Origin of the sequence: Rathayibacter sp. AY1B7, assembly GCF_002932735.1 — a bacterium.
Taxonomy (GTDB): Bacteria; Actinomycetota; Actinomycetes; order Actinomycetales; family Microbacteriaceae; genus Rathayibacter.
Window position 1 is genome coordinate 1 of sequence record NZ_PSWK01000012.1, and the last position, 95,860, is coordinate 95,860.

Consider the following 95,860-nt stretch of genomic DNA (forward strand, 5'->3'; position numbering starts at 1 on the left):
GACGGTGCGCTCATGGAGGAGAACGCGAAGAACATGGCAGACAGCACGCTCGCCGTCGTGATCCTGGCGGCAGGCCAGGGCACCCGCATGAAGTCCCGCGCCCCCGGCCCCGCCTCGGGCGCGGGCGGCCGTCGCTCGGGCGGACGACGGCGGCCCGGGACGTCCCCGCCTCCCGGCCCGTCCGCCTCCCGGCGTCCCCCGAGCCGCCCAGCCGCCACAATGGACGGGTGAGTGCGAATGACGAGGTCGACGGGATCGTCGACGCCTGGGTCCGGGAGCGGCCCGATCTCGACTTCACGCCGCTCCAGGTCTTCTCGCGGATGCGCCGGCTGGCCAAGCAGCTCGAGCGCGCGCGCGGCAGCGCCTTCGGCCGGTCGGAGCTCGCGACGTGGGAGTTCGACGTGCTCTCGGCCCTGCGGCGCGCGGGTGCGCCCTACCGGATGAGCCCCAAGCAGCTCCTCCAGGCGACCATGGTCACCAGCGGCACCATGACCAACCGCATCGACCGGCTGGTCGAGCGCGACCTGGTCGAGCGCCTCGACGACCCGAACGACGGGCGCGGCGTGCTGGTGCAGATGACGCCGTCGGGGCTCGCCCGGGTCGACGCGGCGATCACCCGCCTGGTCGACGCGGAGCAGGAGTTGCTCGGCGCGCTTACCCACGCCCAGCAGGAGCGGCTGGCGCAGCTCCTCCGGAAGCTCTCCCTCGACTTCGGCTGAGCCGGTCGGCCCGGGCCCGGGGCCGCGTCCCGCCCACGCGGTACGGGACAGCTGCGGGAGCGGCGGAGGAGACCGGCGTCAGCCCTCGAGCTGCTCCGAGAGCTCCAGCCAGCGCAGCTCGAGCTCTGCCGCCTCGTCCTCGTAGGCGCGGAGCGAGGCGTTCAGCGCCAGGATCCCGTCGTAGTCGTCCTGGTCGTGCGTCGCCATCTTCTCGTGCACGGTCTTCGTCAGCTGCGTGAGCTTGTGCAGGCGCCGGTCGATCGCCGACACCTCCTTCTCGGCGGTGCGGCGCTCGGCCCCCGCGAGCCCGCTCGACGCCGGCGCGGCGGAGGAGGAGCCCGACGAGGCCCCCGCGGGCGCGCCCTTCTCGAGCGCGCGGCGCAGGTCGAGGTACTGCTCGACTCCGCCGGGCAGGTGGCGGAACGCGCCGTCCATCACGGCGTACTGCTGGTCGGTGACGCGCTCGAGCAGGTACCGGTCGTGCGAGACGACGAGCAGGGTGCCCGGCCAGGAGTCGAGCAGGTCCTCGATCGCGGCGAGCATGTCGGTGTCGAGGTCGTTGGTCGGCTCGTCGAGGATCAGCACGTTGGGCTCGCTGAGCAGGATGAGCAGGAGCTGGAGCCTCCGGCGCTGACCGCCCGAGAGGTCCTTCACCGGCGTCGAGAGCTGCGCGCTCGAGAAGCCGAGGCGCTCGAGCAGCTGGCCCGGAGTCATCTCCTTGCCGCCGATGGAGTAGCTGGTGCGCTGCTCCGCGATGATCTCGCGGACGGGCCGGTGCTGGACACCGGTCAGCTCGCGCAGCTGCTGGTCGAGGATCGCGACGCGCACGGTGGTGCCGCGCTTCACCCGGCCGCTCGTCGGCTCCACGCTGCCCGCGACCAGGCCGAGGAGGGTCGACTTGCCGGCGCCGTTCACGCCGAGGATGCCGGTGCGCTCGCCGGGCGCGATCCGCCACTCGATGCGGTTGAGGACGGTCCGCTCGCCGTAGCGGACCGTGACGTCCAGCAGGTCGACGACGTCCTTGCCCAGGCGGGAGACGGCGAGCTGCGAGAGCGAGACCGAGTCGCGCACCGGGGGCTCGTCCTCGATCAGCTGGTTCGCGGCGTCGATCCGGAATTTGGGCTTGGCCGTGCGGGCGGGGGCGCCGCGGCGGAGCCAGGCGAGCTCCTTCTTCATCAGGTTCTGGCGCTTGGCCTCCATGGTCGAGGCCATCCGGTCGCGCTCGACGCGCTGCAGGATGTACGCCGCGTACCCGCCCTCGAACGGCTCGACGAGGCGGTCGTGCACCTCCCAGGTGGCGGTGCAGATCTCGTCGAGGAACCACCGGTCGTGGGTGACGACCGCGAGCCCGCCCGATGACGCCGCCCAGCGCCGCTTGAGGTGCTCGGCCAGCCAGGCGATGCCCTCGACGTCGAGGTGGTTGGTGGGCTCGTCGAGGAAGACGACGTCCCAGTCGCCGACGAGCAGCTTCGCGAGGGCGACCCGGCGCCGCTGGCCGCCCGAGAGGGAGCCGACCACTCCGTCCCAGGGGACCTCGCGCAGCAGGCCCGCGATCACGTCTCGGGTGCGCGCGTCGCCCGCCCACTCGTGCTCCTGGAGCCCGCCGACGACGGCCTGGGCGACGGTGAGGTCCTCATCGACCGTGTCGGCCTGGTCGAGCATCCCGAGCGTGACGCCGCGGCGGTGCGTGACGCGGCCGCTGTCCGGCTCGATGCGCTGCGCGAGCAGGCGCAGGAGGGTCGACTTGCCGTCGCCGTTGCGTCCGACGATCCCGATGCGGTCGCCCTCCTCGATCCCCAGGGAGACGTCGTCGAAGATCACGCGTGTGGGGTACTCGAGTCGCAGCGCCTCGGCGCCCAGCAGATGTGCCATAGGGATCCAGCCTAGGCGGTGCCGCCTGAGCGGTCCGCCGCGGGTCGATCACAGTGCGGCCGGGTCGCGGCCCCCGGACCTCAGCCCGCGGGTGCCGGCTCCGAGACGGACACCGAGCGGCGGTGCAGTCCCGTGGCACCGTCGGGAGCGGGCGGGCGCTCGACCGTGGTCTGCACCGTGCCGTCCGCGTCGGTGGCGCGCACGGTCACGACGTGGTCGCCGACCGTCGCGTCCCACTCGAGGACCCACTGGATCCACGTGTCCGCGGTGACCTGCTCGGCGAGGCGCGCCTCCTGCCAGGCGCCGCCGTCGATCTGCACCTCCACCTTCGCGATGCCGGTGTGCGGCGCCCAGGCGACTCCCGCCACGGCGACCGTCCCCGCCTCGACGGGCTGGCCCTGGCGCGGCACGTCGATCCGCGACTCGATCTTGATCGGACCGCGCTCGGTCCAGCCGCGCGTCGACCAGTACGCCAGGTCCTCCGCGAAGGTCGTGACCTTCAGCTCGACGACCCACTTCGTCGCCGAGACGTAGCCGTACAGGCCGGGGACGACCATCCGGACGGGGAAGCCGTGCTCGACCGGGAGCGGCTCGCCGTTCATCCCGACGGCGAGCAGGCTCGCGCGGTCCTCGTCCTGCAGCACGTCGAGCGGGCTGGAGGCGGTGAAGCCGTCGATGCTCCGCGAGAGCACCATGTCGGCGCCGGCGGTCGGCCGGGCCCGGGCCAGCAGCTCGCGGATCGGGTAGCCCAGCCAGAGGGCGGTGCCGATCAGGTCGCCGCCGACCTCGTTGGACACGCAGGACAGGGTGACCAGGTGCTCCTCGAGCGGCAGCGCGAGCAGCTCGTCCCAGGTGATCTCGATCTCCTCCTCCACCATGCCGGTGATCTTCAGCGACCAGTCGGCGGGCTCGACCGACGGCACCGAGAGCGCGGTGTCGATCCGGTAGAACGAGGCGTTGGGAGTGACGTAGGAGCTGATGCCGTCGATGTCGTCGAGCACGGCGCCGGCCGGGACGGGCGCGGCGGCCGAGGCGGGAGCCGGCAGGGACACGGCCTCGCGCACGGCGGTGACGGCTGCGGAGGCGGACGTGAGGAAGCGGGCGCCGATGCCGGCGGCGACCGCGGCGACTCCGGCGATCCCGACCAGGCGGAGGAACGACCTGCGGTCCGGGGAGTCGCTCTCGCGCTCCTCCTGCCAGCCGCGGAGGCGGACGGAGGCCGAGCGGAGCACCGCGGCACCGGCCACCATGCCCACGACGCTCGGCGCCGCGTCGATCCCGGACGCGCCCTCGCGGCTGACGGCGGCGAGCGCACCGGCGCCCGCGACGACGGCCAGCAGCAGCACGCCGAACGGCGGGCGGCGGTACTCGAGGACTCCCGCGCCGACGGCCAGCAGCGCGATCGCGAGGCCGATCGAGACCAGCAGCACGAGCTTGTCGCCGGTGCCGAAGAGCGCGATGACCGTGTCCTTCACGCCCGGGGGCACGATGTCGATGACGAAGCCGCCGACCGCGACCAGCGGACTGCCGCCCGCTCCGGTGAAGACCGCGACGACCTCGGCGGCCGCGAGGGCGACGACGGCGGCCACGATCCCGGAGAGGATCGCGAAGAGGGTGGCTCGGCGGGACATGAGCGGCACTCTAAGCCACGAGGTCGGAACTTCTCTGCGGACCGTCTGTGGAGGGCACCGGGCGCGGGGCTCGCGGGCCCCGCTCCGGAGGCACCGCCTCCGCGACTAGGTCGAGAGCAGGCGAGCCCCGTGGACCGGGCCGGACACCCGCACGGCGCTCAGCCGCGCGGAGCTCAGCTCGCGCTGCAGGTCCGCCGCCGCATCGGCGTCCGGAGCGAGGAACGCGACGGTCGGGCCGGACCCCGAGACGAGGCCGCCGAGCGCCCCGCGGCCCTCGCCGAGCTCGAGGATGCGGGCGAGCCCGGGCTGCAGGTGCAGCGCCGGCGCCTGGAGGTCGTTGTGCATCGCGTCGGCGAGCATGGCGGCGTCGCCGGCGCGGAGGGCCTGCAGCACGTTGGGATCGATGGCGGGGGTCGCCGAGATCGGGCGGAAGTCGTGCAGGTGGCGCTCGCGGTGCCGGTCGAGCTCGCTGTAGACCTCGGGGGTCGACAGGCCCTCCTCCGAGAGGACCAGCACCCACTCGAAGCGGCCCTTGGCGAGCGCCGGGCTCAGCTCGTCGCCTCGGCCGACCCCGATCGCGGTGCCGCCGGTGAAGGAGAAGGGGACGTCGGCGCCGAGGCTCGCGGCGATGCCGAGCAGCTGCTCCCTCGTGCAGGCCGTGCCCCAGAGCGCGTCGCAGGCGAGCAGGGTCGCGGCCGCGTCGGCCGAGCCGCCGCCCATGCCGCCGGCGATGGGGACGTTCTTCTCGATCTCGAGGTGCACGCCGCCGCGGTAGCCGGTCGCCCGGGCGAGCGCCCGAGCCGCCTTGATCGCGAGGTTGGAGCCGTCGACGGCCAGGCGGGAGGTGTCGATCGAGCCCGAGAAGGAGACCGAGAAGTCGGCCGCCTCCTCCGCGAACACGTCCTCGTAGAGGGAGAGCGACTGGAACGCGGTGGCCAGCTCGTGGTACCCGTCGTCGCGCACGGCGCCGACCTTGAGGAACACGTTGATCTTGCCGGGCGCCCGCGCGTGGACCCGGTTCGACGTCGCGCGGTGGGCCATGCATCCACGCTACAGGGTGGCGGAGGCGCCCTCGTCCGCACCCGGGGCGGGCTCCCCGTCGCCGTCCGCGTCGTCCCCGTCGGTCTCCGCCAGCGACCCGTCGGGCACCGCCGCGCCGCGCACGGGGACCCGCGCCGGATCGAGCTCGCGGCCCAGGCGGACGAAGGCGGCGACGTCCAGCTCCTCGCCGCGCGCGGTCTGCGGGACGCCGGCCCGCTCGAGCGCGACGATCGCCGCGGCGCTGTCGCCGAAGAGGGTCGCGAGCGACTGGCGGAGCATCTTCCTCCGCTGCGCGAACGCCGCGTCGACGACCGCGAAGACGGCGCGGCGCAGGGTCTCGTCGCCCGGCTCCTCGCCGCGGTCGAACGCGACGAGCACGCTGTCGACGTTCGGCACCGGCCAGAAGATCTGACGCGAGACCGCGCCGCCCGTCGTCCAGGAGCCGAACCACGCCGCCTTGACGCTCGGGCCGCCGTAGACCTTGGAGCCGGGACCGGCGGCGAGCCGGTGCCCGACCTCGGACTGCACCATCACCACTCCGGACCGGATGCTGGCGAAGTGCTCGAGGAAGTGCAGGAGCACCGGCACCGAGATGTTGTACGGGAGGTTGGCGACGAGCCGGACCGGATCCCCCGGCAGGTCGAGCACCTTCATCGCGTCGGCGTGCACGACCGCGAGATCGGCGCCCGGCGCCATCAGCTCGACGGTGCGCGGCAGCTGCTCGGCGAGGCGCCCGTCGATCTCGACGGCCACGACCTGCGCGCCCGCCTCGAGCAGGCCGAGGGTCAGCGATCCGAGGCCGGGGCCGATCTCGACGACGGTCTCCCCCGGGCGCACCCGAGCGAGCTTGACGATGCGGCGGACCGTGTTGGCGTCGTGCACGAAGTTCTGGCCGAGCTTCTTGGTCGGCGTGACGTCGAGGAGGCCGGCGAGGTCGCGGATCTCGGCCGGGCCCAGCAGGCGCGGGATCGCGGCGGCCGTCGGCTCGGCGGCGTGGCGGCCGCTCATGCGAGGGGTCCGACCGGCTCCGTCGGCTCGGAGCCGACCTCGCCGCCCCACTCGCCGTACACGGCCTCCGTGTTCGAGGCGATCGTCGCGGCCAGGTGGCCGACGTCGGTCTCGAGGGTCGCGGCCATCGAGCGCAGGGTGTGCGGGAGGAGGTAGGGCGCGTTCGGGCGGCCGCGGAAGGGCGACGGAGTGAGGTACGGCGCGTCGGTCTCGACCAGGATGAGGTGCCGAGGAGTCGCGACGAGCGCCTCCCGCAGCGGCTCGGCGTTCTTGAACGTCACGGTGCCGGCGAAGGAGAGGTACCAGCCCTCGCCCGTGCACATCCGCGCCATCTCCGCGTCCCCGGAGAAGCAGTGGAAGACGGTGCGCTCGGGGGCGCCGACGCGGCGCAGGGTCTCGATGACCTCGCGGTGCGCGTCGCGGTCGTGGATCTGCAGCGCGAGGTCGTGCTCCTTCGCGATGCGGATGTGCTCCTCGAAGGAGCGGAACTGCGCGGCGCGGCCGCTCTCGCCGGTGCGGAAGAAGTCGAGCCCGGTCTCGCCGATGGCGCGCACCCGCGGCTGCTCCGCCAGCTCGGCGATCACGGCGAGGGCGGCGTCGAGCTCGCCGCGCTGCTCCAGCTCGGGCGCCTCGTTGGGGTGGATCGCGACGGCGGCCAGCATGCGCGGCTCGCTCGCCGCCTGCTCGGCCGACCAGCGGCTCGTCTCGACGTCCGTGCCGACCTGGACGACGCCGCGGACCCCGACGGTGGAGGCCCGGTCGAGCTGCTCGCGGTGGTCGAGCGGCTCGAGGCCGTCGGCGATCTCGAGGTGCGTGTGGTTGTCGTAGACGGGGACGACGAGCGCCTCGGGCAGCGGCGGGTACGTCAGGTCGCGGCCGGACGAGGCCTCGCGGGAGCGGACGTGCTGGCTGTCGGTCATGCGCTCCAGGCTACCGGGAGGGCTCGCGGGGGCCGGAGTCCCGGGTGGACGAGGGCCGAGAGGCGGCCGCTGAGGCGCCCTGAGCGGATCGGGTCAGCACCCGATCGGATCGGGACAGCCCGCCTCCCGCGCCGCCGGGAGGCTGGAGCCATGACAGACACCGAGCTCCTCGCCCACTCCGCACCCGGCTCCCTCGCCGGGCGCCACGCCCTCGTCACCGGATCCTCGAGCGGGATCGGCGCGGCCATCGCCCGCCGCCTCGCCGGGGCCGGCGCTCACGTCCTCGTGCACGGACGCGACCCCGAGCGGGTCGGGTCCGTCGTCCGCGGCATCCGCGCCGACGGGGGCACCGCCTCCGCGCTCGTCGCCGACCTCGCGGGCACGCCGGAGGAGACCCGCGCCGTCGCCGAGCGGGCGCTGACCCTCCTCGACGGGCGGATCGACGTCCTCGTCAACAACGCCGGAGTGTTCCCGGTGGGGCCGACCGCCGACCTCAGCGACGCCGATGTCGAGTCCCTCCTCACCACGAACATCCGCGTGCCGCACCAGCTCGTCGCGGCGATCGCCCCGGCCATGGCCGAGCGCGGGAGCGGAGTGGTCGTCAACATCACCTCGTGGATGGGACGGGTGGGAACGCCCGGGACCGCGCTCTACCCCGCGACCAAGGCGGCGCTGGAGCACCTCACGCGGGCGTGGGCGGCCGAGTACGGCCCGAGCGGCGTGCGCGTGGTCGCCGTCGCGCCCGGCGCGACTCTCACGCCCGGCAACGAGCACGCCGCGGCGATCCTGGAGCAGATGACCGCGTCCGCCCCCGCCGGCCGGCCCGGACGTCCGGACGAGATCGCCCTGGCCGTGCGCTGGCTCGTCTCGGACGAGGCCTCGTACGTCCACGGCACGACGCTCGACGTCGACGGAGGCATCGTCGGCGCCCGCGTCTGACGCCGCGGTACGCGCCGCTCGGAGTCCCCGCGACAGCGCCCGCCGCTCAGTGGATCTGGACGAGCGGCCCGGGGTGGAGCGCAGCGTCGGCCGCGGGGGTCGTCTCGTAGGCGCGGCGGTAGTCGCGCCCGAAGTGCGACGCGCTCGCGTAGCCGACCGCGGCCGCGGCCTGCGCGGCGGTGTCGCCCCGGACCAGGAGCAGTCTCCTGGCCTCCCCCAGGCGGAGCCGCCGCAGGTAGCTCAACGGCGACATCCCGGTCAGCTCGCGGAAGCGGCGGGTGAGCGTGGGCACGCTGGTGCCCGCCTCCGCGGCGAGCGCGCCGAGGGTCCAGCCGCGCGAGAGCGACGCGCTCATCGCCTCGACCGCACGGGAGACGGCCTCCGAGCGGACGGTGCTGGACGCGGCCAGCAGCCGGAGCGCCTGGTCCGTCTGCAGCAGCCGCAGCACGAGCTCGCGCGTGATCGCGGGGGCCAGCACCGGGATGTCGGCGGGGGCGTCGAGCAGACGGAAGAGTCGGCGCAGCGAGTCCGCCATCTCCTCCGTGACCGTGCCGATCCGCGGGGCGGGAGCCCGCGGGGCCGTCCGGGGGGCGAGCGCCGCGATCTCGGCCACCACGAGCGGGTCGAGACGCCAGTTGGCCGACAGGAAGTCGCCGCGGTCGCCGGTCTCCACGACGGCCGCCACCACCGGCAGATCGACGGGGGTGATCAGGAAGCGGCCGGCGCCCCACCGCTCGTCGGAGTCGCCGACCACCGAGCGCTTCCGGCCGGCCAGCACCAGGCTGAGGGTCGGCGGGAACCGGGTGTAGACGAGCTCGGTCGGAGCGGTCACCCGGTGCAGGCGCAGGGCGAGCGCGGCGGCGCGCTCCGGGTGCCCGACGTGGCGCCGGGTGAGCTCGGCCGCCTGCTCGAGAGCGTCGAGGACCTCGCGCGTCATCAGCGCCCCGCCGTCCCCGGAGCGGAGGACCGCTCGCACCCGGCCCCTCGCGTGCGGATCACGGTCATCGGGCACTCTCCTGCGGATCCTCCGTCGGCGGCTCCAGGCCGCGCGGCTGCTCCGTCCACGGGTCGAGGCGCGGCCGTCAGGACGCGGGAGCCTCGATGCGCGGGAAGAGCGCGGCGAGCGTCCCGACGGTCGTGCCGACGGGGAGGACCCCCCACCGGCCCGCCTCGCGGATCGGCTGCGCGGTGAGGGCGCCGAGCGACTCCGTCACGCCGAGCGCCTCCCAGAGGGACGCCGTCGCGCGCGGCACGACCGGCGAGAGCAGCACGGCCAGGGCGCGGAGCCCCTCCGTCGCGGTGTAGAGCACCGTGCCGAGGCGCTCGCGCTCCTCGCGCTTGGCGAGTGCCCACGGCTCCTGCTCGGTGATGTAGCCGTTGAGCTCCTCGACGATGCTCCACACGGCGGTGATCGCATCGTGGATCGCGAGCGCGTCGATCGACCGGTCGGCCGACGCGGCGGCCTCGGCGACGATGCGCTGCACGCGCTCCTCCGCCTCGGTCGGCTCGCCCGGCGCAGGCACGACGCCGTCGTAGTAGCGGTGCAGCATCGCGACGACCCGCGAGGCGAGGTTGCCGAAGCCGTTCGCGAGCTCGGACTGGTAGCGCGCCGACAGGTCCTCCCACGAGAACGAGCCGTCCTGGCCGAAGGTGATGGCCCGGAGGAAGTAGTAGCGGAAGGCGTCGGAGCCGAAGGTGTCGGTGATCTGCTCGGGCGCGATGCCGGTGAGCTTCGACTTCGACATCTTCTCGCCGCCGACCAGCAGCCAGCCGTGGCCGAACACCTGCCGGGGGACCTCGAGGCCCGCGGCCATGAGCATGGCGGGCCAGATCACCGCGTGGAACCGCAGGATGTCCTTGCCGACGATGTGGGTCGCCGGCCAGCGGCGCTCGAACTCCGCCTCGTCCTGGCCGTAGCCGACCGCGGTGATGTAGTTGAGCAGCGCGTCGAACCAGACGTAGACCACGTGGGAGTCGTCCCACGGGACCTTCACGCCCCAGTCGAAGCTGGAGCGGGAGATCGACAGGTCGGCCAGGCCCTGGCGGACGAAGCTCACGACCTCGTTGCGCGCCGACTCGGGCTGGACGAAGTCGGGACGCTCCTCGTAGAGCGCGAGCAGCCGCTCGGTGTACTCGCTCATCTTGAAGAAGTAGTTCTTCTCCTTCAGCAGCTCGACCGGCTTCGAGTGGATCTTGCAGACGTACTGGCCGGCGTAGTCGCCGGTGCCCTCCTCGAGGTCGGACAGCTGCTTGTACTCCTCGCAGCCCACGCAGTAGTAGCCCTCGTACTCGCCGGTGTAGATCGCGTCCTCGTCGTACAGCTTCTGCAGGAACTTCTGGACGTTGACCTCGTGCCGCGCGTCCGTGGTGCGGATGAAGTCGTCGTTGGCGATGTCGATGGTCTCGAGCAGCGGCTGCCAGGCGGTCCTCACGAGGCGGTCGGCCCACTCCTGGGGGGTCGTGCCGTTGGCGGTGGCGGTGCGGAGGATCTTCTGGCCGTGCTCGTCGGTGCCGGTCAGCAGCCAGGTGTCGTCGCCCGCCTGGCGGTGCCAGCGGGTGAGCACGTCGGCGGCGACCTCGGTGTACGCGTGCCCGATGTGCGGGACGTCGTTCACGTAGAAGATCGGGGTCGTGAGGTAGAAGGAGGCGCCGTCGGACATGGCGACCATCCTATTCACCGCGCGGCACCGCTCCCGGCGTGTGACGGAGGCCGTGGACGACCGGCCGCGGGCGCCGTCTGGGAGGGAGCTCTCAGCCGCGGCGGGAGGCGAGCGCCGCCTCGTAGAGAGCGCGGCGCGAGAGCCCCGTGATCTCGGCGACCTCGGCCGACGCCTCCTTGAGCCGCGATCCGGCCTCGACGCGGGCCAGCACGTCGGCCAGCGCGTCCTCGAGCGACGCCTCCCTCGCGGGGGCTCCCTCGACGACCAGGCAGATCTCGCCGCGCAGGCCGTCGGCCGCCCACTCGGCCAGCTCGGCCGCCGTGCCGCGCCGGACCTCCTCGAACATCTTGGTGAGCTCGCGGCAGACGACGACGCGCCGCTCCGGGCCCATCGCCTCGACCAGGTCGGCGAGCGCGTCGCCGATCCGGTGCGGGGACTCGAAGAAGACCATGGTGCGGCGCTCGTCGACGAGCGCCCGGAAGGTCGAGACCCGCTCGCCGTGCCGGCGGGGCAGGAACCCCTCGAAGCTGAAGCGATTCGTCGGGAGCCCGGACACGGCGAGCGCCATGAGCACCGCCGAGGGACCGGGCAGCGCGGTGACCGCGACTCCCGCCGCCACCGCCGCCTCGACCAGGTGGTAGCCCGGGTCCGAGACCGTGGGCATGCCCGCGTCGCTCAGCACGAGCAGGTCCTCCTCGCGGGCCAGCTCCACCAGCTCGGCGGCGCGCTCGCGCTCGTTGTGGTCGTGCAGGGCGTAGAGGGCGGGCCGGTTCTCGACACCCAGGGCGCGCATCAGCTGGATGGTCACGCGCGTGTCCTCGGCGGCGACGTGGCGGGCGGAGCCCAGCGCCTCCACGAGCCGGCGGGAGGCGTCGCCGAGGTTTCCGATGGGAGTGCCGGCGAGGATGATCATGCCGCCAGTCTCCCAGGCCGGGTCCGGGGCCTCCCGCCGCGGATCGCCGCCGTCCCGGGAGGAGGCGCCCCGTTAGCATGGCCGGGTGACGGACCGACCGCAGCGCGACTTCGACGACCTGCTCCTGGACGCGGCGGGATCGGCGCGCTCGGTCCCGGTGGAGCCCGCCGAGGCGTCCGCACCGCGGGAGCGCACCCCGCTCCCGGACGTGCCGCGCGGCTCCTGGTTCGACGACCTGCACGCCCGGCTCGCCGCCTCCCCCGCGCGCCGCCGGCTGTACGAGCTCGGACTGCCGCTGCTGGTGGTCGCCCTGGCCGCGGTGCTGCGGCTGTGGAACCTCGGCCACCCGCGCTCGCTCGTGTTCGACGAGACCTTCTACGTGAAGGACGCCTGGACCCTCTGGAACCTCGGGTTCGAGGGCGCCTGGCCCGAGAACCCGGACCCCGGCTTCGCGGCCGGCGACGTGGACACCTTCACGGGGGCGCCGTCCTTCGTGGTGCATCCGCCGCTGGGCAAGTGGATCATCGGGCTCGGGATGGGCGTGTTCGGCGCGGACGACAGCGTCGGCTGGCGCGTCGCGACCGCCGTCGTGGGGATCCTCGCCGTCGCGCTGGTGATCGTGATCGGCCGCCTCCTGTTCCGCTCCACCCTCCTCTCCTCCTTCGCGGGGCTGATGCTCGCGCTCGACGGCCACGCGATCGTGATGTCGCGGGTGTCGCTCCTGGACGGGATCCTGATGTTCGTCGCGCTCTGCGGGGTCGCGGGGGTGCTGCTGGACCGGCGCTGGGCCGAGCTGCAGCTGGCGCGGAAGGTGGCGGCGGGAGCGCTGCCGAGCTGGGGGCCGGTCCTGTGGTGGCGGCCCTGGCTGCTCGCGGCCGGCGTGCTCTTCGGCCTGGCCGCGGGCGTGAAGTGGACGGGCGTCTACTTCCTCGCGGCATTCGGCGTGTACGCGGTGGTCGTCGACGCGCTGATGCGGCGCCGCGCGGGCGTGCCGTTCTGGGGCAGCGGCGCGATCCTCAAGCAGGGTCCGGTCACCTTCCTCCTGGTCGTGCCGATCGCCCTGATCGCCTACCTCGTCACCTGGACGGGCTGGCTGCGCACCTCCGGCGGATGGGCCCGGCAGTGGGCGTCGGAGGCCCCCGGCAACGCCTGGACCGGGGCTCTGGCGTGGGTGCCGGACTGGGCGCAGAGCCTCTGGCACTACCACGTGCAGATGTACGACTACTCGATCAACCTGCGGGCCTCGCACCCCTACGAGGCGAACCCGCTCACCTGGCTGCTCATGCTCCGACCGACCAGCATGTACTTCGTCGACCAGGCGACGGGCGTCGACGGCTGCACCGCCGCACGCTGCGACGAGGCGATCACCTCGGTCGCCAATCCGCTCATCTGGTACGCCGGAGTCCTGGCGCTGGTGTACCTCCTCTACCGGCTCGCGCGGTACCGGGAGTGGCGCGCCGGCTTCGTGCTGATGGGGATCGTGGCGGGCTACCTGCCGTGGCTGCTCTACCTCGACCGAACGGTGTTCCAGTTCTACTGCGTCGTCTTCGAGCCCTACATGATGCTGGCGCTGGCGCTGACGGCCGGGATCGTGATCGGGAGTCCGGGCGACGAGCGGAGGCGGCGCACCCGGGGCGTCCTCGTGGTGCTCGTCTTCGCGGTGGCGGCGGCGGCGCTGACGGCCTACTTCCTGCCGCTCTGGATCGGCGCGCAGACGTCCTTCGCCTTCTGGCAGGCCCACATGTGGCTGCCCTCGTGGGTCTGATCCGGCGGCTGGGCCCGGGAGTCGCGGCCTGCGCGGTCGCGGCGGTGATCGCGGCCCTGCTGCACGCGACGGTGCCGGCAGTGCCGATGCTGACCGCGGCGGTCGCGCTCGGGATCCTCGTGGCGCAGCTGCCCGCGGCGCGCCCCCTGCTGAGCGGGGCGCTGGCGCCGGGCCTGAAGTTCTCGTCCCGCTCGCTGATGCGCGCCGGCATCGTCCTGCTCGGGCTGAAGCTCTCGCTGATCGACATCGCTGCGCTGGGCTGGGGCGCGATCCTGGTCGTGGTCGGGATCGTCCTGGCCACCTTCGGCCTGACCTGGGCGCTGGGCTGGGCGCTCCGGCTGCCCGGGCAGGAGCCGCTGCTGCTCGCGGCGGGCTTCTCGATCTGCGGGGCCTCGGCGATCGGCGCGATGGCCGGAGCGACCCGGGCGAAGGAGCAGGAGCAGGCGACGCCGGTCGCGCTGGTGACGCTCTGCGGCACGCTCGCGATCGCGGTGCTCCCCGCCCTGCAGCAGCCGCTCGGGCTCTCCGACGTGCAGTTCGGGCACTGGGTCGGCGCCTCGGTCCACGACGTGGGCCAGGTGGTGGCGACGGCCCAGGTGGCCGGTGCGTCGGCGCTGGCCGTGGCGGTCGTGGTGAAGCTCACCCGAGTGGTCATGCTGGCGCCGATGGTCGCGGTGGCGGCGGCGGTCACGAGGCGCCGAGGCGGGACCGGCGGGACGCGCCCGGCGATCGTGCCGCTGTTCGTGGTCGGGTTCCTCGCCGCGGTGCTGCTGCGCACGCTCCTCCCCCTGCCGGAGGGACTGCTCGCCGCCGCCGACACCGCGCAGACCTGGCTCCTCGCCGCGGCCCTCTTCGCGCTCGGCAGCGCCGTCCGGGTGCGCGCGCTCGTGACGACGGGGTGGCGTGCTCTCCTCGTCGCCCTGGTGTCGTGGGCGGCGATCGCGGCGATGGGACTGGCCGCGGTGCAGCTGGCGCTCTGATCGGCGCTCCGATCCGCTCGACCGCTCTGTCGCGCACGGTCGCTCTGCACTGCGGGGCCGCTCTGTTACGCGATGCGTCGCTCCAGCGCGGCGGTGTCGGCGGCTCCCGCTAGCGTCGATCGCATGGCAGATCGTGAGTACGGCTTCAAGACGCGTGCGATCCACGCGGGCAACATCCCCGACGCGGTGACGGGCGCCCGCGCTCTGCCGATCTACCAGACCAGCGCCTTCGTCTTCGACGACACCTCCGACGCCGCGGCCCGCTTCGCGCTGCAGAAGTACGGCAACGTCTACTCGCGCCTGTCGAACCCCACGGTCGCCTCCTTCGAGGAGCGCGTCGCGAGCCTCGAGGGCGGCCTCGGCGCCGTCGCCACGGCCTCCGGGCTCTCGGCGCAGTTCATCACCTTCGCGGCGCTCGTCGGCGCGGGCGACCACGTGGTGTCCTCCGCCAACCTCTACGGCGGATCGATCACCCAGCTCGACGTCACGCTCCGCCGCTTCGGAGTGGACACCACCTTCGTCCGCTCGAGCGATCCGGCCGACTACGCGGCGGCGATCACCGAGAAGACCAAGGTGCTCTACGCCGAGACGATCGCGAACCCCTCCGGCGAGATCGCCGACATCGAGGGCCTCGCCGCGGTCGCGCACGCCGCCGGCATCCCGCTGATCATCGACTCCACGGTCGCCACGCCCTACCTCGTCCGCCCGATCGAGTGGGGCGCCGACATCGTCATCCACTCGGCCACCAAGTTCCTCGGAGGGCACGGCACCACGCTCGGCGGCGTCGTCGTCGAGTCGGGGCGCTTCCACTACTCCCCCGAGAAGTTCCCGCTGCTGCACGACCCGGTCGCCTCCTACGGAGACCTGTCGTGGGACGGCAACTTCGGGGAGTACGGCTTCCTCACGCGCCTGCGCGCGGAGCAGCTGCGCGACATCGGGCCGGTCCTCGCTCCGCACTCCGCGTTCCTGCTCGCCCAGGGCGTCGAGACGCTGCCGTACCGGATCCAGGCGCACGTCGACAACGCACGCCGCGTCGCCGAGTGGCTCGACGCCGACCCCCGCATCGAGGCGGTCTACTGGGCCGGGCTGCCCGCGCACCCGCACCACGACCGCGCGCAGAAGTACCTGCCGAAGGGACCGGGCTCGGTCTTCAGCTTCGTGGTCAAGGGCGGCCGCGCCGTCGGCCAGATCTTCATCGAATCGGTCGACCTCGCCAGCCACCTCGCCAACATCGGCGACGCCAAGACGCTGGTGATCCACCCCGCCTCGACCACCCACGCCCAGCTCACCGAGGACCAGCTCCTCCACGCGGGCGTCCTCCCCGGACTCGTCCGCCTCTCCGTCGGCATCGAGGACGCGGACGACATCATCTACGATCTCGACCAGGCGCTCGCCCGCGCGGTCGAGGAGCACGGCACCCCCGACGCTCCGACCGAGCTCCCCGAGGACACGACCACCACCCTGCACACCCCGGCCGTGGAGGTCTGAGCATGAGCACCACCGACACCGCCGACACGGTCGTCCAGCTGTCCAACGGGCTGAGCTGCTCGGTCCCGGCGAACTCGCCGCTGGCGAAGATGCTGCGCTCGCAGCGCACCTGGGTGGGCCCCGACGCCCGCAGGCGACTCGACATCCTCCGCCGCGCGAGGACCGTGGCGATCGTCGGCGCCTCGCCGAACCCGGCCCGCTCCTCCTACTTCGTCGCCACCTACCTGCAGCAGTCGAGCGACTACGAGCTCTACTTCGTGAACCCGAACGCCACCGAGATCCTGGGGCAGCCGGTCTACCGCAGTCTCGCCGAGCTCCCGGTCGTGCCCGACATCGTCGACGTGTTCCGCAAGGCGAGCGACATCCCCGCCGTGATCGACGACGTCCTCGCCGTCGGCGCGCCCACGGTCTGGGTGCAGCTGGGGATCTGGAACCAGGAGGCGGCCGAGTACGGCGAGTCGAAGGGCCTGACCGTCGTGATGGACCGCTGCATCAAGGTCGAGCACGCCCGCTTCCACGGCGGCCTGCACCTGCTCGGCTTCGACACCGGCCAGATCTCGGCGCGCAAGACGCTGCGCTGACCCGCCGCAGACCCTCGTCGACGCCGGATCTCCGTGGCTCCTCGACGCGGGCGCGGCTCGGGCGGCGCACTCCGCCGGCCCCGGCGTAGTCTCGGTGGATGAGCGCCTACGTCTCCGTCCTCGACCTGTTCAGCGTGGGGATCGGCCCGTCCAGCTCGCACACCGTCGGGCCGATGCGCGCCGCCCTCGCCCTCGCCGAGCGGATCCGCGACGCCGGGCTCCTCGGCCGTGTGAGCCGGGTGGGCTGCACCCTCTACGGCTCGCTCGGCTCCACCGGGATCGGCCACGGCACCCCCGACGCGGTGGTCGCCGGTCTCGCCGGCCTCGACCCCGAGACGTGCGACCCGGCGCTGGTGCGCGGGGCCTGGCAGCGCCTCGACGCGGAGGGGACGATCCTCCTGGCCGGCGAGCAGCGCCTCGCGATGACGCGCGACGACGTCGTCTTCGAGCCGCGCACGAGGCTGCCGGAGCACCCGAACGCCCTCACCTTCAGCGTCTGGGTCGGAGACGACCCGCTGCCGGTGTGGGAGGAGACCTACTACTCGATCGGCGGCGGCTTCATCCGGCGCGCGGGCGAGCGCGCCGAGCTGGCTGCGCTGGCCCCGCACCCCTACCCCTTCGTCTCCGGGCTCGACCTGCTGGCGACCTGCGATCGGACCCGCTCCGGCATCGCCGAGATCGCCGCCGCGAACGAGCGCGCTCTGCACCCCGGGGTCGACATCGACGCCCGCCTCGACGCGATCTGGGACGCCATGGCCGCCTGCGTCGAGCACGGCCTGGCGACCGACGGCGTGCTGCCGGGCGGCCTGGGCGTCCGCCGCCGGGCCTCGGTGCTCCGCGAGCGGCTCGAGGCCTTCGAGGAGGATCCGCTCGACCGCGCCCGCGCGACCTCGGTGGAGTGGCTCCACGCCTTCGCCCTCGCGGTGAACGAGGAGAACGCCGCAGGCGGGCGCGTCGTGACGGCTCCGACGAACGGAGCGGCGGGCATCATCCCCGCCGTCGGGCACTACTACCTCCGCTTCGTCCCGGGCGCCGACCGCGCGGGGCTGCGCCGCTTCCTCCTCACCGCCACCGCGATCGGCTCGCTCTGCAAGACGAAAGCCTCGATCTCCGGTGCGGAGGCGGGCTGCCAGGGCGAGGTCGGCTCGGCCTGCGCGATGGCCGCCGGAGCGCTCTGCGCGGTGCTCGGCGGCAGTCCGCGCCAGGTCGAGAACGCGGCCGAGATCGCGATGGAGCACCACCTCGGACTGACCTGCGACCCGGTCGGCGGGCTCGTGCAGATCCCCTGCATCGAGCGGAACGCGATCGCCTCCTCCACCGCCGTGAGCGCGGCCCGCCTCGCGCTGCACGGCGACGGCGACCACCGCGTCTCGCTCGACGCGGTCATCGAGACGATGCGCCAGACCGGCATCGACATGTCGTCGAAGTACAAGGAGACGAGCGAGGGCGGCCTCGCGGTCAACGTCATCGAGTGCTGAGCGCCCGGCGGCGTCCGTGACCGTGCGTGACGCACGGGGGCGCGCCTGTCGGCGGTCGCGCCTACCGTGGGGCGGGTGAGCACCTCCTCCGCCCCGTACCTCGCCCGGCCGATCGTCTCGACCCAGTGGCTCGCCGACCAGCTCGGCCGCGAGCACCTCGTCGTCGTCGACGCCAGCGTGCTGCTCGTGCCCGGCTTCGACGGGCGGCCCGGCTACCTCAGCGGCGACGAGCAGTACCTCCTCGAGGGGCATGTCCCCGGCGCCGTGTTCGGCGACCTGCTCGAGCAGCTGTCGGATCCGGCGGCTCCCCTGCCCTTCACCCGGCTCGACCCGGAGCGCTTCGCCGCCGCGACCGCCGCGCTCGGCATCGACGACGACTCGGTGGTCGTCGTGTACGACTCCGCGGTCGGCCAGTGGGCCTCGCGCCTGTGGTGGCTGCTGCGCTCGGCCGGGCACGACGCCGTCGCGGTGCTCGACGGCGGGCTCCCGGCCTGGCGGCGGGAGGAGCGCCCGATCGAGACGGGGCATGTCGAGCCCGCCGTGAGCGGTGGCATCAGCGTGCGCGAGGAGCGGCCGCTCTGGATCGACAAGGCCGGCGTCGAGAGCGTCGTGCGCGGCGAGGCTCCCGGGGCGCTGGTCTGCGCGGTCCCGCCGAAGGAGTTCACCGGGGAGGAGGGGCGCCGACCCCGCCTCGGACACCTGCCGGGCTCGCGGAGCGTCCCCGCCGGGAGGCTCGTCGACCGCGCCGACAACACGCTCCTGCCGCCGGAGCGGCTGCGGTCGCTGTTCGGAGACGCTCTCCAGGCCGAGCGGATCGTCCTCTACTGCGGGGGCGGGATCGCCGCGACGGCCGATGCACTCGCACTGGCGGTGCTCGGAGTCCACACGGCGGTCGTCTACGACGGCTCGCTCAACGAGTGGGCCGCCGACCCCGCGGCGCCACTGGTGGTCACGGCCGCGTGAGCAGCTCCTCCGGGAGGCGGGTCGTCGGAAGGGCGCAGACGAAGGCCTCGCAGGAGTAGGCGGTCGGCAGCCCCTCCCGCGAGATCCGCCCCTCGAACAGCTCGAAGCCCGCGTCCGCCCAGTCCCGGGCGCCCTCGTCGGACACGCCGACCAGCACGCCGATCCCGGCGGACCGCGCGCCCTGCACCGCCTCCGCCGCGCCGGGGCCCACGACGACCAGCTGCCGCACCGGGCGAGCCAGCCGCGAAGCGAGCCCGAGCACGGCGCCGAAGCCCATCGGCCGGCGGACCGCGCCCGGAGCGATCGAGGCGACGACCGCCTCGGCCGCCTCCCGGTAGCGCTGCGATCCGGTGAGCAGGTACAGCTCGTGCGCCGCGTCCGCCGTCGCCGACAGGCCGGAGGGGTAGGCGCCCTCGGAGGCATCGGCCGCGAGCAGGAGTCCCCGCGCGGTCAGCGCCGGGTCCCCTCCCCCGGGCAGCGCGAACGGCAGCGGGCCATCGGCCGCGTCGAGCGCGCCGTCGATCAGGGTGCGCGCCGCGACCGCGTAGCGCGGGCGGCCCTCCGCCAGGGCGAGCTCGAGGAGCCCGCCGGCCAGCATCCCGAGGTCCTCCAGCGCCGGGCGGGCCGCGGAGACGGCACCGTCGAGGGAGGCGCGCACCGCGACGCGGCCGTCGACGAGGTGCCGCTGCAGCACCGCGTCCGCCGCGCGCCGGGCGGCGTCGATCCACTCCTCCCGTCCGAGCACGCGTCCGGCGCGGGCGAGCGCGCGGATCGCCAGGCCGTTCCAGCCGGTGACGACCTTCTCGTCGAGAGCGGGTGGCGCGAGGCGGGACCGGTCCTCGGCGAGGTAGTAGCCGCCCTCCGAGCGCTGACCGTCGACGATGCTCTCCGAGTCCTGCGCCGACGCGAAGCCGCCGCCCGGCCGCTCGAGAGTGATCAGGAGGAACGCGGCGACGCCCTCCGCGATCCCGGTCAGCTCCTCCACCCGGGCGCCGTCGTGCCCGAGCAGGACGGCCGCGACGTCCAGCAGCTGCGCGTTGTCGTACAGCATCCGCTCGTAGTGCGGATCGCTCCAGTCGGCCTGCGTCGCGTAGCGGAAGAAGCCCCCGTCGCGGTCGCGGAGAGGGGACGCGGCCAGCGCGAGCAGCGTGCGCTCGGCGAGCGCCGCTCCCGAGGGCCGCGAGGCCAGGAACCCGAGCACGGGGGCCACCGGGAACTTCGGGGCGCCGCCGAAGCCGCCGTGCACCCGGTCCTCCTCGTCCGCGAGTGCGCGGACGGCGCCGTCGAGCTCGGCGTCGCCGGGCAGTGCGGCATCGGCGGGCAGCGCCGCGGTCGCCTCGCGCAGGGCCGCGGCGAGGCCGCCCGCCGTCGCCTGCACCTCGTCGCGCCGCAGCCGCCACGCCTCCGAGACCGCGTCGAGGACGTCGGAGAAGGCGGGCACGCCGCCGACGGCGCGCGGCGGGAAGTAGGTGCCGGCGAAGAAGGTCTCGCCGGCGGGGGTGGCGAAGGCCGTCAGCGGCCAGCCGAGCTGCCGGGTGAACGCGCTCGCGGCCGTCAGGTAGGCCGTGTCGACGTCCGGGTGCTCCTCGCGGTCGACCTTCACCGCGACGAAGTCCGCGTTCAGCCGCGCGGCGAGCACCGGATCCGAGAACGACTCCCGCGCCATCACGTGGCACCAGTGGCAGGTGGAGTAGCCGATGGACACCATCACCGGGACGTCGCGGCGCACCGCCTCGGCGAACGCCTCCTCGCCCCAGGGGAACCAGTCGACCGGATTGTCCGCGTGCGAGCGGAGGTAGGGGCTGACACTGGAGCGCAGACGATCGGCCATGCGCTCCACGCTAGACGCGGGCGGAGCCTGCGGTGAGGGGGTTGCCGCGGGACGGAGGGTCAGGAGGTCCGCGGGGCGCCGACGTCCGCGGATCTCCCCCGCCGCCCGGCCGCCCGGCCGCTCAGCGCTCGAAGAACCAGCCCGACGGCCGCTCCGTGCCGCGCACGACCGTGCCGCTTCCGCCGCTCCCGCCGCGACGGCCCACCGCCAGGTAGGCGAGGCTGCCGATGAACGGCGCGATCACGATGAACGCCACCCAGGAGACCTTCGCGACCTTCGAGAGCCTCGGGTTCGACAGCACGCCCCGGATCGCGAAGAGCAGCAGCACGATGTTCAGCACGACCAGCAGGGACTGCGGATTCATCGGGGTGCTCCACGGGATCGTGCGCCGCAGTCGACCGGCGCCGGAGCGCCCGACCGGGCAGGGTGGCCCGCGATGTTTCACGAGACAGGGCATTGTCGCACGCGGCGTAGGATGGAGGGCTCATGTCAGACGTGCTCAGCATCCGCTACCCGCCCGAACTCCCCGTGTCGGCGCGGCGCGACGACATCGCCGCCGCGATCCGCGACCACCAGGTGGTCATCGTCGCCGGCGCGACCGGATCGGGCAAGACGACCCAGCTGCCGAAGATCTGCCTGGAGCTCGGCCGCGAGAGCATCGCGCACACGCAGCCCCGGCGCATCGCCGCGCGCACCATCGCCGAGCGCATCGCGGAGGAGCTCGACGACGAGGTCGGCGGGCTGGTCGGCTACCAGGTCCGGTTCACCGACAAGGCGTCCGCCTCGACGCGGATCAAGCTGATGACCGACGGCATCCTGCTCAACGAGATGAACCACGACCGGATGCTCAGCCGGTACGACACGATCATCATCGACGAGGCGCACGAGCGCAGCCTCAACATCGACTTCCTCCTGGGCTACCTGCACCGCCTGCTGCCGCAGCGCCCCGACCTGAAGGTGATCATCACCTCGGCGACGATCGACCCGCAGAGCTTCGCGGCCCACTTCGCCGACGCCGCCGGCGAGCCCGCGCCGATCATCGAGGTCTCCGGCCGCACCTACCCGGTCGAGATCCGCTACCGCCCGCTGGTCGCCGAGGAGCCGGAGGAGGACGACGACACCGACGTCCCCGACGCGACGAGCGGCAGCCGCGACCTGATGACCGGCATCGCCGACGCCCTGGCCGAGCTGGCGCGCGAGGATCCGGGCGACGTCCTGGTGTTCCTCTCGGGCGAGAACGAGATCCGCGACGCCGAGGACGCCATCCGGGGCCGGAATCTGCCGGGCACCGAGGTGCTCCCCCTCTACGGGCGCCTGTCGGCGGCCGATCAGCACCGCGTCTTCGAGAAGGGGCGCACCCCCGGCGTCCGCCGTCGTGTCGTGCTCGCGACCAACGTGGCGGAGACGAGTCTCACCGTCCCCGGGATCCGCTACGTGATCGACGGCGGCACGGCCCGCATCTCGCGCTACAGCGCGCGCTCGAAGGTGCAGCGGCTGCCGATCGAGGCGGTGTCGCAGGCCTCCGCGAACCAGCGCTCCGGCCGCTCGGGCCGCACCAGCGCGGGCATCGCGATCCGCCTCTACTCCGAGGAGGACTACCTCCGCCGCCCCGAGTACACCGATCCCGAGATCCTGCGCACGGGCCTGGCCGCGGTCATCCTGCAGATGATCTCGCTCGGACTGGGCGACATCGCCTCGTTCCCGTTCCTCACTCCGCCCGACTCCCGCGGCATCAAGGACGGCCTCGACCTGCTCACGGAGCTCGGCGCCCTCCGCGTCCCCGGCTCCCCCTCCGCTGCTCCACGAGACGCCGCTCCGGTACGCGGCACGCCGCCGAGCGCGCACTCGAGCGGCGTCCCGCGCAAGGGGGCGGAGGCCGCGCCGCAGCTCACGCGCATCGGGCGCGACCTCGCGCGGCTCCCCATCGATCCGCGCTTCGGCCGGATGGTGATCGAGTCGCGCCGCCACGGCGTCAGCCGCGAGGTGATGGCGATCGTCGCGGGCCTCACGATCCAGGACGTCCGCGAGCGCCCTCTCGAGCGCCGCGCGCAGGCCGACCAGCAGCACGCGCGCTTCGTCGATCCCACCAGCGACTTCCTCACCCTGCTGAACCTCTGGAACTACGTGGAGGAGAAGCAGGAGGAGCTCTCCTCGAGCGCCTTCCGGCGCCTGTGCAAGGCCGAGTACCTCAACTACCTGCGCGTGCGCGAGTGGCAGGACGTGTTCCGCCAGCTGCGCCAGCTCGCGCGCCCCCTCAAGCTCGAGCTTGGCGAGCCGAAGGTCGACCCCGACGGGATCCACCGGAGCCTCCTGGCCGGCCTGCTCTCGCACCTGGGCATCAAGGACACCACCTCGCAGCAGGCGCAGCGCGCGGCGAAGAGCCGCGAGCGCCAGAACGTGCAGTACATCGGCGCCCGCAACGCGAAGTTCTCGATCTTCCCCGGCAGCGCCCTGGCCAAGAAGCTCCCCGACGCGGTGATGAGCGCCGAGCTGGTCGAGACCAGCCGCCTCTTCGCCCGCTCGAACGCCGCGATCGATCCGGCCTGGGCCGAGGCGATCGCGGGCGACCTCGTGAAGCGGCAGTTCAGCGAGCCGCACTGGGAGAAGTCGCAGGGCGCGGCCGTCGCCTACGAGAAGGTCACGCTCTACGGCGTGCCGATCATCGCCCGCCGCCGCGTCCAGTTCTCGCGGATCGACGCCTCGTACGCCCGCGAGCTGTTCATCCGGCACGCCCTCGTCGAGGGCGAGTGGGAGTCGCGCCACGCCTTCGACCGCAAGAACCGGGCCCTGCGGGCCGAGCTCGAGCGGCTGGAGGAGCGCACGCGCCGCCGCGACCTGCTCGTCGATGACGAGGCCGTGTTCGACTTCTACGACCGCCGGCTCCCCCGCGACATCACCTCGGTGCGCTCGTTCGACTCCTGGTGGCGGACGACCCAGCATGACGAGCCCGATCTGCTGACGATGACGCAGGAGACGCTCCTCCCCGAGGACGCGGAGCAGATCGACGAGACCGCGTTCCCCACGCAGTGGCGCCAGGCCGACCAGCGCTTCCGCCTCTCGTACCGGTTCGAGCCGGGGACGGAGGAGGACGGAGTGACGGTGCACGTGCCGCTCGCGCTCCTGCCCCGCGTGACGCCCCTCGGCTTCGACTGGCTGGTGCCGGGACTCCGGGCCGAGCTGGTCACCGCGATGATCAAGGCGCTGCCCAAGCACCTGCGCCGGAACGTGGTGCCCGCGAACGACTGGGCGCGCAAGCTCACCGCGTTCCTGCCGCACGACGTGCCGAACCCGCCGACGGAGTCGTTCGCGGCGACCCTGGCCGGAGCGATCCGCCGCGAGGCCGGCGTGGTGGTGCAGCCCGAGGACTTCGACCTCGAGCGCATCCCCTCGCACCTGCGGGTCACCTTCGCCGTCGCCGACGAGCGGGGGCGCACGGTCGCCGCCGGCAAGGAGCTCGCCCCGCTGGCCGAGCGCCTGCGCGGCCGGGTCCGCGACGAGGTCGCCCGCGTGGTCGAGGCCCGGGTCCCCGACGCGCTCGAGCGCCGGGGCCTGAGGACCTGGGACATGCCGGAGCTGCCCCGCGTCACCGACACCCGGCAGGGCGGGAACACCATCCGCGCCTACCCCGCCCTGATCGACGACGGCGACTCGGTCTCGATCCGCCTGCTCGCCACGGCCGAGGACCAGGCGCGCGAGCACCCGAGAGGCGTGCGCCGCCTCCTCCTGCTCGCGACGCCGAGCCCCGTCGCCTACGTGCAGCAGCACCTCACCTCGAACGAGAAGCTCGTGCTCGCGCAGAGCCCGTACCAGAACACGACCGCGCTCTTCACCGACTGCCTGCTCGCCTGCGTCGACGCGGTCCTCTGGCGGATGAAGCCCGACGGGATGCTCTTCCTCCGCGCCGAGTTCGACGCCGTGCGCGACCGGGTCTCGGCGAGCGTCATGGACGCGATGTTCGAGACCGTGAAGACGGTCACGACGATCCTCACCACCGCCCGGGGCGTCGAGAAGGCGCTCAAGGCCTCGACGAGCATGGCGCTCCTGCCCGCCCTCACGGATGCGCGGGAGCAGCTCTCCGGCCTGGTCTACCCGGGCTTCGTCTCGGCGACCGGAGTGGAGCGGCTGCGGCACCTCCCGCGCTACCTCGGCGGGATCACCGAGCGCTTCGGCAAGATCGCCGAGAACGTCGGGCGCGACCGCGTCTGGCTGAACGAGGTGCAGGCGGCCCAGGAGCTCTACCGCTCGGCAGGCGGCGTCGTGCCGCTGCCCGCGCACGCCCCGGAGCGGATCGCGCGCGCCCGCTGGATGATCGAGGAGCTGCGGGTGAGCTTCTTCGCGCAGTCGCTCGGCACCGCCGAGAGCGTGTCGCTGCAGCGGATCCGCAAGGTGCTGGCCGGCTGACGCGCCCCTCCGCCGAGGGAACCGCGACCCGTCGAGGGACCCTCGGGCAGCGGTCTCCCTCGACGAACCGCAGTCCCCTCCGGAGCGCTAGTGTCGTCCGGTGGGCAGCTACACCGATCTCCTGAAGACCCCCGGGGTGGGGCGCATCATCCTCGCGCAGCTGACCGCGCGCTTCCCGTTCGGGATGCTCTCGCTGGCGTTCCTCCTGCACGTGGAGCGGGTGCACCACTCCTACGCCGCCGCCGGCCTGGTGCTCGGCTCGATGTCGATCGGGCAGGCCATCGCCGGGCCGCTGACCAGCCGCCTGATGGGGCGGCTCGGGATGCGCCGCGTGCTGACGATCACCCTCGTGGTCTGCGCGGGCGCGATCATCGCGATGGCCGTGCTCCCGCTCGAGGTGTGGCAGTTCGTCGTGATCGGGTTCGTCGCCGGCCTGAGCATGCCGCCGGTGCAGCCGGCCGTGCGGACCATCTACCCCAAGATGGTCACCAGCTCGCAGCTGACCCCGCTCTTCTCGCTCGACGCCTCCGCGCAGGAGATCATCTGGGTGCTCGGCCCGGTGCTGGCGACGCTCGTGTCGATCCAGGTGTCGACGGTCGCGGGCATCCTGACCGCCGCCGCGTTCCTGATCGGCGGCGGGATCTGGTTCATCGCCTCGCCCGAGGTGGGCCGCGTCCGCATCCCGCGCTCGAAGCGCCGCCTCGGCGTGGTGCTCACGAAGCCCCCGGTGCTGCTGGCCACGGTCGTCGGCTTCCTCCTGATCGGCGCCTGCTCGGCGGTCGAGGCGGGCGTCGTCGCGGTGTTCGGCGAGGGCGGAGTCGAGTCGGGCGTCGTGCTCGCCGTGTTCGCGGCGGGCTCCCTGGTCGGCGGCCTCGCCCTCGGCCACATCCCGATCAGCCGGTGGGCGACCGCGCGGCGGATGCTGATCGTCACGGTCGGCATGGGTCTGGCGGCGGTCTCGACCGACTTCTGGTGGCTGTGCGTCACGCTGTTCCTCGCCGGCATCGGCATCGCCCCCGCTCTCGCGGCTCTGTTCGCGATCACCGCCTCGAGCGTGCGCTTCTCGGACACGGCGGAGGCCTACGGCTGGGTCGGCACCGGTCAGCTGATCGGCGCGGCGCTGGGCTCCGCGATCGCCGGCGTGCAGATCGACCAGGCCGGGCCGACCGCCGCCATCGTCGTCGCCGCTGCCTTCGCCCTGGTCGGCTTCCTGGTGCCCCTGCTCGGCCGCCGGTACCACCCGGATCTCCGCGGGCGCGACGCCAGCCCGCTGCCCGACACCGAGCCGGTCACGCTGCCCTCCTAGGCCGCCACCCCGGTTGTCCGGCGCCTGTCGGACACCCTAGGGTGAAGGCCCACGACGACGAGGGGACGGCATGGGACTGCGGGAGGACGCGGAGGAGCTGGTGCGCGAGCACCGGCGCGCCGCCGCCCGGACCGACCTCCTCGACCCCTGGTCCGATCCGGAGACCCCGGAGTGGTGCACGGAGCTCGCCGCCGCGCTCTGGCAGGGGTCCTTCCGCCCGAGTCCCGTCTACTTCCGCCGCGAGGAGTCCTCGCACGCCTGGCGCGGCCCGCACTCGACCCGCCTGCACCACCTCGGCTACGGGTGGCAGCTCACCGCGCACCGCGAGCAGCACGGGGTCGTCGCCTCCGAGACGGCGGTGGTCCTCGAGACGGGCTCCCTCTGGCGCGGACTCGGCATCGGCCGGCGCCCCGTGCGCGCGCTCCGCGGCCGGCTCGGCGTCGAGGGCCTGCAGGCGGGCCACGACGTGTACTTCGCCGCGCGCGGCATCGACGAGCGCAGCGACGCGGAGCGCGCCGAGCGGCGCCTCCTCTTCGGGGTGGCCGGTCTCGCGGCGCTGATCGAGGACGACGTGCACGTGGGACCGCACGGCGAGCTCGACTGGAGCGTCTGAGGCGCGTGCCAGCATGGGAGGCATGAGCGTCCCCCTGATCCCCCTCAACGACGGCCGCGCGATCCCCCAGCTCGGGCTCGGCGTCTACAAGATCGGCGACGAGGAGGCGGCCCGCGCGGTCGCCGTCGCCCTGGAGGCCGGCTACCGGCACGTCGACACCGCCACCCTCTACGGCAACGAGCGCGGAGTCGGCGAGGGGATCCGCGCGAGCGGCCTCCCCCGCGAGCAGGTCTTCGTGACGACCAAGGTCTGGAACGACGACCACGGCTTCGACGAGACGCTCGCCGCCTTCGACCGGAGCCTCGAGCTGCTCGGCACCGACTACGTCGACCTCTACCTCGTGCACTGGCCGATCCCCTCGCGCGACCGCTACGTCGACACCTACCGCGCCCTCGAGCGCCTGCAGAGCGAGGGGCGGGCCCGCTCGATCGGCGTCTCGAACTTCGCCGAGGAGCACGTGCAGCGCCTGCTCGACGAGACGGGAGTGGTGCCGGCGATCAACCAGGTCGAGCTGCACCCGCGGCTGCCCCAGGAGGAGCTGCGCACCTTCGACGCCGCCCACGGGATCGTCACCGAGGCGTGGTCGCCGCTGGCCCGCGGGCGCCTCCTCGACGAGCCGGCCCTGGCCCGCGTCGCCGCGAAGCACGGCGTCTCGCCGGCGCAGGCGGTGCTGCGCTGGCACGTGCAGCTCGGCGTCGTCGTGATCCCGAAGTCGGTGACGCCGGAGCGGATCCGCGAGAACCTGGACGTCTTCGGCTTCGCCCTCGACGACGAGGACCTCGCCGCGATCGCCGGGCTCGCGACCGGTGAGCGCACCGGGCGCGACCCGCGCTTCGACTGAGGCTCCGGCGATGACGGCGGGCAGGGTCCTGCTCCTGCACGGCCTGGGCGGCTCGGGCCGCACCTGGTGGCGGCTGAGCCGCGAGCTGACCGCGGCGGGCTGGAGCGTCTCCGCTCCCGACCTGCGCGGACACGGCGACGGGCCGCGCGGCGGCTCCTCCCGCCACGACGCCTACGCCGACGACGCCCTCGCGCGGGGACCGTTCGACCTCGTCGTCGGGCACTCGCTCGGCGGAGCGGTCGCGGTGCGCGCCGCCGCCCGCGACTCCGGCTGGGCGGGGCGTCTGGCGCTGCTGGACCCGGTGCTCCGGCTCGCCCCGGAGCAGCGGGCCGCCGTCCGCGCGGGCGAGCTCGCCGGTCTCGCGGTCTCGGCCGAGGAGCTCGCTGTCGCGCAGCCGCTCTGGGACGAGCGGGACCGGGCCGAGAAGCTCGCCGCGGTGCGGGCCGCCGATCCGGCCGCGGTCGCCGCGACGATCGACGACAACGACCCGTGGGACCTGCTGGCGGACCTGCCGCGCCTCCGCCCGCCGGTCCTCGTGCTGGCCGGCGACCCGCAGGTCGAGACGCTGCTCCCTCCCTCCCTCGCCGCCCTGGTGCTGCGCGCGAATCCGCGCATCCGGTACGCGGTCGTGGCGGGCGCAGGTCACAGCCCCCACCGCGACCGTCCGGAGGAGACGCTCGCGATGCTCCGCGAGTGGGCCGAGAGCCCGGCGACGGCCTGACCGACCCGCCGGCCCGGTCCGTGTTTCGTCCGGATGAAATCTGGCAGGGGGGACTGGGCCGCACCGTTTCCTGTGAATATCCTCGCAGAGGACGCGATCCCCTCCCAGTCTTCGGGAGGTGCGCGTCGGGGCCACCGACGCGGCGGCCCGTTCTCGAGGAGAGGGAGCCCCAGTGGCGCGAACCACCACGAACACCCCGAGCGGCCGCCGACGCCGCTCGCTGATCGGCTCGAGCGCGATGATCGGAGCGGGCGCCCTCGTCGCCGGCTTCGCCTTCGCGCCGACGGCGAGCGCCGTCGAGCCGGTCGACTTCGCCGACACCGTCACGGTCGACGGCATCATGACCCACCTGGAGGCGCTCCAGGCGATCGCGGACGCCAACGGCGGCACCCGCGCGATCGGCACTCCGGGCTACGAGCTGAGCGGCGCGTACGTCGAGGAGGTCCTCGCGGACGCCGGCTACACGACGCAGCGCCAGGACTTCACCACCGCGACGCAGACGATCGACGCGTTCACGCTGACCACCGGCACCGGCGCCGTCGGCACACCGATGGAGTTCACTCCGTCGACGCCCGAGGGCGGCGTGACCGGCGAGCTCATCGCCCCCGTCGATCCGCTCGGCTGCACCACGGACGCCTGGACCGGCCTCGACGCCACCGGGAAGATCGCGCTCGTCAGCCGCGGCTCCTGCAGCTTCCTCGAGAAGTCGGTCGCCGCCGGTGCCGCCGGCGCCGCCGCGATCATCATCTACGACAACGCGCCGAGCGACGCCCTCAACGGGACGTTCGGCGGACAGGACGAGGCCGCCGTCCCCGGCGTCGGCGTCACGCAGGCCGAGGGGCAGGCGCTGCTGGCGTCGCTCCCCGCGAGCGTCTCGGTCCTCATTGACCAGACGACGACCGAGGTGGAGACCTTCAACATCGTCACGGAGACGCCGGGCGGCGACCACGACAACGTGGTCATGCTCGGCGCGCACCTCGACAGCGTGCCCGCCGGCCCCGGCATCAACGACAACGGCTCCGGGTCCGCGACGCTGCTCGAGACAGCCGTGCAGCTGGCCGCCGCGGGCGACACGACCAACGCGGTCCGCTTCGCCTGGTGGGGCGCCGAGGAGGTGGGCCTGGTCGGCTCCTACACCTACGTCGACTCCCTGACGGAGGAGGACGCCTCGAAGATCGCGACCTACATGAACTTCGACATGGTCGCCTCGCCGAACTACGTGATCTCCGTCTACGACGCGGACCAGTCCACCTACGAGGCCCCCGTGGACGTGCCCGCCGGCTCGATCGCGACCGAGAAGGCGTTCACCGACTACTTCGACTCGATCGACCAGCCCTGGATCGACACCGCGTTCGACGGCCGCAGCGACTACGACGGCTTCATCTCGGTCGGCATCCCGTCCTCGGGCGTCTTCACCGGCGCTGACGACGTCAAGACGGAGGAGGAGGTCGCGCTGTTCGGCGGCACCGCCGGCATCACGCACGACCCGAACTACCACTCCGCCGCCGACGACATCGACAACATCAACCAGGAGGCGCTCGGCATCACGTCGAAGGCCATCGCCTTCGTGACCGCCTCGTTCGCCGCGGACACCTCCGCGATCGACGCCGAGAAGGACCCGACCACGCCGACCCCGACGCCGGAGCCCACCGTGGCCCCGACCGCCGAGCCGACCGTCGCTCCGACCGCGCAGCCGACCGTCGCCCCGACGACCGCGCCCACCACCGCACCGACGGCCGCTCCCACTCCGAGCAGCACGCCGACCGCCGTGGCCCCGCACCCCGGCGGCCGCCCGCCCCTGGCCTCGACGGGCGCCGACATCGGCCTGCCGCTGGGCCTCGGCGGACTGCTGATCACCGGCGGCGTCGGCGGGCTCCTGCTCGCCGCGCTGCGCCGCCGGCGCGCCGAGCGCGCCTAGCCGCCACCGCCCCGGAGCCGTCCGGCCGTCGCTCCGCGACGACCGGGCGGCTCCGTCGTTCCGCCCTGAGGGGACCCCGGACCGTCGAGCTGCGGCGGGTCCCTTCGACGGTCGGGGGCTCCCTCACGTCCGACAGGGCTTCCGGCGGCCGGGGGACACGGTGTTCACTGGGCGCATGCGAGCCATCTGGAAGGGCGCGATCACCTTCGGCCTGGTCAACGTGCCGGTGAAGATCTACAGCGCGACCGAGGACCACGACATCCCGCTGCACCAGGTCCACGACAAGGACGGCGGACGGATCCGGTATCAGCGCAAGTGCGAGATCTGCGGCGAGGTCGTCACCTTCGACCACATCGACAAGGCCTACGACGACGGCGAGCGCACCGTGGTCCTGTCCAAGGACGAGCTCAAGGCGCTGCCGGAGGAGCGCGACCGCGAGATCGACGTCGTGCAGTTCGTGCCCAGCGAGCAGGTCGACCCGATCATGTTCGACCGCGCCTACATCCTGGAGCCCGACTCCTCCTCCCCCAAGGCCTACGTCCTGCTGCGCCGCACCCTCGAGCAGACGGACCGCACCGCGATCGTCGAGTTCGCGCTGCGGCAGAAGACCCGCCTCGCCGCGCTGCGCGTGCGCGGCAAGCTTCTGATGCTGCAGACCCTGCTCTGGGCGGACGAGGTACGGGAGGTCGAGTTCCCGTCGCTGGAGGGCAGCACCCGGATCGCGGCGCGCGAGCTCGAGATGTCGGCGCACCTGGTCGACTCCTACTCCGAGGACTTCGACGCCGCGAAGTTCCACGACGCGTACCAGGAGGAGCTGCGCACGCTGATCGACGCCAAGATCGAGCAGGGCGACGCCCTCGACACCGCCGCGACCTTCGGCGAGGCGCCGGAGGAGGAGGGCGGCGGCGAGGTGCTCGACCTGATGGAGGCGCTCAAGCGCTCGGTCGAGCGCAGCCGCGGGGCGAAGGGGACGCCGGCGGAGGAGGCTCCCGCCGAGAAGAAGGCCGCGACGAAGCCCGCCCCGAAGAAGGCGGCGAAGGCTCCGGCGACGACCGCCGCGAAGAAGAAGCCCGCGGCGAAGAAGGCCGACACGGAGAAGGGCGCCGACGCGCCTGCGAAGAAGCGGACCCCGAAGAAGACTGCGGCGGCGGAGAAGGCGGCGTCCTAGCCCCGCCGGATGCGGAGGGTCGGGGTCGGACGGAGCCTCAGGCCCGCTCGGCCGCCCGGTCGGGCTCGTCGGCCGCGTCCAGCTCGTCCACGTCGTCGAGGTCGACCGCGACCGAGCTGACCAGCGCGAGCAGCGCCTCCGCGTAGGCGTTCTCGGCCGCCGCGTCCTCGAAGGTCCGCGCCCGGCCGCCGAGCTCGACCTCGACGGCGAACCGCGTCTCCGGCTCGGCGAGGCGACGGAGGGAGCGGAAGGTCCCGCGGAGGAGCTCGCGCAGCTGGTCCTCCCGCGGCAGCCAGAGCGAGTCCTCCAGGGAGACGGAGTCGAGCGCCCATTCCGTGGTGCCGTTGAAGCCGAGGACGGTCCCGCTCGGGTACTCGTGCGCCTCGATGGTCATGTCGCTGACGGTGAAGACGTCGCCGTCGAAGCCCTCCCGCTCGATGCGGAAGCGGTCACCGGTGCGGGGCGTCCAGCGCACGCCCGCCGTGCGCAGGGCACGGGCCAGCTCGAAGGAGATCATCCGACGAGTGTGGCCCGCGAAGCCGCGAACGCGCCGCGAACGGCACCCGCGCGCCCCGATGTCGGTGGATGAGTTTACGTTCATGAAACGTCCGGTTCACAGGCCGGGCACCCGCACTGCATAGCGTGGCCATGCGTGCCCCTTCCGGGGGTGCGCCGGCCGCGCCGCGCGGCGACGACGCTGCGACCGCTCTTCCGAGCGGCGATCGAGAGGACCACCATGCCCGACTCTCCCACCCCGCCCGACCGCCGCCGGAGGCGCGGGCTCGGCCTGGCGGCCCTGACCGGACTGGCCCTGGCGGCCGCTCCGCTGGTCGCGACCTCCGCCGCGGCCGCGCCCTCGGGCGACGAGCTCGTCATCAGCGAGGTCTTCGCCCGAGGAGGCTCCGCCGGCGCCGCGTTCAGCAACCGCTACGTGGAGCTCTACAACCCCACCGCCGCCGAGATCGCCCTCGGCGGCCTCTCGATCCAGTACCGCTCGGCGACCGGCACCGCGAACCCCACCACGACCGTGCCGCTCACCGGCTCGGTGCCCGCGGGCGGCCACTTCCTGCTCGCCGGCGCCAGCAACGGCACCAACGGCGCGGCCCTGCCGACGCCCGACCAGAGCGCGAACGGCCTCAACATGGCCGCCGCGGGCGGCACCCTCTTCCTCGTCGACGGGACCTCGGCGCTCGTGGCGCCGCCCACCGGCGCCGCCGCCCAGCCGGACGCGGTGATCGACCTCGTCGGCTACGGCACCTCGAACACCTTCGAGTCGTCCGTCGCCACGGTGCCCTCCCTCACCCAGACGATCGCCCGCGCAGACACCGCCACCGGCGACACCGACGTCAACTCGGCCGACTTCGCGCTCGGCGCACCGACCCCGCAGGCCGCGGGCGGAGGATCCGAGCCCGAGCCCACGACGCCGGAGGTGGTGACGGTGCTGCCGACGAGCGGCGACGCGTCGCCGCTCGTCGGCAGCACCGTCACCACCTCCGGCGTCGTCACCGCGCGCTACCCGTCCGGCGGCTACAACGGCTACGTCATCCAGACCCCCGGCACCGGCGGCGAGAGCTCGCGCACGGCCTCCGACGCCGTCTTCGTCTTCTCCTCCGCCTCCGTCGGGTCGGTCGCGATCGGCGACCACCTGCGCATCACCGGCGAGGTGAGCGAGTACAACGGCCTGACCGAGCTCACCCCGACCTCGGCCGCGACCGTCGTGAAGCTCGACGACGCCGCCGCAGCGCCGGTCCCGGCCGCTGTCGCGCTCCCCCGCACCGCCGCCGAGCGCGAGGTGCTCGAGAGCATGCTGATCGCTCCGCAGGGCGCCTACACGGTCACCGACACCTTCGACCTGAACAGCTTCGGCTCGGTCGGCCTCGCCGCCGGCACGTCCCCGCTGCTCACGCCGACCGAGGTCGCCCGCCCCGGCTCGCCGGAGCTCGCGGCCGTCGTCGCCGACAACGCCGCCCGCGCGATCACCCTCGACGACGGCGCCTCGATCAACTTCCTCGGCGCCGCCGCGAACAAGGCGATCCCGCTGCCCTACCTCACCACCACCGCTCCGATCCGCGTGGGTGCTCCGGCGACCTTCACCCGCCCCGTCGTCCTCGACTACCGCAACGGCGGCTGGGCCTTCCAGCCCACCACGCAGCTGACCGTCGAGAACGCCGGCGACGTGCAGCCCGCGACCTTCGCGAACACCCGGACCGCGAAGCCCGAGGCCGTCGGCGGCGACCTCTCGATCGCGTCCTTCAACGTGCTCAACTACTTCTCCACCACCGGCGACTCGATCACCGGCTGCACCTTCTACACCGACCGCGACGGCGACCCCGTCACGGTCAACAGCGGCTGCGACGCCCGCGGAGCGGCGAACGCCGATGACCTCGAGCGCCAGCAGGCCAAGATCGTGACCGCGATCAACACCCTCGGCGCGGGCGTCGTCTCGCTCGAGGAGATCGAGAACTCGGCCAAGTTCGGCAAGCCGCGCGACGAGGCCCTCGCCACCCTGACCGCCGCGCTGAACACGGCGGCCGGCTCCGAGGTCTGGGCCTACGTCCCCTCCCCCGCAGCGCTCCCCGCGCTCGCGGACGAGGACGTCATCCGCACCGCCTTCATCTACAAGAAGGCCGTCATCGAGCCGGTCGGCGAGTCCGTCGTGCTCAACGACACGGTGAACTTCTCGAACGCCCGCAAGCCCCTCGCCCAGGAGTTCCGCCTCCTCGGCGACAGCGCCAGCGAGTTCGTCGCGATCGTGAACCACTTCAAGTCGAAGGGCTCCGGATCCGGCGCCGACGCCGACCAGGGCGACGGCCAGGGCGCCTCGAACGCCTCGCGCGTGAAGCAGGCGACCGCCCTCGTCGCCTTCGCCGACCGCCTCCGCACCGAGAAGGCCACCGAGCTCGTCTACCTGCTGGGCGACTTCAACGCCTACTCGAAGGAGGACCCGGTGAAGGTGATCACCGACGCCGGCTACATCGACCAGGGTGCGAAGGACGGCAAGTACTCGTACTCGTTCGACGGCGCGGTCGGCTCGCTGGACCACGTCTTCGCCTTGCCCGCGGCCGACAGGACGGTCACCGGGGTCGACACCTGGAACATCAACAGCGGCGAGTCCGTGGCACTGGAGTACAGCCGCTACGACTACAACGCGACGATCTTCTACGACACCTCGGCGTACCGCTCCAGCGACCACGACCCGGTCGTCGTCGGCCTCGACCTGCCCGAGACCCAGACGGACCCGGAGCCCGAGCCCGTCACGGTCATCGACGTCGCGACCACCGCCTCCACCAAGCGCCTCGCCGTCGTGCGGACGCTGACGGTGTCGGCGGTGAACAACGGCGACGAGACGGTCTCGATCGAGATCACGACGGCGTACGGCAGCAAGACGAAGAAGACGGTCAAGCCCGGCCAGTCGTTCACGGTGAAGACCGTGACCGTCTTCAAGCCCATCAAGGCCGGCACGGCGACCATCGAGGTCACCGCGCCCGACGGCACCGAGCGCGTCTACAAGCAGGCGTACCGCGGCGCCTGATCCCGCGCGACCCCTGACCTCGACGAGCTCCGGCTCCTAGAGTTCGGGAATGCCCGAGGGAGACAGTGTGCACCGTCTCGCCGCCCGCCTCAGGCGGGCGGCGGACGGTCGCACCGTCCTCGAGGGCGAGCTGCGCTCCGGGGACGCGGCCGGCGACTCCCTCGCCGGGCTGAGGATCCTCGAGCACGACACCCACGGCAAGCACCTCCTCACCCGCTTCTCCGGCGGAACGACCCTGCACACCCACCTGCGGATGCAGGGCTCCTGGACCGTGACCGCTCCAGGCCGAACGGTCCCCCGCTCGGTGCAGAAGGACGTCCGCGTCCGCCTCCGCCTCGACGACGACTCGACCGTGTGGGGCATCGACCTCCCGGTCGTCGAGCTCCTCGCCACCCGCGACGAGCCGCGCGCCGTCGGGCACCTCGGGCCCGACCCGCTCCGCGCGGACTGGGACGCCGACGAGGCCGTCCGGCGCCTCTCCCGCCTCCCGGACCGGCCCGTCGTCGCCGCACTCCTCGACCAGCGCTGCCTCGCGGGTCTCGGCAACCTCTGGGCCAACGAGGTCTGCTTCCTCCGCGGGGTCTGGCCCTGGCGGCCGATCGGCTCCCTCGAAGTCCGCGCCCTCGTGGCGACCGCGGCGAGAGGCCTCCGCGCCTCCGTCACGATCCCGGGGATGTTCCAGACCACCACCGGTGACACCCGCCGCGGCGAGCGGCACTGGGTCGCGGGGCGCGCCGGGCGCCCGTGCCTGCGCTGCGGCACGACCGTGCTCGTCCGCGACGAGGTCCGCGACGACCCCGAGCAGCGCCGCACCTGGTGGTGCCCGCACTGCCAGCCGGAGCAGGCGACCGCCGCCTGAAGCCCGCGTACCGCTGCCGACGGCCCGTGCGTAGGCTGGCCGCATGACGAACGAGTGGGGAACTCCGGATCCGTCCGCCCGGCGAGACCGGTCCGCGGAGGTCGTCCCGGCGGCCGCCTCCGGCGAGGAGGTGGAGACCGCCCGCGTCGAGGACGCCGAGCGCGCGCTCGCCGTGCGCGAGGTCAAGCGGCGCCGCGACTTCCTGGGATCGGTCGGCGGATGGGCGAGCGTCTCGGCGATCACGACCGCCGTCTGGGTCGGCACAGGGGCCGACGGCTACTTCTGGCCGATCTGGCCGATGATCGGGATCGGGATCGGCGTCGTCGGCCAGGCCGCGTCGATCTGGGGACCCGCCCGCAAGGAGATCACCGAGGCGGACATCGCCGCCGAGATGCAGCGCCGGGAGAAGCGCGGCCGCTGATCAGTCCAGGCGGCCGACCGAGGTGACGCGGACGACGGCCGCACCCTGCTCGTCCGACTCGGCGAGGTCGACGGTCGCCGAGATCCCCCAGTCGTGGTCGCCGGCCGGATCGTCGAGGATCTGCCGCACGAGCCACTGCGTCGGCTCCTCCGTGACGAGCAGCATCTTCGGCCCCCGGGCGTCGGGCCCGATGCCGATGCTGTCGTGCTCGTCGTAGTAGTCGTCCAGCGCGGCGCCCCACGCGTCGGCGTCGAAGCCGGCGGCGGCGTCGAGCTCGCCGAGCGCCTCGTGGTCGTCGAGGGCGGCGAGGGTCACCCGGCGGAACATCTCGTTGCGCACCAGCACGCGGAAGGCGCGGTGGTTCGCGGTGAGGCGGCGCGGAGCGGGCGGCACGATCGCCTGGTCCGCCGCGTGGAGCGCCGGATTGACCAGCTCCTCCCACTCGTCGACCAGCGAGGAGTCGACCTGGCGCACGAGCTCGCCCAGCCACTCGATCAGGTCGTGCAGCTCCTCGTTCTTCAGCTCGTCGGGGATGGTCTGCCGGGCCGCGCGGAACGCGTCGGACAGGTAGCGCAGCACCAGTCCCTCCGAGCGGGAGAGCTTGTAGAAGGCGGTGTACTCGCCGAAGGACATCGCCCGCTCGTACATGTCGCGCACGACCGACTTCGGCGAGAGCTCGAAGTCCTTCACCCACGGCTGCGCCGCGGTGTAGGTCTCGAAGGTCGCCTCGAGGAGCTCCTCGAGCGGCTTGGGGTGCGTGACGGACTCGAGCAGCTCCATCCGCTCCTCGTACTCGATCCCGTCGGCCTTCATCGCGGCGACGGCCTCGCCGCGGGCCTGGAACTGCTGGGCCCCCAGGATCGGGCGCGGGTCGTCGAGGGTCGCCTCGAGCACCGAGATCACGTCGAGCGCGAAGCTCGGCGACTCCGGGTCGAGAACGTCGAACACGGCCAGCGCGAACGGCGAGAGCGGCTGGTTGAGCGCGAAGTTCGGCTGCAGGTCGACGGTCAGGCGGATGCGGGTCACGCCGTCGGCGCCGACGCTCTGCTCGACCACTCCCGCCTCCCGCAGCGTCCGGTAGATGCCGAGCGCCCGGCGGGCCAGCTGCAGCTGCCGCTTCCACGGCTCGTGGTTGTCGAAGATCAGGGCGTGCACGTTCGCGTAGGCGTCGCCGCCGCGGGCGATCACGTTCAGCAGCATCGCCGAGGTGATCGTCATGTGCGAGGTCAGCGTCTCGGGCTCGGCGTCGACGAGCTTGCGGAAGCTCGGCTCGCCCCAGCTGACGAAGCCCTGCGGCGCGCGCTTGGCGACCCACTTCCTCCGCTTCTTCGGGTCGTCGCCCATCTTGTCGAGAGCCTTCCGGTTCTCGGACTCGTGCTCGGGGGCCTGCACGACCACGGTCCCGGCGGTGTCGTACCCCGCGCGACCGGCGCGGCCGGCGATCTGGTGGAACTCGCGGGCCGAGAGCTGGCGGGTCCGGGTGCCGTCGTACTTGGTCAGCGCGGTGAGCAGCACGGTGCGGATCGGGACGTTGATGCCGACGCCGAGGGTGTCCGTGCCGCAGATCACGCGCAGCATGCCCTGCTGGGCGAGCTGCTCGACCAGGCGGCGGTACTTCGGCAGCATGCCCGCGTGGTGCACGCCGATCCCCAGCCGGAGCAGCCGGGAGAGGGTCTTGCCGAACGCGGTGGTGAAGCGGAAGCCGCCGATCACCTCGGCGATGCGGTCGCGGTGCTCGCGGGTGGCGATGTTCGCGCTGGTGAGCGCCTGCGCACGCTCGAGAGCGGCCGCCTGCGAGAAGTGCACGACGTAGACCGGCGACTGGTTCGTCGAGAGCAGCTCCTCGATGGAGTCGTGGATCGGCGCGATCTCGTAGAAGTAGTGCAGCGGCACCGGGCGCTCCACGCCGGTGACCCGGGCGGTCTCCCGGCCCGTGCGGCGGCTGAGGTCGGCGGCGAGCGCCGTCACGTCGCCGAGGGTGGCCGACATCAGCACGAACTGCACGTGCGGGAGGGTGAGCAGCGGCACCTGCCACGCCCAGCCGCGCGCCGGGTCCGCGTAGAAGTGGAACTCGTCCATCACGACCTGGTCGACCGGGGTGTCCTCGCCGTGCCGGAGCGCGAGGTTCGCGAGGATCTCGGCCGTGCAGCAGATGATCGGCGCGTCGGCGTTCACCGAGGAGTCGCCGGTGACCATCCCGACGTTGGAGGCGCCGAAGACGTCGACCAGCGCGAAGAACTTCTCGGAGACGAGCGCCTTGATCGGCGCCGTGTAGAAGCTGCGGCGTCCGGAGGCGAGCGCCGCGGCGTGCGCGCCGATCGCGACGAGCGACTTGCCGGTGCCGGTGGGCGTCGAGAGGATCAGGTTGGAGCCGGAGGCGATCTCGAGCATGGACTCGTCCTGCGCCGGGTAGAGCGGGAGGCCGCGCGACTCCGCCCACTCGGTGAAGGCCAGGTAGACCGCGTCGTCGTCGACGCGCCCGTCCGCGTCGGGCGTCGGCATGCGGTCGAGCAGCGTCGAGGTCATCCCCCCATCCTCCCAGCCCGCGGCCCGTCGCTCGGGTGCGATCCGTCACGGACGGCCCGTGTGCCCCCGCCTCACGGGCCGCGGGTGACGGATCGTTCGGCGAGTGCTCGTCGCAGGCGCTCGACGGAGCGCTCGGGGTGCGGGACGAACTCGGCGCCGACGATGCGGACGACGCGGACCCCGATCGAGGCGAGGTCGTCGTAGCGGCCGAGGTCGCGCGCGAAGCGCCGGTTGCTGGTGCGGTGATCGTCGCCCTCGTACTCCCACGCGACCCGCTCCGCGGGGTACCAGCCGTCCGGCCGCCCGACGAAGACCCCGTCGGAGTCGAACAGCGGCTCCTGCAGCACCGGCTCCGGAAGGCCCGCCCGCACCGAGGCGAGCCGGAACCGCGACTCCTGCCGCGAGTCCGCCCCGTCGCGGACGAGGGCCGCGGCCGCGCGCACGCGCGGCGCCCCCCGACCGCCGAAGCCTGCTGCCCGCTCCCGCAACCGCGCGAGCCGCACCCACGGTCGAGGGTCCGCAGGATCCGGACCGATCGGCGAGCGGATCAGCGCGTCGCCCACCGCGACCAGGTCGTCCAGCTCGAGGTGCGCCCCGAGGTGGCAGAACAGCGAGGCGCCGTCCGTGAGCGGCAGACCGAAGCGGAGGATCCGGTGCACGTCGGGATCGCTGAGCGAGTGGCCGTGCACTCCCGGACGGCGCGGGGCGCGAGCAGGAGCTCGGACGGCGACGTGCACCGGCTCGTCCGAATCGGCGGCCGGGAGCTCGAGCGGCCAGAGGCGCGCAGCGGTGAGATGGCTGAGCACGGCGGACGGGCCGAGGGCCGCGAGAAGCGCCTCGGCCCGTGGGAGCAGGCCGGTGTCGGCGGCCGGGACGCGGACGCCACGGAACGGCGCGGCGAGGTCGCTGCGGCGGAGGCGGCTCCGGGCCACGCCCAGCCGGCGGGCCTCGGCCACGGTGAAGGCGCGCGCCTGGAGACGGTCGGGGAGCGGGAGTCGCTGAGCCATCCGACCAGAGTGCGTCACTGCAGCCGCCTGGAGCCGTTGTCCACAGGTCCGGCTGCCCGCCGCTCATTGATCCGTCACGGACGGCCCGTGTGCCCTCGCCTCACGGGCCGCGGGTGACGGATCGGTCCGCCGGAGCGAGGGCCCCGTCGACGAGTCCGACGACGCGGTCCGCGTCGGCCAGCACGGCGGGGTCGTGCGAGACGCAGACCACGGTCGCGCCGCGGTCCGCCTCCGCGCGCAGGACCGACCGGATCCGCTCCGCACTCGCTGAATCGAGACCGGTGGTGGGCTCGTCCAGGAGCAGCAGGCCGGCCCCGCGGGCGAGCCCCTGGGCGAGGAGCGCCCGCTGCCGCTGACCGCCGGAGAGCACCGCGAAGGGCTCCCGGGCGAGCGCGACGATCTCCATCCGCTCGAGCGCGGTGGCGATCGCGTCCGCCGCGCGCGCGTCGCTGCGGCGGAGGCGGCCGAGCCGACCCCAGGTGCCCACCGCGACCACGTCGCGCACCGTCACCGGGAGGCGGTCCGGGATCGACGCCCGCTGCGGCACGAAGGCGATCGCTCCGGTGACGTCCCGCGTGCCGGACGTCAGTGGACGCACTCCCGCGATCACCTCCAGAAGCGTCGACTTGCCGGCGCCGTTCGGCCCGGCGATCACGGTCAGCGAGCGCGCGGCAACGTCGAGATCGACCCCCGCGAGAGCGCGGCGGGAGCCGAAGTCGACGTGAGCGCCTCGGAGGCGGACCGGGGGCTCGGGCAGGGGTGAGACGTCCATCCCGACGAGCGTACAGGAGTGATAACTGTTCTCATTATCGTGTACGGTCGGGCACCATGCCCAGCCTCCTCGCCGGAATCCTCGAGCCGTTCGCTCTCGACTTCCTCCAGCGCGCCCTCCTCGGCGGCGTCCTCGTCGCGGTCCTCTGCGGCGTCGTCGGCACCTGGGTGGTCCTCCGCGGGATGGCCTTCCTCGGTGAGGCGCTCGCCCACGGGATGCTCCCCGGCGTCGCCCTCGCGACGGTGCTCGGCGCGCCCGTCCTCGTGGGCGGCGCAGCCAGCGCGGTGCTGATGAGCCTCGGCATCGCGGCCCTGCAGCGGCGCGGACGACTGTCCTACGACACCAGCATCGGCCTGCTCTTCGTCGCCATGCTGGCGCTGGGGGTCATCGTGATCTCGCACTCGGGCAGCTTCGCCACGGACGCGACCTCGATCCTCTTCGGCGACATCCTCGCGATCACCCTTGTCGACATCGGGCTGCTCGCCGCCGCCGCCGGAACCGGCCTCCTCGTCGCAGCGGCCTTCCACCGCCCGCTCGTCGCCCTGGCGCTGGATCCGCGCATCGCCGCGGTGCTCGGGCTCGGTCCGCGCTCGGCTCAGGCCGCGCTGGTCGGCCTGGTGACCCTCGCCGTCGTCGCCTCCTACCAGGCGGTCGGCTCGCTCCTCGTCGTCGGGCTCCTTGTGGCTCCCGCGGTGGCCGCCGGGCACTGGACCACCCGCATCCCGACCCGGATGCTGCTCGCGTCGATCCTCGGCGCGGCCTCCGTGCTCGTCGGCCTGCTCGTCTCCTGGCACGCGGCCACGGCCGCGGGCGCCTCGGTCGCCGGCACGGCCATCGCGGTCGCCGCGGTGTCCTGGGCGGTCCGCTCGGCCGCGTCGGCCCTCGCGTCCCGGTCGGGCCCTCAGCCGGTCGCCGCATGAGGCCCTGCCGGCACCGCTCCTCCCCCGCTCACCCTCGAAAGGACTCCGTGCACTCCCGAACCACCGCCTCCACCGTCCTCCTGGGCGCTCTCGCGCTGGGCCTGGCCGCCTGCTCGACCGATGCCTCCGCGCCGGCCGCGGACGACACGGGCTCCGGCCACGGCGCCGTCGCGAACGCCGCCGAGCTCGCCGAGCCGCGCCTGGGGCTGACGTCGATCGACCCGTCGGGCGCCGTGTCGCACCTCGACCTCCTCGACGAGACGGTCACCGGCCTCGGCACCATCGGCGCACCGAGCGCGATGACGACCGACGGCCGCTACCTCTTCGCCCAGACCGATGCGGGCGTCGAGATCGTCGACAGCGGCGTGTGGACCTGGGACCACGTGGACCACTTCCACTACTACCGCGCGGACCCCCGCCTGATCGGCACGGTCGAGGGCTCCGGGACGGCCGTCGTCGCCACGACGAACCTCTCGACCACCGGCGGAACCGGACTCTTCTTCCCCGACTCCGGCGAGGCGGTCCTCCTCGACACCGAGGCGCTGTCGAAGGGGGCGATCGTCGAGTGGTTCCGGAAGGACGTCGAGCCCGGACCCGGGATGGTCGTGCCCGTCGGCTCGTCCGCACTGGTGACCGAGGGGTCCGGATCCGGAGCGGCCGTCGCCGGCTACGACTCGGACGGCGAGCCGACGGGCCTCCGCGAGGCCTGCCCCGACCCCGCCGGGACGATCACCACCCGCGTCGGCGCCGTCATCGGCTGCTCCGACGGCGCACTCCTGGCGTCGATCGAGGACGAGGAGCTCGTCGTCGAGCGGATCCCCTACCCCGCCGGCACCACCGCGCCACCCGCCGCCTCCTTCGACAACCGCGAGGGCCGCCCCACGGTCGCCGGCCTCGCCGGGGACGCGGGCATCTGGCTCCTCGACACCCGGGAGCGCTCCTGGAGCCTCCTCCCCTCTCCCGCCCCGCTGGCGCAGGTCACCGCGGTGGACGACGCGGACGAGACCGTCCTCGCCCTCGCCGCCGACGGCCGCGTGCTGGTTCTCGACGGCTCCGACGGTGCGGTCCTCTCCGAGACCGCGCCCCTCGTCGCGGACACGACCGCGGACGGCTCGCGGCCCGTCCTGATCGCCGACCAGCAGCGGGCCTACCTCAGCGCGCCCGCCGAGCGGAAGCTGCACGAGATCGACTACGCGGACGGCGCGCGCCTCGCCCGCACCTTCGAGACCGCCACCGAGCCGGCCTTCACGGCGGAGACGGGCCGATGAGGCGCCGCTGGGCCCTCGCGTCCGCCGCGGCGGTCCTGCTCCTGTCGGGCTGCACGTCCGCGGAGGAGGACGAGAGGCCCCTCGTCATCGTCTCCACCAACATCCTCGGCGACGTCGTGGGCGAGCTCGTCGGCGACGAGGCGCAGGTCGTCACGCTGATGAAGCCCGACGCCGACCCGCACTCCTTCGAGATCTCGGCGCAGGAGGCGGCGCGCCTGCGCTCCGCCGACCTCGTCGTCTCGAACGGGCTCGGACTCGAGGAGGGCCTGCAGCAGCACCTCGACGAGGCCTCCGGTGAGGACGTCCCCGCGTTCGTCGCCGGCGACGCCGTCGACGTCCTCGACTACAGCGAGGGCGACGCGGAGGGGAGCCCGGACTCGCACTTCTGGACGGACCCCGGCCGGATGATCGACGTCGTCGACTCCCTCGGGCCCGTGCTCGCCGCGCTCGACGGCGTCGATCCGGCCGCCGTCCGGGACCGGACGGCCGGCTACCGCGCCGAGCTCGAGCGGCTCGACTCCGAGATGGCCGCGGCGTTCGCCGCGATCCCGGCCGAGCGCCGCGCCCTCGTCACCAACCATCACGTCTTCGGGTACCTCGCCGACCGCTTCGACTTCGACGTCGTCGGCGCCGTCATCCCGGGAGGCACGACCCTCGCGGCGCCGTCCGCCTCCGACCTCGCCGATCTCGTCGACGCGGTCGAGCAGACCGGCGTCCCCACGATCTTCGCGGAGTCCTCGTCTCCCGACCGCCTGGTCCAGGCGCTGGCGAGCGAGGCCGACATCCGCGTGGAGGTGGTCGAGCTGTTCACGGAGTCCCTGACGGGGCCCGAGGGCGGCGCTCCCGACTACCTCGCCATGATGCGCGTCAACACGCAGCGCATCGCCACCGGGCTCTCCCCGTGAGCCCTCCGATTCACCACCAGGAAGAAGAAGCACCCATGCAGAATCCCCACGTCCGGCGGGCCGGCCTCGGCCTGATCGCCGCCTGCTCGATCACGGTCCTCGCGGCCTGCTCGTCGAGCTCGACCCCGGCCGCCGAGTCCTCGGCGTCCACCGCACCGGCCACCGAGGCCGCGGCGGCCGCCGGCGCCCGCGTCGCCGTCGCCTACGAGGGCGGCATCCTCGTCCTCGACGGCGAGACCCTCGAGACCGTCGCGGACCTGGACTCCGAGGAGTTCACCCGCCTCAACCCCGCCGGCGACGACCGCCACGTCATGGTCACCATGAGCGAGGGGTTCCAGCTCCTCGACACCGCCGCCGGGACCGGCGGCGAGCCGGAGCTGACGGACATCGTCTTCCCCGCGGACACCCCGGGCCACGTCGTCCGGCACGCCGGGAAGACCGTCCTCTACGCCGACGGCACGAGCGACACGACCGTCCTCGAGACCGCCGACCTGGCGTCCTCGGACGGGATGCCCGAGACCGAGACCATCCCGGGAGTCGAGGCGCACCACGGCGTCTCGATCGTCCTCGAGGACGGCACCTTCCTCACCACGGTCGGTGATGCCGACGGGCGCAACGGCATCGAGGTGCGCGACGCCTCCGGCGCCGTGACGGCCACGAACGACCAGTGCCCCGGAGTCCACGGAGAGGGCACGGCCGAGAACGAGGTCGTCGTCTTCGGCTGCGAGAACGGCGCCCTGGTCTACGACGGCGGCGAGATCACGAAGCTCGAGGCGCCGGACCAGCCGTACGGCCGCATGGGCAACGCCTGGGTCAGCGAGACCAGCCCGATCATCGTCGGCGACTACAAGGACGACCGCGACGCCGAGGGCTACCTCCTGCACCGCGTGGCGCTGATCGACACCGAGGCGAAGACCCTCGACGTCGTCGACCTGCCCGAGGGCGTCGAGTACACCTTCCGCGGCGTCGCCCGCGGCCCCGACGACCTGGCGTACATGATCGCCTCGGACGGCGCGATCCACGTCCTCGACCCCCAGACCGGCGAGCTGACCGCCTCCTACCCCGTCGTCGACGCCTGGGAGAGCCCGGTCGAGTGGCAGGACCCGCACCCCGCGATCACGGTCGCCGGGGACATCGCCTACGTGACCGACCCGGCCGCCGACAGCATCCACGCCGTCGACCTCACCACGGGAGAGGTCGTCGCCACGGGCGAGCTCGACGTCACGCCGAACGAGATCGCCGTCGCCGCGAGCTGACCATCGGCACGGAGGAGGGGCGCGGGGCCGTGGGCTCCGTGCCCCTCCTGTTCACCTGGAGGGGCCAGGATCTCCGCATGACGACCGACTTCGATCTCGACCAGGTGGTGCGCGACGTGACCGCGAACGTGCGCAAGAAGTTCCCCGACCACTCCGAGGAGCAGGTCGCGCCGCTCGTGCGCGAGGAGCTCGCGGACCTGCAGGACCGGCCCGTGCAGGACTACCTGACGGTGCTCACGGAGCGAGCGGTCAAGCGCCGCCTCAAGCGCGAGGCGCGCGGGGAGTAGACCGGGTCAGGCGAGCGCCCGCTCGATCGACGCCCGCAGCGCCGGAGCCGGCCGGAGCGCGCCCGCCTCCTCCGCTTCGAGGAGCGCCTGCGCGTCCGCCGGGCTGTGCTCGCGGTACCAGCGGTCGACCGGGACGCCGTGCCCGGGCCGGCTCAGGACCTCGACGGCGTCGCCCGCCTCCACCGATCCGCGGTGCAGCACCCGCAGGTACGCGCCGGTGCGCCCCTCGTCGGCGAAGCGCTTCACCCACTGGGGCTCTCCGAGGGCCCGTTGGAACGTCGCGCACGGCGTACGCGGCATCGTCACCTCGACCTCGACCGCCTCGCCGATCCGCCAGCGCTCGCCGATCACGGCTCCGCTCACGTCGAGGCCCGCGATCCGCAGGTTCTCGCCGAACATCCCCGCGGCCACCGGCCGCCCCAGGCGCTCCGCCCACCAGACCGCGTCCTCGTCGGAGTAGGCGTAGAGCGCCTTGTCGAGGCCGCCGTGGTGCGCGCGATCGGCCTGCACGTCGCCGTAGAGGCCCAAGTCGCGCACTCCGACGGGACCCTCGACCGGCCGCTTGTCGATCGCGGTCACGCCGACCGTGCCGGAGTCGGGCAGGAGGCGGGCGACGCGGCACACGGCGAGCAGGCGGGGCATGCCGCCATGGTGCCAGCACTAGGCTCGCCGCGTGCGCGACGCGACCGCTCCTCCCCGGCTCGACCCCCTCCTCCTCGACGGCCTCGCCGAGGGGTACGCCGGGGACACGGGCGCCCGGGAGCACGCCGAAGGACTGCGCTTCGCCGGCACCGACCTCACCGGCGCCGATCTCACCGCGGCCTCCTTCAGCGAGTGCGTGCTGGAGGGAGTGGTCCTGGACGGCGCCCAGCTGCGGGCCGCGTCGATCGCGGAGTCGCGGCTCGAGCGGCTGGACGTCCCCGGGCTCTCGGCGCCGCGGAGCCGGCTCCGATCCGTCGAGCTGCTCGCCTCGCGGCTGGGCTCGGCCGAGCTCTACGAGAGCACCTGGGAGCAGGTGCGCGTGGCCGACTGCAAGCTCGGCTACCTGAACCTCCGCGGAGCCGCGGTGCGCGACGTGCTGCTCGAGCGCTGCACGATCGACGAGCTCGACCTGGCGGGTGCGACCGGCACGCGGCTGCGCCTGGTCGACTGCGACGTCCGCTCCCTCGATCTCTCCCGGGCCCGGATCGAGCACCTCGATCTGCGCGGCGCCGAGCTGCACGTGCTCACCGGGCTGGACGGCCTCCGCGGCGCCACCCTCTCCGAGCTGCAGCTCAGCCTCCTGCTGCCGCTGTTCGCGGAGCACTTCGGGGTGCGGGTGGGCTGAGCCGCCGGTCCGCCTAGCGCCGGCGGGCGATCAGCCGCGTCAGAGCGCGGCGGCCGAGGAGGAACACGGCCAGCACGACGGCCGTCACGATCACGAAGCTCCACTGCACGCCCTGCCCGGAGGCGATCCGCAGGAGCATCCCGCCCGCGACGGTCACGGCCCAGACGACGAGCCCGGCGGGCACGATCCGGTCCGGGGAGCGCCACGAGCGCGTGACGACCCAGCCGAGCAGGAGCGCCGCCAGGAACGGCCAGAGCGTGGTGAGCAGGCCGATCAGCGCCGACCCCTCGTCGTGGCTCCCGCGGCCGATCAGCACGAAGACCAGGACGAGCACGGCGTCGAGTGCGAGGCCGAGCCCCGCGTGCCGGGTCATGCGGGCTCCGTCACGAAGTCGATGAGCTGCTCGACCCGGCCCAGCAGCGCCGGCTCCAGGTCCTGGAAGGTGCGCACCCGGCCGAGGATGCGCTGCCAGGCGCGCGCGATGTCGGCCTGCTCCTCGTGCGGCCAGCCGAGCGCCTCGCAGATCCCGTGCTTCCACTCGGTTCCGCGAGGGATCTCGGGCCAGCGCTCCAGGCCGATCCGGCCGGGCTTCACGGCCTGCCAGACGTCGATGTAGGGGTGGCCGACGACGAGGACGTGGGCGCCGTGCGGACCGGCGGCGACCTGCTCGGCGATCCGCGACTCCTTCGAGCCGCGCACCAGGTGGTCGACGAGCACGCCGATGCGGCGGCCCGGACCGGGCCGGAACTCTCGCACCAGCTCATCGAGGTTGTCGACGCCCTCGATGTACTCGACGACGACGCCCTCGACCCGCAGGTCGTGGCCCCAGACCTTCTCGACCAGCTCGGCGTCGTGCCGGCCCTCGACGTAGATGCGGCTGGGCAGGGCGACCCGCGCCTTCGCGTCGGCGACGTGGAAGGAGCCGGAGGCGGAGCGCGCGCGACCGAGGCCGGCGTCGCGCTTCAGCCCGGGCGCCTTCAGCGACACGGGCTTCCCCTCGAGGAGGAACCCGGGCCCCAGCGGGAACACGCGGACCTTGCCGAACCGGTCCTCCAGCCGCACCATCCGCAGCTCCACGCCGAGCACGGCACCCACGAAGCCGGAGGCGACCTCCTCGACCACCAGATCGCGCTCGGCCTCGACCACCGCCACCTCGACCCTGCCGCGGGCGCGCCAGTCGCCGGCGAGCACGTCCTGCCCGTACCTGTCCTCGTCCATCGCACCGAGGGTAGCCGGAGGCGCGCGGGGCGCCGCGCGGACACGGCGCATGCACCTCTGCTTACATGAGCAGATGACCGAGGACCTCGAACCCGCCGCCGAGCTCTTCAAGGTGCTGTCCTCCTCCTCCCGGCTGCGCCTGCTCCGGGCCCTCGCCGAGGAGACGTCGACGGTCGGGCGGCTGGCCGAGGTGACCGGGCTCTCGCAGCCGCTGGTCTCGCAGCACCTGCGGATGCTCCGCACCGCCGGGCTGGTCGCGGTCGAGCGCGTGGGCCGCGAGGCGCACTACTCCGTCGCCGACACCCACGTCACGCACATCGTCGACGACGCTGTCCGGCACGCCCTGGAGGGGTGACCTCCGTCCCTGTCGGGAACGATGATCGCTCTCGATTAGGCGCATCCATTGCAATGCGTTTATGGATCTGGTCGACTGGAGCCCGTCGCGTCCGCGGCCCCCGCATCCGGAAAGGCAGCACCATGAGCACCATCGATCTCCACGCCGAGCACCCCGTCACCGAGCACGAGCACGGCGAGGGCTGCGGCCACCCGGCCGTGCAGCACGAGGACCACGTCGACTACGTCCACGGCACGCACCACCACGCCCTGCACGGCGACCACTACGACGAGCACGAGTCGGAGGCCGAGCACTCGACCGCCGACCACGAGCACGGCGACGCCTGCGGCCACGAGACCGTGCAGCACGACGACCACGTGGACTTCGTCCACGACGGCCACAAGCACGCCGCTCACGCCGGCCACTACGACGAGCACTGAGGCCGTGCGCGACGGGAGGGCTCGCACCCTCCCGTCGGCACTCAGCCCTGACGGGCCTTGAAGCGCGGGTTCAGCTTGTTGATCACGAAGACGCGGCCCCGGCGGCGGACCACCTGCGAGCCGGGCTGCGCCTTCATCGACCTGAGGGAGTTGCGGACCTTCACGGATGCTCCTGTCGTTAATGAGAACTGTTATCGATAGAGTAGCGGCTCATGGATCCCCGCCACCCCGCACCCCCCGCACTCGCCGTCACCCTCGTGAGCGCGACCGAGCCCCACGACGCCGCGCGGACCGCCGCGCTCCTCGCCGGCAGGCCCGAGTCCCGGATCGACCTCGAGGTCGACCTGCCCGGCGCCGACGGCCCCGCCTTCGCGGAGGAGCTGCACCGGCGCCTCGCCGCCGACGCCGACGACGGTCACCGCGGTCACACCGTCGTCGCCCTCGACGCCGAGGCGGACCCGCTCGAGATCGGACTCGTCCTCGAGCACCTCTGCGCGCAGCGGCATCCGGCCGACACCCGCATCGCGATCCTCGACGTGGTCGCCGTGACGTCGACGGAGGAGATCCTACGCGTGCTCTGCGGCGGCGCGGGCCCCTCGTCCGACTCGGCGGAGCGCCTCGCCGCCCGCCTGGAGTTCTCGAGCCTCATCGCGCTCGCCGAGCCCCACTCCGAGAGCGACCCCGAGCGGACCGCACTCGTCCGCGACCTCCTGCGAGCACTCGCCCCCACCGCCGATCTCCTCCCCGCCGGCGATCTCCCGGCGGCGCCACGGAGGCTCCACCCCCGGCGCGCGCACGCGATCGCCTCCTCGATGGGCTGGCAGTGCGCCCTCAACGGGACCTCGCGGCGCCGCGCCTCGGGCACGACCGTCGAGGAGTTCGTGTTCCGCGATCCGCTGCCCTTCCACCCCGGCCGCCTGAGCACGGCGGTCCACGGGGAGCTGGTGGCGGAGAAGGTGGGCCGCATCCTCCGCTCCCGCGGCCTGGTGCGCCTGGCGACGCGCGCCGACCGGGTCGGCTCGTGGTCGGTCGCCGGCGACGTGCTGACGCTGGACCCGACCAGCCTGCTCAGCTGGGACGAGGACGCGCCTCTCGGCCAGGAGCTCGCCTTCTTCGGGACGGGCCTGGACACCGGGAGGCTGACCGCCGTCCTGCAGAGCTGCCTGCTCACTTCCGAGGAGCTGCTGGCCGGCCCCGCCGCCTGGGCGGAGTACGCGGACCCCTTCCCGCGCTGGGTGGACGAGCACCGGCACTGAGCCGGGCGTCCTCCGCCGCGCGGGACTCGACGAGCGCGACCCGGCCCCTGCTTCCGAGCGCCGCCCGCCCCGCGCCAGCCGACCGTGCGCCGGGAGTGTGACGCGCGGAGGCTCCCGCCGGGCGGCGGGTGGGTAGGCTGACCGGACAGCACGTGCTCCGGGGTCGGTGGGAATTCCGAACCGGCGGTCACAGTCCGCGAGCCGCAGCCCCTCGAGAGGGGCGGCGGTTGACCTGGTGGAACTCCAGGACCGACGGTGAAAGTCCGGAGGAGAGGCAGCACGAGCGTCGCGCATCACCGCGCGATGCTGAGCGACGGTGCCCGCGCACCGTCGATCGAGACCCCGGAGTTCGGCGACGAACGGAAGAACCGGGAATGACGATCGACTACGAGCACGCGATGCGCCGGGCGCTGGCGCTCGCCGAGCGCGGGCCCGCCCGCGGACCCAACCCGCGCGTGGGCTGCGTGATCCTCGCGCCCGACGGCACCGTCCTCGGCGAGGGCTGGCACCACGGAGCCGGCACCGCGCACGCCGAGGTCGACGCCCTGTCGCACGTCGCGGCGGGCGCCGCCGAGGGCGCGACGGCCGTCGTCTCGCTCGAGCCGTGCGACCACACCGGGCGCACGGGTCCCTGCAGCCGCGCCCTGATCGAGGCGGGCGTCTCCCGCGTCGTCTACGCCGTGCCGGACCCGGGCGAGCGCTCGGCCGGCGGCGGTCGCACCCTCCGCGAGGCCGGCGTCGAGGTGATCGAGGGCGTGCTCGCCGAGGAGGGAGAGCAGTTCCTCCACCCGTGGCTCACCGCGACCCGCCTGCACCGCCCCTTCGTCACGCTCAAGTGGGCCTCGACCCTCGACGGCCGCACCGCGGCGGCGGACGGCAGCAGCCGCTGGATCACCGGAGCGGCGGCCCGGCAGCGCGTGCACGAGCAGCGTGCCGCGCACGACGCGATCCTCGTCGGCACCGGGACCGTCCTCGCCGACGATCCCGCGCTCACCGCCCGCGGCGACGGAGGCGAGCTCCTCGCCCACCAGCCGGTGCCCGTCGTCGTCGGCACGCGCCCCGTGCCGCCGGGCGCCCGCCTGCACGAGCACCCCCGCGCCGTCGTGGTCGAGCGCACCCGCGACCTCGCCGCGGTCCTCGCGCACCTCTACTCCGCCGAGATCCGCAGCGTCTACGTCGAGGCCGGACCGACACTCGCCTCCGCGCTCGTCGCCGACGGACTGGTCGACGAGTACCTCGTGTTCCTCGCGCCCGCGCTCCTCGGCGGCCCCCGCCTCGCGCTCGGCGACCTCGGCGTGGAGAGCATCGGCGGGGCCCGGCGCCTCTCCCTCCGCTCGGTCGAGATCCTCGGCGACGACCTCCTCGTGACCGCGCGCCCCGACGTCCTCCCCGCGGGCGGTGCCGGCACCCCGGCCCGCCTCCCCCACGCCCTGCAGATGGAGACCCACTGATGTTCACTGGAATCATCGAGGAGAAGGGCGTCGTGACCGCCGTCGAGGCGGGCGCCGACGCGATCCGCCTCAGCATCCGCGGGCCCCTCGCCGTCGAGGGCGTGCGGCACGGCGACTCGATCGCGGTCTCGGGCGTCTGCCTCACCGTGGTCGAGCACACCGACCAGGGCTTCACCGCCGACGTCATGGCGCAGACCCTGCGGATGTCGACCCTCGACACCGTGGGCGTCGGCGACCCCGTGAACCTCGAGCGCGCCGCGCTGGTGGGCGACCGGCTCGGCGGCCACATCGTCCAGGGCCACATCGACGGCACGGCGACGCTGCTCGCGATCGCACCGGGCGAGGCCTGGCGGGTGCTGCGGTTCTCGCTGCCGACCGGCATCGCTCCGCTCGTCGTCGACAAGGGCTCGATCGCGGTCGACGGCGTCTCGCTGACCGTCTCGGCGATCAGCCCCGCCGCCGACCCGGAGCAGTGGTTCGAGGTCTCGCTGATCCCCGAGACGCTCGCCGTCACCACGCTGGGCGCGCGCGCGATCGGCGATCAGGTCAACATCGAGACCGACGTCCTGGCCCGCCACGTCGAGCGGATGCTCGCGCTGCGCTCGATCGCGGAGGCCCGCTCATGAGCCTCGCCACCATCCCCGAGGCCGTCGAGGCGCTGCGCGCCGGGCGCCCGATCATCGTCGCGGACGACGAGGGCCGCGAGAACGAGGGCGACGTCATCGTCTCGGCCCAGCTCGCCAGCCAGGAGACGATCGCCTGGATGGTCCGCCACTCCTCCGGGTTCATCTGCGCGCCGATGACCAACGAGATCGCCGACCGCCTCGCCCTGCCGCTGATGGTGGTCGAGAACGAGGACCCGCGCGGCACCGCCTACACGCTGTCCGTCGACGCGGCCGACCGGCTCTCCACCGGCATCAGCGCCTCCGACCGCGCGCACACCCTCCGCGTGCTGGCCGACCCCGAGGCGACCCCGTCCCGCCTGAACCGCCCCGGCCACATCCTGCCGCTGCGCGCCGTCGACGGCGGCGTGCGCGAGCGAGACGGGCACACGGAGGCGGCGGTCGACCTGATGAAGCTCGCCGGCCTGTACCCCGTGGGCGCGATCTCCGAGATCGTCGCCGAGGACGGCGAGATGATGCGGCTGCCCGGGCTGATCGCTCTCGGCGAGCGCGAGGGCGTGCCGGTGACCACGGTCGCGGCCCTCATCGCGTACCTGCAGGAGTTCCACTGCGACGCGGAGGTGCCCGTCACGGTCGCGGTCCCGGAGAGCGCGCGGGTGAGCTTCGAGGTCGAGACCACGGTGCCGACCACCCACGGCCCGTTCCGCATCCGCGCCTACCGCGACCGGCAGACCGGAGCGGATCACGTCGCGATCCTCGCGGGAGAGGTCGCCGCGGGGCGGCCCGCACTGGTGCGCGTGCACTCCGAGTGCCTGACCGGCGAGGCGTTCGGCTCGCTGAAGTGCGAGTGCGGACCCCAGCTCGACGCCGCCCTCGACACGATCCAGCGGGACGGCGGCGTCGTCGTCTACCTCCGCGGGCACGAGGGCCGGGGCATCGGCCTGATCAACAAGCTGCGCGCTTACCGCCTGCAGGAGGACGGACTCGACACCCTCGACGCGAACCTCGCCCTCGGGCTCCCCGCCGACGCGCGGGACTACGGAGCGGCGGTCGGGATCCTCGAGGACCTCGGCCTCACCGAGGTGCGCCTGCTCACCAACAACCCCGAGAAGGTCCGCCAGCTCACCGACCGCGGCATCGTCGTCGCCGAGCGCGTGCCGCTCGTCGTCGGAGTCGGCGCCTTCAACGAGGGCTACCTCGAGACCAAGCGCGACCGCATGGGCCACACCCTCGACAGCGTCCTCGACCACGACCCCCTCGACGCCGGGATCTCCGGCCTCGCCCTCGACGCCGGGATCGCCGGCGCCACCACGAAGGAGTAGCAATGGCCGGTAGCGGCGCCCCCACCACCTCCCCTCTCGACGGCGCGGGACTGCGCGTCGTCGTCATCGCGGGCACCTGGCACGAGCAGATCAGCGACGGCCTGATCGCCGGAGCGAGCCGAGCCCTCGACGAGGCCGGAGCATCCTGGTCGCTCGTGCGCGTGCCCGGCTCGTTCGAGCTGCCCGTCGCCTCGAAGGCGGCCCTGGAGGCGGGGGCCGACGCGGTCGTCGCCCTCGGCGTGATCATCCGCGGCGGCACCCCGCACTTCGAGTACGTCTCGGACGCCGCCACCTCCGGGCTCACCACCGTCTCGATCCTGACGGGCAAGCCGGTCGGCTTCGGCGTGCTCACCCTCGACACCGAGCAGCAGGGCATCGATCGCGCGGGCCTTCCCGGCTCGAAGGAGGACAAGGGGCGCGAGGCGGCCGAGGCGGCGGTCTCGACCGCTCTGCTCCTCCGCTCGCTGCGCAGCTGAACCACTGCGGGCGGCCCCCGTCCTGGGGCCGCCCGCACACGAACCTGGGAGAACACGGAGTAAAGTGGTCGGGTCGTCACGAGCGACCCCTCTCTCCTCCCCCTCGCCCCAGCGGTCCGCGACGCCCGATCGACGCCCCGCCCCGCCGGCTCAGGGGGAGTCGCCGTCCACACGGAGCCCCTCCCTCATGTCTTCTCCCGCCGTCTCCGACGCGCCAGCAGCCGCCCCGCAGAACTCCCGCGGCCGCGTCATCCTCGCCAGCCTCATCGGCACCTCGATCGAGTTCTACGACTTCTACGCCTACGCGACCGCCGCCGTCCTGGTCTTCCCGTCGCTCTTCTTCGTCAACGAGGACCCGGCCACGGCCCTCCTCGCCTCCTTCGCCGTCTTCGGCGTCGCGTTCATCGCGCGCCCGATCGGGTCGATCATCTTCGGCCACTTCGGCGACCGCGTCGGCCGCAAGGGCACCCTCGTCGCCTCACTGCTCACCATGGGCGTCGCGACCTTCCTGATCGGCTGCCTGCCCACCGCGCTCACGCCCGGCTGGGAGTTCCTCGCTCCGTTCCTGCTCGTGGTGATGCGCTTCTGCCAGGGCCTCGGCCTCGGCGGCGAGTGGTCCGGAGCCGCGCTGCTCGCGACCGAGAACGCACCGGCCGGCAAGCGCGCCATCTACGGCACCTTCCCGCAGCTGGGCGCACCGATCGGCTTCATCGTCGCCAACGTCCTGTTCCTGGTGCTCGCGAGCACGATGAGCGACGAGACGTTCGCGGCCTGGGGCTGGCGCGTGCCGTTCCTGGCGAGCGCCGTGCTCGTGATCATCGGGCTCTACGTGCGGTTCAAGCTCGTCGAGACGCCCGCGTTCCAGAAGGTCGTCGAGAAGGGCGAGGTCGCCAAGCTGCCCCTCGCCCGCGTCTTCGTCACCAGCTGGCGCCCGCTCATCCTGGGCACCTTCATCATGCTGGCGACCTACGTGCTCTTCTACCTGATGACCACGTTCACGCTGACCTACGGCACCTCACCCGTCGACGGCGCGGTTCCGGGCCTCGGCTACACGCGCAACGACTTCCTCGTCATGCTGATCGTCGGCGTGGTGTTCTTCGGGATCTTCACGCTCGTCTCCGGCCCGCTCGCGGAGCGCTTCGGCCGCCGGCGAACGCTGCTCGTGGTGACCGCGGCGATCCTCGTGTTCGGCCTGCTCTTCGTGCCCCTGTTCAGCGCCGGCTTCGCGGGCGTCATGGCCGTCCTGATCCTCGGCTTCACGCTGATGGGCCTGACCTTCGGCCCGATGGGCGCCGTCCTCCCCGAGCTGTTCCCGACCAACGTCCGCTACACCGGCTCGGCGATGGCGTACAACCTCGCATCGATCCTCGGAGCGGCCCTCGCGCCGATCATCGCGGTCGCGCTCTGGAGGGCGGCGGGCGGCAGCACCGTGCTGGTCGGCCTCTACCTCAGCGCCGCGGCCGTGCTGACGCTGATCGCGCTCCTGCTCTCCAAGGAGACGAAGAACACGTCGTACCACGACAACGTCTCGTAGGACTCCCTGCAGAGGACGGCCCGACGGGATCCCCCGGCGGGCCGTCCGCGTCTCCGCTCCCTCCCTGAGCACCGGGCCCGCCCTCTGGCGGCCTGCTCGCAGCGACGACGGGGCAGAATGGACGGCGATGAGCACCACCACCTCCCGGCGCGGCGGACGACGACCCTCCCGCGACGACGGACCCCGCGCCTCCTTCTCGCAGCTCGTGCCCTACCTGCTCGAGCACCGCGGCATCCTCTCGGTCGTCGTGGTCCTCAGCCTGTTCGGAGCGGCGGCGAGCCTCGGCCAGCCCCTGCTCGTCGGCCAGGTCATCACCCGGGTCCAGTCCGGTCTCGATCTCGGCCCGCTGGTGTGGGCCCTCGTCGGCCTGGTCGTGGCCTCCGGGCTCATCTCGGGCTTCGCGCACTACCTGCTCCAGCGCACCGGCGAGGGGATCGTGCTCTCGAGCCGCCGCCGCCTCGTCGCACGGCTGCTGCGCCTCCCCATCCGGGAGTTCGACGCGCGCCGCACCGGCGACCTCGTCTCGCGCGTCGGCTCCGACTCCACGCTCCTGCGCGCGGTGCTGACCCAGGGGCTCGTCGACTCGATCGCGGGCTCCCTCGTCTTCGTCGGCGCGATCATCGCGATGGCCGTCATCGACTGGGTGCTGCTGCTGATCATCGTGGCGGTGGTGGCGGTGGCCCTCGGGCTCGCGCTGACCCTCGGCCGCGGCATCCGCACCGCCAGCCGCAAGGCGCAGGAGAAGGTCGGCGATCTGGCCGCGGCCGTCGAGCGCGCCATCAGCGCCGTCCGGACGATCCGTGCCGCCGGAGCCACCGATCGCGAGATCGCGGTCGTCGACCAGCACGCGACGGAGGCGTACCGCCTCGGGATCCGCGTCGCGCACGTCTCGGCCCTCGTGGTGCCGGTGGCGGGGATCGCCATGCAGGTCGCCTTCCTCGCCGTCCTCGGCGTCGGCGGTTACCGCGTCGCGTCCGGCGCGATCGACATCGCCCAGCTGGTCTCGTTCATCCTCTTCCTCTTCATGATGGTGATGCCGCTCGGCAACTTCATCGGCGCCATCACCTCGGTGAACTCGGCGCTGGGCGCCCTCGGCCGCATCCAGGAGATCATCGATCTGCCGATCGAGGGCGACGGCGACGCCTCCGCGGGCGGCCTCGGCGCCGGCGTGGCGGAGGAGGCCATCTCCTTCGAGGACGTGGTGTTCTCCTACGAGGAGGGCGCCGTGCCCGACGCGGCGGCCGTAGCGGACGAGCGCGACCGCACCGTCCTGCGCGGCGTCTCCTTCACCGTGCCGCGCGGCAAGCGCACCGCCCTGGTCGGGCCGTCGGGAGCGGGCAAAAGCACGATCCTCGCCCTCATCGAGCGGTTCTACGACCCGGAGGCCGGCGTCGTCCGACTCGGCGGTGTCGATATCACGGCCATCGACCGCGACGCGCTCCGCGCGCAGATCGGCTACGTCGAGCAGGACGCCCCGGTCCTGGCCGGCACCATCCGCGAGAACCTCGTCCTCGGCCGCCCCGACGCCGACGACGCCGACTGCCTCCGGGTGCTCGAGGCGGTGAACCTGACCGACGTGCTCGAGCGCAACCCGCTCGGCCTGCACGCGCCGGTGGGCGAGAGCGGAGTGATGCTCTCGGGCGGCGAGCGTCAGCGCCTCGCGATCGGCCGCGCGCTCCTGGCGGCCCCGCCGATCCTGCTGCTGGACGAGTCCACGTCGAGCCTCGACGGACTCAACGAGCAGCGCCTGCGCCTGGCGATCGACGCGGTCGCCGAGAACCGGACCCTGCTGGTGATCGCGCACCGCCTGTCGACGGTGGTCGACTCCGACCGCATCGTCGTGCTGCAGAAGGGCGAGGTCGTGGGAGTCGGCACCCACTCCGAGCTCGTCGAGTCGACGCCGCTCTACCGGGACCTCGCCAAGCACCAGCTGCTCGTCTGACGGACGCCGCAGCGGCGTCTCGCGACCGCCGCCGCCTCATGCCGGTCGACCAGCCGCGCAGCGGCGTGTCGAGACGCCCGCACGTCTCGCCCGGCAGCCTGCGCCCGCTCGTCCCTCAGCGCGGCGGCAGCCGCAGGGCCCCGTCGAGCCGGATGGTCTCGCCGTTGATCATGGGGTTCTCGACGATGTGCCGCACCAGGGCCGCGAACTCCTCGGGGCGTCCGAGGCGGGCCGGATGCGGCGTCGCCGAGCCGAGCGCCTCGCGGGCCCTGTCCGGCAGCCCGGCGAGCAGGGGCGTGTCGAACGTGCCCGGTGCGATCGACACCACGCGCACGAGCCGGGCCGCGAGCTCGCGCGCGAGCGGCAGGGTCATCGCCGCCACGGCGCCCTTCGACGCGGCGTAGGCCGCCTGCCCGATCTGCCCCTCGAAGGCGGCGACGGAGGCGGTCGTGACGAGGACTCCCCGCTCCCCGTCGACCGGCTCCCGCTCGGCGATCGACGCCGCGGCGAGGCGCAGCACGTTGAGCGTCCCGGTCGTGTTGATCCGCAGCACCCGCTCGAACTGCTCGAGCGGCAGCGGCCCGTCGCGTCCGAGCAGCCGCCCGGGTGTGGCCACGCCCGCACAGCTCACGGCGACGCGCAGCTCCCCCGCCGCCGCCACGGCGCGCGAGACGGCGTCCGGATCGAGGACGTCCCCGGCGATCAGCTGCACGGAGGCGGGCAGACGCGCGGCCTCCACCGCGTGCGGCAGGTCGAGCACGACCACGTGCGCTCCTGCGGCGTCGAGCGCCGTCGCCGTCGCGGCTCCCAGTCCGGATGCTCCCCCCGCGATCAGCGCGGACGTCCCCTCGAGTCGCACGGTCAGCCCGCCGGAGCGGGGGTGGAGTCGGCGTCGGGCTCGTCGGTCGGCTCGCTGCCGGGCTCCCCCGTCGGATCACTGCTCGGCTCTCCGGACGCGAGCGCCTGCGCCGAGCAGTCGGTCAGGGTGGCGTCGTAGGCGTCACGGGCGCGCTGCGCCGCCAGGCGGACCTCCTCCTCCGCGAGCGGGCCCGCGAGCGGCGGCCGGTCGCTCAGGCCGTAGCGGGCGAGGCAGTCGCTGATCAGGCGGGTCATGCGCGCGCCGCTCTCGGGATCGGCTGTGCCGGTGGGCGCCGGGGCGGCGGTCGCGACGGAGCCCGAGTCGCGCACGGACCCGTCCGGCACCTCCGCGGCGGGACCGGAGCAGGCGGTGAGGCTCAGTGTGAGCGCGACTCCGACGAGCAGCGCGACGGGCGGGCGGAGCGTCGTGCGCAGGAGCATGGACGACCTCGTTCGTGACGGCTGCGGGCAGGAGTGCGGCCACGGTAGCGCAGTCGATGCTTCCGGCGAGCGCTGGGCGCGCTCTCACGTCTCAGTGGCACCCCCAACGGGGCACAGGCGCGCCTCTCAGGAGGGCTCGGCGAGCGCCCACATCGCGACCGCCGACGCCGCAGCGACGTTGAGCGAGTCGATCCCGTGCCGCATCGGGATCTGGACGGCGACATCGGCGGCGGCGAGCGCTTCGGCGGTGAGACCCTGCCCCTCGGTGCCGAGCACGAGGGCGACGCGCTCCGGAGCGCGGGCGGCGAAGTCCCGCAGGGGCACCGCCTCCGGGGTCAGAGCCATCGCCGCGATCGTGAAACCAGCTCCGTGCAGGAGCCGCTGCGTCGACGGCCAGTCGCCGACGCGCGTCCAGGGCACCTGGAGGACCGTTCCCATGCTCACGCGGATGGCGCGGCGGTAGTACGGATCGGAGCAGCGCTGCGTCACCAGCACCGCATCGGCTCCGATGGCCCCGACGGAGCGGAAGATCGCGCCGACGTTGGTCGGGTCGACCACGTCCTCGAGCACGACGACGCGGCGCGCTCCCGCGAGCAGGCCGGCCGGGTCGGGCAGCACGGGCCGGTCCAGCGCCGCGATCAGGCCGCGGTGCAGGGTGTACCCGGTGAGCTCGGCCAGGAGCTCACCCGGGCCCGTGAAGACGGGGACGTCGAAGCGACCGACCAGGCGCTCGGCCTCACCGGCCGACCCGCCGAGGGCGAGCACCGAGCGCGGCCGGTGCCCGGCGGCGATCGCGCGCTCGAGCACGAGCGCCGACTCCGCGATGTACAGGCCGTGCGGGCCGCGGGCGTTCTTCAGCGCGACGTCGGTCGCGTGCGCGTAGTCGCGCAGCCGCGGGTCGTCGAGCGCGGTGACCTCGATCCGCTCCACCGGATCAGGCGAAGGGGTCGGGGGTGAGCGTGTACTTGGTGCTGAGGTACTCGTGGATCCCCTCGAGTCCGCCCTCGCGGCCGAGGCCCGACTGCTTCACCCCGCCGAAGGGCGCCGCCGCGTTCGACACCACGCCGACGTTGAGGCCCATCATCCCGGTGGCGAGCCGCTCGATCATCCGCTGACCGCGGGCGAGGTCGCGCGTGAAGACGTAGGACACCAGTCCGTACTCGGTGTCGTTGGCGAGCGCGACGGCGTCGTCCTCGTCGGTGAACGGCACGATCGCGAGGACCGGGCCGAAGATCTCGGTGCGCAGGATCTCGCTCTCCCGGTCGACCCCCGCGAGCACGGTCGGCCGGTAGAAGTGGCCCGCCCCCTCGATCCGATCGCCGCCGGTGAGCAGGCGCGCGCCGCGGGAGACGGCGTCCTCCACCAGCGCGGACGCCTTCTCGACCGCGCGCTCGTCGATCAGCGGGCCGATGGTCACTCCGTCCTCCGTGCCGCGGCCGACGCGCAGAGCGCGCACGCGCCCCACGATCCGCGCCGCGAACTCCTCGGCGATCGACTCGTGCACGAAGAAGCGGTTGGCGGCCGTGCAGGCCTGGCCGATGTTGCGGAACTTCGCGAGCATCGCGCCCTCGACCGCCCGGTCGAGGTCGGCGTCCTCGAACACGACGAAGGGCGCGTTGCCGCCCAGCTCCATCGAGGTCCGCAGCACGTTCTCGGAGGCCTGCTTCAGCAGCGTGCGCCCGACGGGCGTGGAGCCGGTGAAGGACACCTTCCGCAGGCGGGGATCCGACAGGATCGGAGCCGACACGGCTCCCGCCGAGGACGTGGTGACCACGTTGAGCACGCCGTCGGGGAGCCCCGCCTCGGCGAGCAGCGCCGCGAAGGCGAGCGTGGTGAGCGGAGTGAGCTCGGCCGGCTTCACGACGACGGTGCAGCCCGCCGCCAGCGCCGGAGCGATCTTCCGCGTCGCCATCGCGAGCGGGAAGTTCCAGGGCGTGATGAGGTAGCAGGTGCCCACCGGGTGCTGCGAGACGATCATCCGGCCGCTGCCCTCGGGCGAGACTCCGTAGCGTCCGCTGATGCGCACCGCCTCCTCGCTGAACCAGCGGAGGAATTCGCCGCCGTACACGACCTCGCCCCTCGCCTCCGCGACCGGCTTGCCCATCTCGAGCGCCATCAGGAGCGCGAACTCCTCGGTGCGCTCCTGCAGGAGGTCGAACGCCCGCCGGAGGATCTCGCCCCGCTTCCGCGGCGCCGTCGCGGCCCACGACGGACCGGCGGCGACGGCGGCGTCGAGCGCCCGGACCCCGTCCTCCGGAGTCGCGTCGGCGATCGAGACCAGGACCGCTCCGGTGGCCGGGTCCTCGACGTCGATCGAGCCGCCGCCTGAGGCGTCCACCCACTCACCGCCGATCAGCAGCTGCGTGGGGATGCGGGCGAGCAGAGCGGTCTCGGCGGCGCGGGACGCGACGGAATCAGTCACAGGAGGGAACCACTTCTTCGGATCGGAGCGCGCAGACCGCGCCAGGAGGAGCTTCTCGTCCTCCCAGTGTAGGACGGGCAATCGCTCCGGGGGCGGTGTCGCCGGGAGCCGCGAGGACCTGCGCCTCCCTGAGCCCTGTGGAGGGACGAGCCCTCAGACGGACCGCTCGACGCGGATTCCCGCCTCCGTGAGCTCGCGCAACGCCGCGGCACTCGCCTCCTCGGAGACGCCCGCGACCAGGTCCTCGAGCACGCGGACCTCGAGCCCCGCCCGTCGCGCGTCGAGTGCCGAGGCGCGCACGCAGTGGTCGGTCGCGAGTCCCACGACGTCGAGCGCGGTGACGCCCCGCTCCGCGAGCACGGCGCCGAGCTCCTCGCCCGCCTCCGTCGTGCCCTCGAAGGCCGAGTAGGAGGGGCGGCCCTGCCCCTTGAGGATCTGCACGTCGATCCGAGCGGTGTCCAGGGCCGGGTGGAACCGCGCGCCGTCCGTGCCGGCGACGCAGTGGACGGGCCAGCTGTCGACGAAGTCCGGCTCCACCGCGAAGTGGCCGCCGTTGTCGGAGTCGCCCTCGTGCCAGTCGCGGGAGGCCAGCACCGCGGAGTACCGGTCGGCGTGCGCCGCCAGATGCGCGGTGATGCCCTGGGCGACGGCCGCGCCGCCTGTGACGGCGAGCGCGCCGCCCTCGGTGAAGTCGTTCTGCACGTCGACGATCAGGAGTGCGGTGGTCATCGTGGGCCTTCCGGGAGGAGGTGGCGAGGAGGAGCGGGAGGTCGACCCGCCCGGGTCAGGAGTCGGAGAGCGAGGATCCGCAGCGGTAGACGCCCGTCACGAGAGTGTCGATCGCGGTCTTCGCCGAGTCGGAGACGTCGCCGAGAGCGTAGACCGCGAAGGTCAGCTCGGTGCCGTCCGCCGCGGTGACCACGCCGGCCAGGGTGTAGCCGGTGTCGATCCAGCCCGTCTTCGCCCGCACCGCGCCGTCGGCCGCGGCGTTGTCGCCGGCGAAGCGGTCGGAGTAGGAGAGCGAGCCCGTCCGGCCCGACACCGGCAGGCCGTCCAGGAGGATCCCCAGCTGCCCCTCGCGGGCCTGCACCTTCCGGAGCAGCTCGGTGAAGTACGCCGGCGCGACCGCGTTGTCGTCGCTCAGGCCGGAGCCGTCGACGATCGCGATCCCGGACGTGTCGACGCCGTAACCGGCGAGCCCCTGCAGCACACCGGCCTGCTCGGCAGCGAAGTCGCTGCCCGCGCCGGTGCGGATCGCGACGAGTCGCGCGAGCATCTCGGCGATCGCATTGTCGGAGACGAGCAGCATCTGCTGCACGAGCGTGCCGACCGGGGCCGACTCCACCGTGCCGAGAACCGCCGCGCCCGCGGGAGCCGTCCCGGTGGAGACCACGGGCGAGCCGTCCAGCTCATCGGCGAACGCCCCTCCGGCCCGGCCGACCGGATCCGTGCCGCGCTCGGAGGTCGAGGCCGTGGGGTCCTCGCGATCGCCGTCCACCTGGAGCGCCGTGATCTCGGGCATGTAGCCGTCGACCTGCTCCTTGCGGTTCCAGCTCGGCTGCCAGGTCTCGCCCGAGTAGAGGGAGGAGTCGAGCACCAGCGACGTGATCGGCGTCCCGGCGGTGGAGGGGTCCGCCTCCCAGGCGCTCTCGACCTGCGCCGCGAGGTCGTCGAGGTGGGCCGCTCCGGCGTAGGTCGACTCCCGGCCGGTCGGGAGCCGGGTCAGGGTGAGGTCTCCCCCGCCGACGAGGACGACGCTCCCGGGTTCGCTCCCCCGGACCACGGTGGTGGCGATGCGCGTGTCCGGGCCGAGGACCGCGAGCGCCGACGCGGCCGTCAGGATCTTGAGGGCGGAGGCGGTGCGGGACGCGGTCCCGCCCCCGCGGTCGAACAGGACCTCGCCCGTCGCGGCGTCGACCACACGCGCCTGCATCGAGCCCAGGCGCGGGTCGGCGGCGAGCCCCGCCACCGAGCAGGTGCGGAGCGCCTCGGCCGCCGCTTCGGCGGTGGGACGCGCCGTGGCCGTCGGCGTCGGTGTGGGAGTCGCGGTGGCGGTCGGGGTCGAGGCGACGGGCAGCGCCCCGGGCTCCGCGGCGCTGCCGAGGGCCGTCCCCACGCCGAAGGCGCCGCCACCGAGCACGGCGGCCACGAGCACCGCAGCGACCACGAGGGTGCGGCGACGGCGGGGAGGAGGCGTGTCGGTCATCCGCAACAGGGTAGCGACGCGAGTTCGACGCGACCTGGACGTCGAGGATGAGGCCGGGAACTCATGGATCCGGCTTGGACGTCGAGGATGACGGGAGACGGAGCCGCCTGTGGGAATCGAACCCACGACCTTCTCATTACGAGTGAGACGCTCTGCCGACTGAGCTAAGGCGGCGTGCACGCGGGGCCTGAGTCCCGGACACGATTACACAGCATAGCCTGCTCGCGCCCCCGGGCGTGAATCAGGACGGCGCGGTCGAGCAGAGGCCCCGCGACGGCGGCGGCTACCGCTGCGCTCGGCTCAGGCGAGCGCGCAGCGGAGCTCCTCGAAGGAGCGGGCGATCCGTCCGGGCAGGGCCTCCCGGCCGTCGTGATCGACCCAGGCCGCCCAGGCGTGGCGGACGGCGGCGAGCCCGAGGAGCGTCAGCATCCGCGCCCGGCTGCGCACCCGCTCCGCGTCGTCGTCCTCCTGGCCGAGACGCTCGGCGACGAGCCCCTCGACCGCGAGCTCGAACTCGCGCATGCCCGCGATCTTCAGACCGACCAGATGCGGGTGCTCGCGGAAGAGCGCGCGGCGGAGGACGTGCAGCTCCCGATCCTCCTCGAGCGGCTCCTCCATCGCGGCGACGAAGACCCGCTGCAGGTCCTCGAGCACGGCGCCCCGGCCCGCGACGAACGCCGCCGCCGTCTCGTCGGCGATGACCGGGAGCCCGCCGACCAGCGCGTCCTCCTTCGAGGCGAAGTAGTTGAAGAAGGTGCGCGTGGAGACGTCGGCGGCGCGCGAGACGTCGTCGATGGTCACCCGCTCCGGCCCGCGCTCGCTCGCCAGGCGGAGGACGGCGATCTCGATCGCCCGCCGCGTGGCCAGGCGCTTGCGCTCGCGGAGCCCGGGCTGCTGCTCGCGGGACCGCTCCTGCTCGGTCAGCACTGCGGATCCACCTCCGGGACGGTCCCCTCGAGCAGGTACGCGTCGACCGCGTCGTTCACGCAGGACGTCGACTTGTTGTAGGCCGTGTGGCCCTCGCCGTCGTAGGTGACCAGGTGACCGGCGGAGAGCTCGCCCACGAGCGCCTGCGCCCATACGTAGGGCGTCGCGGGATCGTTCGTGGTGCCCACGACCAGGATGGGCGCCGAGCCCTCCGCGGTGATCGGCTCGCGGGAGCCCTCGAACGCCGCCGGCCACTCGCTGCAGAGGATGTCGCCGTAGGCCATGTAGCGGCCGATCGTCGGCGCGGCCTGCTCGAGAGCGGCCTCGTCGGCGCGCATCGAGGCGGTGTCGGCGTCGTAAGAGTAGTCGACGCAGTTGATCGCGAGGAACGCCTCGGTGGTGTTGTCCGCGTACCGGCCGTCCGCGTCGCGCCCGTTGTAGGCGTCCGCGTACTGGAACGCGACCGCGGGGTCGCCCCGGCGGACGCCGGCCAGCATCTCGCTCAGCGCTCCCCACGCCGTGGCGTCGTAGAGCGGGTAGACGATCGCGGTGAACAGCGTGCTCGCGCCGAGCTCACGGCCTTCGGCGGCCCGGATCGGCGAGGCGTCCACGTCCTCGAGCATGCGCTTCAGCTGGGCCATCCCCGCGTCGACGGTGCCGGTGAACGGGCAGTCGTCCGAGCGGAGGCAGTCGGAGAGGTAGGCGCGCAGTGCGCTCTCGAACCCCTTCGCCTGCTCGCGCACCACGTCGAACGAGGTGGCCGCCGGGTCGATCGCGCCGTCGAGGACGAGGCGGCCGACCCGGTCCGGGAACAGCCCGGCGTAGGTCGCTCCGAGGAACGTGCCGTAGGAGTAGCCGAGGTAGTGCAGCGTCTCGTCGCCGAGCGCCGCGCGTAGCACGTCGAGATCACGGGCGGCGCTCGGGGTGCCGACCTCGGGCAGCAGCGGCCCGCTGCGCTCCTGGCAGGCGGCGGCGAACGCAGCGGCGGACGTGCGCTGCGCCTGGACCCACTCGTCGCTGCCCCGCTCCCCGGGCGTGATGTCGTAGAGGTAGGAGTCGAGGCCCGCGGCGTCGAGGCAGGAGACCGCGGTGGAGGCGCCCACTCCGCGCGGATCGAAGCCGACGACGTCGTACCGGGCGGCGAGCGCGGAGTCGACCGCGTAGTCGGCGCTGTCGCGGACGAAGTCGACGCCCGACGCTCCCGGTCCGCCCGGATTCACGAGCAGGGACCCGATCGCCGGGCCCTTCGTCGCGGGTCGGCGCACCAGGGCGATCGACGCCGTCTCCCCCGAGGGGTCGTCCCAGTCGAGCGGGACTGTCGCGTCGGTGCAGAGAGCGCCGTCGCCGCAGTCGTCCCAGACCAGCACCTGCGAGTAGTAGCGCTCCAGGGAGTCGTCGACGGTCTGCGGATAGGGGGTGGAGGTCCGGTCGACGCTCGGGCCGGGCGCGAAGCAGCCGGTCAGGAGGGACGCGGCCGCGGCGAGCGCGACGACGACGGCCGACCGGCGCCCCCGCCTCACGCGGCCACCGGGCGGCGCGCCGCGACGACGAGCAGCGCCTCGAGAGCGAGGACCGGGGAGACGTTCGCGTCGATCCGCTGCCGGGCGGTCGCGATCGCGTCGAGGACGGCGAGCGTGCGGTCGGGCGGAGTCGCGTCGGCGAGCGCGGTCATCTCGGTCCGGACCTCCTCGTTGATGACGCCGCCGGGCGCTCCGAGCTGGAGGCGCACCACGTCGCGGTAGAGGGAGAGCAGGTCGACGAGGATCCGGTCGAGGCCGTCGCGGAGGCTCCGCGTCGCGCGTCGCTTCTGATCCTCCTCGAGCGCCCGCAGCTGCGAGCGGAGCTGCGCGGGCACGGTGCCCCCGGGCTCGACGCCGAGCGAGCGCAGCGCCTGCTGCCGCTCGGCCTCGTCGCGCTCGAGCGTGATCGCCTTGGCGTCCTCGGTCGCGACCTCGATCATCCGCGCAGCGCCGAGCACCGCGTCCGAGACGCCGCGGAGGCGCAGGGCGATGCGGAGCGTCTCCTCACGGCGCTCGCGCGCGTTCGCGTCGGTCGCCAGGCGGTGCGCCATCCCGATGTGGCTCTGAGCCTGGCGGGCGGCGCGCTCGGCGGTCTCGGGGTCGACCCCGTCGCGGCGCTCGAGGAGACCGGCGACGTCCTCGATGCTCGGCACGCGGAGCCGCACGGAGCGGACGCGGGAGCGGATGGTGGGGAGCAGATCGGCCTCGCTCGGGGCGCACAGGATCCAGACCGTGCGCTCCGGCGGCTCTTCGAGCGCCTTCAGCAGCACGTTGGACGTGCGCTCGCTCATCCGGTCGGCGTCCTCGATGACCATGACGCGGTAGCGCGACACCGAGGGCGAGTACTGCGAGCTGCTGACCAGCCGCCGCACCTCGTCGATCGAGATGATCACGCGCTCGGTGGTCAGCACGGCGAGGTCGGGATGGGAGCGGGCGGCGACCTGGCGGCAGTCGGGGCACTCCCCGCAGCCGCCGTGGCGGCAGAGCAGTGCGGAGGCGAACGCGTAGGCGAGGTTCGAGCGGCCGGACCCGGGAGGGCCGGTGATGAGCCAGGAGTGCGTCATCGACGACGACTCCCGGCCACGGTCGTCCCGGGGCGACGAGGCGTCCTGCAGGGCGCCGATGGCGTGCTCCTGCCCGACGAGCTGGCTCCAGACGGTCATGCCACCAGGCTAACCGCGAGCACCGACAGCCGACGCACCGTCGAGGAGCGCGGCGACCCGCTCCCGCACCGCGGCCGCGATCTCCTCGACGGGGAGAGCGGCGTCCACGACGAGGAAGCGCTCGGCGTCCGTCTCGGCGATCGCCAGGAACGCCTCGCGCACGCGCCCGTGGAACTCCGCCTTCTCGGCCTCCAGCCGGTCGAAGCGGGTGCGGGCCGCGTCGAGCCGGCCCCGCGCGACGGCGGGGTCGAGGTCGAGCAGGACGGTGAGGTCTGGCCTCAGATCGTGGGTGGCCCACTCCGAGAGCCGCCGGACCTCGACGGCGTCGAGGACCCGCCCGGCTCCCTGGTAGGCGACGGAGGAGTCGATGTAGCGGTCCTGCACGACGACCTCGCCCCGCTCGAGCGCCGGTCGCACGAGCGTCCCGATGTGCTGGGCGCGGTCCGCCGCGTAGAGCAGGGCCTCGGCCCGCGGATCGATCTCGCCGCGGTGGTGCAGAACGATCTCGCGGATCTGCAGGCCCACCTCGGTGCCCCCGGGCTCGCGGGTGCGGACGACGGTCTCGCCCCGCGTGCCCAGCCACTCCTCGAGCAGCCGGGCCTGCGTGGTCTTGCCCGCGCCGTCCCCGCCCTCGAGGGTGACGAACAGCCCGGTCACGACTCGGTCGCGTCCGACGTCTCGGCGGCGGCCGCCGCGGCCGCGCGGCTCGCGGCGGTGGCGCGGGGCGCGGCGGGCTTCTTCGCTGCGGTCGTCTTCTTGGCGGCCGCGGCCGTCTTGGCCGCGGTCGTCTTGGCCGCCGTCGTCTTGGCCGCCGTCGTCTTGGCCGCGGTCGTCTTCGCCGCGGGCTTCCTGGCCGGCGCGCGCTTGGCCGGAGCCTTCTTGGCCGGGCCCTTCGCGCGCTTGTCGGCGAGCATCTGGACCGCCTGCTCGAAGTCGATCTCCTCGATCGTCAGGCCCTTGGAGATCGTGACGTTGGTCTCGCCGTCGGTCACGTAGGCGCCGAAGCGTCCGTCGCGGATCCGGATCGGCTTGCCGCTGACGGGGTCCGCCTCGAACTCCTTCAGCGCGCTCGACGCGCGTCGCGCCCCGTACTTCGGCTGGGCGAAGATCTCGAGCGCCGTCGGCAGGTCGACCTCGAAGATCTGGTCCTCGCTGGTGAGCGACCGGCTGTCGGTGCCCTTCTTGATGTACGGGCCGTACCGGCCGTTCTGAGCCGTGATCGGCTCGCCGCTCTCGGGGTCGTCACCGACCGTGCGCGGCAGGTCGAGCAGGCGCAGCGCCGTCGCTAGGTCGATCGACGCGACGTCCATCGACTTGAAGAGGGAGGAGGTGCGCGGCTTCACGACAGCGGGCTTCTTCGCGCCGCGTTTCGCGGGCGCGGGCTCGACGACCTCCCCGGTGGCGGGATCCGCCGTGGTCTCCGGCTCCGGATCGACCTCGGTCACGTAGGGGCCGAAGCGCCCGTCCTTGACGACGACGGTCTTGCCCGAGTCAGGGTTGCTTCCCAGCACGCGGTCGGTCTGCACCGGGGCGTCGACGAGCTCCTGCGCCTTGGCGGGCGTGAGCTCGTCGGGAGCCAGCTCGAGCGGCAGGTTGACGCGACGCGGCGTCTCCTGCCCCTCCTCCTGGGCCACCTCGAGGTAGGGGCCGTACTTGCCGATGCGCAGGGTGATGTCGTCCGTGATCCGGACGGAGTTGATGCTCTTCGCATCGATCTCGCCGAGGTTGTCCACGACGTGTCGGAGCCCGGGGTGCGTGCCTCCGCCGAAGTAGAAGCGGTTGAGCCAGGCGACGCGGTCCTCCTCGCCGCCGGCGATGCGGTCGAGGTCGCCCTCCATCTCGGCGGTGAAGTCGTACTCCACCAGGTCGGAGAAGAAGTCCTCGAGCAGCCGGACCACCGAGAAGGCGATCCAGTTGGGCACGAGGGCGGTCCCGCGCGGAGTGACGTAGCCGCGGTCGACGATGGTGGAGATGATCGACGCGTAGGTCGAGGGCCGGCCGATGCCGAGCTCCTCGAGCGCCTTGACCAGGCTCGCCTCCGTGTAGCGCGGGGGCGGCGAGGTCTCGTGGCCCTTGGCCTCGACCTCGGCGACGACCAGGCTCTGGCCGACCTCGAGCACCGGCAGCTTGGCGTCCTTCTCGTCGCGGGCGCCGTGACGCTCCTCGTCGCGCCCCTCCTCGTAGGCGAGCAGGAATCCGCGGAAGGTGATGACGGTTCCGGAGGCGGTGAACTCGGCGGTCTTCGCGACGTCGCCGGCAGGCTCGGCGAGCAGCGTCACGGTGGCGGTCGAGCCCTTGGCGTCGGCCATCTGCGAGGCGACGGTGCGCTTCCAGATGAGCTCGTAGAGGCGGAGGTCGTTGCCGCGGAGGGTGCCCGAGAGCTGGTCCGGGGTGCGGAAGGTCTCGCCCGCGGGCCGGATGGCCTCGTGCGCCTCCTGCGCGTTCTTGTTCTTGCCGGAGTACAGCCGGGGCTTGTCCGGGACGGTCTCGGCTCCGTAGAGGGACGCGGCCTGAGTGCGTGCGGCGTTCAGCGCCTGCTGCGAGAGCCCGGGCGAGTCGGTCCTCATGTAGGTGATGAAGCCGTTCTCGTAGAGCGACTGCGCGACGCTCATCGTCTGGCGCGCCGAGAAGCGGAGCTTGCGCGCCGCCTCCTGCTGGAGCGTGGACGTGGTGAACGGGGCGGCGGGGCGGCGCGAGTACGGCTTGGACTCGAGGTTCGAGACCCGGACCGTGGTGGCGGGGTCGCGCAGCGCCTCGGCGAGGGCACCGGCGGTGGACTCGTCGAGGACGGTGACGTCGCCCTTCAGCTGACCGCGGTCGTCGAAGTCGCGGCCGCTTCCGATCCGCTTGCCGTCGAGCCGGGCCAGGCGGGCGTCGAAGCCCGCCGCGGCGTCCGACTCGGGCGCCAGCACGGTGGCGAGGTCCCAGTAGCTCGCCGACACGAACGCCAGGCGCTCCCGCTCGCGGTCGACCACCAGGCGGGTCGCGGCCGACTGCACCCGGCCGGCCGAGAGCCCGGGGCCGACCTTGCGCCACAGCACGGGCGAGATCTCGTAGCCGTAGAGGCGGTCGAGGATGCGGCGGGTCTCCTGGGCGTCGACCAGGGAGGTGTCGATCTCCCGGGTGTTGTCGCGCGCCTTCTGGATCGCGTCCTTCGTGATCTCGTGGAAGACCATGCGGTGCACGGGGACCTTGGGCTTGAGCTCCTCGAGGAGGTGCCACGCGATGGCCTCACCCTCGCGGTCCTCATCAGTGGCGAGGTAGAGCTCGTCGGCGTTCTTCAGCGCGCGCTTGAGGTCGGCGACCGTCTTCTTCTTCTGGTCGGACACGACGTAGTAGGGCTCGAAGCCGTTGTCGACGTCGACGGAGAACTTGCCCAGCGGGCCCTTCTTCAGCTCCGGGGGGAGGTTCTTCGGCTCGATGAGGTCGCGGATGTGCCCGACGGAGGCGAGCACCTCGTAGCCGTCGCCCAGGTACTGGGCGATGGTCTTGGCTTTCGCCGGCGACTCGACGATCACCAGCTTCTTCGTGCCGGACACAGTTCTCCTCGATTGGTGCTGTCGGGTCGGACGACCAGTGGTCCGACGTCCCCTGCTGCGGGGAGACGGTGCGCGGCGACGTGGTGCGGGGAACGGCGACGCGTCCCCATCGGCGGGGGCGCCCGACAGGCACACCATACACACTGACCCCGGACGTCCTGCCCCCTCCCGAGGACACGGGGACCTCGGGAGGACGCTGGACACGGCCTCGGAGCCGCCTGCCCGGCCTGCCGTCGACGGGGGTGACGCGCGGCGCCGATCGGCGCATGATGAGGCATGGCAACGACGCACACCACCACGACCTCCGCCTACACGGCCAAGCTCCTCGACGGACCGCTGGAGGGCAAGACCCTCCGTCGGGGATACGGCGACGATCAGGCCCCCGCCGCACGCCTCGAGATCCCCGGGGCGAGGGCGGGCTCCCGCTACATCTACCTCCTCGCCGGCGGCCTCGAGCACGACGAGGGCGCGGGCGCCCTGCCGACCGCCGCCGCGTACCGGTACCAGCGACTCTCCTCCGACTGACGCGCTCCCGCGGCGTCGTACGAACCTCGGTCCGGACGACGCCCGCTGCTGCCTCCGCCCTCAGGGCGGCGGTCCGGCCCTCGACCGCGCCGTGAGGGCGAGCGGACCCGCGGCGACGGCCGCCTCCGTTCTCGCGACGCCGCCGTCGACGTCGCAGAGGACGAGCTCGGCGCCGTTCGCGCGGGCCACGGCGGCGGCACGTCCGCACGGATCCCCGGCCAGCAGGCCGGAGGCGACGTCGGCCGCTGCCAGGGACGAGGCGTCCGCGGCGGCGACCGCTCGCTGGTGCCCGACGACTCCTGCGCAGCCGGCGAGCACGGCGGCCGTCACCAGGATCGTGCCCGCGACGACTCCGATCGCCACGACCGCGGCCGAGCCCTCCTCCCGGTCGCGGACAGCCCCGGGGAGTCGGCGGATCATCCGCCCCCGCCCAGCGCGCAGGACCGGACCGAGACCGGGAGCGACACCGCCGGGAGCGGGCGCAGCCGGGCCGCGACGTCGACGCAGACCAGTCCGTCCTGCTCCCCCGCCGTGAGCGACGCCCCCGTCACCCGGGCGAGCGGCGCGCGGGGGTCGTCGCCCCGGGCCGCGGACCGGGCCGCGTCGGCGGCCGCGTCGACGAGCCGGACGTACTGCGCCGAGGCCGCCACCGACCCCAGGCACAGCGCCAGCACCGCGACCACCGCCGGGAGCACGAGCGCGAGCTCGGCCGTGGCCGAGCCCTCCTCCTGGACGAGCCGCCCGCGCAGCAGCGGAAGGCCTCTCATCCCGCCGCGGTGAGCGCGCGGGTCACCAGGTCGGTCAGGATGCTCCGCACCTCGTCGCCCTTGAGGATGACCACGAGCAGCCCGGCGAAACCGACCGCGGCCATCGTCGCGATCGCGTACTCCGCCGTCGCCGACCCCTCCTCGTCGCCTAGAGCGCCGAGACCTCCCCACCCGGGTCGGCGCCACTCGACGCGCCCCGCGGAGACGTCGATGCCCGTTCCTCCGCCGGACGCCGCACCTCCGCCGCTCCTCGAGCCCCGGCTCGTTCCGGGCACACCACTTCCCGCATCCCTGCTCCTACCGAGTCCTCGACTCCGGGAGACTCCCCCGCCGCTGATCGCCGTGTCACTTCTCATCCGTCCTGCTCCGTTCCGCCCCGCTCCGTGCCCCTCCTCCGAGGATCGCGGACTCCCGATCCCGCCGATCGGCCCTCCGGCCGATCCGTGGAGGCGCTTCCCGATCCCGCCCCTGTGGAGGAGCGGTCGACCGCGTCACGCCGCCACCGAGAACGTCGAGAGCAGCACCGAGACGACCATCGGAGCCACTCCGAGCAGCAGGAACGCCGGCAGCACGCAGATCCCGAGCGGCAGCATCAGGGTCACGCCGAGCCGAGCGGCTCGCTCCCGCGCCCCGGAGGACGCCCGTGCCCGGACCAGAGCCGCCTCGCTCCGGAGCAGGCGTCCGGCCGGCACGCCCGCCGCCGCGGAGAGGGCGAGCACCGGGTCCGCGTCGGAGAGCACGCGCTCGCCCGAGTCGAGCCCGCACTCGGCGAGCGCCGCCACGACCCGGGCGCGCGACGACTCGATCGAGCCGCCACCGGCCAGCGCCACCGAGAGGAGGTCGAGCGCGAGCCCGGGCGCCGGATCGGCCGGGGCCGCGCTTCGGAGGAGGCGCCGCGTCCACGCGTGCGCGGCCGCCATCAACCCGGCTCCCCCCACCAGGCAGACCGCACCGGGCACCGTCCCGAGGAGCACGCCGACCACGTCGAAGCCCAGCAGTACCCCCAGACCCAGCGCCGCCAGCGGCAGCGCGCTCACGACCCTCCCGGTGGCGGAGGGACCGGCCAGAGCCACCTCGATGTCCCGGCGGGCGCGCGCCAGCTCGCGCAGGGACTCCGCCAGCTCGCCGAGAGCGGCGGCGACCGGCGCGCCGGAGTCGGCGGCCACCCGCCACGCGGCGGCCAGCGCCGCCCACGCGGTCGTCTCACCGGTGTCCGGCGCTCGCCGTCGCGGCCGCTTCCGCTCCGAGCCGCTCCGCCGCGAAACCGGCGTCCCGCGCAGCAGCGCCTCCGTCACGTCGCCCCCGCGGCCGGCCTCCTCCGACACCGCCCGGAGCAGTCGCCGCCGCCGCGCGTCCCCGCTGTCTGCCCCTTCCGCCCCCGCGAGATGCCCGAGGGCCGACGCGGGAGCCACTCCCGCCGCGAGGAGGACGGCCAGTCGGTGCACGACGGCCGCGACCTCGTCCAGCCCGTCGCGGCCCGTCACGCGCTCGACCTCGAGGCGCTCGGGAGCGACCCGTCCTCGACCCTCAGGCGGCCGGCCGCGTCGAGCGCGAACGTCCCGAATGCCGCCAGCCGCCGCCGCCCGTCGCGGCGCTCGAGGTGGAGCACCAGGTCGATCGCGCTGACCGTCTGGCGGGCGATCGCCTCGGGCCCGAGTCCCGCGAGGACCCCGAGCGCCTCGAGACGCGCGGGCACGTCCTCGAGGGAGTTCGCGTGGAGGGTCCCCGCACCGCCGTCGTGCCCGGTGTTCAGCGCGGACAGCAGCTCGCGCAGCTCGACGCCGCGGCACTCGCCGAGGACCAGGCGGTCCGGACGCATCCGCAGCGCCTCCCGCACGAGCCGGTCCAGGCCCACGGCACCGGCGCCCTCGAGGTTGGGCTGCCGCGCCTCGAGCGAGACGACGTGCGGGTGCGCCGGCCGGAGCTCGCCGACGTCCTCGATGGCCACGATCCGCTCGGTCGGCGCCGCGCACCCGAGCAGGGCGCCGAGCAGGGTGGTCTTGCCTGATCCTCCGGCTCCCGTGATCAGCAGGTTCCACCGCTCGCGGACCGCCCGGCGCAGAAGCCGCACTCCGTCGTCGTCCAGCATCCCGGCCGCCTGCAGCTCCCCGAGCGTCCAGGAGTCCGACCGCGGCACCCGCACCGACACGAGCGCTCCCCCGGTCGCCACCGGCGGCAGCACGACGTGCACGCGGACCCCGTGGCGGAGCCTGACGTCCACGCACGGGCTCGCCTCGTCGACGTGCCGTCCACCGGCCGCGACCAGCGCGACGGCCAGCCGCCGTGCTCCGGCGGCGTCGAGCGTCCACTCCGGAACCCGCTCCGCACCACCGCCCCGGTCGATCCAGAGGCCCGCGCCGCCGTTCACGAAGAGGTCGGTCACCGCGGGGTCCGCGGCGTGCGGCGCGAGCAGCCCGAGACCGGCGGCGGCGGGCCGCACCGGCAGCGGGTCGCGGCGGTGCTCGGCGGGGACGAGGGGGACGAAGTCGCGGGTCATCCCGGCACGCTAGGAGCCCGTTCCGCGCGCCGGGGCGCTCCCTGCCCGATCGGAGGAGAGACGCCCGCGTCGGCGCCTGTGGAGGAACGACCCGGGCCGGACGCGCGCGCAGGGGCGGCCCGGGGCTCTCGGCAGGGAGCCGCTCCGAGGAGGGGCCCCACGGCGCAGAGAAGCCCAGTCGACGAGGAGACGTCCCGGCAACGCCGAAACGCCCCCGCGAGCAGGGCTCGAGCGGGGGCGTCCCTCCGCCGGATCCGGCGGGAAGAAGGGGGCGGCACCCATTGGGGGGAACAGGTGCCGCCTCGGCGGCGCTGGATTGGGGGGAATCACTTGCGCCGCTGGGCCGAAGTTCATTCGGCCGTATGCAACTGTAGGGGACGGATCGCGATTCGCCAAGCCCGGATCCTGTTCTCTGCGGACTCTTATCCGACACCCGCCCCGCACCCAGCTTGCGGCGCTCGGCGATCCGCGCTGGAGGCGGGCGCTACGGTGGTGCGACGCCGACCGCGCGGGCCGGCGAACGTCTCACTCGCGAAGGAGCGAATCGCAGATGTCCACTCCCCCCGACGCCCCGGCCGCCGACCGGAACGCCATCGACAACCTCCTCCACGAGACCCGCCGGTTCCCGCCGCCGGCCGATCTCGCCGCCGGAGCGGTCGCGACCGCCGCGCTCTACGACGAGGCCGCGGCCGACCGCCTCGCCTTCTGGGCCGACCGGAGCCGAGAGCTCCTGCACTGGCACCGACCGTTCACGCGCACCCTCGACTGGAGCGAGCCCCCGTTCGCGAAGTGGTTCGACGACGGTGAGCTGAACGTGGCCTACAACTGCCTCGACCGCCACGTCCTGGCCGGCCACGGCGACCGCGTCGCCCTGCACTGGGAGGGCGAGCCCGGCGACTCCCGCTCGATCACCTACGCCGAGCTCACCGCCGAGGTGAAGCGCGCCGCGAACCTGCTCACGAGCCTCGGCGTCCGCGCCGGCGACCGCGTCGCGATCTACCTGCCCATGATCCCGGAGGCGGTCATCGCGATGCTGGCCGTCGCCCGGCTGGGGGCGGTCCACTCCGTCGTCTTCGGCGGCTTCAGCGCCGAGAGCCTGCGCGCGCGCATCGACGACGCGGAGGCGACACTCGTCATCACCGCCGACGGCGGCTGGCGCAAGGGCGCCGTCTCGCCCCTGAAGCCGGCGGTCGACGCCGCGCTCGCCCTCGGCGGCGAGTCCAGCGTCCAGCACGTCCTGGTCGTGCGCCGCGGAGGCAACGAGGTCGCCTGGCACGAGGGGCGCGACCTCTGGTGGCACGAGGAGATCGTGGCGGTCGACGCCGACCACGTCGCGAAGCCGTTCCCCGCCGAGCAGCCCCTCTTCATCCTCTACACGAGCGGCACGACCGGGAAGCCCAAGGGCATCCTGCACACCAGCGGCGGATACCTCACCCAGGTCGCCTTCACGCACCGCGCGGTCTTCGACCTGCACCCCGAGTCGGACGTCTACTGGTCGACCGCGGACGTGGGCTGGATCACCGGGCACAGCTACGTCGTCTACGGCCCGCTCGCCAACGGCGCCACCCAGGTGATGTACGAGGGCACTCCCGACAGCCCGCATCCCGGCCGCTGGTGGGAGATCGTCGAGAAGCACGGCGTGACGATCCTCTACGCGGCTCCCACGGCGATCCGCTCCTTCATGAAGCTCGGCCGGCAGATCCCGCAGCGCTTCGACCTCTCGAGCCTGCGCCTGCTCGGATCGGTCGGCGAGCCGATCAACCCGGAGGCGTGGGTCTGGTACCGCGACGTCATCGGCGGCGGCCGCACCCCCATCGTCGACACGTGGTGGCAGACCGAGACCGGCGCGATGATGGTGTCCCCCCTGCCCGGGGTGACGACTCTCAAGCCCGGGTCCGCGCAGGTCGCTCTGCCGGGGATCTCGATCGACGTGGTCGACGACGCCGGGACGCCGGTCGGCGCCGACGAGGGCGGACTGCTCGTGATCACCGAGCCCTGGCCGGCGATGCTGCGCGGCATCTGGGGCGACCCGGAGCGCTACGTCGAGACCTACTGGTCGAAGTTCGGCGACCGCTACTTCGCGGGCGACGGGGCGCGTCGTGATCAGGACGGCGACCTCTGGCTCCTGGGGCGCGTGGACGACGTGATGAACGTCTCCGGCCACCGCCTCTCGACGGCCGAGATCGAGTCGGCCCTCGTCTCGCACCCGGTCGTCGCCGAGGCGGCCGTCGTGGGAGCCGCGGACGAGACCACCGGCCAGGCCGTGGTCGCGTTCGTGATCGCGAAGGCGAGCCAGGCCGAGGCGCTGGCCCACGGGCACGACGAGCTCGAGGCCACCCTGAAGGCGCACGTCGCCGAGCACATCGGCGCGATCGCCCGCCCGAAGCGGATCTTCGTGGTGCAGGAGCTGCCCAAGACCCGCTCGGGGAAGATCATGCGCCGGCTGCTGCGCGACGTGGCGGAGGGACGCGCCGTGGGCGACACGACGACGCTCGCGGACACGCAGGTGATGGCGGTGATCTCCTCCGCGATCGCCGCGGACTGACCGGGCACCGCACGCCCCCTCCCGCCGCGTGGGCCGGAGGGGGCGGTGCGTCAGTCGAAGGCGACGATCAGCTCGACCTCGACGGGAGCGCCGAGGGGCAGCTCCGCCACCCCGACGGCCGAGCGCGCGTGACGGCCGGGCTCGCCGAACACGTCGCCGAGCAGCTCCGAGGCGCCGTTGATCACGCCGGGCTGCCCGGTGAAGCCGGAGGCGGACGCGACGAAGCCGGTGAGCTTCACGATCCGCGTCACCCGGTCGAGCGATCCGATCGCGTCGGCGACGGCCGCGAGCGCGTTGAGGGCGCAGGTGCGGGCCAGGTCCTTCGCCTGCTCGGGCGACACCTCGTCGCCGACCTTGCCGACCATCGGCAGAGAGCCGTCGACGAAGGGGATCTGCCCGGCCGTGTAGACGAGGCCGCCGTGCACGACGGCGGGGACGTAGGCGCCGGCGGGGACCGCGACCGCCGGCAGCTCGACGCCGAGCTCCGCGAGACGCTCGGCGATCACGCGCCGGCCTCGGCGACGGGGCGCTTGAGGTACGCGACGAGGCCGCCCTCGGGACCGGTCACGATCTGGACCAGCTCCCAGCCCTCGGATCCCCAGGTGTTCAGGATCGCCGTGGTGTTGTGGATCATCAGCGGGGTGGTGATGTACTCCCAGCGCGGGACGGACATGGCTCTCCTCGGGTGCGGCCGGTGCGGGACGACTGCTGGGCGCCGCGCGTCGGCGGGATGAGCGCCGCGGCTCGTCCGAGCGCGGCGACTACGCTGATTCTATGTCGGGGCAGGGCGGGACCAGAGTCGTGAAGACCATCGGGGGCGCCGTCGGCGGTCTGATCGGCATCGTCGCCATGAGCGTCGTCGCGGGAGTCCTGGTGGCCGCCTCGGTGACGCCGGCGATCGCGCTGAGCGGCATGGCCGCCGGCAACACGGTGGAGATGTTCGACAACCTCCCCGAGTACCTCGAGATCGGCACGCTCGCCGAGAAGAGCGACGTGTACGCGAAGGACTCCTCCGGCGGCGACGTGCTGCTCGCCTCCTTCTACGCCCAGAACCGCGTCGAGGTGGGCTGGGACGAGATCTCGCCGTTCGTGAAGGACGCCGTGGTCGCCTCCGAGGACCCCCGCTTCTACGAGCACGGCGGCATCGATCTGCTCGGCACCGTCCGCGCGGCCGCGACGACGGCCATGGGCGGGGACGTCCAGGGCGGCTCCTCCATCACGCAGCAGTACGTCAAGAACGTGCTCGTGCAGAAGGCGGAGGCGCTCAGCGATCCGATCGAGCGCGACGCGGCCTACCGCGAGGCCACGGAGACCACTCCGGAGCGCAAGGTCGCCGAGATGCGGCTCGCCATCGGGCTCGAGAAGGAGTACCCGAAGAACGACATCCTGCTGGGCTACCTCAACATCGCCCTGTTCGGCGGCACCGTCTACGGCGTCGAGGCGGCCGCCCGATACTACTTCGGAGTGAGCGCGAAGGACCTCTCGCTCGCGCAGTCCGCCGCGCTCGTCGCGATCGTGAACAACCCCGAGAAGTTCCGCTTCGACCGGCCCGGCGACCCGGCGAACCCCGCCGCGGAGGGCTACCCGCAGACCCGGGACCGGCGCGACTACATCGTCACCCGCATGGACCTCGAGTCGAAGGTGACGTCCGAGCAGGCGCAGGCGGCCGTCGCCGAGCCCGTGACGCCGAACATCACCGAGCCGAGCACCGGCTGCCAGACGGCCGGAGTCGCGGCCTTCTTCTGCGACTACGTCACCTGGGTCATCAAGAACGACGACGCGTTCGGTGCGAGCCAGGACGAGCGCGACGCCACCTTCAAGCGCGGCGGCTACCGGATCCACACGACCCTCGACTCCGACCTGCAGCAGGCCGCCGTCTCGGCCACCGACGACTGGGTGCCCAAGTCGATGGCGAACGTGAACATCGGCAGCGCGAGCGTCTCGGTCGAGGTCGGCACCGGCCGCATCCTCGCGATGACCCAGAACAAGGACTACTCCAACGATCCGGACCTGACGGGCCCCAACTACACGAGCGTCAACTACAACACCGACTTCGGGTACGGCGGCTCCTCGGGATTCCAGGTCGGCTCGACCTACAAGGTGTTCACCCTCGCGGAGTGGCTGCAGGAGGGGCACTCGCTCGGCGAGAGCGTCGACGGCACCCGCCGCGCCTACACGACCTTCCGTGACAGCTGTGAGCCCGACGGCGTCTACTACGGCGAGTCCTGGAACCCCGGGAACGACGAGGGCGGCAACGGAGGAGTGACCACGGCCCTGCAGGCCACGACCGGCTCGATCAACACCTCGTTCGCCGCCATGGCCCAGCAGCTGGACCTCTGCGGCATCCGCAACACGGCGCTGGCGATGGGCGTGCACCGTGCCGACGGGACCGAGCTGCAGAAGCTCGCGCCGACCATCCTCGGCACCAACGAGATCGCTCCGCTCACGATGGCCACGGCCTTCGCCGGCTTCGCGAACAAGGGCACCGTCTGCACGCCCATCGCGATCGACCGCATCGTCGACCGCACGGGCGCCGACGTCGCGCCGCCCGCCTCCGAGTGCAGCCAGGGGATGTCCGAGGAGGTGGCCGCGACCGCTGGCTACGCCCTGCAGCAGGTGGTGACGGGCGGCACCGGCGCCCCCTCCAACCCCCGCACCGGGGTGCCGCACATCGGCAAGACCGGCACCACGGACGACGCGCTGCACACGTGGATGGTCGGCGCGAGCACCGAGGTCGCCACCGCCACCTGGGTCGGCAACGTGACCGGCTTCACCTCCATGCGCGGGTTCAGTCTCAACCGGGTGAACGCCGGTCAGGTGCGCCACCAGATCTGGCCGCGCATCATGCGCGTCGCCGACGCGAAGTACGGCGGGACGGCGTTCCCGGCTCCCGTCCGCTCGCTCGTCGACGCTCCGCAGGAGGCCGTGCCCCAGGTCACCGGCCAGAGCCCCTCTGCGGCGGCCGCACGCCTGCGCTCCGTCGGCTTCACGGTCCGCGTCGACACTTCTCCGGTCCCCTCCGACCGCCCGGCAGGGACGGTCGCGCAGACGAACCCGCCCGCCGGGTCGCGCGTCTCCCGGGGCGCGGAGATCACCCTGAAGATCAGTGCCGGACCGGGCGCCCCGCCCCGCGCGGGCTGAGCCCCGGCACCCCCGGCTGCTCCCGAGGGAGCGTCCGGCAGAATGAACGCGGCCGCGCTCGCGGCCGACGTGCGAGAGAAGGACCCATGACCGGACGCACCCGTCGCCCCCTCACCACCGCCCTCGCGACCGTCGCCGCGGCCGGAGCCGTCGCCGCGGCCTGGGGCATCGGCGTCGAGCGGACGCTGTTCACCGTCCGGCGCACGTCGTTCCCGGTGCTGCCCGCGGGTTCCGAGCCGATCCGCGTCCTGCACGTGTCTGACCTGCACATGGCCCCGTGGCAGACGAAGAAGCAGGAGTGGATCCGCTCGCTCCTCGCCCTGGCGCCCGACGTCGTGGTCGACACCGGCGACAACCTCGGCCACCGCGACGGCGTGCTCGGCATCCGCCGGGCTCTGGAGCCCTTCGCCGGGATCCCCGGCGCCTTCGTCAACGGGTCCAACGACTACTTCGGCCCTCGGATCAAGAACCCGCTCCGCTACTTCGTCGGCCCCTCCAAGAACCCCAAGCAGCACGAGGCCGATCTCGACACCGACGGGCTGACCGGCTTCTTCTCGGACGGGCTCGGCTGGGTGGACCTCAACAACCGTGCCGAGAGCATCACGGTGAAGGGGACGCGCATCGAGTTCTTCGGCGTCGACGACCCGCACATCGGCCTCGACCGCATCGACCTCGTCGCCGGAGCCGTGGACGAGCTGCGCGGCGCGGAGGACGGACCGGCCGGGGTCAGCATCGGCGTGGCGCACGCGCCCTACCAGCGCATCCTCGACGACTTCGTCGCCCGCGGCGCCGAGGTGATCCTCGCCGGGCACACGCACGGCGGGCAGGTCTGCGTCCCGGGCTTCGGCGCCCTCGTCACCAACTGCGACATCCCGCGCGACAAGGTCGCCGGCTCGACGACGTGGGACAACGGACTGCGCAGCTCGTACCTCAACGTGTCCGCCGGAGTCGGCACCTCGATCTACGCACCGGTGCGCTTCGCCTGCCGGCCCGAGGTGACCCTCGTCACGCTCACTCCGGCGGCCTGACGAGGGGTGTCCGACGGCGGTCCGGAAATCGGCTACTATTGTCGAGGCTCGTGAGCGGTTCTCCGTGATGAGCACACCGGGGTGTGGCGCAGCTTGGTAGCGCGCCTCGTTCGGGACGAGGAGGTCGTGGGTTCGAATCCCGCTACCCCGACCGGTGAGAAGCCCGGCCAGGATCGATGATCCGGCCGGGCTTCGTCGTTCCCGGGGCGTTCTCGGAATTCTGCTGTGGCGGGGCTCGCCCGCAGGCGGATGCTCGCCCGGGCCGGAGCCTGGTCGACGACGGAGCCGGCGCGATCACCGCCCCGCGCTCTCCGGCTCGAGCACCCCTGTCGGCGTCCCGAGCGTCCTGCGCACGGCCGTGCCTTCGGCCCACTCCCCCGCGCCTCCCGGCCCGATCCCAGCAGCCGGGAGCGAGACTGTTCTTCCGCCGTCGTCGCCGCCCCCGCCCGACGACCGACGAGAGGAGCACCGTGACCCGGTCGCTCACCCGCCTCACCCTCGCCATCGGCGTGCCCTACGTGGTCGCGCTCGCAGCGATCGCCTTCTGGCCGACGCCCGTCGATGCGGGAGTGCGGGGGGATCTCGGCCGGGTGACCTCCTGGTTCGCCCGGCACGGCCTCCCGATGGTCGACTACGCGTTCATCGAGTCGACTGCCAACATCGCCCTGTTCGTGCCCCTGGGGCTGCTCCTGGCCCTCAACCTGCGGCTCCGGAGGGCGTGGGTCGCCGTCGCCGTCGGCGCCGTCGTGAGCTCGCTCATCGAGGCGGGCCAGCTGCTCTTCCTCTCGGCGCGCTTCGCCACCGTCGACGACGTCGTGATGAACACCTCCGGCGCCCTCCTCGGCGCGGTCGCCGGCGTCCTGCTCCGGATGGTCGTCCGCGCACGACGACGCCGGAGGGCGGCGGAGTGGGACGACGCCTTCGCGCACATCCCCCTCCGCGGCACCTCCGGCGTCGTGGCGGACCAGCCGAGCCGCGTCCGCTGAGACGACGGCTCTGCCGCGTCAGCGGCCGAGGCCGCGGTACTCCCAGCCGGCCGCACGCCAGGCGGCGGGGTCGAGGCAGTTGCGACCGTCGACGAGGAAGGTGTTGGCCACCTTCGCCGCCGTGGCCGCGGGGTCGAGGGCGCGGAACTGCTTCCACTCCGTCACGACGACCACGGCGTCGGCACCGGCCAGCGCCTCGTCGACGTCGGTCGTGTAGGTGATCTCGGGGTAGCGGCGGCGCGAGTTCTCGATCGCCTCGGGGTCGGTCGCGACCACGGTCGCACCGAGGTCGTGCAGGCGAGCGGCGACGTCGAGCGACGGCGAGTCGCGGATGTCGTCCGACTCCGGCTTGAACGCCAGACCGAGCACGGCGATGCGGCGGCCCTCGACGGAGCCGCCCAGGCCCTCGGTGACGAGGTCGACGACGCGCTGACGGCGACGCAGGTTGATCGCGTCGACCTCTTTGAGGAAGGCGACGGACTCGCCGACGCCGAGCTCGTCGGCGCGGGCCGAGAAGGCGCGGATGTCCTTCGGGAGGCAGCCGCCTCCGAAGCCGATGCCCGCGTTCAGGAAGCGGCGGCCGATCCGCACGTCGTAGCCGATGGCGTCGGCGAGCTGCGTGACGTCCGCGCCGGTGACCTCCGCGATCTCGGCGATCGCGTTGATGAACGAGATCTTGGTCGCGAGGAAGGCGTTGGCCGAGACCTTCACCAGCTCGGCGGTGGCGTAGTCGGTGACCACGAGCGGGGTCTCGGCCGCGAGCGCCGTCGCGTAGACCTCGTCGAGGGTCGCCTTCGCCGCTGCTCCGGCCTCGCCCGCGGGCACGCCGTAGACGAGCCGGTCGGGGCTGATCGTGTCCTTGACGGCGAAGCCCTCGCGGAGGAACTCGGGGTTCCAGGCGAGGGTCGCACCGGAGGAGGCGATGCGGTCGGCCAGGCGGGCGGCGGTGCCGACGGGGACGGTCGACTTGCCGACGACGAGGGAGTCCGCCTCGAGGTAGGGCAGGAGACCGTCGATCGCCGAGTCGACGTAGGTCATGTCCGCGGCGTTCTCGCCCGGCTTCTGCGGGGTGCCGACGGCGACGAAGTGCACGGCCGCACCGGCGGCGTCGGCCATGTCGGTCGAGAAGCGCAGGCGCCCGGAGGCGACGCCGGAGGACAGCAGCTCCGGGAGGCCGGGCTCGAAGAACGGCGCGGTGCCGGCGGCCAGGGCGTCGATCTTCTTCTGGTCGACGTCGATACCGATGACGTCGTGGCCGAGCTCGGCCATGGCGGCAGCGTGGACGGCACCGAGGTAGCCGCAGCCGATGACAGAAAGCTTCACAGGGGTTCTCCGAATCGTGGCGGGTTCGTGTCGCGGTCGCGACGGTGAGGAGGAGCGATGCGATGCGGCGAGGCGTCAGCGCGCCCGCGGACGCGCGACTACCGCCGCGCCAATGCTCTCAGATCGCGGGAGACGTCGGCGACAGCCGCCGCGATCTGCGTCGCCACGCGCTCGTGCACGGCCTCGCTGCGGCCGATCGGGTCCTCGATGTCGTCGCCGCCCTCGCCCCGCGGGGCGCGCCCGCGGTGGGCGGCGGCGAGCCGCACGACGGCGCGGAGCCGCGCGGCGGGGTCCTCGACCGTCGGCAGCGGCACCTCCCGCAGCACGAACGGCAGCACGCGGGCGAACTCGAGCAGCGTGAAGCCGCGGAGGAGGAGCGACGGGAAGCGCCGGGAGGCGTCGACCAGGTGGTCGCGCGTCATCGTGAGCAGGAGGTCGGCGTCGCCGACGATCGCGTCGCCGAGCACCGCGCTCGTGTGCGCGGCCGGGTCTCCCCCGTGCTGAGCCGAGAAGCGGGCCGAGACCGGGTCCATCGGCAGTCCGTCGCGCGTCCTCACTCCGGCGCTCGTGAACGCGAAGAGCGGACCTCCCGCGGGTGATGTCGCGTCGGCGAGTGCGGCGCGCATCAGCTGCTCCGCCATCGGCGACCGGCAGATGTTGCCGGTGCAGACCGAGAGCACGGTGAAGACGGGGGCGGCGGAGGCGGCGACCGGTTCGTCCGGTCGCCAGCTCCGGCGGGCGGGGCGGGCGGAGTCGTCTCCCGGGAAGATCATCGCGGGGCGCTCAGGCCGAGGTCGACGCGGGCTCGGGCTCGACGGCCGTGTCCGGGCGGGCACCCGATCGCTCGGAGCCGTAGTAGCTCGTGTAGTAGTAGCCGTAGCCCCGGCCGACCTGGCCGCGCGCGGGCACGCGGTTGAGGATCACGCCGAGGGTGTGGCCGCTGACCCGCTCGATGTTCTGGATCGCCTTGCCCAGCTCGTCGGTCGTCGTCCTGCCCGCGGAGATGACCACGAGCGCGCCGTCGGTGCGGGCGGTGAGGATGGCGCCGTCCGTGACGGGCAGGAGCGGCGGCGCATCGACGAGCACGATGGCCTCGCGAGCGATCTCGTGCAGGAGGATGTCCATGCCGTTGGAGCCGAGCAGCTCGGACGGGTTCGGCGGGATCGACCCGGCTCCGAGCACCCAGAGGTTGCCGGACGGGCCCCACGGCTGCAGGACGTCCTGCAGTTCCGCCTTGCCGATCAGCAGGTCGGTCAGGCCGACGCCGGGAACGAGGCCGAACGACTTGGCGACGGTGGGCTTGCGGAGGTCGCCATCGACGACGACGGTCCGCTGGCCGGAGGCGGCGAGCGTCACCGCGAGGTTCGCGGTCACCGTCGACTTGCCGTCCGAGGGCAGCGGGCTCGTCACGACGATGATGCGCGGCGGGCTGTCGATGTTCATGAACTGCAGGTTCGTGCGGAGCTCGCGCAGCGCCTCGGCGAGTGCGTGCTTGCCGTCGGCCTTGATGTAGTCGGTCGTGTCGGCCTCGGGGACGATGCGGTTGGTCTCGCTGAGGCGCTTGTCGACGGGGAGGGTGCCGACCACGGGGAGGTCGAACAGGCGCTCGACCATCTCGGCGGTGCGAATGCGCCGGTCCAACGTGTTGCGGACGAACGCGTAGACGAGACCGAGGACGAGGCCCGCGAGCGCGCCGACCGCGAGGACGAGGCGCAGGTTCGGGAACGCCGGCGAGGACGGGAGCGCCGCGGCCTGCAGAACGGTGAGGGAGACCGTGTCGCCGACGCCCGTCTCCTGGTTGACCTGCTGCACCTTGGTGGCGATGGCCGCGACCCAGGCGTCGGCGAGCTTCTGCGCGCCCTCGGGGGTGGAGGCGGTGGCGCTGACCTTCATCACCGGGGCGACCGTGTCGGCCTGCACCGTGATCGCCGAGATCAGCGTGGCGGGCGAGACGTCGAGGCCGAGGCTGTCGATCGCGATCTGCGCCACGTCGCGCGAGGTGGCGATCGGGACGTACGTGGCGAGGCTCGACTTGGCGACGGACTGCGCGATCTGCTGCGTGTAGATCGCCTGGCTGTCGTCGGCACCGGTGGTGGCGACGGAGACCAGGCCCTGCGAGTCGGCGACGTACCGCGGCTTCTGCGTCAGCGACCAGCCGAAGGCGACGAGAGTGCCGAGGAGGATCGCCGCGACGATCGGGATCCAGTGGTCGCGCAGCAGCCGGAGGACGTCTCGAAGTTCCACAGAGTCAGATTTCCTTCGCTGGTACGGATCACGCGGCGGGCGCCGGCGACGGGTTCTTCCGAATTCTGACACAGCGCTTCCGCGCCCTCGGCGCCAGGCGCGTCAACCGTGCCACCCGTCGGGGGTGGGCTCCGGCGGAGTCCCTCTCCTGATCACTCCGAGGCCCTCGAGCTCGACGACCGCCGACTCGACGACCGCCTCCGCATCGACGCCGGCGGGCGGCGGGCCCGCCTCCTCGAGCACCGCGGCGACGAGACCGGGCAGATCGGAGCCCCGGCCGGCGTGGCGCCAGATCGTCGGGCCGATGCCGGACAGGCGCACGAGGGTGCCGCCGCAGAACACGAGCAGCTGGCCGTCGGCGAGCTCCACCGCGTCGTCCGCAGGGGTGCGCAGGACGGTGCCGGGCAGGGCCTCGCCCACAGGGTCGAGCTGCACGGAGACCACGTCGGACCAGGCGGACGGGGCCTCGGCGCCGAGGGACGCGAAGACCTCCTCGACCAGGTGCACCACGCTCGCGGCCTCGGAGTAGACCAGTCGCCGGACGCCGCCCAGCGCCGAGAGGGTGCGGACGAGATCGGCGATCGGCCGCGGGCGGGCCGAGAGGTAGGAGGTCTGCGGCACCAGGTCCTCGATCGCGTCGACCGGGTCGACGTGCTCGAGGAAGGGCGTCCCGACGCCGTCGCGGCGCTCGAGCAGGAGGACGCCCGCCAGCCGCAGGGGCGCCTCCGGGACCGGTCGGAGGGCGAGCGACCCGGGGGCCAGCTGCGCCTTCGGCGCCGATCCGGTCAGCGGCTTCACCGACAGCGGCTTGGGATAGGGCAGGACGCGCCCCTCCGGGGTCACGCCGACCGTCTCGTCGGTGACGTAGCCGAAGCGGGACCCGAGCGTCCGGGCGATGGTGGTCTTGCCGGTCCCGGAGGCGGCGACGAAGGCCAGCACGCGGCCGGACTCGTCGGAGATCCCGCAGGCGTGGAGCATCAGCAGGTCGGCGCGCCGGGCGCCGATCGCCTCGAGGGTCAGGGTCGAGGTCAGGGACTCCTCGAGCTGCGCGAGCGTGGCGCTCGAGACCCGGGGCGAGCCGCCGACCGGGACGGAGGGGTCGTGCCCCACCTCGGCGAGGACGTCGCGTGCTCCCGCGTCGGGCTCGGACGCGCAGGCCGCCCAGCTGTCGGCGATCCGCGCCGCGTCCTCGTCGCCGACGCCGCGTCCGAAGACCACGCGGAACGGGGTCTCGAGGACCGAGACGGACAGGGTGCGGGGCTCGGCGCCCCTCCCCCCGGCGATCAGTACGCCCCGTCGCGGGCGAGGACGGCGCGCGCGGTCTTGAAGAGGATGACGATGTCGCCGGTCATCGACCAGTTCTCGACGTAGTACAGGTCGAGGCGGACGGTGTCCTCCCACGAGAGGTTCGAGCGTCCGCTGACCTGCCAGAGCCCGGTGATGCCCGGCTTCATCAGGAAGCGGCGGTGCACGTGCTCCTCGTACTGCTCGACCTCGCGGGCCAGCGGCGGGCGGGGGCCGATCAGGGACATGTCGCCGCGGAAGACGTTCAGGAACTGGGGCAGCTCGTCGAGGCTGAAGCGCCGGAGGATCGCGCCCACCCGGGTGACGCGGGGGTCCTTCGCCATCTTGAAGAGGATCGAGTTCCCCTCCGCACGCTGCTGCGACGCGAGAGCCGCCAGTCGCGCCTCCGCGTCGACGACCATCGAGCGGAACTTCAGCATCTCGAAGGTCGCGCCGTTCAGGCCGATGCGCTCCTGCCGGAAGAGCACGGGCCCGGGGCTGGTGACCTTGACCAGCACGGCGACGACGACGAGCACCGGCGCGCTGAGGATGATCAGCATGGTCGACGCCAGGATGTCGAAGAGGCGCTTGGCGAACCGCTGGCGGCCGTCGAAGCGCGGGGTCTCGACGTGGATCAGCGGAAGGCCCGCGACGGGGCGGGTGTGGATGCGCGGACCGCCGATGTCGGTGAGGCTCGGCGCCACGACGAGGTGCTCGCGCCCGGGCTCGAGCGTCCAGCTCAGCTCGCGGATCCGCTGCGGCGCCAGCTCGTCGGAGCTCGTGACGACCACCGTGTCGGCACCGGTGGCGTCCATCACGGCGCGGACGCCGTCGATCCCGGTGAACCCGTGGACCGCGAGGCCCGAGAGCTCCTGCTCGCTCCGCAGCGCGTCCGCACCGCCGACCGAGGTCGAGACGGCGCCGACGAGCTTGTAGCCGGCCTCGGTGCCGCGACGCAGCTCGCGCGCGGTGTGCAGGACGCTCGCGCGGGAGCCGAGGAGCACGACCTGGCTCGAGAAGCGGCCCGCCCGGCGCTGCCGGGTGAGCCAGGAGCGCCAGACCAGGCGGCCGACGCAGATCAGCACGATCCCGGCGGGGAACGCCGTGATGATGTAGCCGCGCGCGAGCAGGATCTGGAGCAGGTAGGCGATGATCGCGACGATGCCGAAGAGCCAGATGGAGGCGTCGACGACGCGGCGGTACTCGACGTAGCCGGTGCCGACGATCCGGCGGTCGCGCGTGTCGAAGACCTGGAGGGCGAGGAGCCAGCCGACCGACAGGGCGACGGACACCCAGGTGTAGCTGACCGCGATGTCGGCGGGGTTCTTGAACCCCAGATCCGAGTTCAGGTTCAGGTCGAACCAGAAGAGCTGCGTGCCGAAGACGGAGAGGACGATCGCGACGACGTCCGTGATGAGCAGCCGTCGCCGGTAGTCCTGCTCCCACGACGGCCGACGCCTCAGCGGTGCCCCTTGCGCCGTCATCGTTTCCCCCGACCTTTCCTGCTGCTTCGAAAGGCGTAATTCCGTTTCCGGTGTTGTCACGTCGTCAGGCTACCCACTTCCTCGTTTCGGAGGGGTGTCGCACCGGTGAGGAACGCTCGACCGGTCAGCCGCGGAGCCGGCCGCGGCTCTCCTGGAGGTAGCACGCGCCGCACAGCGACTCGTAGGTGACCGCCGTTCCGTCGATCGCGACCTGATCGCCGTCGAAGACGAAGCGGCCGTCCACGACGCGCCCGTTGAAGATCGCTTTGCGCCCGCACCGGCAGATCGTCTTCAGCTCCTCGAGGCTGTGGGCGATCTCCAGGAGCCGCCTGCTTCCCGGGAACGCGGCGGTGCGGAAGTCCGTGCGGATGCCGTACGCCAGGACGGGCACGTTCTCGAGGATGGCGATCCGGAGCAGATCGTCGACGTGCGACTCCGGCAGGAACTGCGCCTCGTCGACGAGCAGAGCACTCACGTCGCGCTTCGACTCGGCCAGCACGCGGGCCCGGGCGGCGGTGAAGACGGCCACCGGGTCCCCGTCGGGCTCGAACAGGATGTCCACCGGACGGGTCACGCCGAGCCGCGACACGATCAGCTCCTCGCCCTTCGTGTCGACGGCCGGCTTGGCCAGCAGCACCCGGTGCCCGCGCTCCTCGTAGTTGTGCGCGGCCTGCAGGAGCGACGTGCTCTTCCCGCTGTTCATCGCTCCGTAGCGGAAGTACAGCTTGGCCATCAGGTCTCCTCGGGGCGGGTCCGGAGGCGGGGCCCCCGGGGTGAGCAGGGGCCGGTCACGGGAGGAACCCGTCCTCGCCGGCGCGGCGGATCAGGTCGGCCCGGCGGCTCGCGGGCCTGCCGACCGCGACGTACTTGCGGCGCACTCGCTGCAGGTAGGTCTTCGCGGTCTCGAACTGCACGTTCATCTTGGCGGCGACCTCGGGGGTGCTCGATCCGGACGCGTAGAGGCGCAGCGCCTCCAGCTCGCCGGCGCTGAGCCGTGGGCGCTGCTGCGCCGCGACTCCGGACGGCAGGGGCCGCCACTGCGCGGACGAGACGTCGGCCGAGCGCATCTCGAGAGCGGCGCGGGTCTGCTCCATCACCTCAGCGAGCGGGCGCGACTTCGCCAGGTGCCGCACGGCTCCGGCCTTCAGGGCGCGCTCGCGGACCTCGTCGTCCTCGCTCGCGGAGAGCGCCACGACCGCGGCTCCCGCCGCCCGGCAGGTCCGGATCCGCGCCTCGATCGAGATCGGCTCGCGCAGCTCGACGTCCATCACGACCACCTGGGTGGGGAAGACATCGCTCGTCACCAGGTCGTGCCAGGTGGAGGCGGCCACGACGACCTCGAAGTCCGGGGCGTGGGTGCGGATCCACGCGCTCGTCGCCGCGAGCAGGTCCTCGCGCGGGTCGAGCAGGCCGAGCCGGACCGCACGGGGTGCCGCGTCGCGGGCGCTCCGGGCGGAGGAGCCCGAGGGCTCACCGGAGCGGGTGACCATGCGGACGATCCTAGCCGCGGCCGGGCCCGCCCCCGGCTCAGAACAGCGTCGGCTGCCCGACGCCGGGCAGGATCGCGGCGCGCTCCGGCCCGAGCTCCCCGACCAGCAGCCCGTCGTGCTGGAGGGAGCGCCGCTCGCCGCCGAGGGTCCGCAGCGTCCCGAGCGAACCGAGGGCGGAGGACTTGACGGAGCCGGTGGCCGGGTCCTCCTCGCCGCGCTCGAGCCCGTGCGCGCGCATCAGCGGGCGGATGCGCGCCGAGAGCCAGCGCCGGTACTCGAGAGGCGCGTAGGCGTCGCGGCCCGGGTAGAGCGCTCGGTACTTGTCGACCAGCTCGGGGTGCTCCTGCCCGAGCCACTGCAGGAACCACTCCTTCACCCCGGGCTTGAGGTAGAGGGTCGAGTACATGATCGTGCTGGCGCCCGCCTCGCGGCAGGCTTGGAGCGACTCGTCGAGGTGCGCCCGGGTGTCGGTGAGGAACGGCAGGATCGGCATCAGGAACACCGAGCAGTCGAAGCCGGCCTCCCGTGCCGCGGTGACCGTCGCCAGCCTGGCCGCCGCGGTCGGCGCACCCGGCTCGACGGAGCGCTGGAGGCCCTCGTCGTAGACGGCGATCGACACTCCGAGGTCGACCGGGACGTGCTCGGCGGCCTCGCGGAGCAGCGGCAGGTCTCGCCGCAGCAGCGAGCCCTTCGTGAGGATCGAGATCGGGGTGCCCGAGGCGGCGAGCGCGGCGATGATGCCCGGCATCAGCCGGTAGCGGCCCTCGGCGCGCTGGTACGGATCGGTGTTGGTGCCGAGTGCCACGGGGTGCCGCTCCCAGCTCGGCTTCGCGAGCTCCCGGGTGAGGACCTCGGCGACGTTCACCTTCACGACGATCTGCGAGTCGAAGTCGCGGCCGCCGTCGAACTCGAGGTACTCGTGCGTGGGCCGGGCGAAGCAGTAGGTGCAGGCGTGGGTGCAGCCGCGCATCGGGTTGATGCTCCAGCCGAACGGCATCTTCGAGGAGGTGTGCACGCGGTTGAGCGCCGACTTCGCGAGCACCTCGTAGAAGGTGATGCCCTCGAACTCCGGTGTGCGCACAGTCCGCACCAGGTCGGTGAGCTTGACGAGCCCGGGCAGCGCGGCCTCGTCGGCCGTGCCGATCGACTGCCCGCTCCACCTCACGGAGCCATTAGAACATACGTTCGAACGGGTCGCACCCGATCAGACCGAGGCGGACAGCTCCAGCGTCTCGGCGGTCGCGGTGACCGTCTGCTCGGCCTTCTCGGGCGCGTCGTTGAGCGTCGAGCCGTAGCTCGGCACCAGTGCGCGGATCCGAGGCTCCCAGGCCTTCATCCGGTCGGGGAAGCACTTCTGCACGATGTCGAGCATGATCGGCACGGCGGTCGAGGCTCCGGGCGAGGCGCCGAGCAGGCCGGCGATCGTGCCGTCCCCTCCGGTGATGACCTCGGTGCCGAACTGCAGCACGCCGCCCTTCTTCTCGTCCTTCTTCATCACCTGGACGCGCTGGCCGGCGGTGATCAGGTACCAGTCCTCGTCGCGGGCGGTGGGCAGGAACTCGCGCAGGGCCTTCATCTTCTTGCCACGGCCGGCGAGCACCTCGCCGATCAAGTACTTCATCAGGTCGAGGTTGTCGCGGGCGACCGCGAGCATCGGGCCGATGTTGTGCGGCCGGATCGACAGGGGCAGGTCGAGCCACGAGCCCCGCTTCAGGAACTTGGGCGTGAAGCCCGCGTAGGGGCCGAAGAGGAGGGACGACTCGCCGTCGACGACGCGCGCATCGAGGTGCGGCACCGACATCGGGGGCGCGCCGACAGCGGCCTTGCCGTAGACCTTCGCCTTGTGCCGGGCGACCAGCTCGGGGTTGTCGGTGCGGAGGAACTGGCCCGAGATCGGGAAGCCTCCGAAGCCCTTGATCTCGGGGATGCCCGACTTCTGCAGGAGGTGCAGCGCACCGCCGCCGGCGCCGACGAAGACGAAGCGGGCGGTCACCGACTGGGGCGTGCCTCCGACGACCTGCTTGAGGTCGAGGCGCCAGGTGCCGTCCTTCTGCCGGGTGATGTCGGTGACCTCGCGGCCGGTGTCGAGCGTGCCGCCGTGGGCGACGACGTGGTCGAACAGCTGGTGGGTCAGCGAGCCGAAGTCGACGTCGGTGCCGGCCGGCATGCGCGTCGCCGCATAGGGGCCGCCGCCGGCGGGACGCTGCTCCATCAGCAGGGGCGCCCACTCGTGGATGGTCTTGACGCTCTCGGTGAACTCGATGCCGGCGAACAGCGGCTGGTCCTTGAGCGCCTCGTAGCGCTTCCGGAGGTACTCGACGTTGGCCTCGCCGTGCACGAAGGTCATGTGCGGCGCCGGGTTGATGAAGCTGGAGGGCACGCGGATGCCGCCGGACTCCACCAGGCTCGACCAGAACTGGCGCGAGATCTGGAACTGCTCGTTGATCTGGATCGCCTTGGCCGGGTCGACGGAGCCGTCGGCCGCCTCGGGCATGTAGTTCAGCTCGCAGAGGGCCGCGTGACCGGTGCCCGCGTTGTTCCACGGGTTCGACGACTCCTGCGCCACGTCGCCGAGGCGCTCGTAGGCGGCGATCGTCCAGTCGGGCTGCAGCTGGGTGATGAGGGCGCCGAGCGTGGCGCTCATGATGCCCCCACCGATGAGGGCGACGTCGACCGGTTCCGAGGAGTTCACGAGAGTCGAGTTTACGCTCGCCCGAGCACACCGCGGCGGGGAGGGGCCCCGCTCCCCCATCAAATTCGCGGCTTTTCCACCCGGAAGGGGCCGGAGCGCTCGGCGCCGGCCCCGTCCACGGAGGTCAGGAGACGGGCTGCTTCGCCGCGATGAGCTCGGCGATCTGCACGGCGTTCAGGGCCGCGCCCTTGCGGAGGTTGTCGTTGCTGATGAAGAGCGCGAGGCCGCGTCCCTCCGGAGCGCCTTCGTCGGCGCGGATGCGGCCGACGAAGCTCGGGTCCTTGCCCGCGGCCTCCAGCGGAGTCGGCACCTCGCGCAGCACGACGCCGGGCGCGTCGGCCAGCAGCTCGCGAGCACGCTCGGGGCTGAGGGCGGAGGCGAACTCGGCGTTGACGGAGAGCGAGTGGCCGGTGAACACGGGGACGCGCACGCAGGTGCCCGAGACCAGCAGCTCCGGGAGCTCGAGGATGCGGCGGCTCTCGTTGCGGAGCTTCTTCTCCTCGTCGGTCTCGTTCGAGCCGTCCTCGACCAGGCTCCCCGCGAAGGGGATGACGTCGAAGGCGATCGGGGCGACGTACTTGTCCGGCGCGGGGAAGTCGACCGCCGAGCCGTCGTGCACCAGGTCGAGCAGGTGCTCGTCGGCGACGGCGGCGCGGACCTGGCCGGCCAGCTCGTTCGCTCCGGCCAGTCCGCTGCCGGACACGGCCTGGTAGGTGCTGACGATCAGGCGCGTGAGCCCCGCCTCGCGGTCGAGGACCTTGAGGATCGGCATCGCGGCCATCGTGGTGCAGTTGGGGTTGGCGATGATGCCCTTGACCGCCTGGTCGATGGCGTGGGGGTTCACCTCGCTGACGACCAGCGGGACCTCGGGGTCCATCCGCCAGGCGCTGGAGTTGTCGATCACGGTGACGCCGGCCGCGGCGAAGCGGGGCGCCTGCGCGCGCGATCCCGTGGCTCCGGCCGAGAACAGGGCGATGTCGAGCCCCGACGGATCGGCGGTCTCCACGTCCTCGACCACGACGTCCTCGCCGCGGAACGGCAGCGTCGTGCCCGCCGAGCGGGCGGTGGCGAAGAAGCGGATGGACGCGATCGGGAAGTCGCGCTCCTCGAGGAGGCGGCGCATCACCTTCCCGACCTGGCCGGTCGCGCCGACGACGCCCACGTGGAGGGGGGTGCTGCTCATGCTGTGCTCTTTCGTCCGTGCGGCGCGCGGGCCGCTCGTGGCGGGGGGATCGAGGGAGAGGGTACCGGTCGGTCCGGCCGCTCGGGAGGAACGGCCGGATCGCGAGGGTGTCCGGCCGTCAGCGGCCGGTGCCGGCGTAGACGACGGCCTCGTCCTCGGCGTCGAGCCCGAAGGCGGTGTGCACGACGCGCAGGGCCTCGTTCACGGTGTCGGCGCGGGTGACGACCGAGATGCGGATCTCGCTCGTGGAGATCATCTCGATGTTGATCCCGGCCTCGTAGAGGGAGCGGAACAGCTTCGCGGACACGCCGGCGTTGGTGCGCATCCCGGCGCCCACGAGCGCGAGCTTGGCGATCTGGTCGTCGTACTGCAGGGACTCGAAGCCGACCTCGTCCTTCTCGGCGTTGAGAGCCATGAGGACCGTCTGGCCGTCGGCCTTGGGCAGGGTGAACGAGATGTCGGTGCGGGCGGTGGCCGCAGCCGACACGTTCTGCACGATCATGTCGATGTTGGAGCCGGTCTTGGCCACGATCGTGAAGATCTGCGCGGCCTTGCCCGGGATGTCGGGGATTCCGACGACAGTGATCTTCGCCTCGTTCAGGTCGGCGGCGACTCCGGCGATGATGGGCTCTTCCACGGCTTGTCCGTTCTGCTCGGCGCCGGCGGTCTCGGCGTTGTAGACGATGGTGCCCTCGTTGGGGCTGAAGGAGGAGCGCACGTGGAGCGTGACTCCGTGGCGGCGGGCGAACTCGACGGCGCGGATGTGCAGCACCTTCGCGCCCGCGGCGGCCAGCTCGAGCATCTCCTCGCTGGTGATGCGGTCGAGCTTGCGGGCCTTCTTGACGACCCGCGGGTCGGCGGTGAAGACGCCGTCGACGTCGGTGTAGATCTCGCAGGTGTCGGCGCCGAGTCCCGCGGCGAGCGCGACGGCGGTGGTGTCCGAGCCGCCGCGGCCGAGGGTGGTGATGTCCTTCGTGTCGCGGTTGAAGCCCTGGAAGCCCGCGACGATGACGACGGCGTTCTCGTCGAGCGCCTCGCGGAGGCGGACCGGGGTGATGTCGACGATGCGGGCGGCGCCGTGCTGCGCGTCCGTGATCATGCCGGCCTGGCTGCCGGTGAAGGAGCGGGCCTCGAAGCCCATGCTCTTGATCGCCATCGCCAGCAGCGCCATCGAGATGCGCTCGCCCGAGGAGAGCAGCATGTCGAGCTCGCGAGGGGCGGGGATGGGCGTGACCTGGTGGGCGAGTTCGAGCAGGTCGTCGGTGGTGTCGCCCATGGCCGAGACGGCGACGACCACGTCGTTGCCCGCCTGCTTGGTGGCGACGATCCGCTTCGCGACCCGCTTGATGCTCTCCGCGTCGGCGACGGAGGACCCGCCGAACTTCTGGACGATCAGGCTCACGTGCTGCTCCCGTGTCGGTGGCTGGACCGCCGTCGCGACCCGACGGGCGAGTCTACCGGTCGACCGCATGCCGGAGCGGTCATGCGACTCCGGCGGCCGCGTCAGTTCTCGACGAGCCGGCGGCCCTCGAAGGCGCGGCCGAGGGTGATCTCGTCGGCGTACTCGAGGTCTCCGCCGACGGGCAGCCCGGAGGCCAGGCGGGTGATGCGGATGCCGAGGGTGCTGAGCATGCGCGAGAGGTAGGTCGCCGTCGCCTCGCCCTCGAGGTTCGGGTCGGTCGCGATGATGACCTCCTGCACCTCGCCGTCCGCGAGCCGCTGCAGCAGCTGGCGGATGCGGAGCTGATCCGGGCCGATGCCGTCGATCGGGCTGATCGCGCCGCCGAGCACGTGGTAGAGCCCGCGGAACTCGCGGGTGCGCTCGATCGCCGGGACGTCCTTCGCCTCCTCCACGACGCAGATGACGGCGCGGCTGCGGCGCGGATCGCGGCAGATCCCGCAGGTCGCCTCCTCCGCCACGTTCCCGCAGATGTCGCAGAAGTGCACACGGCCGCGCAGCTCGAGCAGGATCTCGGCGAGCCGGGTGACGTCGAACGTCTCGGTCTGCAGGATGTGGAACGCGATGCGCTGGGCGGACTTCGGGCCGATGCCGGGGAGCCGGCCGAGCTCGTCGATCAGCTCCTGGACGATGCCTTCGTACATGCGGTCGCCTCCTCTCGGGTCTGGCGGACAGGAAGCGCCGCCGGCACGACGGCGACACG

Annotated in this window: 86 protein-coding genes, 2 tRNA genes and 1 riboswitch; of the genes, 39 read left to right on the plus strand and 49 right to left on the minus strand. The window is 73.1% G+C overall.

Going from position 1 to position 95,860, the window contains the following annotated elements:
- Window positions 1–227 precede the first annotated feature (227 nt).
- On the plus strand, window positions 228–719 hold the full coding sequence (locus C5C95_RS08255) for a MarR family winged helix-turn-helix transcriptional regulator (protein WP_104324202.1): 492 nt from the start codon (window positions 228–230) through the stop codon (window positions 717–719).
- A 78-nt stretch (window positions 720–797) separates the two neighbouring features.
- Here C5C95_RS08255 and C5C95_RS08260 read toward each other — a convergent pair whose 3' ends face one another.
- From C5C95_RS08260 to C5C95_RS08280, 5 genes are all read right to left on the minus strand, one after another.
- Window positions 798–2,591, minus strand: a complete 1,794-nt coding sequence (locus tag C5C95_RS08260; protein ID WP_104324203.1) for an ABC-F family ATP-binding cassette domain-containing protein — start codon at window positions 2,589–2,591, stop codon at window positions 798–800.
- A gap of 80 nt (window positions 2,592–2,671) precedes the next feature.
- Window positions 2,672–4,222, minus strand: coding sequence for a molybdopterin-dependent oxidoreductase (locus tag C5C95_RS08265; protein ID WP_104283863.1), 1,551 nt, complete (start codon window positions 4,220–4,222; stop codon window positions 2,672–2,674).
- Window positions 4,223–4,327: 105 nt separating this feature from the next.
- Window positions 4,328–5,263 (minus strand): 4-(cytidine 5'-diphospho)-2-C-methyl-D-erythritol kinase, encoded by a 936-nt coding sequence (locus C5C95_RS08270; protein WP_104222334.1) that lies wholly within the window; start codon window positions 5,261–5,263, stop codon window positions 4,328–4,330.
- A gap of 9 nt (window positions 5,264–5,272) precedes the next feature.
- On the minus strand, window positions 5,273–6,271 hold the full coding sequence (gene rsmA, locus C5C95_RS08275) for a 16S rRNA (adenine(1518)-N(6)/adenine(1519)-N(6))-dimethyltransferase RsmA (RefSeq protein WP_181125613.1): 999 nt from the start codon (window positions 6,269–6,271) through the stop codon (window positions 5,273–5,275).
- On the minus strand, window positions 6,268–7,191 hold the full coding sequence (locus tag C5C95_RS08280; protein ID WP_104324204.1) for a TatD family hydrolase: 924 nt from the start codon (window positions 7,189–7,191) through the stop codon (window positions 6,268–6,270). The genes rsmA and C5C95_RS08280 overlap by 4 nt, the downstream gene beginning before the upstream one ends.
- Before the next feature lie 150 nt (window positions 7,192–7,341).
- Between C5C95_RS08280 and C5C95_RS08285 the strand changes: the two genes are divergently transcribed.
- Entirely contained in the window at window positions 7,342–8,130 is a 789-nt protein-coding gene (locus C5C95_RS08285; protein ID WP_104222330.1) for an SDR family NAD(P)-dependent oxidoreductase, read from the plus strand.
- Between the two features lie 46 nt (window positions 8,131–8,176).
- On the opposite strand, the gene C5C95_RS08290 is transcribed toward C5C95_RS08285, so the two are convergent.
- The 3 genes from C5C95_RS08290 to rsmI all read right to left on the minus strand — a co-directional run bounded on the left by C5C95_RS08290 (window position 8,177) and on the right by rsmI (window position 11,703).
- Complete coding sequence (locus C5C95_RS08290) at window positions 8,177–9,142, minus strand: AraC family transcriptional regulator (RefSeq protein WP_258059876.1); 966 nt, start codon at window positions 9,140–9,142, stop codon at window positions 8,177–8,179.
- Window positions 9,143–9,212: 70 nt separating this feature from the next.
- Window positions 9,213–10,790, minus strand: a complete 1,578-nt coding sequence (gene metG / locus C5C95_RS08295) for a methionine--tRNA ligase (protein ID WP_104226924.1) — start codon at window positions 10,788–10,790, stop codon at window positions 9,213–9,215.
- Window positions 10,791–10,881: 91 nt separating this feature from the next.
- Window positions 10,882–11,703, minus strand: a complete 822-nt coding sequence (gene rsmI, locus C5C95_RS08300) for a 16S rRNA (cytidine(1402)-2'-O)-methyltransferase (RefSeq protein WP_104324205.1) — start codon at window positions 11,701–11,703, stop codon at window positions 10,882–10,884.
- An 85-nt stretch (window positions 11,704–11,788) separates the two neighbouring features.
- Between rsmI and C5C95_RS08305 the strand changes: the two genes are divergently transcribed.
- The 6 genes from C5C95_RS08305 (at window position 11,789) to C5C95_RS08330 (ending at window position 18,958) form a co-directional block, all read left to right on the plus strand.
- Window positions 11,789–13,468: a dolichyl-phosphate-mannose--protein mannosyltransferase gene (locus C5C95_RS08305; protein WP_258072641.1), complete on the plus strand. Its 1,680-nt coding sequence runs from the start codon at window positions 11,789–11,791 to the stop codon at window positions 13,466–13,468.
- A complete protein-coding gene (locus C5C95_RS08310) occupies window positions 13,459–14,448 on the plus strand; it encodes a YeiH family protein (RefSeq protein ID WP_258068842.1) in 990 nt (329 codons plus the stop codon). Before C5C95_RS08305 ends, C5C95_RS08310 begins: the two co-directional genes overlap by 10 nt.
- Window positions 14,449–14,571: 123 nt before the next feature.
- Window positions 14,572–15,936: an O-acetylhomoserine aminocarboxypropyltransferase/cysteine synthase family protein gene (locus C5C95_RS08315; RefSeq protein WP_104324207.1), complete on the plus strand. Its 1,365-nt coding sequence runs from the start codon at window positions 14,572–14,574 to the stop codon at window positions 15,934–15,936.
- Window positions 15,937–15,938: 2 nt separating this feature from the next.
- Complete coding sequence (locus tag C5C95_RS08320; protein WP_104233696.1) at window positions 15,939–16,517, plus strand: CoA-binding protein; 579 nt, start codon at window positions 15,939–15,941, stop codon at window positions 16,515–16,517.
- Window positions 16,518–16,615: 98 nt separating this feature from the next.
- Complete coding sequence (locus tag C5C95_RS08325; RefSeq protein ID WP_104324208.1) at window positions 16,616–17,995, plus strand: L-serine ammonia-lyase; 1,380 nt, start codon at window positions 16,616–16,618, stop codon at window positions 17,993–17,995.
- 75 nt (window positions 17,996–18,070) lie between these two features.
- Window positions 18,071–18,958 carry a sulfurtransferase gene (locus C5C95_RS08330; protein ID WP_146081508.1) on the plus strand — a complete coding sequence of 296 codons (888 nt, stop codon included), beginning with the start codon at window positions 18,071–18,073 and terminating at the stop codon, window positions 18,956–18,958.
- On the opposite strand, the gene C5C95_RS08335 is transcribed toward C5C95_RS08330, so the two are convergent.
- Window positions 18,945–20,789 (minus strand): thioredoxin domain-containing protein, encoded by a 1,845-nt coding sequence (locus C5C95_RS08335; protein ID WP_104324209.1) that lies wholly within the window; start codon window positions 20,787–20,789, stop codon window positions 18,945–18,947. The two genes, C5C95_RS08330 and C5C95_RS08335, sit on opposite strands and share 14 nt — an antisense overlap.
- A gap of 121 nt (window positions 20,790–20,910) precedes the next feature.
- Window positions 20,911–21,153 carry a PLDc N-terminal domain-containing protein gene (locus C5C95_RS08340; RefSeq protein WP_159939582.1) on the minus strand — a complete coding sequence of 81 codons (243 nt, stop codon included), beginning with the start codon at window positions 21,151–21,153 and terminating at the stop codon, window positions 20,911–20,913.
- 122 nt (window positions 21,154–21,275) lie between these two features.
- On the opposite strand from C5C95_RS08340, the gene hrpA reads away from it, so the two are divergent.
- The 7 genes from hrpA (at window position 21,276) to C5C95_RS08375 (ending at window position 31,757) form a co-directional block, all read left to right on the plus strand.
- Entirely contained in the window at window positions 21,276–25,190 is a 3,915-nt protein-coding gene (hrpA, locus tag C5C95_RS08345; protein WP_104324211.1) for an ATP-dependent RNA helicase HrpA, read from the plus strand.
- Between the two features lie 100 nt (window positions 25,191–25,290).
- Window positions 25,291–26,496 carry an MFS transporter gene (locus tag C5C95_RS08350; RefSeq protein WP_104222308.1) on the plus strand — a complete coding sequence of 402 codons (1,206 nt, stop codon included), beginning with the start codon at window positions 25,291–25,293 and terminating at the stop codon, window positions 26,494–26,496.
- Window positions 26,497–26,566: 70 nt separating this feature from the next.
- Window positions 26,567–27,109 carry a hypothetical protein gene (locus tag C5C95_RS08355; protein ID WP_104324212.1) on the plus strand — a complete coding sequence of 181 codons (543 nt, stop codon included), beginning with the start codon at window positions 26,567–26,569 and terminating at the stop codon, window positions 27,107–27,109.
- Window positions 27,110–27,131: 22 nt separating this feature from the next.
- Window positions 27,132–27,950, plus strand: a complete 819-nt coding sequence (locus C5C95_RS08360) for an aldo/keto reductase (protein ID WP_104324213.1) — start codon at window positions 27,132–27,134, stop codon at window positions 27,948–27,950.
- A gap of 10 nt (window positions 27,951–27,960) precedes the next feature.
- The gene (locus C5C95_RS08365) at window positions 27,961–28,671 is read left to right on the plus strand and encodes an alpha/beta fold hydrolase (protein WP_104324214.1); all 711 of its coding nucleotides are present in this window, start codon (window positions 27,961–27,963) and stop codon (window positions 28,669–28,671) included.
- A gap of 172 nt (window positions 28,672–28,843) precedes the next feature.
- Window positions 28,844–30,589: a M28 family peptidase gene (locus tag C5C95_RS08370; protein WP_104324215.1), complete on the plus strand. Its 1,746-nt coding sequence runs from the start codon at window positions 28,844–28,846 to the stop codon at window positions 30,587–30,589.
- 175 nt (window positions 30,590–30,764) lie between these two features.
- Complete coding sequence (locus tag C5C95_RS08375) at window positions 30,765–31,757, plus strand: Ku protein (RefSeq protein ID WP_104324216.1); 993 nt, start codon at window positions 30,765–30,767, stop codon at window positions 31,755–31,757.
- A gap of 37 nt (window positions 31,758–31,794) precedes the next feature.
- Here C5C95_RS08375 and C5C95_RS08380 read toward each other — a convergent pair whose 3' ends face one another.
- On the minus strand, window positions 31,795–32,274 hold the full coding sequence (locus C5C95_RS08380) for a pilus assembly protein CpaE (RefSeq protein WP_244229602.1): 480 nt from the start codon (window positions 32,272–32,274) through the stop codon (window positions 31,795–31,797).
- A gap of 219 nt (window positions 32,275–32,493) precedes the next feature.
- Between C5C95_RS08380 and C5C95_RS08385 the strand changes: the two genes are divergently transcribed.
- The 3 genes from C5C95_RS08385 to C5C95_RS08395 are packed head-to-tail and all read left to right on the plus strand — an operon-like array spanning window position 32,494 to window position 36,569.
- Window positions 32,494–35,289, plus strand: a complete 2,796-nt coding sequence (locus C5C95_RS08385; RefSeq protein ID WP_104324217.1) for an ExeM/NucH family extracellular endonuclease — start codon at window positions 32,494–32,496, stop codon at window positions 35,287–35,289.
- Window positions 35,290–35,338: 49 nt separating this feature from the next.
- Entirely contained in the window at window positions 35,339–36,148 is an 810-nt protein-coding gene (locus C5C95_RS08390) for a DNA-formamidopyrimidine glycosylase family protein (RefSeq protein ID WP_104324218.1), read from the plus strand.
- 43 nt (window positions 36,149–36,191) lie between these two features.
- A complete protein-coding gene (locus C5C95_RS08395) occupies window positions 36,192–36,569 on the plus strand; it encodes a 2TM domain-containing protein (protein ID WP_104222259.1) in 378 nt (125 codons plus the stop codon).
- Here C5C95_RS08395 and C5C95_RS08400 read toward each other — a convergent pair whose 3' ends face one another.
- The 3 genes from C5C95_RS08400 to aztA all read right to left on the minus strand — a co-directional run bounded on the left by C5C95_RS08400 (window position 36,570) and on the right by aztA (window position 40,874).
- Complete coding sequence (locus C5C95_RS08400; protein ID WP_104250621.1) at window positions 36,570–39,095, minus strand: RNA helicase; 2,526 nt, start codon at window positions 39,093–39,095, stop codon at window positions 36,570–36,572.
- 71 nt (window positions 39,096–39,166) lie between these two features.
- Window positions 39,167–40,102 carry a hypothetical protein gene (locus C5C95_RS08405; RefSeq protein ID WP_104324219.1) on the minus strand — a complete coding sequence of 312 codons (936 nt, stop codon included), beginning with the start codon at window positions 40,100–40,102 and terminating at the stop codon, window positions 39,167–39,169.
- 100 nt (window positions 40,103–40,202) lie between these two features.
- Window positions 40,203–40,874: a zinc ABC transporter ATP-binding protein AztA gene (gene aztA, locus C5C95_RS08410; protein WP_104324220.1), complete on the minus strand. Its 672-nt coding sequence runs from the start codon at window positions 40,872–40,874 to the stop codon at window positions 40,203–40,205.
- Between the two features lie 56 nt (window positions 40,875–40,930).
- On the opposite strand from aztA, the gene aztB reads away from it, so the two are divergent.
- The 5 genes from aztB to C5C95_RS08435 all read left to right on the plus strand — a co-directional run bounded on the left by aztB (window position 40,931) and on the right by C5C95_RS08435 (window position 45,510).
- A complete protein-coding gene (aztB, locus tag C5C95_RS08415) occupies window positions 40,931–41,794 on the plus strand; it encodes a zinc ABC transporter permease AztB (RefSeq protein WP_104262878.1) in 864 nt (287 codons plus the stop codon).
- 47 nt (window positions 41,795–41,841) lie between these two features.
- A complete protein-coding gene (locus C5C95_RS08420) occupies window positions 41,842–43,062 on the plus strand; it encodes an ABC transporter (RefSeq protein WP_104324221.1) in 1,221 nt (406 codons plus the stop codon).
- On the plus strand, window positions 43,059–43,967 hold the full coding sequence (aztC, locus tag C5C95_RS08425; RefSeq protein ID WP_104250617.1) for a zinc ABC transporter substrate-binding protein AztC: 909 nt from the start codon (window positions 43,059–43,061) through the stop codon (window positions 43,965–43,967). The genes C5C95_RS08420 and aztC overlap by 4 nt, the downstream gene beginning before the upstream one ends.
- Before the next feature lie 35 nt (window positions 43,968–44,002).
- A complete protein-coding gene (aztD, locus tag C5C95_RS08430; protein ID WP_104324222.1) occupies window positions 44,003–45,223 on the plus strand; it encodes a zinc metallochaperone AztD in 1,221 nt (406 codons plus the stop codon).
- Window positions 45,224–45,300: 77 nt separating this feature from the next.
- Window positions 45,301–45,510 (plus strand): three-helix bundle dimerization domain-containing protein, encoded by a 210-nt coding sequence (locus C5C95_RS08435; protein WP_104262881.1) that lies wholly within the window; start codon window positions 45,301–45,303, stop codon window positions 45,508–45,510.
- Window positions 45,511–45,516: 6 nt separating this feature from the next.
- Here the strand turns inward: C5C95_RS08435 and C5C95_RS08440 are convergent, their stop codons facing one another.
- Window positions 45,517–46,152, minus strand: a complete 636-nt coding sequence (locus C5C95_RS08440; RefSeq protein WP_104255826.1) for an MOSC domain-containing protein — start codon at window positions 46,150–46,152, stop codon at window positions 45,517–45,519.
- A gap of 31 nt (window positions 46,153–46,183) precedes the next feature.
- Here C5C95_RS08440 and C5C95_RS08445 point away from each other — a divergent pair, with 31 nt between their 5' ends.
- The gene (locus C5C95_RS08445; RefSeq protein ID WP_104233714.1) at window positions 46,184–46,837 is read left to right on the plus strand and encodes a pentapeptide repeat-containing protein; all 654 of its coding nucleotides are present in this window, start codon (window positions 46,184–46,186) and stop codon (window positions 46,835–46,837) included.
- 13 nt (window positions 46,838–46,850) lie between these two features.
- Here C5C95_RS08445 and C5C95_RS08450 read toward each other — a convergent pair whose 3' ends face one another.
- Window positions 46,851–47,210 (minus strand): DUF3054 domain-containing protein, encoded by a 360-nt coding sequence (locus tag C5C95_RS08450; RefSeq protein ID WP_104233715.1) that lies wholly within the window; start codon window positions 47,208–47,210, stop codon window positions 46,851–46,853.
- Complete coding sequence (locus C5C95_RS08455) at window positions 47,207–48,055, minus strand: DUF3097 domain-containing protein (RefSeq protein WP_104226898.1); 849 nt, start codon at window positions 48,053–48,055, stop codon at window positions 47,207–47,209. The genes C5C95_RS08450 and C5C95_RS08455 overlap by 4 nt, the downstream gene beginning before the upstream one ends.
- Before the next feature lie 73 nt (window positions 48,056–48,128).
- Between C5C95_RS08455 and C5C95_RS08460 the strand changes: the two genes are divergently transcribed.
- Both C5C95_RS08460 and C5C95_RS17815 read left to right on the plus strand, forming a co-directional pair.
- Window positions 48,129–48,410, plus strand: coding sequence for a helix-turn-helix transcriptional regulator (locus C5C95_RS08460; protein WP_104222235.1), 282 nt, complete (start codon window positions 48,129–48,131; stop codon window positions 48,408–48,410).
- Between the two features lie 122 nt (window positions 48,411–48,532).
- Window positions 48,533–48,829 (plus strand): hypothetical protein, encoded by a 297-nt coding sequence (locus tag C5C95_RS17815; RefSeq protein WP_104324223.1) that lies wholly within the window; start codon window positions 48,533–48,535, stop codon window positions 48,827–48,829.
- 41 nt (window positions 48,830–48,870) lie between these two features.
- On the opposite strand, the gene ykgO is transcribed toward C5C95_RS17815, so the two are convergent.
- Window positions 48,871–48,993 carry a type B 50S ribosomal protein L36 gene (gene ykgO, locus C5C95_RS08470; protein ID WP_104226896.1) on the minus strand — a complete coding sequence of 41 codons (123 nt, stop codon included), beginning with the start codon at window positions 48,991–48,993 and terminating at the stop codon, window positions 48,871–48,873.
- Window positions 48,994–49,041: 48 nt separating this feature from the next.
- Here ykgO and C5C95_RS08475 point away from each other — a divergent pair, with 48 nt between their 5' ends.
- The 7 genes from C5C95_RS08475 to C5C95_RS08505 all read left to right on the plus strand — a co-directional run bounded on the left by C5C95_RS08475 (window position 49,042) and on the right by C5C95_RS08505 (window position 57,433).
- Window positions 49,042–50,085 carry a GTP-binding protein gene (locus tag C5C95_RS08475; protein WP_104324224.1) on the plus strand — a complete coding sequence of 348 codons (1,044 nt, stop codon included), beginning with the start codon at window positions 49,042–49,044 and terminating at the stop codon, window positions 50,083–50,085.
- A gap of 150 nt (window positions 50,086–50,235) precedes the next feature.
- A riboswitch (FMN riboswitch) is annotated at window positions 50,236–50,368 on the plus strand.
- Window positions 50,369–50,459: 91 nt separating this feature from the next.
- Complete coding sequence (gene ribD, locus C5C95_RS08480) at window positions 50,460–51,536, plus strand: bifunctional diaminohydroxyphosphoribosylaminopyrimidine deaminase/5-amino-6-(5-phosphoribosylamino)uracil reductase RibD (protein WP_258063655.1); 1,077 nt, start codon at window positions 50,460–50,462, stop codon at window positions 51,534–51,536.
- Window positions 51,536–52,162 (plus strand): riboflavin synthase, encoded by a 627-nt coding sequence (locus C5C95_RS08485; RefSeq protein WP_104324225.1) that lies wholly within the window; start codon window positions 51,536–51,538, stop codon window positions 52,160–52,162. Before ribD ends, C5C95_RS08485 begins: the two co-directional genes overlap by 1 nt.
- Window positions 52,159–53,481 carry a GTP cyclohydrolase II gene (ribA, locus tag C5C95_RS08490; protein WP_104222225.1) on the plus strand — a complete coding sequence of 441 codons (1,323 nt, stop codon included), beginning with the start codon at window positions 52,159–52,161 and terminating at the stop codon, window positions 53,479–53,481. The genes C5C95_RS08485 and ribA overlap by 4 nt, the downstream gene beginning before the upstream one ends.
- Window positions 53,482–53,483: 2 nt before the next feature.
- Entirely contained in the window at window positions 53,484–53,957 is a 474-nt protein-coding gene (ribH, locus tag C5C95_RS08495; protein ID WP_104250609.1) for a 6,7-dimethyl-8-ribityllumazine synthase, read from the plus strand.
- A gap of 187 nt (window positions 53,958–54,144) precedes the next feature.
- Window positions 54,145–55,491, plus strand: a complete 1,347-nt coding sequence (locus tag C5C95_RS08500) for an MFS transporter (protein ID WP_104324226.1) — start codon at window positions 54,145–54,147, stop codon at window positions 55,489–55,491.
- A gap of 127 nt (window positions 55,492–55,618) precedes the next feature.
- A complete protein-coding gene (locus tag C5C95_RS08505) occupies window positions 55,619–57,433 on the plus strand; it encodes an ABC transporter ATP-binding protein (protein ID WP_104233721.1) in 1,815 nt (604 codons plus the stop codon).
- A 115-nt stretch (window positions 57,434–57,548) separates the two neighbouring features.
- Here C5C95_RS08505 and C5C95_RS08510 read toward each other — a convergent pair whose 3' ends face one another.
- From C5C95_RS08510 to topA, 12 genes are all read right to left on the minus strand, one after another.
- Window positions 57,549–58,292 carry an SDR family NAD(P)-dependent oxidoreductase gene (locus C5C95_RS08510; protein WP_104324227.1) on the minus strand — a complete coding sequence of 248 codons (744 nt, stop codon included), beginning with the start codon at window positions 58,290–58,292 and terminating at the stop codon, window positions 57,549–57,551.
- Window positions 58,293–58,294: 2 nt separating this feature from the next.
- A complete protein-coding gene (locus C5C95_RS08515) occupies window positions 58,295–58,732 on the minus strand; it encodes a hypothetical protein (protein ID WP_104324228.1) in 438 nt (145 codons plus the stop codon).
- Between the two features lie 126 nt (window positions 58,733–58,858).
- On the minus strand, window positions 58,859–59,662 hold the full coding sequence (locus C5C95_RS08520) for an RNA methyltransferase (RefSeq protein ID WP_104324229.1): 804 nt from the start codon (window positions 59,660–59,662) through the stop codon (window positions 58,859–58,861).
- Window positions 59,663–59,666: 4 nt separating this feature from the next.
- The gene (locus C5C95_RS08525) at window positions 59,667–61,154 is read right to left on the minus strand and encodes an NAD-dependent succinate-semialdehyde dehydrogenase (protein ID WP_104222211.1); all 1,488 of its coding nucleotides are present in this window, start codon (window positions 61,152–61,154) and stop codon (window positions 59,667–59,669) included.
- A 153-nt stretch (window positions 61,155–61,307) separates the two neighbouring features.
- Window positions 61,308–61,883: a nicotinamidase gene (locus tag C5C95_RS08530; protein WP_104233726.1), complete on the minus strand. Its 576-nt coding sequence runs from the start codon at window positions 61,881–61,883 to the stop codon at window positions 61,308–61,310.
- A gap of 55 nt (window positions 61,884–61,938) precedes the next feature.
- A complete protein-coding gene (gene dacB, locus C5C95_RS08535) occupies window positions 61,939–63,360 on the minus strand; it encodes a D-alanyl-D-alanine carboxypeptidase/D-alanyl-D-alanine-endopeptidase (RefSeq protein WP_104324230.1) in 1,422 nt (473 codons plus the stop codon).
- Between the two features lie 101 nt (window positions 63,361–63,461).
- Window positions 63,462–63,534 (minus strand) — tRNA-Thr (locus C5C95_RS08540).
- A gap of 126 nt (window positions 63,535–63,660) precedes the next feature.
- The gene (locus tag C5C95_RS17425) at window positions 63,661–64,287 is read right to left on the minus strand and encodes a TetR/AcrR family transcriptional regulator (RefSeq protein WP_181125615.1); all 627 of its coding nucleotides are present in this window, start codon (window positions 64,285–64,287) and stop codon (window positions 63,661–63,663) included.
- On the minus strand, window positions 64,281–65,807 hold the full coding sequence (locus C5C95_RS08550) for an alpha/beta hydrolase (RefSeq protein WP_104324231.1): 1,527 nt from the start codon (window positions 65,805–65,807) through the stop codon (window positions 64,281–64,283). The genes C5C95_RS17425 and C5C95_RS08550 overlap by 7 nt, the downstream gene beginning before the upstream one ends.
- Window positions 65,804–66,970 carry a DNA polymerase III subunit delta' gene (locus tag C5C95_RS08555; RefSeq protein WP_104324232.1) on the minus strand — a complete coding sequence of 389 codons (1,167 nt, stop codon included), beginning with the start codon at window positions 66,968–66,970 and terminating at the stop codon, window positions 65,804–65,806. Before C5C95_RS08555 ends, C5C95_RS08550 begins: the two co-directional genes overlap by 4 nt.
- Window positions 66,971–66,979: 9 nt before the next feature.
- A complete protein-coding gene (gene tmk, locus C5C95_RS08560) occupies window positions 66,980–67,627 on the minus strand; it encodes a dTMP kinase (RefSeq protein ID WP_104233730.1) in 648 nt (215 codons plus the stop codon).
- On the minus strand, window positions 67,624–70,509 hold the full coding sequence (gene topA, locus C5C95_RS08565) for a type I DNA topoisomerase (protein ID WP_104324233.1): 2,886 nt from the start codon (window positions 70,507–70,509) through the stop codon (window positions 67,624–67,626). The genes tmk and topA overlap by 4 nt, the downstream gene beginning before the upstream one ends.
- Window positions 70,510–70,785: 276 nt before the next feature.
- Between topA and C5C95_RS08570 the strand changes: the two genes are divergently transcribed.
- On the plus strand, window positions 70,786–71,034 hold the full coding sequence (locus C5C95_RS08570) for a hypothetical protein (RefSeq protein ID WP_104222197.1): 249 nt from the start codon (window positions 70,786–70,788) through the stop codon (window positions 71,032–71,034).
- Window positions 71,035–71,094: 60 nt separating this feature from the next.
- Here the strand turns inward: C5C95_RS08570 and C5C95_RS08575 are convergent, their stop codons facing one another.
- From C5C95_RS08575 to C5C95_RS08595, 5 genes are all read right to left on the minus strand, one after another.
- A complete protein-coding gene (locus C5C95_RS08575) occupies window positions 71,095–71,454 on the minus strand; it encodes an Rv3654c family TadE-like protein (protein WP_104324234.1) in 360 nt (119 codons plus the stop codon).
- Complete coding sequence (locus C5C95_RS08580) at window positions 71,451–71,801, minus strand: TadE family type IV pilus minor pilin (RefSeq protein ID WP_104222193.1); 351 nt, start codon at window positions 71,799–71,801, stop codon at window positions 71,451–71,453. The genes C5C95_RS08575 and C5C95_RS08580 overlap by 4 nt, the downstream gene beginning before the upstream one ends.
- Window positions 71,798–72,076 carry a DUF4244 domain-containing protein gene (locus tag C5C95_RS08585; RefSeq protein ID WP_244229600.1) on the minus strand — a complete coding sequence of 93 codons (279 nt, stop codon included), beginning with the start codon at window positions 72,074–72,076 and terminating at the stop codon, window positions 71,798–71,800. Before C5C95_RS08585 ends, C5C95_RS08580 begins: the two co-directional genes overlap by 4 nt.
- Window positions 72,077–72,292: 216 nt before the next feature.
- Window positions 72,293–73,285, minus strand: a complete 993-nt coding sequence (locus C5C95_RS08590) for a type II secretion system F family protein (protein WP_104324235.1) — start codon at window positions 73,283–73,285, stop codon at window positions 72,293–72,295.
- The gene (locus C5C95_RS08595; protein WP_104262896.1) at window positions 73,282–74,298 is read right to left on the minus strand and encodes a TadA family conjugal transfer-associated ATPase; all 1,017 of its coding nucleotides are present in this window, start codon (window positions 74,296–74,298) and stop codon (window positions 73,282–73,284) included. Before C5C95_RS08595 ends, C5C95_RS08590 begins: the two co-directional genes overlap by 4 nt.
- A gap of 550 nt (window positions 74,299–74,848) precedes the next feature.
- Between C5C95_RS08595 and acs the strand changes: the two genes are divergently transcribed.
- Window positions 74,849–76,843 (plus strand): acetate--CoA ligase, encoded by a 1,995-nt coding sequence (gene acs / locus C5C95_RS08600; protein ID WP_104222187.1) that lies wholly within the window; start codon window positions 74,849–74,851, stop codon window positions 76,841–76,843.
- A gap of 50 nt (window positions 76,844–76,893) precedes the next feature.
- Here acs and C5C95_RS08605 read toward each other — a convergent pair whose 3' ends face one another.
- Together C5C95_RS08605 and C5C95_RS17430 are read right to left on the minus strand one after the other, a co-directional pair.
- On the minus strand, window positions 76,894–77,349 hold the full coding sequence (locus tag C5C95_RS08605; RefSeq protein ID WP_208543619.1) for a RidA family protein: 456 nt from the start codon (window positions 77,347–77,349) through the stop codon (window positions 76,894–76,896).
- Entirely contained in the window at window positions 77,346–77,516 is a 171-nt protein-coding gene (locus C5C95_RS17430; protein WP_164861113.1) for a hypothetical protein, read from the minus strand. Before C5C95_RS17430 ends, C5C95_RS08605 begins: the two co-directional genes overlap by 4 nt.
- Before the next feature lie 101 nt (window positions 77,517–77,617).
- Between C5C95_RS17430 and C5C95_RS08610 the strand changes: the two genes are divergently transcribed.
- The 4 genes from C5C95_RS08610 (at window position 77,618) to C5C95_RS17820 (ending at window position 81,998) form a co-directional block, all read left to right on the plus strand.
- Complete coding sequence (locus C5C95_RS08610) at window positions 77,618–79,984, plus strand: transglycosylase domain-containing protein (RefSeq protein WP_104324236.1); 2,367 nt, start codon at window positions 77,618–77,620, stop codon at window positions 79,982–79,984.
- Window positions 79,985–80,070: 86 nt separating this feature from the next.
- The gene (locus C5C95_RS08615; protein WP_104222183.1) at window positions 80,071–81,012 is read left to right on the plus strand and encodes a metallophosphoesterase; all 942 of its coding nucleotides are present in this window, start codon (window positions 80,071–80,073) and stop codon (window positions 81,010–81,012) included.
- Between the two features lie 77 nt (window positions 81,013–81,089).
- Window positions 81,090–81,163 (plus strand) — tRNA-Pro (locus C5C95_RS08620).
- 319 nt (window positions 81,164–81,482) lie between these two features.
- Window positions 81,483–81,998, plus strand: a complete 516-nt coding sequence (locus C5C95_RS17820; RefSeq protein ID WP_244229599.1) for a VanZ family protein — start codon at window positions 81,483–81,485, stop codon at window positions 81,996–81,998.
- Window positions 81,999–82,016: 18 nt separating this feature from the next.
- Here C5C95_RS17820 and C5C95_RS08630 read toward each other — a convergent pair whose 3' ends face one another.
- The 12 genes from C5C95_RS08630 to recR form a co-directional block, all read right to left on the minus strand.
- The gene (locus C5C95_RS08630; protein ID WP_104222179.1) at window positions 82,017–83,321 is read right to left on the minus strand and encodes a UDP-glucose/GDP-mannose dehydrogenase family protein; all 1,305 of its coding nucleotides are present in this window, start codon (window positions 83,319–83,321) and stop codon (window positions 82,017–82,019) included.
- Window positions 83,322–83,419: 98 nt separating this feature from the next.
- Entirely contained in the window at window positions 83,420–84,094 is a 675-nt protein-coding gene (locus tag C5C95_RS08635) for a low molecular weight phosphatase family protein (protein WP_104324238.1), read from the minus strand.
- A gap of 10 nt (window positions 84,095–84,104) precedes the next feature.
- Complete coding sequence (locus tag C5C95_RS08640) at window positions 84,105–85,565, minus strand: polysaccharide biosynthesis tyrosine autokinase (protein ID WP_181110565.1); 1,461 nt, start codon at window positions 85,563–85,565, stop codon at window positions 84,105–84,107.
- A 102-nt stretch (window positions 85,566–85,667) separates the two neighbouring features.
- Entirely contained in the window at window positions 85,668–86,783 is a 1,116-nt protein-coding gene (locus C5C95_RS08645) for a hypothetical protein (RefSeq protein ID WP_104324240.1), read from the minus strand.
- Between the two features lie 65 nt (window positions 86,784–86,848).
- Window positions 86,849–88,333: a sugar transferase gene (locus C5C95_RS08650; protein WP_104222171.1), complete on the minus strand. Its 1,485-nt coding sequence runs from the start codon at window positions 88,331–88,333 to the stop codon at window positions 86,849–86,851.
- Window positions 88,334–88,457: 124 nt separating this feature from the next.
- On the minus strand, window positions 88,458–89,066 hold the full coding sequence (locus tag C5C95_RS08655) for a thymidine kinase (protein WP_104227256.1): 609 nt from the start codon (window positions 89,064–89,066) through the stop codon (window positions 88,458–88,460).
- A 55-nt stretch (window positions 89,067–89,121) separates the two neighbouring features.
- Complete coding sequence (locus C5C95_RS08660) at window positions 89,122–89,823, minus strand: LuxR C-terminal-related transcriptional regulator (RefSeq protein WP_104237728.1); 702 nt, start codon at window positions 89,821–89,823, stop codon at window positions 89,122–89,124.
- A 37-nt stretch (window positions 89,824–89,860) separates the two neighbouring features.
- The gene (locus C5C95_RS08665) at window positions 89,861–90,988 is read right to left on the minus strand and encodes an Rv2578c family radical SAM protein (RefSeq protein WP_104324241.1); all 1,128 of its coding nucleotides are present in this window, start codon (window positions 90,986–90,988) and stop codon (window positions 89,861–89,863) included.
- Between the two features lie 39 nt (window positions 90,989–91,027).
- The gene (locus tag C5C95_RS08670) at window positions 91,028–92,575 is read right to left on the minus strand and encodes a malate:quinone oxidoreductase (protein WP_104324242.1); all 1,548 of its coding nucleotides are present in this window, start codon (window positions 92,573–92,575) and stop codon (window positions 91,028–91,030) included.
- A 64-nt stretch (window positions 92,576–92,639) separates the two neighbouring features.
- Complete coding sequence (locus tag C5C95_RS08675) at window positions 92,640–93,698, minus strand: aspartate-semialdehyde dehydrogenase (RefSeq protein ID WP_104227259.1); 1,059 nt, start codon at window positions 93,696–93,698, stop codon at window positions 92,640–92,642.
- Window positions 93,699–93,816: 118 nt separating this feature from the next.
- A complete protein-coding gene (locus C5C95_RS08680) occupies window positions 93,817–95,100 on the minus strand; it encodes an aspartate kinase (RefSeq protein WP_104324243.1) in 1,284 nt (427 codons plus the stop codon).
- A gap of 101 nt (window positions 95,101–95,201) precedes the next feature.
- Entirely contained in the window at window positions 95,202–95,801 is a 600-nt protein-coding gene (recR, locus tag C5C95_RS08685) for a recombination mediator RecR (protein ID WP_104222157.1), read from the minus strand.
- Between the last annotated feature and the right edge of the window lie 59 nt (window positions 95,802–95,860).

Coding starts and splice junctions, on each gene's coding strand:
- rsmA (WP_181125613.1), bottom strand. CDS start 6,271: ATGAGCGGCCGCCACGCCGCCGAGCCGACGGCCGCCGCGATCCCGCGC.
- C5C95_RS08265 (WP_104283863.1), bottom strand. CDS start 4,222: ATGTCCCGCCGAGCCACCCTCTTCGCGATCCTCTCCGGGATCGTGGCC.
- C5C95_RS17430 (WP_164861113.1), bottom strand. CDS start 77,516: ATGTCCGTCCCGCGCTGGGAGTACATCACCACCCCGCTGATGATCCAC.
- C5C95_RS08635 (WP_104324238.1), bottom strand. CDS start 84,094: ATGATCTTCCCGGGAGACGACTCCGCCCGCCCCGCCCGCCGGAGCTGG.
- C5C95_RS08375 (WP_104324216.1), top strand. CDS start 30,765: ATGCGAGCCATCTGGAAGGGCGCGATCACCTTCGGCCTGGTCAACGTG.
- C5C95_RS08575 (WP_104324234.1), bottom strand. CDS start 71,454: ATGATCCGCCGACTCCCCGGGGCTGTCCGCGACCGGGAGGAGGGCTCG.
- C5C95_RS08505 (WP_104233721.1), top strand. CDS start 55,619: ATGAGCACCACCACCTCCCGGCGCGGCGGACGACGACCCTCCCGCGAC.
- C5C95_RS08670 (WP_104324242.1), bottom strand. CDS start 92,575: ATGGGGGAGCGGGGCCCCTCCCCGCCGCGGTGTGCTCGGGCGAGCGTA.
- ribH (WP_104250609.1), top strand. CDS start 53,484: ATGGCCGGTAGCGGCGCCCCCACCACCTCCCCTCTCGACGGCGCGGGA.
- C5C95_RS08650 (WP_104222171.1), bottom strand. CDS start 88,333: ATGACGGCGCAAGGGGCACCGCTGAGGCGTCGGCCGTCGTGGGAGCAG.
- C5C95_RS08655 (WP_104227256.1), bottom strand. CDS start 89,066: ATGGCCAAGCTGTACTTCCGCTACGGAGCGATGAACAGCGGGAAGAGC.
- C5C95_RS08285 (WP_104222330.1), top strand. CDS start 7,342: ATGACAGACACCGAGCTCCTCGCCCACTCCGCACCCGGCTCCCTCGCC.
- C5C95_RS08315 (WP_104324207.1), top strand. CDS start 14,572: ATGGCAGATCGTGAGTACGGCTTCAAGACGCGTGCGATCCACGCGGGC.
- C5C95_RS08485 (WP_104324225.1), top strand. CDS start 51,536: ATGTTCACTGGAATCATCGAGGAGAAGGGCGTCGTGACCGCCGTCGAG.
- C5C95_RS08610 (WP_104324236.1), top strand. CDS start 77,618: ATGTCGGGGCAGGGCGGGACCAGAGTCGTGAAGACCATCGGGGGCGCC.
- ribD (WP_258063655.1), top strand. CDS start 50,460: ATGACGATCGACTACGAGCACGCGATGCGCCGGGCGCTGGCGCTCGCC.
- C5C95_RS08450 (WP_104233715.1), bottom strand. CDS start 47,210: ATGACCCGGCACGCGGGGCTCGGCCTCGCACTCGACGCCGTGCTCGTC.
- C5C95_RS08385 (WP_104324217.1), top strand. CDS start 32,494: ATGCCCGACTCTCCCACCCCGCCCGACCGCCGCCGGAGGCGCGGGCTC.
- C5C95_RS08675 (WP_104227259.1), bottom strand. CDS start 93,698: ATGAGCAGCACCCCCCTCCACGTGGGCGTCGTCGGCGCGACCGGCCAG.
- aztC (WP_104250617.1), top strand. CDS start 43,059: ATGAGGCGCCGCTGGGCCCTCGCGTCCGCCGCGGCGGTCCTGCTCCTG.
- C5C95_RS08360 (WP_104324213.1), top strand. CDS start 27,132: ATGAGCGTCCCCCTGATCCCCCTCAACGACGGCCGCGCGATCCCCCAG.
- C5C95_RS08260 (WP_104324203.1), bottom strand. CDS start 2,591: ATGGCACATCTGCTGGGCGCCGAGGCGCTGCGACTCGAGTACCCCACA.
- acs (WP_104222187.1), top strand. CDS start 74,849: ATGTCCACTCCCCCCGACGCCCCGGCCGCCGACCGGAACGCCATCGAC.
- C5C95_RS08400 (WP_104250621.1), bottom strand. CDS start 39,095: ATGACCTCGACGCTGCTCGACCGCATGCCGACGCCCGACGCGGACGGG.
- C5C95_RS08455 (WP_104226898.1), bottom strand. CDS start 48,055: ATGGACGAGGACAGGTACGGGCAGGACGTGCTCGCCGGCGACTGGCGC.
- C5C95_RS08595 (WP_104262896.1), bottom strand. CDS start 74,298: ATGACCCGCGACTTCGTCCCCCTCGTCCCCGCCGAGCACCGCCGCGAC.
- aztA (WP_104324220.1), bottom strand. CDS start 40,874: ATGGACGTCTCACCCCTGCCCGAGCCCCCGGTCCGCCTCCGAGGCGCT.
- C5C95_RS08390 (WP_104324218.1), top strand. CDS start 35,339: ATGCCCGAGGGAGACAGTGTGCACCGTCTCGCCGCCCGCCTCAGGCGG.
- C5C95_RS08460 (WP_104222235.1), top strand. CDS start 48,129: ATGACCGAGGACCTCGAACCCGCCGCCGAGCTCTTCAAGGTGCTGTCC.
- C5C95_RS08335 (WP_104324209.1), bottom strand. CDS start 20,789: ATGGCCGATCGTCTGCGCTCCAGTGTCAGCCCCTACCTCCGCTCGCAC.
- C5C95_RS08325 (WP_104324208.1), top strand. CDS start 16,616: ATGAGCGCCTACGTCTCCGTCCTCGACCTGTTCAGCGTGGGGATCGGC.
- C5C95_RS08515 (WP_104324228.1), bottom strand. CDS start 58,732: ATGCTCCTGCGCACGACGCTCCGCCCGCCCGTCGCGCTGCTCGTCGGA.
- aztB (WP_104262878.1), top strand. CDS start 40,931: ATGCCCAGCCTCCTCGCCGGAATCCTCGAGCCGTTCGCTCTCGACTTC.
- C5C95_RS08320 (WP_104233696.1), top strand. CDS start 15,939: ATGAGCACCACCGACACCGCCGACACGGTCGTCCAGCTGTCCAACGGG.
- C5C95_RS08270 (WP_104222334.1), bottom strand. CDS start 5,263: ATGGCCCACCGCGCGACGTCGAACCGGGTCCACGCGCGGGCGCCCGGC.
- rsmI (WP_104324205.1), bottom strand. CDS start 11,703: ATGATCATCCTCGCCGGCACTCCCATCGGAAACCTCGGCGACGCCTCC.
- recR (WP_104222157.1), bottom strand. CDS start 95,801: ATGTACGAAGGCATCGTCCAGGAGCTGATCGACGAGCTCGGCCGGCTC.
- C5C95_RS08555 (WP_104324232.1), bottom strand. CDS start 66,970: ATGACCGTCTGGAGCCAGCTCGTCGGGCAGGAGCACGCCATCGGCGCC.
- C5C95_RS08365 (WP_104324214.1), top strand. CDS start 27,961: ATGACGGCGGGCAGGGTCCTGCTCCTGCACGGCCTGGGCGGCTCGGGC.
- ribA (WP_104222225.1), top strand. CDS start 52,159: ATGAGCCTCGCCACCATCCCCGAGGCCGTCGAGGCGCTGCGCGCCGGG.
- C5C95_RS08405 (WP_104324219.1), bottom strand. CDS start 40,102: ATGGCTCAGCGACTCCCGCTCCCCGACCGTCTCCAGGCGCGCGCCTTC.
- C5C95_RS08280 (WP_104324204.1), bottom strand. CDS start 7,191: ATGACCGACAGCCAGCACGTCCGCTCCCGCGAGGCCTCGTCCGGCCGC.
- C5C95_RS08615 (WP_104222183.1), top strand. CDS start 80,071: ATGACCGGACGCACCCGTCGCCCCCTCACCACCGCCCTCGCGACCGTC.
- C5C95_RS08580 (WP_104222193.1), bottom strand. CDS start 71,801: ATGAGAGGCCTTCCGCTGCTGCGCGGGCGGCTCGTCCAGGAGGAGGGC.
- C5C95_RS08395 (WP_104222259.1), top strand. CDS start 36,192: ATGACGAACGAGTGGGGAACTCCGGATCCGTCCGCCCGGCGAGACCGG.
- C5C95_RS08570 (WP_104222197.1), top strand. CDS start 70,786: ATGGCAACGACGCACACCACCACGACCTCCGCCTACACGGCCAAGCTC.
- aztD (WP_104324222.1), top strand. CDS start 44,003: ATGCAGAATCCCCACGTCCGGCGGGCCGGCCTCGGCCTGATCGCCGCC.
- C5C95_RS08475 (WP_104324224.1), top strand. CDS start 49,042: ATGGATCCCCGCCACCCCGCACCCCCCGCACTCGCCGTCACCCTCGTG.
- C5C95_RS08380 (WP_244229602.1), bottom strand. CDS start 32,274: ATGATCTCCTTCGAGCTGGCCCGTGCCCTGCGCACGGCGGGCGTGCGC.
- C5C95_RS08440 (WP_104255826.1), bottom strand. CDS start 46,152: ATGCCCCGCCTGCTCGCCGTGTGCCGCGTCGCCCGCCTCCTGCCCGAC.
- C5C95_RS08660 (WP_104237728.1), bottom strand. CDS start 89,823: ATGGTCACCCGCTCCGGTGAGCCCTCGGGCTCCTCCGCCCGGAGCGCC.
- C5C95_RS17815 (WP_104324223.1), top strand. CDS start 48,533: ATGAGCACCATCGATCTCCACGCCGAGCACCCCGTCACCGAGCACGAG.
- C5C95_RS08355 (WP_104324212.1), top strand. CDS start 26,567: ATGGGACTGCGGGAGGACGCGGAGGAGCTGGTGCGCGAGCACCGGCGC.
- metG (WP_104226924.1), bottom strand. CDS start 10,790: ATGTCCGACGGCGCCTCCTTCTACCTCACGACCCCGATCTTCTACGTG.
- C5C95_RS08530 (WP_104233726.1), bottom strand. CDS start 61,883: ATGACCACCGCACTCCTGATCGTCGACGTGCAGAACGACTTCACCGAG.
- hrpA (WP_104324211.1), top strand. CDS start 21,276: ATGTCAGACGTGCTCAGCATCCGCTACCCGCCCGAACTCCCCGTGTCG.
- dacB (WP_104324230.1), bottom strand. CDS start 63,360: ATGACCGACACGCCTCCTCCCCGCCGTCGCCGCACCCTCGTGGTCGCT.
- C5C95_RS08500 (WP_104324226.1), top strand. CDS start 54,145: ATGTCTTCTCCCGCCGTCTCCGACGCGCCAGCAGCCGCCCCGCAGAAC.
- C5C95_RS08340 (WP_159939582.1), bottom strand. CDS start 21,153: ATGAATCCGCAGTCCCTGCTGGTCGTGCTGAACATCGTGCTGCTGCTC.
- C5C95_RS08435 (WP_104262881.1), top strand. CDS start 45,301: ATGACGACCGACTTCGATCTCGACCAGGTGGTGCGCGACGTGACCGCG.